Source organism: Aeromonas sp. S15(2024), from assembly GCF_041402265.1.
GTDB classification, from domain to species: domain Bacteria; phylum Pseudomonadota; class Gammaproteobacteria; order Enterobacterales; family Aeromonadaceae; genus Aeromonas; species Aeromonas dhakensis.
The window spans coordinates 57,672-170,903 of record NZ_JBGLQY010000001.1 but is presented as its reverse complement, the minus strand read 5'-3'; the positions used below and the strand labels follow the sequence as shown (position 1 = coordinate 170,903).

Sequence of the window (113,232 nt, the reverse complement as noted above, 5' to 3'; positions counted from 1 at the left end):
TGGCATAGCCGGCACAGTTGTACTGGCCCATGCCGGTCTTGGCATCCTTGGTGAAGGTCAGGAACTCGAAGAAGTTCGCGGTATCTTCGGTGTCGGAGTGCCAGCCGATCAGCTGCATGTCCGCGGCGCACTTGTCAAACTCCGGCCAGTACTGGGCCACCGGCATGGTCTTCAGATCAACCTTGATGTTGATCTTGGCCAGCATGGCGGAGACGGCCTGGGCAATCTTGACGTCGTTGACGTAGCGGGCAGCCGGGGAGATGAAGCTCATCTTGAAGCCCTTCTCGTAGCCGGCTTCCTTCATCAGCTCCTTGGCCTTGGCCAGGTCATACTGGGGCTTGAGCGCCTCGTTGTGACCGGCATAGCCTTTCGGGCTCAGCTGGCCGGCGGGGGTGCCAAAGCCCTTGTTGATCTTCTCGACGATACCCACCTGGTTGATGGCGTAGTTGATCGCCTGACGCACGCGCTTGTCTTTCAGCGCCGGGTTGGTGTTCTGGTTCAGCTCGATGATGATGGCGCGGGTACCGGACAGGGTCACCAGCTGGGTGTCCTTGCCGTTCTTCACGCGCTCCAGATCGTTCGGCGCAACCGGGTAGATCATGTCCACGTCGCCACCCAGCAGGGCCGCCACGCGGGTGGCGTCTTCCTTGATGGGCACCACGGTCAGGTTGTCAACGTTGCCTTTGGAGGCCTTGTCCCAGTAGTTGGCGTTGCGCACGTACTCCAGCTTCACGCCCTGCTCGCGGAACTTGACGCTGAACGGGCCGGTACCGGAGACGTGGGTGGAGGCGTAGGAGTCGCCGTTCTTGACGATCTCGCCCTTGTCCTTGCCCGCCTCTGTCTTGCCGGTATAGAACTTGGAGTCCATCGGGAAGATGTAGGTCACGGTCTGCAGCACCAGCGGGAACGGCTTGGCGGTGACGAGATCCACTGTGTACTCATCGACCTTCTTCACTTCGGCGATGGGGTCGAAGATGGCCTTGAAGTCGACGGAGGACTTCAGACGGTTGACGGTCCATACCACGTCGTCGGCGGTGAAGTCGTTGCCGGAGTGGAACTTGACACCCTTGCGCAGGAAGAAGCGGACGGTCTTGTCGTCGATACGCTCATACTTCTCGGCCAGGCGCGGCTCGAACTGCAGGTCCTGGGTGTAACGCATCAGCGGATCGAACACCAGGTGGGACATCTCCAGGGTCTGACCGGAGAGCTGCTCCTGCGGGTCCAGCGAGGTGGCGTCAGAGGCGACACCGACCTTGATGTCGACAGCGGAGACGTTAAAGGCGAAACCAGCGGCAAACAGCGCCAGTGCAATCTTGGACAATCCTTTTTTCATTGTTTTCTCCATGCTTTTGGCTTTTTTATTGACATAGATACCGGCGAGCCGGTGCTTTCCTAGCTTGCGATTTCCAGCCCCTCGCGGGACATTCCCTTGAACTCCGGCATGAGGGAGATCAGCTTGCGGCTGTACTCATGCTCGGCATTGGTAAACAGTTTCTCGGTCTCGGCCACCTCCACCAGGTGACCGTGCTGCATCACGCCGATGCGATCGCACATCTGGCGGATGACCGGCAGATCGTGGCTGATGAACAGCATGGTGAGGCCAAGCTCCTGCTGCAGATCCTTGAGCAGGTTCAGGATCTGGGCCTGCACCGACACATCCAGCGCCGAGGTGGGCTCGTCGCAGATGAGGAAACGGGGCCGGGTCGCCAGGGCCCGGGCGATGGAGATGCGCTGACGCTGGCCACCGGAAAACTCGTGGGGGTACTTGACCCCGGCTCCGCGGCCGAGGCCAACGTGATCCAGCAGATCCCCCACTATGCCGGCGATCTGGCTCTCGCTGCTCGCCAGCTTGTGGAAGCGGATCGGCTCGGCAATGATGTCGCGCACCTTCATGCGCGGGTTCATCGACGAATAAGGGTTCTGAAACACCATCTGCATCTGGCGACGCAATGGGCGACGCTCATGCTCACCCTTGAGGGCGGTCAAGTCGATCCCCTCGAAGAAGATCTTGCCGGTATCCGGCGGATAGAGGCCGGTGATGGCGCGGGCGATGGTCGACTTGCCGGAGCCAGACTCCCCCACCAGGCCGAAGGTCTCACCCTCGAAGATCTCGAAGCTGATGTTGTTGCAGGCCCGTACATACTGGCGACGGCTCGGGAAGAAGGAGTCCTTGGTGACGAACTTCAGATCCACGTTTTCCACCCGCAGCAGCGCCCCTTCATAGGCGCGTTCGTCCTGGCTCTGGCCCAGCCAGTGGGTCTTGAGATCGATGCTGGTATCCGCCGCACCGGCATCCTCGATATAGGAGACCAGCGGGAAACGCACCAGCTTCACATCCGAGCGGGGCACCGCCGAGATGAGGCTGCGGGTGTAAGGATGGTTGGGGCGACCCAGCACCTGTTCCGTGGTGCCGAACTCCACCAGATCGCCGCGATACATGACCGCCACCTTGTCGGTAACGTTGGAGACCACGCCCATGTCGTGGGTCACCAGCATGCAGCCCACCTGCCGCTCCTTGCAGAGGGTGCGGATGAGCTGGAGGATCTGATCCTGGATGGAGACGTCCAGCGCCGTGGTCGGCTCGTCGGCGATGATGAGCTCGGGATCGCCGGAGAGGGCGATGGCGATCACCACCCGCTGGCGCATGCCGCCGGAGAACTGGTGCGGATACTGCTTGATGCGCAGCTCCGGGCTCGGGATCCCGACCGCCTTCATCAGCTCGAGTGCCTTGGCAAAGGCAGCCTCACGGGACAGGTCAGTGTTGGCCAGGATGGTTTCAACCAGCTGATGTTCGACGGTGAACAGCGGGTTGAGGGAGGTCATGGGGTCCTGAAAGATGAAACCGATGCGCGAGCCGCGAATGGCCCGCATCTCGTTCTGGCTCTTGCCGGAGATGAGCTCGCCATTGAGGTAGATATCACCACGGGCGATGCGACCCGGCGGGCTCAGGAGATCGATGACGGCGTTGCCGATGGTAGACTTGCCGGCGCCGGATTCACCCACGACACCGACTATCTCCCCTTTTTCGATGGAGAAAGAGAGATCCTTCACTGCGGCCAGTACCCCGTAGCGGGAGGGATACTCGATCCGCAAGTTTTTCACTTCGAGCAAGGACATGGTTACCTCTGCGGGGGACATCCGTCCCAAATAATTCGTCCGTAAATCGGCCGCAGATGCCGGTCGTGCCTTGGCGTGATCGTGAGTGTTTGATATGACGACTAAACGCTCAATCCATGAGACAACGAAACCAGCGATCCGGGCGGGTTTTTTGCATTTTTTTGGAATAACCCGCGAGTAACTTAGACGGTTTGACGGCGAGTGTAAATGATCGGGTTATACAATTTCGCAATACTTTGCTCAGTTAGCAGCCAGCTCAGCAGTCATAAATGATGACTACAATCACATATCCAGACTTAATGACCACACAAATGGCGTTTTAGTGCTTTTACTTTCAACAAGGGTGTAACAGGCGGGAATATTCACTATTGACACAATAGTCTCAAGCCTCGAATGAGTAGTGAATATTTATGTGAAATGATTTTTTAACGGCAGCATATGCCGATGAATGAAAACTAAACAGAGATAAATAGGGGGATGCCAGCGCGGCATTCCCCCTCGTAATCCCCGTCACCCCAGCCAGTATGCCAGCAATTGCATACAAAACAGGGCGAACAGGGCGGCGATGAGATCGTCGAGCATGATGCCGAAGCCACCGTGGATGCGGCGGTCAAACCAGGAGATAGGCCAGGGCTTGAGCACGTCGAACAGGCGAAACAGCACGAAGCCGGCCAGTATCCACTCCCAACCGGCCGGCGCCGCTATCATGGTGACGCCAAAGCCGATTACCTCGTCCCAGACGATGGCGCCGTGATCCGGCATGCCGATGGCATCGGTGGCGCTCTGGCAGATGCGGATGCCGATCAGGAACCCGACCACCAGCAGGGCAATAAACCAGGCTGTCGGCAAGCCGCTCACCAGCAGGTAGAGCGGGATGGCGGCCAGCGTCCCCATGGTGCCGGGCGCCTTGGGCGAGAGGCCGGAGCCAAACCCCACCGCCAGGAAGTGAAGCGGGTTCCTGAGGTTCAACCGCTTCAGCTCGGGCTTTATCATGAACCAGCTCATGCGAAGTGATCCCACCCTTTCAACGTCAGCTCGACCGGCTGCTCACCGTGCAGATAGTCGATGCCGGGCTCACCGGCCAGGATCCGGCCGATGCGGGTGAACTTGACGCCACAGTTGGCCAGCGCCGTGTCCAGCGCGCCGCGATGCTCCTCCGGCACGGTGAAACAGAGCTCATAGTCATCGCCGCCGGCCAGCGCCAGCTGCCAGGCATCCTGTTCGCTCACCGCATCCTGCAGCACCGGCGAGAGCGGCAGCAGATCGAGATCGATCTGGGCCCGCACACCGGAGGCCTTGAGGATATGGCCAAGATCCGAGGCCAACCCGTCGGAGAGATCCAGCGCGCTGCCGGCCAGCCCACGCAGGGCCTGGCCGGCCAGAATGCGGGGATGGGGGTGGTCGAGGCGCGGCAACACGGCCGCCAGCTGGTTCTCATTGAGGGTGCGCTTTGCCAGCAGGTGGGAGAGCGCCAGCGCGGCATCCCCCAGAGTGCCGGTCACATAGACACCGTCGCCGGCCTTGGCGCCGCTGCGCAGCAGGGCACGGCCGGCAGGCACCGAGCCCTTGACCGATACCGTGATGGAGAGCGGGCCGCGGGTCATGTCCCCGCCCACCAGTGCCACGTTGTAGTATTCGGCAAGCTCGAGGAAGCCTTCCGCAAAACCGGCCACCCAGGCTTCGTTGACGGTGGGCAGGGTCAGCGCCAGCGACACCCAGCGCGGCTCGGCGCCCATGGCGGCCAGATCGGAGAGATTGACCGCCAGCGCCTTGTAGCCGAGGTCTACCGGATCCATGTCGGGAAAGAAGTGTACGCCGCTCACCAGGGTATCCGTGCTCACCGCCAGCTGGGTGTCGGGGGGCAGGGTCAGCAGGGCGCAGTCGTCTCCAGGGCCCATCACCACGTCCTTGCGGGCGTGGGGGACCTTGAAGTACTTATCAATCAGCTCAAATTCACCCATACAGTAAAAAGCCAGCGATTAAGCTGGCTCCTCTATTAGATGCTGTTGCGGCTCTTGCTGCGAGACCGTGTTCAAGGCTGGTCGCTGCCGGGCTCTTCATGTATTGCCATACACGTCGGCCTGGCGCTGCGCTTCACCTTGCTGACGACGGCTCGCGACAGAGCATCGATCAGCATGGAATGCTGATGAACGCAGGGATCAGCGCTTGTCCAGCGACTTGATCACCTTGTCCAGTACACCGTTGACAAACTTGTGGCTGTCATCGGCAGCAAAGGCTTTGGCCAGCTCGATCGCTTCGTTGATCACCACGCGCGGCGGCACATCATCACGACGGGTCAGCTCATAGGTCGCCAGACGCAGGATAGCCTTGTCCACCATGTCCACTTCTTCCAGCGGACGGGATAGGAAAGGTGCGAACACCTTGTCCAGCTCGTTGCAGTGGAGGGCTACCCCGAACAGCAGATCGCGGAAGTAGTTCAGATCCACACCCTTGGTGTCCTGATCGATCTTGAACTGCTCTTCGATGTCGCCCACGTTGGCCTTGGTCATCTGCCACTGGTAGATGGCCTGGGTGGCGCAATGGCGGGCCTTGCGGCGCTCAGACGGTTTCAATGCATTTCTCCTCGTTACACGTCCAGTTCTTTCAGGACGTTGATCATTTCGAGCGCTGCCAGTGCAGCCTCTGCACCCTTGTTACCCGCCTTGGTACCTGCACGCTCGATGGCTTGTTCAATGTTTTCAGTGGTCAGTACGCCGAAGGCAACCGGAATTTCATATTCCATCATTACCTGGGCCATGCCCTTGCTGTTCTCGTTGGCGACCAGATCGAAGTGGTAGGTGCCGCCACGGATGACGGTGCCGACTGCCACGATGGCGTCATAGTTGCCGCTCTTGGCCAGTTTCTTGATGACCAGCGGCATTTCAACCGCGCCCGGCACTTTCACCAGGGTCAGGTTGCTGTCCTGTACCTGGCCTTGACGCTTCAGTACGTCCAGTGCACCACTCACCAGGCTGTCGTTGATGAAACTGTTGAAACGAGCAACGACAATCGCAACGCGCGCTTCAGGAGCGGCGATATTTCCTTCGATAACCTTCATTGGAAATCCTGTATCTGTGAAAGCAAAAGGGCCGGAGTCAAAAGTGCGCACATTCTAGCACAAAGGGGAATCGGACAAAAACATGCATCACAATTCTGGTAACGAGACTTCTATTGACCTTTTCCTTAACTGCTCTTACCTGTCCATAATACGTGGCCCCGGCACGGGGTAAAAAATAATAACATCAAGGAGTTCAGTATGTTGGATTTCAAACGCAGCGGCGTCGTACTCGCCTGCCTACTGCCGCTGGCTTTTCAGACCAATGCTGGTAGCCCGCGCATCATCGGCGGCAGCGCCGTGACGGCCCCCAGCTGGATGGTGGCCGTCGGCGAAGTCGTCAACGGCAATTGGAGCAATTTCTGCGGCGGCACCCTCATCGACAAGCAGTGGGTACTCACCGCAGCGCACTGCGTAGCAAATGCCCAGTCAGGTCCCATGGAAGTAGCCATCGGGGTAAGTGATCTCAGCCGCCCTCACACCCGCAGCAAGGTCGATCAGGTGCTGATGCACCCGGAGTATTATGTCAATCTGTTGAACAATCTGGGCTATCGCGAGACACCATATTCTTCCGATGTTGCTCTGCTGCACCTAGTGACTCCTGTTACGCAGGCTCCCATCGTCATTGCCGATATAACAACCAAGGATACTTGGCAATGGAATACCACTATGCTGCACGCTCTTGGCTATGGCGGCATAAATCCTGACGCGACCAAATCCAGTCCACAATTGCTGGCGGTAGATCTCGCCTATCGGGGTGAGCGGGATTACTGGTACGGTGACCCGACCACGACCCATATTTTCGCAGGCAAGCTGGCCGGCCAGGACACCTGCAAAGGCGACAGCGGTGGTCCGCTCACTTATGGTGGAAAACTGGTCGGCGTGACCAGCTACGGGGCCTTCCCCTGCGCGACCGGCAGCGCCGGTGGTTATACTTACGCTCCTGCCTTCAATGACTGGATCACCGGGCAGCAGCAAGGCGTCACCCTGACCACGGTCCGCGGCCTTATCCTACCTTCAGGCACCAGTGGTTGGGCCGACTACCTGCTGGCCAACCGCAGCAACCAGGCAGTCACGCTGAGCGGCATCTACAGCGACGCCCCCGCCATGAGCAACGGCTGCCCCGGCCGTCTGGAATCAGGTCAAACCTGCACCCTGCGTCTTCGCGCCGATGGCAACGACACGGTTGGAACCCTTCGAGTGCAGGGCGTTGAACTCACCGCCACCAATGAACAAGGTGCAAGCCAGCGTCTTGAGAGCGTCTTGATGAGCCTCACCAAAGAGCCCACCAAGACCCCAGATACCACTGTCACACCCACAACTCCGACAACGACTACCACCAACACTTCCAATGGTGGTGGCAATGGTGGTGGTGGCAATGGTGGTGGTGGCGCCACCGGTTTCGCAGCCCTGTTGCTGCTGCCGCTGGCATGGTTGCGCCGTCGCCGCTGAGGAAAAACAACAAGGGATGACCGAGGTCATCCCTTGTTTCATCTCCATTTCATCACATCAGGCTTACTCGCCGACGTACTCCACCACTTCCAGGCCGAAACCGCCGAGGGCATGGTACTTCTTCGGCGAGCTCAGCAGGCGCATCTTGCCAACCCCCAGCGCCTTGAGGATCTGGGAGCCGACGCCGACCCGCCGCGAGGTACCCTGCCACTTGGCCCCTTCCGGCGCCAGCCCCTTGTCGGCGGCCTCAAAGCCCTTGACCCTGGCCAGCAGCTCGGCGCCGTGGGCTTCCGCCCCCAGGATCACCAGCACTCCACCCTCGTCGGCGATGCGGGCCATGGATTTGGGCAGCGGCCAGCTGCGGGCGGCGTGGCGGTCGGTCTGCAGCAGATCGCTCAGCACGTCGTGCAGATGGACCCGCACCAGGGTCGGCTGCTCGGCACTCACCTCACCTTTCTTGAGGGCGAAGTGCACCTGGTTGTCGATGGTGTCGCGGAAGGTGATGAGGTCGAACTCACCATATTCGGTGGGCAACTTGCACTCGGCCACCTTCTCGACTGTGGTCTCGTGCTGGTTGCGGTATTCGATGAGATCCGCAATGGTGCCAAGCTTGATGCCGTGCTGCTCGGCGAAGATCTCGAGATCAGGGCGGCGCGCCATGGTGCCGTCTTCGTTCAGGATCTCGACGATGACGGAAGCGGCCTCGTAACCGGCCAGCCGGGCCAGGTCACAACCTGCCTCGGTGTGGCCGGCGCGAGTCAGCACGCCACCATCCTGCGCCATCAGCGGGAAGATGTGGCCGGGTTGCACCAGATCAGAAGCCTTGGCATCGGGTGCCACCGCCGCCTGCACGGTGACGGCGCGATCGGCGGCGGAGATGCCGGTGGTCACCCCTTCGGCCGCTTCGATGGTCACGGTGAAGGCGGTGGAGAACTGGGCGTTGTTGCGGTCGACCATCAGCGGCAGCGCCAGTTGCTTGCAGCGATCCCGGGTCAGGGTCAGACAGATGAGCCCCCGGCCGTAACGGGCCATGAAGTTGATATCTTCCGGGCGGACACAGGAGGCGGCCATGATGAGGTCCCCTTCGTTCTCCCTGTCTTCGTCATCCATCAGGATCACCATCTTGCCAGCCTTGATATCGGCAATGATTTCCTGGGTCGTGCTCAGCGCCATGGGCTACTCCATCAACATGCTTCGGGGATTGAGCCAGTCGGCTCGACGTGATACTGCCTATTGTGCTCTAGATGGGGCACGCGGGGCCCCATTTCAATCGGAGCGGGATCACAGAAAAGCGTTTTTCCCGCCGAGGATCCGTCACAGGAAACCGGAGCGGGCCAGCTTCTCCAGGGTCAGGGTGGAGGCACTGCTCTCCTGGCGCTGGCCCGTCATCAGCCGCTCCAGATAGCGGGCTATCTGATCCACCTCGAGATTGACGCTCCTGCCCGGCTTCCAGCCGGCTATGGTGGTCTCCTGGGCGGTGTGGGGCACGATTGTCAGCCGGAACAGATCCCCCTGCACCGCATTGACGGTGAGGCTGATGCCGTCCACCGCGATCGAGCCCTTCTCGGCGATGTAGCGGGAGAGCTCCGTCGGCGCCTTGATCCAGTACTCGATGGCACGGCCGCTGCTGGAGACGCTCTTGACCTCCCCCACCCCGTCCACGTGGCCGGAGACCAGGTGACCGCCGAGGCGGGAGGTGGGCATCAGCGCCTTCTCGAGGTTGACCCTATCGCCCACCTTGGCGGCAGAAAAACCGGTGCGGGAGAGGGTTTCCAGCGACACGTCGGCGGTATAACGCTTGTCGCCCAGGGCGATCACGGTAAGACAGACACCATTGGTGGCGATGGAGTCGCCCAGCTTGACGTCGCTGAAGTCCAGGGTGGGTGCGTGCACGGTGAGGGCCATGTCTTCGCCCTGACGACGCAGCTCGGCCAGGGTTCCCACCGCTTCGATAATTCCGGTAAACATGCAGATCACCTTGCTGATGACGGGGGCGACAATGCCCCCTTTAACATTGATAAATCAGGCTATTTTGGCGGTAATACGAATATCCTGGCCAACCATGCGCACATCCTTGATGTTGAGCTTGGGTGCCTGGAACAGCCGGGTGAGCCCGGGTAGATGGAACAGGCCGCGCCCCTCATCCCCCATCAGTTTGGGCGCCTGATAGAGCACCAGATCGTCCACCAGCCCCTTCTCCAGCAGGGCGCCGCACAGGCGTGGTCCAGCCTCCACCAGTACCGAGTTGAGGTTCTGTTTCGCCAGCAGCATGAACAGGCTGACCAGATCCAGCTTGCCATCCAGCAGCGGCACCTCCAGCTGCTGTACCCAGGCTGGCCAGTCGCCGTCCGCCTTGTGGCGGGCCAGCAGCACCGGGCTCTCGCTCTGGAACAGGAGCAGATCCGGGGTCAGTCGGTTTTGCGAGTCGACGATGACCCGCAGCGGCTGGCGCAGGGTCTCTTTGGGATAGACGGCCTTGACCGAGGGGGGCAGCTCGTCCCAGCGCACGGTGAGGGAGGCGTTGTCCGCCAGCACGGTTTCGGCGCTGGAGAGCACCGCATCGTGGCGGGCCCGCAGTCGCTGCACGTCGCGACGCGCCTCCGGGGAGGTGATCCACTGGCTCTCGCCGCTCGCCATGGCAGTGCGGCCATCCAGGCTGGCGCCTAGCTTGACCGTCACCTGCGGGAAGGCGGTACGCATCCGCTTGAAAAAGCCCGGGTTGAGCGCCTCGGCCTCGGCAGCCAGCAGACCGAAATCGGTCTTGATGCCCGCCTCGGAGAGCATGCGCAGGCCGCGCCCCCCTACCTGAGGGTTGGGGTCCACCATGGCGGCCACCACCCGGCTCACGCCGGCCTTGATCAGCGCCTCGGCGCAGGGCGGGGTGCGACCGTGATGGGAGCAGGGCTCCAGGGTCACGTAGGCGGTGGCGCCGCGGGCCTCATCGCCGGCCGCGTGCAGGGCATAAACCTCGGCATGGGGCTGACCGGCCCGTTGGTGCCAGCCCTCTCCCACCACCACGCCGCCTTTCACCAGCACGGCACCAACACAGGGGTTGGGGGCCGTGGTGTAGCGGCCGCGGCGGGCCAGTTCGAGGGCCCGGCTCATCCATTGGTAATCGTCTTGACTAAACATCTGGGCTCCTCTGACAGCACATCCAGGCTTACGCAATATCGTAGGTTCGATTAGCGCAGCGTAATCGAACGCGGCAACCTGGTTTGGAAGAAAGACTCACTTCTCCAGCTTGGCGATCTCTTCACCGAATTCACGTATGTCTTCAAAGCTGCGATAGACGGAGGCAAAGCGGATATAGGCCACCTTGTCGAGCCCCTTGAGCTCGTCCATCACCAGGTTGCCCACCAGCTCGGAGGCCACTTCGCGTTCGCCGGTGGCCCGCAGGCGGGATTTGATGTGGTTGACCGCCTTCTCGATGGCCTCCATGCTCACCGGCCGCTTCTCCAGTGCCCGCAGGATGCCGGCACGCAACTTGTCTTCGTTGAAAGGCTCGCGCGAGCCGTTGGACTTGATGACGCGGGGCATAACCAGCTCGGCCATCTCGAAGGTCGTGAAGCGCTCGTGGCAGAGCAGGCATTCGCGACGGCGGCGTACCTGATGGCCTTCGGCCACCAGACGGGAATCGATCACCTTGGTATCTACCGCACTACAGAAAGGGCAATGCATCGGACCTCCGGCGTTGACGGAAAAGGGCGCCGACCACCGGGGCCGGCTCTAGGCCGGCCAGTGTAGCACGGCCATCCGGAACCGGTAAAAACCCGTGAAAACAAGGGAAGTGACAGATGCCATCAGCAACCACGAAGTGCATCAATGGCGACATCAGGCAGCCAGAGCACAGTATTGGTGTCGCTCTCTATCAGCTCGACGATGGCTTCTCTCGGACCTTCTCTCCATGCATCCGTGGCATAGAATGCCGCCTGTGAACGGGTCAGATCGTCAAGATCATCGTAAGCCCGCATCAAAAAATAGACGTCCGGATCGTGCAAGGAAGGGCCATTATTCACCACATCCATTCCCCACTCGCGGTGCAGCGGCAAACTCAGCTCTGCAACCAACCTATGAAACTCTGCCCGGCTACCGGCCTTGAGCCGGTAGTTCCGGATCTCCAGCACTCTCTTCATTGAGCTATCTCCTGCCATCCATTTCTTGAACATCAGAGCTGTTTTAGGCGCCCACCCCAGTCATCCATTTGACTGGACTCAGTCATCATAAGGCAGGGTATCGGGGTCACAATCCTGATAGTCGGGCGATGGATCCACGGCAAAGCGGCGCGCCTCGATATGGCTGTGGCCCAGCATCAATGCCTTGCCCACCCGGTGCATGCCGTCCATCACCCGGCCGGCGCTGTCCAGCAGGATGGGATAGGCGAGATCGGCCGCCATCATCAACTGGCAATGCTCCACCACGCTGCGCACCGTGGGGCGGGTGGCGTCATGGCCGTACCAGTGCTGCTGGTCGAGCTCGGCAATCTCGTTCAGTGCCACCCCCTGCACCGGCAGATCGCGGCTCAGCCACACCAGCCGGCGCACGTCCCAGGCCAGCAGCCCCTGTTCACTGGCGCGAAAGTGGTACTGGGCGCGGATCGCCTGCCTGAGCGCTGCCGACGCCAAGTCCCGCTCTGCATTGGGCCCGGCCCTTGTACCTTGCAACTGCTCTTTGCTGTGCTGACTCATAGCCCCTCTCATGTTGCCAAACGCCACAAAAAACAATGCCACCCGAGGGTGGCATTGCCGTTCAACCTGAAAGCGGGTCGATTATGCGTAAACCGGGAAACGGCGGCAGATGTCCAGCACCTTCTCGCGGGTGTTGGCCAGCACTTCGTCGTTGTCGTGGTTGTCCAGCACGTCGCAGATCCAGTGAGTCAGCTGGATGGACTCGGCTTCCTTGAAGCCGCGGCGGGTGATGGCCGGGGTGCCGATCCGCACACCGGAGGTGACGAACGGGGAGCGCGGGTCGTTGGGCACGGAGTTCTTGTTGACGGTGATGTTGGCCTTGCCCAGCGCAGCGTCGGCATCCTTACCGGTCAGCTCGCGGCCGATCAGATCAACCAGCATCAGGTGGTTGTCGGTACCGCCGGAGACGATCTTGTAGCCGCGCTCGATGAAGGTGGCAGCCATCGCCTTGGCATTTTTGACGACCTGGGCCTGATAGGTCTTGAACTCGGGCTCCAACGCCTCTTTGAAGGCAACGGCCTTGCCGGCGATGACGTGCATCAGCGGACCACCCTGACCACCCGGGAAGACGGCGGAGTTGAGCTTCTTGTAGAGCTCCTCGTCGTCAGCGGCGGAGAGGATCAGACCACCGCGCGGACCGGCCAGGGTCTTGTGGGTGGTGGAGGTGACCACGTGAGCGTGGGGCACCGGGTTCGGGTAGACACCGGCGGCGATGAGGCCAGCCACGTGGGCCATGTCGACGAACAGGTAAGCACCGATCTTGTCGGCGATCTCGCGCATGCGAGCCCAGTCGACAACGCCAGAGTAAGCGGAGAAGCCGCCGATCATCATCTTCGGCTTGTGCTCAACGGCCAGACGCTCCATCTCGTCGTAGTCGATCTTGCCGGATTCGTCGATGCCGTAGGGAATGATGTTGTACAGCTTGCCGGAGAAGTTGACCGGGGAGCCGTGGGTCAGGTGACCGCCGTGAGCCAGGTTCATACCCAGCACGGTGTCGCCCGGTTGCAGCAGGGCCATGTAGACGGCGCTGTTGGCCTGGGAGCCGGAGTGCGGCTGCACGTTGGCGTAGGTGGCACCGAACAGCTCTTTGGCGCGCTCGATAGCCAGGGTTTCAACCACATCCACATACTCGCAACCACCGTAGTAGCGCTTGGAGGGGTAACCTTCGGCGTACTTGTTGGTCAGCTGGGAGCCCTGGGCTTCCATGACGCGGGGGCTGGTGTAGTTCTCGGACGCAATCAGCTCGATATGCTCTTCCTGACGACGGGTCTCGTCTGTGATGGCCTGCCACAGCTGGGGATCATAGCCGGCAATGGTCATGTCACGTTTCAACATCCGTTTCTCTCCTGAAAATCGTTTGCGCGATAGGTGAAGTGGGCAGGCGCATTGTAACGTGAGCTGGATCAAAGAGACAGTCCAACCACCCAAAAAATTGTTTAAAAAATGTAAAATGCGTCGCAAATTTCACACCGACCAGGCGGGCAGCGACCCGCCGGCGAGCCCACGCCAGCCCGGCCGGCGCACGCTTCATGCGCCGCCGATACACTCGGCCAAGTACCGGAGCATGGCTCATCAGCCGGCCAAAACCAGAGCCAGATCATGGATATAGCATTTACTAACAGATAACATCTTTAACAGGCACAGCAGTTGCCCGGCGCGCAGGCCGGCAACGGAAGGGCCCCTCACCGCATCCGGTCAACTGCTGCTCGCGTCACCCTCTTGTCTTGTCACACCGCAGACTCACGGGAGTAAGCCATGCTGGATAACTTGATGCTGTTTCTAATTATTTCGGTATTCGCGCTGTTCTACTGGATCTACTACACCGGCAGTCGCAAGAGCCCTTTCACCACCCAATGGGACCAGTTGCCCACCCGCGAGCAGTATCTGGCAGCGCACCCGGACGCTATCGACGGCGACATCCTCTTCTGCATTCACTGCGGCCATCATCAGCAACTGGATGTGGGCCTGGTGCACCAGGCCGACTTCCGCCGCCAGCACCTCTGCGCCCAGTGCAGGCAGCCGCTCTACCGCGAAGAACAATGACCTTCCTGCGCGGACGTGAACCACGCCTCCTTGCCGCTAATCCGGCAAATGCTTCGCCTGCCACGCCCGCAAACCGGCCAGCGCCTGCTCAAACGGCCCGGCCAGCGCCCCTCCATCCAGCAGCCCCTGCTCCACGGCGGCGCACTGCGCCGCGAAATCATCCAGCCCGAGCGCCAGGGCGCTGCCCCTGAGCCTGTGGGCCAGCGCGCGCTGCGCTTCCCCTTCGCTGTGCGCCAGCTCGACCACCAGGGGCGCCCCCTGCTCGGCAAACAGGGCGATGAGCTGGCGAATGCGCTGACTGCCGAGCAGGGCCAGATCCGCCTCCAGCACCCGGTTGGCGGTCCCACTACCAGCGAGCGGCTTGTCCGCCGCCAGGGGAGGCATCTCCTCCCCCGCAGACAGACGGTCGATGGCCGCGGCCAGCGCCGCCAGCCGCACCGGCTTGCCGACGAAATCGGCGAACCCGGCCGCCAGACAGGCGCGCACGTCCTCCGGGTACATCTGGGCCGAGATGGCGATGGCGGGCAGGCCGCAGCCATGCTCCTCCTCGCTGATGGCCACCAGATCCTCGCGCAGCGTCATGCCATCCATGTCCGGCAGGTTGATGTCGAGCAGGGCCAGCTCGAAGGGGCGCTCGGTCACCCGCGCCAGCGCGCTGCGCCCATCCTCGGCCAGGGTGACCCTGTGGCCGAGGCGCACCAGCATGCCCTCGGCCACCAGCCGGTTGATCTCGTTGTCCTCCACCAGCAGGATCTCCCGCGGCTGGCCGAGGCGCACCGGCTGGGCGCTGGCCGGCAGCTGAGCCGCCGAGCGTTGCAGCGGCAGGCTGAAGCTGAATTCACACCCCAGCCCCGGCTCGCTGGAGAGCATAAGCTCCCCCCCCATGGCGGCCACCAGCCGGCGGCTGATGGCGAGCCCCAGCCCCGTGCCCCCCTGATGGCCCATGTCCCGCTTGCGCTGGCGGAAGGCCTCGAACACCGCCTCCTGCTCCCCTGCCGGGATGCCGGGGCCGGTGTCTTTCACCACGAAGCGGATGCAGGGCTCGGCGCAGGGGCCCGCGCAGGCCAACGGCGCCACCACCAGGGTGATGCGCCCCTCGCCGGTAAACTTGACCGCATTGCCCAAGAGGTTTGCCAGCACCTGGCGCAGCTTGCCCAGATCCCCCTCCACCACGGGGGGAAGCGAGGGGGCATACTCCAGCGCCAGCGTCACCCCTTTCGCGTCAGCCCTTGGCCCGAACAGGGCGATCAGCTCCTCGGCCAGCGGGCGCAGGGAGAAGGGCTCGCGGCGCGCCTCCACATGGCCCGCCTCGATCTTGGAGTAGTCGAGAATGTCGTTGAGGATCTCCAGCAGAGATTCGCCGCTCTGCTCGATGGCGGCCAGGTAGCGCTGCTGGGTCTCGCTGAGGTGGGTGTCCTCCAGCAGGGTGAGGCCGCCGAGGATGCCGTTCATGGGGGTGCGAATTTCGTGGCTCATGGTGGCAAGGAACACCGATTTTGCCCGGTTGGCCTGCTCCGCCTCGGCGCGGGCCAGCCGCTGCTTCCCCACCTCCTCGTTGAGGCGCGCATTGGCGTGGCTGAGCTGCTCCGTGCGCTCCTCGACCCTCGACTCCAGCTCCCGCTGATAGCGGCCAAGCTCGATGGCGTTGTCGCGAAACACCTGCAGCGCCCGCCCCAGCTCCGCCAGCTCGTCGCGCCCGACCTCCCCAACCGGCGTCAGCGGCGCCAGCTCCCCCTTCGCCAGCCGGCTCATCCCGGCGACCGCTCGCTGCAGCGGCCAGACAATGCGACCATAGACCATGCGCCACATCAACAGGATGAGCAGCACCAGGGTGAGCAGGCCGATCACCATCAGGGCCCGCTCCAGCAGCTTGAGCCGCTGGCTCAATGCCTGCTGGCTCTCTCCCAGGGAGTCGCGGGCCTGACTGACCAGGGTACCGACCTGACGGTTGAGACTCCCCATCAGGGCGTCGTTGGCGGCGGCCAACACCCGCAGCGCCTCCCCCTTGCCGAGCCAGTCGCTGCGCAGTTGCACCAGCCGATCGCTCTGCTCCAGCTCGTCCAGCGCCCGCTCCACCGCTTGGCGGCGGGCCGGATCCGTCACCGCCCCGGCGCGCAGTCGCAGGATGGCCAGCTCCCCGCGCACCTCCTGCAGCAGGGTTTGCAGCCCCTCCTGCCGGTCGCTGCGCCAGATCTCCTCGATACGCTGCTGCTGCATCAGGGTGCGGTGGCGCAGCTCCGTCATCTGCTCCAGCCAGTCGAGATCCTGCTCCAGCAGCCGATCGATAGCCCGATCTGCAGACCGTCCCTGCAGTGAATAGAGGGAGCCGAGCCCCGCCACCATCACGGTTTCGGCGTTCTCCATCTGGCTGCGGGCCAGCTCCGCCACCTGACCGGCGGCCGTCACCAGGCGGGAGCGCAGGGCGCTACCGTCGGCCATCAGCGTCAGCCGCTCCCCCACCAGCCAGCCCTGCTGGCCCAGGTTGCCGATGATGGTCTGGCTGAGGCGATGCAACTCGTCGGGGGTCTGCTTGCCGCCGCCATGGCCCAGTTGCTCCAACACCTGTTGCATCTGCTGCCCCTGCAGGGTGAGCAGCCGCCCCTGATGCTCCCGCTCCCCCTCGCTGGTGGCGGAGGCCAGCAGGTGGGAAGAGCTCTGGATCTCGCCGCCGAGCCGCGCCAGGGTGCGGGCCAGCTCCTGATCCGCCAGGGTCTGCTTAACCCCCTGCTCCAGCTGGCGCAGATGAGTGAGCCCGAACCAGCCCAGCAGGGAGGCCCCCAGGGTCAGCAGCGCCATCAGGGAGAAGGCCAGCAGCAGCTTGCCACCCAGGCCGGAAAAGATTCTCACGCGAAGCCCCTTGGTTGTGGTCGACTTTGACCGGATAATATGGCCCCACACTTTAACAAAACCCCCGGCCATGCGAAGCGTCTGTCTCTCCCTGTTGCTCCTGCTGCTCCCGGCCTGCGCCCTCGCCTTCGAGGTGGATCACTGGCCGGACGGCGCCTTCGGCGGCAAGCCGGCTCGCCTGAACTGGCAAGGGCCAGCCCCCGTCACCCGCCCCCTGACCCTGTGCGCTTTCTACCCCCACCTGCGCGATGCCTACTGGCTGTCGGTCAATCAGGGCATGGTGGAGGAGGCCAAGCGGCTCGGCGTGAAGCTGCGTATCCACGAGGCGGGCGGTTACGGCGCCCTTGCCGAACAGCGCCGCCAGTTGCAGCAGTGCGTGAGCGAGGGGAGCGACGCCATCCTGCTCGGCGCGGTGAGCTACGACGGGCTCGGCGAGGCGATCGGCGCCAGCCCGCTGCCGGTGTTCGGCCTGGTCAACGATCTGCCCGCCGGACTGGTCAAGGCCAAGGTGGGGGTCTCCTGGTATCAGATGGGCTGGCGCATGGGCCACTGGCTGGCACAGCGCCACCCTGCAGGCAGCCCGCCAGTGACGGTGGCGCTCTTTCCCGGCCCGCAGGCGAGCGGTGGCAACAATTTCGTCGAGCCCGGCTTTGCCGCAGCCATCCAGGGCAGCGCCATCAGGCTGGTGACCACGGCGCGCGGTGACAACAGCCGCGAGATCCAGCGCACCCTGGTGCAGCAGACCCTGGCCCGCCACCCCGACCTCGACTATCTGGTGGGGGGCGCCATCGCCGCCGAAGTGGCGGTCAACGAGCTGGCGCAGCGCCAACTCACAAAACCCCAAGTATTGAGCACCTACTTCAGCCACGGGGTGCAACGCGGCCTGCGACGGGGCAAGGTCCTGGCCGCCAACAGCGATCAGATGCGCCAGCAGGGGCGCCTTGCAGTGGCCCAGGCGGTCTGTCTGCTGCAAAGACCCGAGGCCGGCGAGCAGCAGTGCCCGCGGGTGATGGGCCCCCCCATCCTGACTCTGGAGGCCCCCCTGGCCAATCCCGCCAACTCTCTGTCCGATGGCACCTTTCGCCCCGTCTACCGGGTCGGCTTCGACGCCAGCGGCAACTAACCAAGTACTCAAGGAGAAGAGATGAACACATTGCATGCGAGCTGCCTGTGCGGCGCCGTGGCCCTGACCCTGCCGGATCAGTTCGACTACATGGGCAACTGCCATTGCTCTGAGTGCCGCAAGTTTTCCGGGGCGGACTACGCCTCGGTCGGCGGGCTGGATGGTGACAAGGTAACCATCGCGAAGGGGAGCGAGGCCATCGGCCGCTACCAGAAATCGGACGAGACCAGCCTCGCCTTCTGCCGCCACTGCGGCTCCAGCCTGTTCAGCCAGAAGCGCAGCACGGGCAAGATAAATCTACGGCTGGGGATACTGGACGAGGCGCCGAGCCAGAAGCCCGCGTTTCACATCTTCGTCGGCTCCAAGGCGCCCTGGCACCAGATAGGGGATGACTGCCCGCAGTTTGACACCCGGCCATCGGCCTGAGTGCCTCGCAAAGCTGAGGATCAGGCGGCCAGCTCGCCGGCGAACAGATAACCTTCCCCGTGCACGGTGACGAACAGTTGCGGGTCGCGGGGATCCAGCTCCATCTTGCCCCGCAGGCGGCGGATCAGCACGTCTATGGTGCGATCGCTCGGGCCATCACCGCGGTGGCTGGTGAGGGCCAGGATCCGCTCCCGGCTCAGCACCCGCCCGGCATTGGCGATAAAGGCCACCAGCACCTCGTACTCTGCCTTGGTCAGGCGCACCGGCACCCCGTCACGGCTGAGCTGGCGACGGGGAATATCGAAGCGCCAGGGGCCGAAGCGCACCGCATCGTCGGCCACCGCCGGCTCACTCAGCTGGGCTGCGGCCAACGAGATTCGCCACAGCAGGTTCTTGACCCGCACCAGCAGTTCCCTGAGCTCGAACGGCTTGGTGACATAGTCGTCGGCCCCCATCTCGAGGCCCACTATCCTGTCCACCGCATCGCTGCGGCCAGTTACCAAGATGATCCCCACCGTGCTGCGGGCGCGCAGCTCGCGGGTCAGCAGCAGGCCATCCTCCCCCGGCAGGTTGATGTCCAGCATCACCAGGGCCACTTCCTGCTCGGCCAGCACGGCCCGCATCTCCTGGCCGTTCTCGACCGCGGTCACCCGATAGCCCTCCCGCTCGAAGTAGCCGGTCAGCTTCTCGCGGGTCACGACATCGTCTTCAACAACCAGAATGTGGTGGCTCATGGGCAGGGTCCGCAGGGTTCGACAGAGTTCAACATGGGGGGATTATTCTATTCATAATTTTTCATAAATACCCCTATTTCGTTAATTTTCGGCGGCAGCCCTGTTCACAACGCCTCCCTATCATGGCCTCCATCAAAAAAGCGATGTGAGAGAGCATGATGAAAAAACTGTGGCATTTCCTGCGCACCCCCAGCCGTCGCTGGTCGGTATTGGCGCTGGTGCTGGCCGGCGTCGGGGTCACCCTGGCCGGCAGCGTCGGCTTGCACTACGGCTTCGAGAAGACCAGTACCCTCGAGTTCTGCATCTCCTGCCATACCATGAAGGACACCGTCTACCCCGAGTACAAGGAGTCCATCCACTTCAAGAACGCCTCCGGCGTCCAGGCCATCTGTACCGACTGCCACCAGCCGAAGGACTTCGTCGGCAAGGTGGCCCGCAAGATGGAGGCGGCCAACGACCTCTATCAGCAGTACATAGGCCACAGCATCGACACCCAGGAGAAGTTTGAAGACAGGCGCCTGCACCTGGCCGAGAAGGTCTGGGCCCGCATGAGCAGCCAGAACTCCAAGACCTGCAAGTCCTGCCACAGCTACGACAACATGGATCACGCCAAGCAGTCCCCCGCCGCCGCCCTGGCGATGAAGGATGCCGCCGCCAAGAACATGAACTGCATCGAGTGCCACAAGGGCATAGCCCACGAGCTGCCGAACATGGCGGGCGGCTTCCGTGCCACCTACGCCACCCTGGCAGGCGATGCGCAAGAGGCACCGGCCGCCGAGACCCTCTACACCCTGGGCGAGAAGGATCTCTACGAAAACGAAGAGAGTACCGATCCGGTCGGCAAGCTGCTGCCCGCCTCCCGCATCGAGGTGGTGGCCCGCAGCGGCGATCGCCTCAAGGTGACCATCGAAGGCTGGCGCGAAACCGAAGGCAAGGGGCGCGTGCTGAGCGAGTACATGGGCAAGCGGGTCTTCGTGGCCACCATCCGTGATGAGCTCAGGGCGAACGAGAAGATCCTGAAACAGGAAACTGACAGCGCCACCCATATCAAGTGGGAACAGGTGCAGGTGCAGGCCTGGGTCGATGGCAAGGGCCTCGAATCCTCCCTCAAACCGATCTGGGATTATGCCGGCGAGATGTACAAGTCCACCTGCAACTCCTGCCACGCGGCGCCGGATCCGGCTCACTTCACCGCCAACGGCTGGATCTCGGGTCTCAAGGCCATGTCCGCCTACTACCGCCTGAGCAAGGAAGAGGAGCGCACCCTGCTCAAGTACCTGCAAAACCATGCCGCCGATACCGGTGGTCAGGGCAGCCACTAAGTCCGGATTTGAGAAAGGAATAACAAGATGATCAATATTTCCCGTCGTGGTTTTCTGGGTGGCTTGCTGGCCAGCGGTGCCAGCGCCCTGATCGGCCCCTCCCTGCTCGGTCGCGCCGTGATGGCCGCCGAGTCCGGCGAAAAACTGGTGCAGTCCGGCTCCCACTGGGGCGCCTTCCGCGCCCGTGTGGTCGATGGCCGCTGGGTCGAGACCCTGCCGTTCGAGCATGACAAGCATCCGACCGAGATGCTCAAGGCCCTGAGTGAAGTGGTCTACAACCCCTCCCGCATCCGCTACCCCATGGTACGGCTGGACTGGCTGCGCAAGGGCCACCAGTCCGACACCAGCGAGCGCGGCCAGAACCGCTTCGTGCGGGTGACCTGGTCCCAGGCGCTGGACTTCTTCTATCACGAGCTGGAACGAGTGCAGAAGACCTATGGCCCGAGCGCCCTCTACGCCGGTCACTCCGGCTGGCAGTCGGTCGGCAAGCTGCACTCCGCCGGCGCCATGCTGGGCCGCGCCATGAACCTGCACGGTACCTATCTGGCCAAGGCCGGTGACTACTCCACCGGCGCCGCCCAGGTGATCCTGCCCCACGTGGCGGGCGCCATGGAGGTGTACGAGCAGCAGACTTCCTGGCCGCTGGTGCTGGAGCACAGCAAGACCATCGTCATCTGGGGTTCCGACCCCATCAAGAACCTGCAGGTGGGCTGGCTGGTGCCGGATCACAGCGTCTACGAATACTGGGCACAGCTGAAAGAGAAAGTGGCCAAGGGCGAGATCAAGGTCATCAGCGTCGACCCGGTCAAGTCCAAGACCCAGAAGTACCTCAATTGCGATCAGGTTACCCTGAACCCGCAGACCGACGTGCCCCTGATGCTGGGTATCGCCCATACCCTCTACAGCGAAAAGCGTCACGACGAGGCGTTCCTGAAGAACTACACCACCGGCTTTGACAAGTTCCTGCCCTATCTGCTGGGCACCAAGGATGGCCAGGTGAAGGATGCCGAGTGGGCTTCCGCCATCTGTGGCGTGCCTGCCGAGACCATTCGCGAGCTGGCGCGCACCATGGCCAGCGGCCGCACTCAGCTCATCGGCGGCTGGTGCGTGCAGCGCATGCACCACGGCGAACAGTACGCCTGGATGCTGGTGGTGCTGGCCTCCATGCTGGGCCAGATCGGCCTGCCGGGCGGCGGCTACGGCTTTGGCTGGCACTACAACGGCGCCGGTACCATCACCAGCACAGGCCCCATCATGTCCGGCTTCAGCTCGGTCATTCCCGGGGTCAAGCCGCTGCACGACGGCGACTGGAAGGGCTACTCCAGGTTCATCCCGGTGGCCCGTTTCGTCGACTGCATCCTGAACCCGGGCAAGACCATTGCCTTCAACGGTCAGACCATCACCTACCCCCAGATGAAGATGGCGGTGTTCTGCGGCAACAACCCGTTCCACCACCAGCAGGATCGCAACAAGATGATCGCCGCCTGGCGCAAGCTGGAAACCGTGGTGAGCGTGGATCACCAGTGGACCGCCAGCTGCCGCTTCGCCGATATCGTGCTGCCGGCCACCACCACTTACGAACGGGATGACATCGAGCAGTGGGGTTCCCACTCCAACGCCGGCATCCTGGCCATGCACAAGGTGGTCGAGCCGCTGTTCGAGGCGCGCGACGACTACGACATCTTCGCCGATCTGTGCCGTCGCTTCGATCGCGAGGCCGAGTTCACCGGTGGCAAGAGCAAGCTGGAGTGGATCCAGAGCATCTATGACGACGCCCGCCTGCAGGGCCGCGGCATCGGTATCCGCCTGCCCCGCTTCAGCCAGTTCTGGCACGGTGAAGGCTTCGTCAGCTTTCCGGCGGGCCAGCCCTGGGTGCGGCACGAGTCGTTCCGCAAGGAGCCGGATCTGGAGCCGCTGGGCACCCCGTCCGGCCTCATCGAGATCTACTCCAAGACCATCGCCGACTACGGCTACGCGGATTGCCCGGGCCACCCGGTCTGGATCGAGCCTTACGAGCGCTCCCACGGCGGGCCGGGCAGCCAGCAGTTCCCGCTGCACCTGCAATCCTGTCACCCGGACAAACGCCTGCACAGCCAGCTCTGCTCCTCCGATGCCTACCGCGCCACCTACACGGTGCAGGGGCGCGAGCCTGTCTACATGAACCCGCAGGACGCCAGGGCGCGCGGGCTCAAGGACGGGGATCTGGTGCGGGTCTTCAACGGCCGCGGTCAGGTGCTGGCCGGTCTGGTGGTGAGCGATGACTACGCCCCCGGTGTGGTGCGCATCCAGGAGGGGGCCTGGTACGGCCCGCAGGAGGGCGGCAAGGTGGGGACCTTGTGTACCTATGGTGACCCCAACGTGCTGACCGCGGACATAGGCTCCTCCAGCCTGGCGCAGGCCACTACGGCCCACACCGCCCTGGTGGAGATCGAGAAGTTCCGCGGGCAGGCGCCGGCCGTCACCGCCTTCGGAGCGCCGGAATCCGCCAAGGGCATAGATCCCATGTTCCCGGCACTGTGACCCGAGGGGACGAAAGTCACCCCTTGAGTTTCCTTTATTTTTAAAGTCGTTAGAATCGGGAGCCTCTATGGCTCCCGATTGTCATCCACGGAGGATAAATGCAGGAATTCATGGCTACCAGCGAACGCCGGGCCGAGCTTTACTGGTGGTTCTCCACCCTGTTCGCTGCCGAGCTCAGTGATGCACAGATCGCTGAATACGACACCTATGACGTGCGCAGCTTCTTGAAGAGCCTCTCCACTCTCGACCCCATGCGCGAGGCAGTGACCGAACTGAACGAGGCCATCGCCCGCCTGCTGGTGCGCCCGGATCGCCAGCTGGAGCTCGCCGCCGACTTCGCCGGTCTGTTCCTGGTGGATCCCAAGCAGGGCGCCCTGCCCTACGAGTCGCTCTATCGCGGCGAGGGCAAGCTGCTGATGCAGGCCCCCATGAGCGAGATGCAGGCTCGCCTCGAACGCCTGGGCATCAACGTCAGCGACAAATACAAGGAGCCTGCCGATCACCTGGCCATCGAGCTGGATCTGATGGGCAACCTCATCATCCGCGCCGCCGAGGCGACCACCGCCGCCCAGCGTGAAAGCTGGCTCGGCGAGCAGGAGTCCCTGCTGCACGGCCACCTGCTCGGCTGGTTCGACAAGTTCGAGAGCGCCTGCCGCGCCGCCGACCAGTTCGGCTTCTACGGCGCCAGTGCCCGGCTGCTGGGGGTATTCCTCAAGATGGATGCCAACTACCTCAGCCTGGTCAAACCGGCGCAAGCCGCCGACTGAGCCCGGCATGAAGACAGCCCTGCTGCTCATCGCCTGCTGGCTGCTGGCCCTGATCCCGCTGGATCAGGGCATTACTCCCCTCGTCGCCCTGCTGTTCAACCCGGACAGAGAACTCTACGGCACCGCCCAGCTCACCGGCTTTGCCGGCATACTGCTGACGCTCTATCTTGCCAATCTGGGCGTCGAGGTGGTGCTGCGCCGCCGCTTCCAGATAGCGGGCATGCTGGCCCTGCTGGCCTCCTGGATCGATTTCATCAATAGCAGCGGCACCGAGAGCCACTGGTTGCTGCTCTACGCCATGGCGCTGCCGTTTCACGTGGTCGGCTGGCTGGTCCTGGTGCGCGGCATCCAGGCGTTTGGCCGCCAGAAAGGCTGAAAAAGCGCCAAAACTATTACAAATCATGACAGCCCGATCCCCCCGGTTGCCCTTGTGGCAAGGTCAGCGGGGTAATTGCGGGTAACATTCGCTTACATTCAGCTCCCGTTCAGTTTCACGACAACCGCTATAGTGCCGCTCCTTTTCCGACCGATACAGGAGCATCAGCATGCCTCCACAGGATGCGCGCATCACGGGCCTCGATCTGCTGCGAGGGCTCGTCATCTTCATGGCCGTCTTCGAGCACTACACCGGCTACCTCAACTACTGGTACATCGACTTCTTCAATCGGGAGCACGCCCTGTGGGACAGCTTCTACCTCTCCCACAAGGCGATGGCCGGTCAGCTGCTGCCCATGGATCATCTGACGGCCCAGGTGTCGGCCTGGCTCATCCCCTGGGTCAGCCAGATCTACCTGGCGCTGGCCGCCTTCAACCTCAGTCGCCGTGATCAGGCCAGCTTCAGACCGCAGCTGGGCGGCAAGCTGGTGCTGTTCGCCAGCATCATACTGGTGCTCTATGTGGAAGGACTGGTCATCGCCCCCAACTTCGGCGAGGCGATCTCTTTCTATCCGGTGATGCTGTGGATGTGCCTGCTGGCGCTCTTCTCGCTGGTCTACGCCTGGTTCGGCATCCGCGGCATGCTGCTGCTGACCCTGCTCAGCCTGCTGCTGGATCAGCTCGGCGTGCAGGATCTGCTCGGTCACCTCGATGGCTGGATGAAGCTGCATGTGCACCCCGACTACGAGCTGGATGCCCGCCTCGACCTCTTCATGGCCAGCGGCTGCTTCGGCTTCCTCTACGGCTGGTGCTGGCATCAGCGACCCCAATGGCGGGACCGCCTCAACACGCTGGTGCTGACGCTCTCGCTGGTGGCGCTGGCCTGCTATCTCATGTTCGGCGAGAGCAGCACGGTCGAGCTCAGCGACATCTACGCCAACGAGCACGAGCTGGCGATGGACATGATCGGACGTGCCGGCATCTGGGGCATGGAGTTTCTGGTGATCGGGGCCGTGCTCTGGCTGCATCAACGCAACATTCGCCTCTGCTGGCGCCCCCTCAACTGGATCGGCATGTACTCGCTGACCGTCTTCATCTTCCACAAGAGCATCTTCGTACACCTGTGGGGCCCGCTCCTGCTGTGGTGGACCGCCCGCCAGGGCACCATCCTGCCCAACAATTTCGGCCTCATCATGGCGCTCAGCGCCACCAGCGTGCTGCTCATCTACGCCTTCCAGCGTTCCGGCATCATCTGCCATCTGATGGGCATGCATCAGGATCGGGACTGGGTGCGGCTCTATGGCAACAAATAAGCACTGGCTGGTGCTGCTGCTCCTGGCGCTGCCGGTCTGCGCCAAGGAGCTGGCCATCGGCGGTCAGTGGCAGCTGGACAGCAAGCAGGCGGGCAGCGGCAGCAGCGACAGCACCCAGTTCTGGGTCGGTTACGAGCGGGAGACCCAGGTCGGCCTCATCTTCGCCGACGGCCAGAGCGCCGGGGTGGCGCTGCCGCTCTACGACAAGAGCTTTATCGCCCTCGGCGTCAGCCCGATGGAGGTGATCGACCGCACCCGCTTCAGCGCGCTCTGGCGCCTGGGCTGGCAACTGGATGACGATCACCAGCTGACCCTGGGCCAGCTCTATGACGTCAGCGGGCGCTATGGCCAGCTCTGGTACATGGAGCACAGCCTGCCGCTGCCCGCCGGGCTCTCCCTCAATCTCTGGCTGACCCGCGGCAGTCAGGCCCACATGGCCGCCTATGGGGCGAACGAAGGCTTGCGGGACTGGGGGCTCACGCTGGAGCGCGGCTGGTGCTGGCAGAAATGGCGCCTTGGCACCGAGTTCGGCGCCAAGCAGTGGCTCATCAAGGAGCATGACTGGCAACCGGTGATCAACCTCACCCTGAGCTACCACTTCGGAAAATAACCAAATTGGGGGCAAATGAGCCCCCACCTCTTCCCTCTAGTAGGCTTCATGCCATACTGACAACACCTCAAATGACAAAACAGTCAATTCCGGAGTCCCGTGATGGGGAAAGAGCTTTTCGACGCCATGCCCGATCCGCCGCAGGCGGGGCAGTTGAGCGTGAACGAGCTGCAGCAGCTGTTCGAACTGGCCCCGTTTGGCATAGGCATCTTCGATCGCCACTTTCGCTGCCGCAGCGTCAACCAGACCCTGGCCGACCTCAACGGCCTCTCCCGGGAGGAGCACTATGGCCACACCCTGCGGGAAATCGTCCCGGCCCTGGCCCCCGTACTGGAGCCCCTGTTCCAGCAGATCATCAGCAGCGGCGTCCCCCGGGTCGAGCTGAACCTGAGCGGCCATACCGCGGCCCATCAGGGCCAGCAACGCCACTGGCAGGCGATCTACAGCCCCATGCTCGACGAACATGGCGTGCCCGACGGCATTCTCACCATAGTGCGCGACGTGACCGAACAGGTCGAGTCGCAGCGGCGGCTGCAACTGGCCATGAATGCCGGCCGGATCGGAGTGTGGGAGTGGCACGTCAAGGAGGACAGACTGCAGTTTGACGGCCGGGTCGAACAGTTGCTCGGCACCGCCGCCAGCGAGTTTCAGGGGGGAATGGAGCAGTTCATCAAGCGCTTCGACCCTCTCTCTGGCGAGCAGCTCAGGGCGGCGCTCAAGGGCACGGCCCCCATTCATCTCACCCTAGGTTACCTGGGGCCCGATCAGCAGCGAGGCTGGGTCGACATCCATGCCGATCACGTGGCAGCCAGCGAACATCTGGGGCGACGCATCACCGGGGTGATCCACGACGCCACCGATCGCTGCACCCAGGAAGACAAGCTGCGCCAGGCCAACGTGGTGTTCGAAACCGCTGCCGAAGGCATCATCATCATGGATGGCCAGCGCCAGATCATCTCGGTCAACCCGGCCTTCTGCAGCATGACCCAGTACGAGGAGGACGAGGTCGTCGGCAAGTCACCGGAAGCCATCATGCACCCGCGCCGCCACACCGACATCGACTACCCCTGGCACACCCTGCTGCCCGGCAGCCACGCCTGGCATGGCGAGATGATGTGCCTGCGCAAGGATGGTGGCTACTTCACCTCCTGGCAGCATGTCAGCGCCGTCCACGACAGCCGCCACAACACCACCAACTATGTCATCGCCTTCTCCGACATCAGCGCCATTCGCAAGGCCGAGGCACAGCTCAATCACCTCGCCTATCACGATCCCCTGACCGAGCTCGGCAACCGCAACCTGCTGCAGGAGCGGCTTGAGCTGGAGATCAAGACCGCCCACCTCAACCGGCAGCAGCTCGCCTTGCTGTTTATCGATCTGGACGGCTTCAAGCTGATCAACGACACCTTGGGCCATCGGGCCGGGGACGAGCTGCTCAAGCTGCTGGCCGAGCGCATTCGCCGACTGCTGCACCACAACGACGTGGCGGCCCGGCTGGGGGGCGACGAGTTTCTGGTGCTGATCCCCTACTTCGAGCAGCCGGAGGAGCTGGCCAGGCTCGCCGAGCAGCTGCTGGCCCGCCTGCGCGAACCGGTCGAGCTGGATCACGAGCGGGTGGCCGTCTCCGCCAGCATCGGCATCGCCCTCTATCCGGAACACGCCACCACCCCGGACACCCTGGTCAGTGCCGCCGACAGTGCCATGTACGAGGCGAAGAACCAGGGCCGCAACGGTTACCTCTTCTATACCCCGGACATGACGGAGCAGACACGGGAGCGACTGAGCATGGAGCAGGGGCTGTTCCAGGCCATCGAGCAGCAGCAGCTCTGCATCCTCTATCAACCCATGACGGATCTGGCCAGCAACCAGCTGAGCGGGCTGGAAGCCCTGCTGCGCTGGCAGCACCCCAGCGAGGGCATGATAGGGCCGACCCGCTTCATTCCGGTGGCCGAGGAGTGCGGCCTTATTGAGCAGATTGGGGAGTGGGTGATGCGTACCGCCTGCCAGCAGGGGCAAGCCTGGCTGGCCGCAGGGCTGGCGGTGCCCAGACTGTCGGTCAATGTGTCGGTACGGGAGATGCGCTCGGCAGGTTACGTGGAGCGGGTCGCCGCCATCCTGGCCGAGACCGGTTTTCCGCCGCAGCGGCTGGAGATAGAGGTCACCGAGAGCATCATCCAGCGGGTCGACCAGAGTCTGCAGCTGTTCAAGCGGCTGAAGGAGCTGGGGGTGCAGATCGCCATCGACGATTTTGGCACCGGCTTCTCATCCCTGAGCCTGCTGAAAAGCCTGCCCATCGATCGGATCAAGATAGACAAGACCTTCGTGCAGGCGCTGCCCGATGACAAGCACAGCCGGGAGCTGTGCCGCACCATCGTCAACCTGGCCGACAGCCTGGGCATGATGGTGACCGCCGAAGGGATAGAGACCCAGGCCCAGCGCCAGTTTCTGCAATCCCTCCACTGTCAGGAGGGGCAGGGCTATCTGTTCAGCCATCCGCTGGCCGAGCCCCATCTGGCGGCGCAGCTGGCAGCGGGCAGGAATCACTGGTGCTGACCCCCGCGCCAGGGGGGTGACAGCCGCTGCCGGCTCAATCGTTGAAGGTCAGCCTGGCATCCCACCCTTCGTCCTGCTGCCGGCGTGACTCTTCCAGCAAGGAGTCCTGCGGATAGGAGGACTTTTTCTCCCCGAGGGTGACGGACACCGGCGGCTTGCGCGCCAGCCATGCCTCGCTCAGCTGGCCGCTGATGTGATCCCGCAGTGAGGGTGAATCGGGCTGTGTCGGTGTCAGTTCAAGACCATTGGCATGGGGAGCGGCCAATGCGGCCTCATCGGTGGCCTTCGGGGCCTCGAACTGCCAGAGGGAGGAGCAAAGAAGCAGGGTCAACACGGGGGCTGTCTCCATCGGTAAAAGCGACGTTTTACCCAATCGGCGATGAATTGTCATCGACGCGACTGTAAGCGGATGTTGCCATCTATCCAAAAGTCTAATTGCCCTCCCCTGCCAAAGGTATAAGTTGTTATCCAATCATTACAAAAATGTATTCAAAGGAGTGACACATGAGCGAGAGCAAGGTCTACCCGGTCAAAGCCCACATCAGCCAGGGCGCCCTGCTGGACAAGGCGGGGTATGAGGCCATGTACCAGTCCTCGGTGCAGAACCCGGATGCCTTCTGGGGCGAGCAGGGCAAGATCCTCGACTGGATGAAGCCCTATACCCGGGTCAAGAACACCTCCTACGATCCGGGCCACGTCTCCATCAAGTGGTATGAAGATGGCCTGCTCAACGTCTCTGCCAACTGCCTGGATCGCCATCTGAGCGAGCGCGGCGACAAGGTCGCCATCATCTGGGAAGGGGACAACCCGGCCGAGGATCGCAAGCTCACCTATCGCGAGCTGCACACCGAGGTGTGCAAGTTTGCCAACGTCTTGAAGGCACAAGGGGTGCATCGCGGCGACGTGGTCTGCCTCTACATGCCCATGGTGCCGGAAGCGGCCATCGCCATGCTGGCCTGTACCCGCATCGGTGCCGTGCACAGCATCGTCTTCGGCGGTTTCTCGCCAGAAGCCCTGGCCGGTCGCATCATCGACTCCGGCTCCACCATCGTCGTCACCGCCGATGAGGGGCTGCGTGGTGGCCGCCCGGTGCCGCTCAAGAAGAACGTGGATGAAGCGCTCACCAACCCGGAGACCAAGGTCAGCAAGGTGATCGTGCTCAAACGTACCGGCGGCAACATCGCCTGGCACAACCACCGCGATCTGTGGTGGCATGAGGCAACGGCTGCCGTCAGCAGCGACTGCCCGCCGGAGGCGATGGGTGCCGAAGACCCGCTGTTCATCCTCTACACCTCCGGCTCCACCGGCAAGCCCAAGGGGGTGCTGCACACCACCGGCGGCTATCTGGTCTATGCCACCCTCACCTTCAAGTACATCTTCGACTACCACGAGGAGGACATCTACTGGTGTACCGCAGACGTGGGCTGGGTCACCGGCCACTCCTACCTGGTCTACGGGCCACTCGCCAACGGCGCCACCACCATCATGTTCGAAGGGGTGCCCAACTACCCGGCGACCAACCGCATGAGCCAGGTGGTGGACAAGCACCAGGTCACCATCCTCTACACCGCCCCCACCGCCATCCGCGCGCTGATGGCCAAGGGCAACGAGGCCGTTGAGGGTACCTCCCGTTCGAGCCTGCGCATCATGGGCTCGGTGGGCGAGCCCATCAACCCGGAAGCCTGGGAGTGGTACTACCGCACCATAGGCGACGAGCGTTGCCCCATCGTCGACACCTGGTGGCAGACCGAGACCGGCGGCATCCTCATCAGCCCGCTGCCCGGCGTCACCGATCTCAAGCCAGGCTCGGCCACCCGCCCCTTCTTCGGCGTGCAGCCGGCGCTGGTGGACAACATGGGCGAGCCGCTGGAGGGGGCCACCGAGGGCAACCTGGTGATCACCGACTCCTGGCCGGGCCAGATGCGCACCGTATTCGGCGATCACGAGCGCTTCGAGCAGACCTACTTCTCCACCTTCCCCGGCCGCTACTTCACCGGCGACGGTGTCCGTCGCGACGAGGATGGCTACTACTGGATCACCGGCCGGGTGGATGATGTACTGAACGTCTCCGGCCACCGCATGGGCACCGCCGAGATCGAATCCGCGCTGGTGGCTCATCCCAAGATCGCCGAAGCGGCTGTGGTGGGAGTACCGCACGAAATCAAGGGCCAGGGCATCTATGCCTATGTCACCCTGATCGCCGGCGAAGAGCCGAGCCGGGAGCTGCACAAGGAGGTGAAGGAGTGGGTCCGCAAGGAGATCGGCGCCATCGCCACCCCGGACGTGATCCACTGGGCCGAGGGGCTGCCCAAGACCCGTTCCGGCAAGATCATGCGGCGCATTCTGCGCAAGATCGCCACCGGCGAGACCGACAGCCTGGGGGATATCTCCACCCTGGCGGATCCGGGCGTAGTGGACAAACTCATTCGCGAGAAGTCCGAAGCCGCCTGATCCCGTCTGCCTTTTGCCTCCAAAGCCGGCCCTGTGCCGGCTTTGTCATTCCTGCTAGTGAGTGTTTTGACAGTCGACCGAATAGAGCAAAAAACAGACAGATGTAGAGATTAGACCAGTAAAATGCTGCTAATTTTCACGAAATCAATATAATTGCGAAATCTGTGTGCCAGTGCACACCGATTTGAGCAGAAAATGGCTAGATTTCTGGTAGTCCACAAGATAGCTGACAGATAGCAGCATTATCATCGAGGATGTACTCAATATGTCGCAAAAACACCGAATTCTCCTGCTCAACGGGCCGAACCTGAACCTGCTGGGCAAACGGGAACCGGGCATCTACGGCAGCAAGACGCTCGATGAGATCGTCGCCGATCTGACGCTAAGTGCCGGCGAACTCGGGGTCACACTGGAACACCTGCAATCCAACGCCGAACACGAGCTGGTCGGCCGCATCCACCAGGCCATGGGTCAGGTGGACTTCATCATCATCAATCCGGCCGCCTTCACCCACACCAGTGTCGCCATCCGCGATGCGCTGCTGGGTGTGGCCATCCCCTTTATCGAGGTTCACCTGTCCAACGTCCACGCCAGGGAACCCTTCCGTCATCACTCCTATCTGTCTGATGTCGCCAAGGGGGTCATTTGTGGGCTGGGGGCCGATGGCTACCAATTCGCTTTAACCGCGGCCGTGCACCAGTTGCGCGCGGCTTGATAATCACTGATCAGATAAAGAAGAAAGAGAATGCTAATGGATATCCGCAAAATCAAGAAGCTGATTGAACTGGTTGAAGAGTCCGGCATCGCCGAACTGGAGATCTCCGAAGGTGAAGAGTCCGTTCGCATCAGCCGCAACTTCTCCGGTCAGGTGACCGCTGCTCCGCAGATGATCATGCCGCAGGTTGCTGCTCCGGTAGCCGCTTCTGTCGCCGCCGCCCCGGCCGCCGCAGCACCGGCTGCCGACGCCACCCCGGCCGGTCACCTGATGCGCTCCCCCATGGTCGGTTCCTTCTACCGCTCTTCCAGCCCGGAAGCCAAGCCGTTCGTGGAAGTGGGCCAGCACGTCAATGTCGGCGATACCCTGTGCATCGTCGAAGCCATGAAAATGATGAACCAAATCGAATCCGACAAGGCCGGCGTGATCAAAGCGATCCTGGTTGAAAATGGTCAGGCCGTCGAATTCGACGAGCCGCTGTTCATCATCGAATAAGGGAAATCGCCACCCATGTTGGACAAAGTAGTCATCGCCAACCGCGGTGAAATTGCCCTGCGGATCCTGCGCGCCTGCAAAGAGCTCGGGATCAAGACAGTGGCCGTTCACTCCACCGCCGACCGGGAGCTCAAGCATGTGCTGCTGGCCGACGAAACCATCTGTATCGGCAAACCGGCCAGTACCGACTCCTACCTCAACGTGCCGGCGATCATCGCCGCCGCCGAGGTGACCGGTGCCGTTGCCATTCACCCCGGCTACGGCTTCCTCTCCGAGAACGCCGACTTTGCCGAAGTGGTCGAGAAATCCGGCTTCGTCTTCATCGGCCCGCGCGCCGAGACCATTCGCCTGATGGGTGACAAGGTCTCCGCCATCGAGGCGATGAAGAAGGCGGGCGTACCCTGCGTACCGGGCTCCGACGGTCCGGTTGACAGCGATGCCAAGCACAACGCCGCCATTGCCAAGCGCATCGGCTACCCGGTGATCATCAAGGCCGCCGGTGGCGGTGGTGGTCGCGGCATGCGCGTGGTGCGCAGCGAAGCCGAGCTGGCTGCCGCCATCGCGCTGACCAAGTCCGAAGCAGGCCAGTTCTTCAAGAACGACATGGTCTACATGGAGAAGTACCTGGAGAACCCGCGCCACATCGAGATCCAGGTGCTGGCAGACGGCCAGGGCAACGCCCTCTATCTGGGCGAGCGCGACTGCTCCATGCAGCGTCGCCACCAGAAGGTGGTCGAAGAGGCACCGGCGCCGGGCATCACCGCCGAGATGCGCAAGTTCATCGGTGAACGCTGCGTGCGCGCCTGTATCGAGATCGGCTACCGCGGTGCGGGTACTTTCGAGTTCCTGTACGAAAACGGCGAGTTCTATTTCATCGAGATGAACACCCGGATCCAGGTAGAGCACCCGGTTACCGAGATGGTCACCGGCGTCGACCTCATCAAGGAGCAGCTGCGCATCGCCGCCGGCCAGCCCCTGTCGATCACCCAGCAGGACATCCGCATCCGTGGCCACGCCATCGAGTGCCGGATCAACGCCGAAGACCCGGCCACCTTCATGCCGTCTCCGGGCCTGATCCAGCGCTTCCACGCGCCGGGTGGTCTGGGCGTGCGTTGGGACTCCCACATCTACGCCGGCTACAAGGTGCCGCCCTACTACGACTCCATGATCGGCAAGCTGATCTGTTACGGTGAAAACCGCGACGTCGCCATTGCCCGCATGCGTCAGGCGCTGGACGAGCTGGTGGTGGAAGGGATCAAGACCAACGTCTCCCTGCAAAAAGAGATCATGAAGGACGAAAACTTCCAGCACGGTGGTACCAATATCCACTACCTGCACAAGAAGCTGGGTCTGTAAGACTCGCGTCCGCGGATCTTCTGCTGAAAAAGGGCCATGGCGACATGGCCCTTTTTTGTTATCCTTGCGCCCCTCGAAATTGTCGGAGGCCAAGGTGAACCGTTTTGCGCTCGCTCGTCGGGAAGCAGCACTCTGCCTGCTGCTGACCCTGCTCTACTTCCTTGCCTGGTATGGCACGGCCTATTTCATCCCCGAAGAGATCGAATTCTGGGATATGCCGCTCTGGTTCCTGCTCAGCTGCATGGTGATGCCGCTGCTGTTCATCGTGCTGTGCGGCCTGATGGTGGATCGCCTGTTCGTGGACATTCCCCTCGACTCCCAGCCCCTCGATGACAAGGAGCCTCCCCATGAATCTTGAGCTGCTGCTGCCGCTGTGCATCTATCTGGTGCTGGTGCTGGGGGTCGGTTTCTGGGCCAGCCGCCACCGGGTGGGCGGTGACTTCGTGCAGGAGTACTTCATCGGCAACCGCAGCATGGGCGGCCTGGTGCTGGCCATGACCCTGGTGGCCACTTACACCTCGGCCTCCTCCTTTATCGGCGGGCCGGGGGCCGCCTACAAGATTGGTCTGGGCTGGGTGCTGCTGGCGATGATCCAGCTGCCCACCGTCTGGCTCACCCTGGGGGTGCTTGGCAAGAAGTTCGCCATCATAGCCCGCCGGGTCAATGCGGTGACCATCAACGACATGCTGTGGGCCCGCTACCAGAGCAGGGCCGTGGTGGTGCTGGGCTCGGTCACCATCATCCTCGCCTTCATCGCCACCATGGTGGTGCAGTTCATCGGCGGCGCCCGCCTGCTGGAGACCGCCACCGGCCTCTCTTACCAGCAGGGACTCTTGCTGTTTGCCGGCTGCGTGCTGCTCTACACGGTGATCGGCGGCTTTCGCGCCGTGGTGATGACGGATGCGCTGCAGGGGATCATCATGCTGATCGGCACCGGCGCCCTGCTGGCGGGGATCCTGATCGCGGGGGATGGTTTGCCCAACCTCATCCACCAGCTCAAGGCGATCGATCCCAAGCTGGTGAGCCCGCAGGGGGCCGGCGACATGCTGACCCAGCCCTTCATGCTGAGCTTCTGGGTACTGGTCTGCGTCGGGGTGGTGGGGCTGCCCCACTCGGCCCTGCGCTGTTTTGGCTATCGCGACAGCAAGGCGCTGCATCGCGGCATCCTGATCGGCACCGTCGTCAGCGCCTTCCTGATGTTCGGCATGCACCTGGCCGGCGCGCTGGGCCGCGCCATCCTGCCCGGCATGGACAGCCCGGACAAGATCATGCCCTCCCTGATGATGGAAGTGCTGCCCCCCTGGCTGGCCGGGGTCTTCCTGGCGGCCCCCATGGCGGCCATCATGTCCACCATCGACTCCCAGCTGATCCAGGCCTCCGCCACGCTGGTGAAGGATCTCTACCTCAACTACCTGAACCCGGAGAAGGCCGGCCAGGAGAAGCTGGAGGTACGGGTGCCGCGCCTCTCCCTGCTCTGCACCCTGATCCTGGGTACCCTGGTGCTGCTGGCGGCGCTGCAGCCTCCCGAGATGATCATCTGGCTCAACCTGCTCGCCTTTGGCGGCCTGCAGGCGGTGTTCCTCTGGCCGCTGGTGCTCGGCCTCTACTGGTCACGGGCCAACGGCCCGGGCGCCCTGGCCAGCATGGTGTGCGGCATCCTCTGCTACGCCGTCCTGAGCCAGTGGGAGATCAAGCTGGCCGGCCTGCACGCCATAGTGCCGAGCCTGGCGCTGGGGCTGATCGCCTTCGTGCTGGTCAGCCTGCTCACCCCGGCTCCGAGCCAGAGCGTGCGGCGGCTCTTCGAACCTTGTTCAGCAATGGATTAATAAAGGGTTCCGAAACTATCCCAAAATGGGTGCTTTAAGGGTAAACTGTGCGCCATGTCACAAAACAGTGCGCCCTTATGCCCGTCCAGAACGCCAGACAGATCCTGACCCAAGCCCTGCAGCGACTCGGTTACGCCCTGTTGCTGCCGGTCTCCATCCTGCCGCTGGCGGCCCTGCTCTATCGGCTCGGCCAGCCGGATGTGCTGGATCTGGCGGTGCTCTCCCTCACCGGTCGCGCCCTGTTCAGCCAGATGCCGCTCATCTATGCGGTGGCCATCGCTTTCGGGCTGAGCCGCCAGGGCGAGGGGAGCCAGGCGCTGGCCGGGGCGGTCAACTTCCTGCTGCTGAGCTCGGCGCTCGGCACCCTGGCCCCCGGCCTGCACAGCGACATGATCTGCGGCCTGCTGGCGGGATTGACCACTGCCATCGTCTACCCCTGGCTCAAGCGCCACCCCATGCCCCACTGGCTGCGGCTGGTCAATGGCGATTTCACCAGCCTGCTCGCCTCGGCACTGGCCTGCCTGCTGCTGGCCTTCCCCCTCGCGCTGCTCTGGCCACTGCTGGAGCAGGGCATCACCCTGCTCGCCTCCGAGCTGCTCACCACCCCGCTCGGCGCCTTCTGCTATGGCGTGCTGAACCGGCTGCTGATCCCGCTCGGCCTGCACCAGGTGCTGGGCAGCCTCATCGGGCTGGGGGAGAGCAACCTGCAGGCGCTGGCCAGCGCCCAGCCGCTGCACGAAGGCTATGTGGCCGGGCTCTACCCCATCATCATGTTCGGCCTGCCTGGCGCCTGTTTCGCCATCTGGCTGCACCGCCAGCGCATGCAGCGACTGCCGCAAGGGGGGCTGCTGCTCACCCTGGCGCTCACCTCGGCGCTGGTGGGGATCACCGAGCCCATCGAGTTCCTGTTCGCCTTCACCGCCCCCTGGCTGTTTCTGGCCCACGCCCTGCTGACCGGCCTGTCGCTCGCCACCTGCAGTGCGCTCGGCATCAAGGTGGGCAGTTACTTCTCCGCCGGCCTGCTGGATCTGGTGCTGAGCTACCACGCCGGCGAGCACAGCTTCTGGCTCATTCCGGTCGGCATCCTGTTCTTCGTCGCCTACACCTTGCTGTTCTACCAGCTGCTGGAGCGCACGCCCCTCAGCCTGCCGAGCAAGCCCATCGCCCCGGAACACCCGCGCCTGGCGAGCGTCGCCCCCTCCGATCCCCAGATGCTGGCGATCCAGTACCTCAAGGTGCTGGGGGGCATGGACAACCTGCAGGCGATGAGCGTCTGCCTGACCCGCCTCAGCCTGCGGGTACGCGACATCTCGCTGGTGGATCAATCCCGCCTGCTGGGGCTGGGCTGCCTCTCCTGGATCCAGCTCAACGACCATCAGCTGGTGCTGGTGCTGGGCCCCAACGCCAGCCTCATTGAAGGGCAGATCCGCATGCTGGCGGAGCGCCAGTCGGTGCCACTCGGCCTCAAGCCCAATCAGGAGTCGGCCGGCCAGAGCGGCTGGTAGCCTCAGGCAAACGGCAACCGCTCGGCCACAAAGTCCATCAGGCTGCGCAGGGCGGGCGCCAGGTGCTCCCGGCTCGGGTAGATGAGATAGAAGGGATTGGGCGGCACGGCGAGCTCGGGCAATACCCTCTGCAAGCGGCCACTCGCCAGATCCCCTTCGCAGACGTGATGGGGCAGCAGGGCAATTCCCCCCTCGTTGATGGCCAGCTCCCGCAGCGCCAGCAGGCTGTTGCTGATGCAGGCCCCCTGCGGCCGCCAGCCCCCCTCCTGCAGCGGCCACACCGGCAACGACGTGTGCACCAGGCAGGCGTATCGACCCAGCTCGCTCAGCTGTTGCGGCATGCCGTGGGCCGCCAGATAGGCGGGGGCCGCCACCAAGTACCGCGGCACCTGACCGATGCGCCGGCAGATGAGGCTGGAGTCTTTCAGCGGCGCCGCCCGTAGCGCCAGATCGTAACCCTCCCCCACCAGATCGAGCTGCTCATCACAGAGGGTCAGCTCCAGCACCACCTCGGGATAGAGGGCCCGAAACTCGGCCAGGATCCGGCCGAGCAGCAGGGTGCCAGTGGCCTCCGGCGCGGTGATCCGCACCCGGCCGGCCGGGGCCGCGCGCAGCCGCGCCATCGCCAGATTGGCGCTGCGGGCCAGCGCCAGCAGCGCCCGGCACTGCTCCACATAGACCTCTCCCTGCGGGGTCAGGCTCAGCCGGCGGGTGGTGCGCTGCAACAGGCGCACCCCGAGCTGGGATTCGAGCCGCGAGATCTTCTGGCTGACCGAGGATTTGGGCATGCCAAGCAGCTCGGCCGCGCCGGTAAAACTGCCCTGCTCCACCACGGTGGCAAACAGCCCCATCAGCTCCAGTTCGACATTGTTCATATATTCAAACAGTCTTTACCAATTACCCATCTTAATCTGAATAATCAACCAGACTAGAGTGGCTGGCAATCCCCATCCAACCGATTTGAAAGGAACTGCCATGAAAGCCATCGCCCTGACCCACTATCTGCCGAGCGATCATCCCGACTGCTTCATCGAGGCCAATCTGGCCGACCCGACACCGGGCCCGCGCGACTTGCTGGTGCGGGTCAAGGCCACCTCCATCAACCCGGTCGACACCAAGGTGCGCGCCCCCAAGGCCAAGGTCGAGAGCAGCCCGCGGGTACTGGGCTGGGACGCCGTGGGCGAGGTGATCGCCGTCGGCCGCGAGGTGACCCTGTTCAAGGCGGGCGACCGGGTCTGGTATGCCGGCGACATCAGCCGCCCCGGCAGCAACAGCGCCCTGCAACTGGTGGATGAGCGCATCGCCGCCCTCGCCCCAGCCAGCCTGAGCTACCTGGAAGCGGCCGCCCTGCCGCTCACCGCCATCACCGCCTGGGAGACCCTGTTTGAGCGCATGAGCCTCAGCCGCGAGAGCCGCGGACGACTGCTCATCATCGGCGGCGCCGGCGGGGTCGGCTCCATCGCTATCCAGCTGGCCCGCCAGCTCACCGGCATGGAGGTGATCGCCACTGCCTCGCGCCCCGAAACCCGGGCCTGGTGCCTGCAGATGGGGGCCCATCAGGTGGTGAGCCATCACCAGTTGCAGGAGGAGCTCACCGCCCTCGGCATCAACCAGGTGGACGCCATCTTCTGCACCAATGCCACCGAGCAGCACTGGGATGCCATGGCCAGCCTCATCAGCCCGTTCGGCCATATCTGCACCATCGCCGAATCGAGCGAGCCCTGGGATCTCTCCCTGCTCAAGAGCAAGAGCGTCACCTTCAGCCAGGAGTTCATGTTTACCCGCTCCCTGTTCCAGACCCCGGACATGATTGAGCAGCACAACCTGTTGGGGCTGGTTGCCGCCCTGGTGGATCAGGGCGTGATCAAGAGCACCCTCAGCAAGGTGGTACCCGAGCTGACCCCGACGACCCTGGCTCAGGCCCATGCCGAGGTGGAAGCCGGCCGCATGGTGGGCAAGCTGGTGATCGACATGAGCCGGTTCGGCAACTAATCCCTTATGGGTAAAAACTGCACCATCATGGGGTGAACTCACCAGTGACAAGCCCCATCACTGCACAGCTCACATCAGGCAACAGACAGTCACCACGCAGCTTCACCATAAAAAAGCCAAAAAAAGGGGCCATCCCGCCGGGATGGCCCTAAATACCTGAACGTTGGGGTAACAATCACACACATATCCTTATGCAGGACCTCTGAACCTTTGCAGCTAGTGTGCCAATCCCGCCCCCCTCCCCGCTTGCTTGCTACATTTTGCCCTGCCACCGTGGCCTGCCGCCCCTGCCGCCTCGCAGGCAAAAAAAAAGCCACCCGAAGGTGGCTGAAAAAGATGACGGAACTTTCCTAGAGCAAAGCATTCAGCGGGAACAGGTTGCTTCCCGTCACCCAATGAGGAATACATGAACCGTGCCAACTCGGCAAAGTCCGCCTCCTCCACCACACTGCATGGGCAAACCACGACAGCACACGCCCATGATGATAGAATCCCGCGGTTTCACATTTATGAAGAGTCGACGCCATGCCCTGGATACAAATTCGAATCAACGCCACCGCCAAGACGGCGGACAAGGTGAGCAACATGCTGCTGGGGCGTGGTGCCCAGGCGGTGACCTTTATGGATGCCAAGGATGTGCCCGTCTATGAACCCATGCCGGGCGAGACCCCGCTGTGGGGCGAGACCGAAGTGATGGGGCTGTTTGACGCCGAAACCGATCCGGCCCCCACCATCGCCTTCTTCCAGCAGATCTTCGGCGAAGACGTGGGCTACAAGGTGGAGCAGCTGGAAGACAAGGACTGGGTGCGCGAGTGGATGGATCACTTCCACCCCATGCAGTTCGGCGAACGCCTGTGGATCTGCCCGAGCTGGCGCGACGTGCCGAACCCGGATGCGGTCAACGTCATGCTGGACCCGGGTCTGGCCTTCGGTACCGGTACCCACCCCACCACGGCGCTCTGCCTGCAGTGGCTGGACGGGCTGGATCTGGCTGGCAAGACAGTGGTCGACTTTGGTTGCGGCTCCGGCATCCTCGGCATCGCAGCGCTGAAACTCGGGGCCGCCCGGGTCATCGGCATCGACATCGATCCGCAGGCCATCCAGGCCAGCCGTGACAACGCCGAGCGCAATGGCGTCGCCGATCAGATCGAGCTCTACCTGCCGGCGGATCAGCCGCAAGATGTCGAAGCGGACGTGGTGGTCGCCAACATCCTGGCCGGCCCGCTGCGCGAGCTGGCGCCGCTTATCGCCGGCCACGGCAAGGCGGGCAGCCTGATGGCCCTGTCCGGCGTGCTGGAAAGCCAGGCGCCGGAGCTGGAGACCATCTACGGCCAGTGGTTCGAGATGGACCCGACCGCCGTCAAGGAAGAGTGGTGCCGCCTCTCCGGCCGTAAACTCGGCTGATAAGCAACAAGCCACGGCGGCTGCCAACCCATCGGCCGCAAACTCGGCTGATAAGCAACAAGCCACGGCGGCTGCCAACCCATCGGCCGCAAACTCGGCTAAGCGGCACTTGCCAAACTATCAACGGGGCTCCCACACGGGAGCCTCGTCTGTTTTCGGCCCGCCGGCGGCAGCCGCTTCTTCGCTGATTCCACCACCCAGCGCCATCCATGCTCATTTGACCACACAGCTCACCCCGTTTCCGGTAGGATAGGCCGCCAGTCCCCCTGCGACACGGAGTGCTTATGCGGATTGCCATACTGGATGACTATCAGGATCAGGTGCGTCATCTGCCCTGCTTTACCCGCCTGGCGGGCCACGACGTCACCATTCTCACCCGAAGCGAACCTGACCCCGAGCGCCTTGCCGCCAAGCTGGCAGGGGTGGAGGCGCTGGTGCTCATCCGTGAGCGCACCCGCATCGACGAAGCCTTGCTGCGCAGGCTCCCCTCCCTTCGGCTCATCAGCCAGACCGGCAAGATCAGCCAGCATATCGACCCCCTCTTGTGTCAGCGCCACGGGGTGGCCGTCGCCGAAGGCATCGGCAGCCCGGTGGCGCCCGCCGAGCTCTGCTGGGCCCTCATCATGGCGGCCTCCCGCCACCTCCCGGCCTATTGTCATGCCCTCGCCCAGGGGCAGTGGCAGCAATCCGGCACACTGGGGCTGGGGCGTACCTTGCAGGGGCTGACGCTCGGCATCTGGGGCTACGGCAAGATTGGCAGGCTGGTGGCCAGTTACGGCCGGGCCTTTGGCATGTCGGTGCTGATCTGGGGCAGCGAGGGCTCCCGCCGACAGGCCGAGCAGGATGGCCATGCCAGCGCCTGTGACAAGGAGAGCTTCTTTCGCGAGGCCGACATCCTCTCTTTGCATCTGCGCCTGAACGAGGCCACCCGAGGCTGCGTGACCCGCGCCGATCTTGCGCGGATGAAAGCGGACTCCCTGCTGGTCAACGTCAGTCGGGCGGAGCTTGTCGAGCCCGGCGCCCTTTATGCCGAACTCGCCGCCAACCCGACCCGGCGCGCAGCCCTCGACGTGTTCGACGCAGAGCCCGCCACGGCGCAGAGCGAGCCTTTGCTGCGCCTGCCCAATGTGCTGGCGACGCCTCATCTTGGCTATGTGGAGCGCAACAGCTACCAACGCTACTTTCAGGCCGCCTTTGACAACCTGATTGCCTTTGCCGAGGGCAGGCCGACCAATCTGGTGCTGCCCGTAGCGGGCCGCTGATCACGGTTATCCGGCGACCGGGCCGCTAGCATGTGTAACCCAGGCGCCACAAAGACAAGCCACAGGAGCTCCCATGACCGAGTACGACAAGATGATCACCAGCCAGCCTTACAACTGCATGGCACCGGAACTGGATCTGTTGCGCCGGGAGACGGCCCGCCTGTACCGCCGCTTCAATCGCAGCGACGAGGAGGATGAACAGCTGGCGCTGCTGCAGCAGATTGTCGGCGAGCTGGCCCAGGGTGCCTTTATCTGCCCGCCCCTCTACTGCACCTATGGCCGCCACATTCATCTTGGCGAGCGCAGCTACATCAACATGGGGGCCACCCTGCTGGACAACGCCCCCATTCGCATCGGCGCCGAGGTGATGATAGGGCCGAACGTGCAGATCTACACCGCCGCCCATGCGCTGGACGCCGATGAACGGATCCAGGGGGTGGAGACCGCGCTGCCGGTCACCATCGAGGACAGGGTCTGGATCGGTGGCGGCGCCATTCTGCTGCCCGGCGTCACCATAGGGCGGGAGGCCATCGTGGGCGCCGGAGCCGTGGTCACCAAAGACGTGCCGGCCGGCGCCCGGGTGGTGGGCAACCCGGCCCGCGTGCTGCCCGCCAAAGGCAAGACGCCGGTAAGCTAGCGGCGCGCGCCGGGCGCTACGGAATTAAGGGGATCGGCGCCTGAAAAGCGCGGATAAAAATGAAGCCCAATGTCATCAAGACCATGATGGTCTGTAAAAAGGTGACCTTTCCGGTCCTAGGAAGTTGAGAGTACCGGTACCTAAAAAATGCCCATAAAAATGAAGGCCAACGCCATCAAGACCATGATGGCCTGTAAAAAGGTGACCTTTCCGGTCCTAGGAGGTTGAGGGTACCGGTACCTAAAAAACGCCCAAAAAAATGAAGCCCAATGTCATCAAGACCATGATGGTCTGTAAAAAGGTGACCTTTCCGGTCCTAGGAGGTTGAGGGTAGAGGTACCTAAAAAGCGCCCAAAAAAATGAAGCCCAATGTCATCAAGACGTTGGGCTGTAAAAAGGTGCTACGGAATTGCGACTCTCATCGCAGAAAATTAGAAGGGGTCACCTTCTAAACTGGCATAGGGATATTAACGAGGCGCAAACGTTTTACATAGCGTAATAAACCAGGATTGAGAACGGCATCTCACTATTTAAAAAATTCCCTGCCAGCCACGGCCTCCCTCTTGGCAATTTTTCATTTATCAGTACAGCCTGTCGTCAGAAACAAAAAAGCCCTTACAAGTCAGGGCTTTATAGACAGTTCATCAGACTAGAAGCGACGCACGAACTCGCTCACCGGCAGCTCGCGCAGCTTGCGGGCCTCCAGCATGGGGGTGCCGAGGTAGAGGAAGCCCACCAGCTGATCGTCTGTGCCAAGGCCAAGGCCGGCCTGGATCTGCTCGTCAAAGATAAACCAGCCGGAGCGCCAGATGCCGTTGAAGCCCTGGGCCTGGGCCGCCATCTGCATCGCCATCAGGGCGCAGCCGGCGGAGAGCTCCTGCTCCAGCCGCGGCACCTTGGGGTGCTCCTGATGGCGGGTCGCCACCGCGATCACCAGGGGCGCGCGCAGCGGAGCTTCCCGGCACTTCTTGATGCTCTCTTCATCCTCACCGCGGCTACGGGCGGCTTCCGCCAAAAGGGTGCCCAACCGCTCGCGGCCCTCCCCTTCGAACAGGATGAACTGCCAGGGGGTCAGGGTGCCGTGATCCGGCGCCCGCAGCCCGGCCTTGAGGATATTGTCGAGTACCTCTCCGGCGGGAGCCGGCTCGGCCAGACGGCCACAGGAGTGGCGGTTGAGTAACAGGTGGAGGGCATCCATGAGCAGTTCCTTGTCAGGGGCTATGATGGCGCTACCTTAGCACAGCACCAGATGAAGAAAACCCCTGAGCCTCAGGGGTTTGTCGCAATACATGGCGGCCCGTCGACTAGATGACCGCCGCCAGCTCGGCCCCCTGGCGGATGGCGCGCTTGGCATCCAGCTCGGCGGCCACATCGGCGCCGCCGATGATATGTACCGGCTTGCCCGCCGCCTGCAGACCGGCCTGCAGCTCCTTGAGCGGCTCCTGGCCGGCGCAGATGATCACCTGATCCACCGGCAGGCACTGCTGCTGGTCGCCCACCCGGATGTGAAGCCCCTCGTCGTCGATGCGCAGATACTGCACGCCGGAGAGCATCTCCACCTTGCGGTTCTTCAAGACGGTGCGGTGGATCCAGCCAGTGGTCTTGCCCAGGCCATCGCCCACCTTGCTCTCCTTGCGCTGGAGCAGCCAGATCTGGCGCTCGGGGGCGTCGATCACCGGGGTCGTCAGACCGCCGCGCTCGCCGAGCTGCTTGTCGATGCCCCACTCCTTGAGCCAGTGATCCCGGCTCTGGCCCCCATCCGCCCGTTTTTCCACCAGATATTCGGCCACGTCGAAGCCGATGCCGCCGGCGCCGATCACCGCCACCTTCTCGCCCACCGGCTTGTGATCCCGCAGCACGTCCAGGTAACTCAGCACCTTGGGATGCTCGATACCCGGAATGTTGGGGGTGCGCGGGCGGATACCGGTGGCGAGGATCACCTCGTCAAAGCCGCCGCCAAGCAAGCTCTCGGCACTCTGGCGCTGGCCCAGATAGAGCTCGACGCCGCACTTTTCCAGCCGCTTGGCAAAGTAGCGCAGGGTTTCGTGAAACTCCTCCTTGCCCGGGATCTGCTTGGCAAAGTTGAACTGACCGCCGATTTCGCTGGCCTGATCGAACAGGCTCACCTGATGGCCACGCTCGGCGGCGTAGCAGGCAAACGCCAGCCCGGCGGGGCCGGCCCCCACTACCGCCAGCTTCTTGGGCTGGGGCACCCGGCCGAAGTTGAGTTCGGTCTCGAAGCAGGCGCGCGGATTGACCAGGCAGGAGGCCCGCTTCTGCTTGAAGATGTGGTCGAGGCAGGCTTGGTTGCAGGCGATGCAGGTGTTGATCTCGTCCGCCCGGTTCTCGGCGGCCTTGATGACAAATTCAGGGTCGGCCAGGAAGGGGCGCGCCATGGAGACCATATCCGCCTCGCCGCCCGCCAGAATGCGCTCGGCTACCTCCGGGGTGTTGATGCGGTTGGTGGTGATAAGCGGCACCTTGAGGTGTTTTTTCAGCTCCGCCGTCACCCAGCTGAAGGCGCCGCGCGGCACGCTGGTGGCGATGGTGGGAATGCGCGCCTCGTGCCAGCCGATGCCGGTGTTGATGAGAGTGACCCCCACCTGCTCCAGCGCCTTGCCGAGCGCAATCACCTCTTCCAGGGTCGAGCCCTGCTCCACCAGATCCAGCATGGAGAGGCGGAAGATGATGATGAAATCCGGCCCGACCCGCTCGCGGATGGCGCGGACAATCTCCACCGGGAAGCGCATGCGGTTTTCGCTGCTGCCACCCCAGCCGTCGGTGCGCTTGTTGGTGCGCTCGCAGATGAACTGGTTGATGAGGTAGCCTTCCGAGCCCATCACCTCGACCCCGTCGTAGCCCGCGCTCCTGGCCAGTTGCGCGGTGGAGGCGAAGTCGCGGATGGTGCCGCGGATCTGCCGTTCGCTCATGGCGCGCGGCTTGAACGGAGAGATGGGGGCCTTGAGGGCACTCGGCGCCAGGCTGAACGGATGATAGGCGTAGCGGCCGGCATGGAGGATCTGCAGCGCTATCTTGCCCCCTTCCTGATGCACCGCACTGGTCACCTTCTTGTGCTTGGCCACCTGCCAGGGAAAGCTCAGCTGGGAGCCGTTGGGCACCAGCCGACCGCGCAGGTTGGGGGCGATGCCGCCGGTCACGATGAGGCCGACCCCGCCCCGGGCCCGCTCGCCATAGAAGGCGGCTAGCTTGTCAAAGCCCCCCTTCTCCTCTTCGAGGCCGGTGTGCATGGATCCCATCAACACGCGGTTGCGCAGCTGGGTAAAGCCCAGATCGAGGGGGGTCAGCAGGGTCGGGTAACGGCTCATCATGAACTCCTTTTCGGGGCCGGGCTGGATGGCACCACGCCCATCCCCCACCGTCCGGACTCAGGCCTGGAACAAGGCGGCAGCATGGGTGGGCGGCTCACAGGGCCTCCAGTTAATTTTTTGTTATCAAACCGAGGCTAGAGTAAAGAATCAAAAATGCTTTTTCAAACAAATGTTTGGACAATTTTTCGGCGAACAGACGTGTTCCGAACTCACCGGCTCCGATCCTCTCCAAGCGGAAATGGCATTTCACCGGCCAACTGGTTAATAATGGCGCTTCCCTCCCCATTAACAGGGCGATAACGCGACTATGTCTATTTTCAAAGGTCTGGGTTGGCTGTTTCGCAGCCTGTGGCGCCTGCTCAATTTCACCCGGCTGATGCTGGTCAATCTGCTGTTTCTCGTCGTGGTCTTGATCATCGTCTTCAGCGTCAGCCAGAAAGAGGCCCCCAGCGCCCCCATCGAAGGGGCTCTCACCCTCAATCTCGCCGGCGTGCTGGTGGAACAGCGCTCGCAGACCGATCCCACGGTGCAGCTGCTGCGCCAGGTGGACAACAGCGACGAGCTGCCCAGCGAGATTGTCCTCTCCGATCTGCTGTGGGCCATCAAGAACGCCAAGGATGACGATCGCATCAAGGCGCTGGTGATCAAGCCCCAGGGACTGCAGGGCACCAGCTTCTCCAAACTGCAGGAGGTGGCGAACGCCATCGATGCATTCAAGGAGAGCGGCAAGCCGGTCATCGCCATGGCCGACTTCTACACCCAGGGCCAGTACCTGCTGGCCGCCCACGCCGATCACGTGCTGCTCAACCAGAGCGGCGCCGTGGTGATCGAGGGGCTCGGCGTCTACCAGACCTACTACAAGTCGGCGCTGGAGAAGCTCAACATCACCCCGCACGTGTTCAAGGTCGGTACCTACAAGTCTTTCGTCGAACCCTATACCCGCGACGAGATGTCCCCCGAGAGCAAGGAGGCAAACCAGCGCTGGCTGGATCAGCTGTGGCAATCCTATGTGACCGACGTGGCCGAGCAGCGTGAAATCGAACCGGACGCCGTGGCACCGGGCAAGGATCGCTTCCTCGAGCTGCTGCGCAAGGCCGGCGGCAACGCCGCCAACTACGCCCTCGACAACGGCCTGGTGGACCAGTTGGCGACCCGCGACGAGATGACCCAGGCGGTGATCAAGGAAGTGGGCGAGAGCGATGACCACGGCTGGAAGGGGGTTGGCCTCAAGGAGTACCTGGCCGCCATTCCGAGCCAGTATCCCCAGAGCGGCAAGGATGAAGTAGGTCTCATCGTCGCCAGCGGCGCCATCATGGATGGTGTCCAGCCTGCCGGCACCATAGGCGGTGACAGCCTCTCCGATCTGCTGGCCGATGCACGCCGCGATGACAAGGTGAAGGCCGTGGTGCTGCGGGTCGACAGCCCAGGCGGCAGCGCCTTCGCCGCCGAGCAGATCCGCGCCGAGCTGCTGGCCCTCAAGCAGGCCGGCAAGCCGGTGGTGATCTCCATGGGCAGCTACGCCGCCTCCGGCGGCTACTGGATTTCCGCCGATGCGGACAAGATCTTCGCCTCCCCCACCACCCTCACCGGCTCCATCGGGGTGTTCGGCATGTTCGCCACCATCGACAAGGCGCTCTCCCAGTTCGGGGTGCACACCGACGGTGTCGGCACCACCGACTATGTCGGCGTCGGCCTGACCCGCGCTCTGCCGGAACACGTCGGTCAGGCGATCCAGCTGAGCGTGGAAGATACCTATCAGCGCTTCGTCGGTCTGGTGAGCAAGGGCCGCGGCCTGAGCCCGGAAGAGACAGAGAAAGCGGCCGAGGGCCGGGTCTGGACCGGTCAGGATGCCAAGGCGTTGGGCCTGGTGGACGAGTTTGGCGATCAGGAGGCGGCCATCAAGGCGGCAGCCGAGCTGGCCAACCTCAAGGAGTGGCAGGTCGCCCCCATCGAGCAGGAAGAGTCGGCCAAGGACAAGTTCCTGCGCCAGCTGTTCGACAGCAGCGCCCAGGTGCTGGCTTCGCACCTGCAGAGCTGGCTGCCGGCAGGCCTTGGCAAGGCGCTGGTGGAGGTGAACCGCAGCCTGGACCCGCTGACCCGCTTCAACGATCCGCAGGGCACCTACGCCCTCTGCCCGGTCTGCACACCCTGATCGGCAACCAACGCAAAAAAACCGCCAATCGGCGGTTTTTTTTATGGCGTGGTGAAAGAACTCAGCCCAGCAGGCCGGCACCGTGCCAGTGCTGCAGTTCGGCCAGCACCCGGGTCTCCCGCGCCGTCCACTGGGGGCAGGAGCCCGCCAGCTGGGTCTTGTTGGTCTGCAGCGCCTCGGCCAGCTCGAACCAGCCAGGGGTGAAACCGAGCCTGATCTCGTAGGGCTGGGGCCGCGGCTCGCTCCAGTTCTCCCCCACCTGACAGAGGTAGTAGAAGGAGCGGATGCAGTAGGCGTCGTAGTCGGCCTCGCGGGCCGGACGGTACTCCCGCGTCTGCCCGAGCAGGGCGCCGACCGCCACCAGCTCGGCGCCACACTCTTCGCGCAGCTCGCGGGCCAGGGCCGTATTGTGGCACTCCCCGTGCTCGATGCCGCCACCGGGAAACATGAGATCGCCGTTGACGCTGGAGTGCACCAGCAGCAGCTGGTCGCCACGCAGCACGACGGCCCGGACGGTGACCCGCTCCAGCTGGCGGCCATCCGTGTTGACCCGGCCGTGGGTGAGCCGGATATCGAAGGGGTGAGGCCAGTCGCTGGCCAGAGGTTCAATGTGGTTCATCAGGATTCAGGGACGATAGGTTCCGCTTTTCAGCTGTTCGACCAGGATGGCGGCCTGGCTGTCCAGCCCCTCCTGCTGTTGTTTGCTCAGGGAGTGGTAGAGGCTGAAACGGCTGGCCGACACCTCGGCGGCGTTCTGGAACGACTCGCTCACCTTGCCCCACAGATAGGCCTGCCCGTACTCCTTCTGGCCCATGTAGAGGGTGCTGAGGGAGGTAAGGATGCGGCCGTTCACCTGATCCCCTTCCCGGTAGAGAGAGAGGGCGTGCTGCATCAGCGCGATGGCCTTTTGCGGCTCACGCTTGGCATAGATGCCCCCGAGCGCCAGCTGCAGTTCAGGCTCTTCAAGCGCGGGCTGCCCCTCCAGCGCCAGAAACTGCTGGCGGGCCAGCTCGTTGGTGTTGTTGGTCCAGTGCCAGAGCAGCAGATAGGGATCCTTGGCATTGCGGGTGGCGGCATCGAGCTGGGCCAGCTGGTCGCCAGCCGCCAGCATCCCCTCCACCCGCGGGCTCTTCTGCTCGCGGGCATTCTTGTACTCGATGTTGGTGGAGCGTTCGGCACATTTGAGGTAGCGCTCCAGGTTGCGCATCAGCTCATACTTGCGCCGATCCGTCCCCTCCTCCTTGAGATAGAAGCGGCTGCGAATGATGTCGGTACGCTCGTAGCGGCACCAGCCATCGTCTACCAGATCCTGACAGAGCTCGGGATGGTTGCTGCAAATATTGTGGATCCGGTCGTCATTGCAGCCCGCAACGGCAAGGCCGACGGAAAGCATGATGAAGGTCTGTCGCAGGGGCAAATTGGCCATGGCTCACATCTTGTTGAAAACGCAGGTTGATAACAACGGGAGCCTCGAGCGGCCACCTACGGCTAGCAAACCGGTTACATATCCATTACAATGCGCGCGCCGTATAAGGCCGCGACTGCAGAATAATATAACGAAATATACACCCCTACACTGATCTGCATTCGACGAATTTCTATTTGCCCCAACAACGTGAAATAAAGGATCTGGTTAATGACCCACGAGCACTATCTGCAGGCGTGGCAGGAGAGCCAGGAGCTCGCCGAAGCCATGCAACCCCTGATCGGTCGCCTCTACCGTCAGCAAGGGATCGAGATCACCATCTTCGGACGCCCGCTGCAAAACGCCTCCACCATCGATATCCTCAAGGCCCACCGGGTCGTTCGCCGCCACCAGGGAGCCCCCCTCCCGATCCAACAGAGCTTTCCCCTGCTGCAAGCCATCCTGGCCCTGAACCCGACCGCTGCCGAGATCGATCTGGGCAAACTGGCCGTGGGTTACTGGCAGGATCACCAGGATGAAGCCGGCATCGACGACTACCTGCGTGCCAAGCTGGCACCGGCCCTGGGTCGCGGCGTACCGGCTCCGACCGACGTGGTACTGTACGGCTTCGGCCGCATCGGCCGTCTGCTGGCCCGGTTGCTGATCGAGCGCACCGGCGCCGCCAACTCCCTGCGCCTGCGTGCCATCGTGGTGCGCGGTGGCCGCGACGGGGATCTGGAGAAGCGTGCCAGCCTGCTGCGCCGTGACTCGGTGCACGGCCCCTTCAACGGCTCCATCGAAGTGGATAGTGAACGCAGCGCCATCATCGCCAATGGCACCTTCATCCAGGTTATCTATGCGAACAGCCCGGCCGACATCGACTACACCGCCTACGGCATTCACGATGCGCTGATCGTCGACAACACCGGCGCCTGGCGTGACGAAGCGGGTCTGTCCGAGCACCTCAAGGCGCGCGGCGCCGCCCGGGTGCTGCTGACCGCTCCCGGCAAGGGGGAGATGAAGAACGTGGTGTTCGGGGTCAACCACCAGGTGATCACGTCTGACGATCGCATCATCTCCGCCGCCTCCTGCACCACCAACGCCATCACCCCTGTGCTCAAGGTGATGCAGGACAAGTACGGCATCCGTCACGGTCACGTGGAGACGGTCCACTCCTACACCAACGATCAGAACCTCATCGACAACTATCACAAGGGCGAGCGGCGCGGTCGCAGCGCGGCCCTCAACATGGTGATGACCAGTACCGGCGCCGCCAAGGCGGTGGCCAAGGCGCTGCCCGAGCTCAAGGGCAAGCTGACCGGCAACGCCATCCGGGTGCCCACCCCCAACGTGTCGCTGGCCATCATCAACCTGTCGCTGGAGCAGACCACCGATCGGGAGAGCCTCAACGTCTATCTGCAGCAGATGGCGCTGAGCTCCGCCCTGCATCGCCAGATAGACTTCAGCGCCAGCACCGAGCTGGTCTCCTCCGACATGGTGGGCTCCCGCTTTGCGGGCATCGTCGACTCCCAGGCCACCATCGCCGAGGGGGATCACTGCGTGCTCTACGTATGGTATGACAACGAGTTCGGGTACAGTTGTCAGGTAGTGCGGGTGATGGAGCAGATGGCTGGCGCAGTTCGCCAGGATCTGCCGGTCTGATCCCGATTCGTCATGGCTCAATGTGCAAGGAGAAGGCCGGATGTCGTTTCAACAAGGTGAGTTTTTGCAAGCAATCAGGCAGATGCCCGCAGAGGTGTACGAACGCCTCAAGACGGCGGTCGAGCTCGGCAAGTGGCCCGATGGCAAACCGCTCACCGACGAACAGAAGGCCACGTCGTTGCAGGCGGTAATGGCCTGGCAGGCGATGCACCTTGAGAACCCTGAGCACATGAACATCGGCCGTGACGGCGAGATCGTGATGAAGAGCAAGAGCGAGCTCAAGCGTCAGTATCGCGACGAGGAAGAGATAGTGCGGGTCGACCTCAGCCACTGAGGTAGGCCGCACGTCACCTATCGCGGTAACGGAACGAAAGAGGGGAGCCATTATGGCTCCCCTCTTTTTTATCTCTGCAGAGTGATACCCCTCATCCCCGGCCCTTCTCCCGCCAGGGGAGAAGGGAGCAGGCTCGCAGCTGCGAACCGTAAGCGGGCCACCTGCCGGCGATCTTCATGGCAAGCTTCGCGGCCAACAGCACCTCGAGCTATCCCCTCTCCCGCTGGGAGAGGGTGAGGGGGAACCAGTCAGGGGGTCAGCTCACCACGCAGGGACTGCTGCATCAGCTCGCGGATGCGCGGCGCCGGCAGATCCTGGCTCAGCAGGAAATGCAGCTTGGTCAGCGCCGCCTCGGCGGTCATGTCGAAGCCCGAGATGACCCCGGCCCGCGACAGGGCGTTGCCGGTGGCATAGCCCCCCATGTTGACCTTGCCGTGCAGACACTGGCTCAGGTTGACGATGATGACGCCACGGGCCGATGCCTCGGAGAGCAGCGCCAGCATGGCCGGATTCTGCGGCGCATTGCCCACCCCGAACGAGAGCAGGATCAGCGCCCGCACCGGCTGCTGCAGGATGTTCGCAATCACCTCGGCCGAGATGCCGGGATAGAGGGTCACCACGCCGATGGGCTGGGGGGTGATGTCGTGCAGCACCAGCGGCCGCTCGGAGGGCACGCCCAGCTCGCCTGCCTCCAGCGAGATGGCGATGCCGGCGTTGAGCAGCGGCGGGTAGTTCGGCGAATCGAAGGCGTGGAAGCCGTCGGCGTGCACCTTCTTGCTGCGGTTGCCGCGATAGAGCTGGTTGTTGAAGAACAGCGTCACCTCGTGGATCGGGTAGTTGGCCGCGATGTAGAGGGCATTGAGCAGGTTCTGCTGACCGTCGGAGCGCAGCTCGGCCAGCGGGATCTGGGAGCCGGTGATGATCACCGGCTTGTGCAGATCTTCGAGCATGAAGGAGAGCGCCGAGGCGGTGAACGACATGGTGTCGGTGCCGTGCAGGATGACGAAACCGTCGTATTTCTCGTAGTTGTCACGAATGTCCTCGGCGATGCGCTGCCAGTCCGCCGGCGTCATGTCGGAAGAGTCGATGAGGGGCGCATATTCGTGAATATGGTAATCCGGCATCTCGGGACGATGGAACTCGGGCATCCGCGCCAGACAGTCTTCCATGAAGCCCGCCATCGGCACATAGCCGTGGTCGGAACGCTGCATCCCTATGGTGCCGCCTGTGTAGGCGATATAGATGGACTTCTTCACACCCTCTCCTCTTTGATGGGCACAACAGCCGCGAATCGTGGCTCAAACGGGACGAAACGGTGGCATAGACTGCCTGCCGCATTCGCCATGGGCCGAAAGCCCGCACATGATAGCGCGCCAGGCCGCCGGCTCACATCCCACCAGTGCCGTCCGCGGGCCAAAAACCGCCGAATTATAGGGACTGGTGCCCCAAATGACAGCCAGGAAATAGCCCTCACCCCGGCTTGCACCGCGACCAACCCGATAGTGTTAAATTTCACAACAAACACAATGAGCGACCATTTATCTGACAAATGTGGATATAAGTGGTGTTTTTTGCTACTATCCGCTCGATTTTTCATAAATCTCATCTGGATGCCTGATCAATTCAGGCCCGCACCGGTCCCATTCTTACGTGGGGCGGGGGCATGGCGCCCCTTCTTTGTTGGCACCTGAGCCACACTGTTTTTATCCCGGCTGAATCTGTGAGTCTGCATCAACGAAAGACACAGCCAATCAACATGGGAGTACTGAATGCTACAACTTGATTCCTACGCCACCCTGGTCGCAGCCACCCTGGTGTTGCTGCTCGGTCGTCTGCTGGTGACCCGAGTCGGGCTGCTGCGCACCTTCAACATCCCCAAACCGGTTGCCGGCGGCCTGGTGGTCGCCCTGGTGCTGCTGCTGCTGCGCTCCACCCTGCAGATGGAGCTGCAGTTCGATACCAGCCTGCAAACCCCGCTGATGCTGGCGTTCTTCGCCTCCATCGGTCTCTCCGCCGATCTCGCCAGCCTCAAGCGCGGCGGCAAGGCGGTGCTCACCTTCCTGCTGGTGGTCACCGGCCTGCTGCTGGTGCAAAACAGCCTGGGGGTGGGTCTGGCCACCCTGCTCGGCCTGGATCCCCACATGGGGCTGCTGGCCGGCTCCATCACTCTCTCCGGCGGCCACGGCACCGGGGCGGCCTGGGGTGCCACCTTCACCGAGAAGTACGGGGTGCAATCCGCCGCCGAGCTCGCCATCGCCTGTGCCACCTTCGGCCTGGTGCTGGGGGGCCTGATCGGTGGTCCGGTGGCCCGCTATCTGGTGAAGAAGGTGCAGGTGCCCGGCGAGGAGCACAACCGGGACGATGCGCCACAAGGCTTCGAGATGCCGGACATGGAGCGCCCGCTCACCACCTTCAGTCTGATCGAGACCCTGGCGCTGATCGCCATCAGCCTGAAGGGGGGCGAGATGCTCTCCGCCTACCTCAAGGGCGGCGCCTTCGAGCTGCCGGTGTTCGTCTGCGTGCTGTTCGTCGGCGTGCTGCTGCGCAACGTGCTGACTCTGCTCAACTGGCACGAAGTGAGCGACCGCGAAGTCTCCCTGCTCGGCAACGTCAGTCTGTCGCTGTTCCTGGCGATGGCGCTGATGAGCCTGCGACTGTGGGATCTGGCCAACCTGGCGCTGCCCATCTTCATCCTGCTGGCGGCCCAGACCGTGGCCATGGCGCTCTACGCCATCTTCGTCACCTTCCGGGTGATGGGCCGCAACTATGATGCGGCCGTGCTGGCAGCGGGCCACTGCGGCTTTGGTCTGGGGGCCACCCCCACCGCCATCGCCAACATGCAGGCCATCACCCAGCGCTTCGGTCCCTCCCACCTGGCGTTTCTGGTAGTGCCCATGGTGGGCGCCTTCTTCATCGACATCATCAACGCCATGGTGATCAAGCTGTTCCTGGCACTGCCCTTCCTGTAATTCATTTCCCGTCAGACGTATATGAACAGAGCCCACCCCCTGGTGGGCTCTGCCATTTCTGCTCGCCAGCTTCTCTGCACCACTTCCTTCATGGATAGCCGTGGCGAGACCCATAAACAAAAAGCCCCGCACTCGGCAGAGTGCGGGGCTTGGTCATGGCGGCCGTGTTCGCCGCGTTCAAGCACTTACAGGATAAAGGTCGAGACCTGCTTGTTCAGGTCGGTGGCCCGCCCCTTGAGACTCTCGGCCTGATCCAGATCGCGCATGGCGGCGGCGGTGATCTCGTCACTCACATCCTTGATGGCGGTGGTGTTCTGGGTGATCTCGCCGGTCACCTGGGTCTGCTCCTCGGCGGCCGTGGCGATCTGGCCCGCCATGTCGGAGATGAGGCTGACTGCCTGGGTGATCTCTTCGAGCGCAGCGGCGGCGGCATCGGCGTCTTTCACGCTGTTGTCCGCCAGCCCCTGGCTGGTCTGCATCAGGCTAACCGCACGGGCCGTGGTCTGCTGCAGGGTCTCGATGGTGGACTGGATCTCCTGGGTGGAGTCCTGGGTACGGCGCGACAGCACCCGCACCTCGTCCGCCACTACCGCGAAACCGCGACCCTGTTCACCGGCACGGGCCGCTTCGATGGCGGCGTTCAACGCCAGCAGGTTGGTCTGCTCGGCGATGCCCTGAATGGTGGAGAGGATGCCGGAGATAGCCTGGGCGTGGCGGCTCAGCTCGCCGATCACCTCGGTCGCCTGCCCCACTTCCTCGGCCAGACCGTTGATGGACTGACGGGTCTGGTTCACCAGCATCTTGCCCTGCTCACTGCTCTGGGCGGACTGCTGGGCCGCGGCGGCAGTGTTCTCGGCGTTGCCGGCGATCTCCATGGTGGCGCTCGCCATCTCGGTGACGGCGGTGGCGACCATGGTCACCTCCTGCTGCTGGCGCTGCAGCTCGTCCACGGCGGCCTGGTTGGTCACCAGACTGCGCTCGGCATCGGCGTTCAGCTCGTTGGCCAGCTGGCGGATGTTGCCGATCAGCTGGTGCTGGCTGCCGACGAAGCGGTTGAAGCTGTTGGCCAGCTGACCCACCTCGTCGTTGGTGTCGATCTTGATGCGCTGGGTCAGATCGCCGTTACCGTCGGCGATGCGGGCCAGGGCCTGGGAGACCTTGCCGAGCGGGCCGAGCAGCAGGCTGACCAGCCAGGAGATGGCGAGGATGCTGCCCACCAGCACCAGCAGGGCCAGGCCGAGCTGGGTCATCAGCAGGGAAGAGAGCGGCGCCTCCAGGGTCTCCTTGTCCAGCACCAGCACCAGCTCCCAGTCGGTGTCTGGGATATCCACCGCCCACAGCAGCTTGTCGCGCCCTTCGCCGTCGAAGTAGGCCGGCACCAGACTGTTGCTGGTCTTGCTCTGTTCGATCAGGGCATTGGTCAGATCGTTGTCGATCTCGGTGGCCGGTTTCATCGCCTTGGCCGCGTCCTTGTAGGCGATGACGGTGCCGTCCTTGTGCATCATGATGGCGAAACCGTCGGCCGGCAGCTTCATCTTGGTGACGTCTTCCACCAGGGAGGCGATGGAGAGGTCGCCACCGACCACGCCACCCTGCGCCGGCTGGGCCAGGGTCACCACCATGATGTTGTAGGCCACGTCAAGGTAAGGCTTGGTGACGATCATGCCGCCCTTGCCCATCGCCTCCTGATACCAGCCGCGGGAGCGGGGATCGTAACCGTCACGATTGATGGAGGGATCGGAGTCATTCATCTTGCCGCTGCTCTCGCCAAAGTAGGTGAGCTGGAAGCGGCCGGAGACTTGCGCCTGTTGCAGGGCGTTGAGGGGTTCGGCACCGGCCTTGTTGCCGAGCGCCTGAATGACGTCGCGACGGGCCGCGAGCCAGTCACTGACGCTGGCGGCCTGCTGGTTGCCGAGGCGCTGCACCTGTTCCTGACTGCCTTGCAGCAACAGGGACTTCTGGCTGGTATAGCTCTGCCAGGAGAGCAGCAGGATCACCAGCGAGAGGGCGATGACCACTGACAACAGTATCTTCTGCTTGAGTGATAGATTTTTCATCATGCGTTCTTCTTATGGAGGTCAGGAACAGGATTTCCCAAAAAGTGCACAGCACTGCGTAGTTATTAACGACCCGTCGGCACAAAACTGAACCGGAAAATGGGGCGGTGGGCGATATTTTCCACCGAGTTGGGGAAAACTGCACCAGAAATTGACTACCGGGCACGCACAAGGACAGCCGACCCTGTTTATTCCTTCCACAATTGGCTAGAATATCCCGTTTTTAAATCACATCGACCCCGAGAGTTTTCACGATGTTTGAAGTCAATCCTGTATTAAACAAGCTTAAGGAGCTGTCTGAGAGGACCGAGCTGCTTAGGGGGTACCTTTGACTATGACGCCAAGAAAGAGCGTCTAGAAGAGGTCAACGCCGAGCTGGAACAGCCGGATGTATGGAATGAACCCGAGCGCGCACAGGCGCTGGGCAAGGAGCGCGTCGCGCTGGAAAACGTGGTCGGCACCATCGACACCCTGACCCAGGGTGCTGACGACGTGGCCATGCTGGTCGAGCTGGCCGTGGAAGGCGAAGACGAAGATACCTTCAACGAAGCCGTGGCCGAAGCCGACGTGCTGGAGTCCAAGCTGGTGGACCTCGAGTTCCGCCGCATGTTCTCCGGTCAGCACGATCCCTCCGACTGCTACATCGACATCCAGTCCGGCTCCGGCGGTACCGAAGCCCAGGACTGGGCCAACATGGTGCTGCGCATGTACCTGCGCTGGGGCGATGCCCACGGCTACAAGCCCGAGCTCATCGAATGCTCCGAAGGCGACGTGGCCGGCATCAAGTCCGCCACCATCAAGTTCACCGGTGAGTACGCCTTCGGCTGGCTGCGCACCGAGACCGGCGTGCATCGTCTGGTGCGCAAATCACCGTTCGATTCCGGTGGTCGTCGCCACACCTCGTTCTGCTCCGTGTTCGTCTACCCCGAGATCGACGATGACATCGACATCGAGATCAACCCGGCCGACCTGCGCATCGACGTCTACCGTGCCTCCGGCGCCGGTGGTCAGCACGTCAACCGGACCGAATCCGCGGTACGTATTACCCACATTCCTACTGGGGTCGTGGTACAGTGCCAGAACGATCGTTCCCAGCACAAAAACAAAGATCAGTGTATGAAGCAGCTGAAAGCCAAGCTCTACGAGCTGGAAATTCAGAAGCAGAATGCCGAGAAGCAAGCCCTCGAAGAGACCAAGTCCGACATCGGCTGGGGCAGCCAGATCCGTTCCTATGTGCTGGATGATGCGCGCATCAAGGATCTACGTACCGGCGTCGAAACCCGCAACACCCAGGCGGTACTCGACGGCGATCTGGACAAGTTTATCGAAGCTAGCCTGAAGTCAGGCCTGTAAAAAAACAGAACAGCAGGAATCACCATGTCTGAACAAACCACCACTCCGGAAGTCGACCAAACTCTCGAACTGAACAACGAGATGCAGGAGCGTCGTTCCAAGCTGGCCGCCTTGCGCGCCCAGGGCAACCCCTTCCCCAACGACTTCCGTCGTGACCACCTCTCCGGCGATCTGCACGCCGAGTTTGGCGACAAGAGCGCCGACGAGCTGGCCGCACTGGGTAAACGGGTGAAGATTGCCGGTCGCATCATGACCCGCCGGATCATGGGCAAGGCGTCTTTCGCCACCCTGCAGGACATGGCAGGCAAGATCCAGGTCTACGTCACCCGTGACGACCTGCCGGAAGGCTTCTACAACGAGCAGTTCAAGAAGTGGGATCTGGGCGACATCGTGGGTGTCGAAGGTACCCTGTTCCGCACCAACACAGGCGAACTCTCCGTTCACGTCTCCGACATTCGCCTGCTGACCAAGGCCCTGCGCCCGCTGCCCGAGAAGCACAAGGGTCTGACCGACCAGGAAGCCCGCTGCCGTCAGCGTTACCTGGATCTGATCGCCAACGAAGAGTCCCGCAAGACCTTCGTGACCCGTACCAAGGTCGTGGCCGGTATCCGCAAGTTCCTGAACGACAAGCGCTTCATGGAAGTGGAAACCCCCATGATGCAGGTCATCCCGGGTGGCGCCTCTGCCCGTCCGTTCATCACCCACCACAATGCGCTGGACATCGACATGTACCTGCGTATCGCTCCTGAACTCTATCTGAAGCGTCTGGTGGTCGGTGGCTTCGAGCGTGTCTACGAGATCAACCGCAACTTCCGTAACGAAGGTATCTCCGTTCGCCATAACCCCGAGTTCACCATGCTCGAGTTCTATATGGCCTACGCCGACTACATCGATCTGATGGATCTCACCGAAGAGATGCTGCGCACCCTGGCGCAAGACATTCTGGGCGACACCAAGATCCGTTACGCCAAAGAGGGCGAAGAGGGCCTGACCATCGATTTCGGTCAGCCGTTCCAGCGCCTCTCCATGGTTGACTCCATCCTGAAGTACAACCCGGATGTGACCCGTGACGATCTGGCGACCCTGGAGAAGGCCACCGCCGTCGCCAAGCACCTGCACATCGAGCTGATGAAGAGCTGGGAGCTGGGCCACGTGATCACCGCGATCTTCGAAGAGACCGTGGAGCACATGCTGCTGCAACCGACCTTCATCACCGAGTACCCGGCCGCCGTCTCTCCGCTGGCCCGTCGCAACGACCAGAACCCGGACGTCACCGACCGCTTCGAATTCTTCATCGGTGGCCGCGAGCTGGCCAACGGCTTCTCCGAGCTGAACGATGCGGAAGATCAGGCCGAGCGCTTCCAGGCTCAGGTTGACCAGAAAGCCGCCGGCGATGACGAAGCCATGTTCTACGACGCCGACTTCGTCACCGCGCTGGAACACGGTCTGCCGCCGACTGCCGGTCAGGGTATCGGTATCGACCGTCTGGTGATGCTGTTCACCAACAGCCACACCATCCGCGACGTCATCCTGTTCCCGGCTCTGCGTCCACAAAAGTAAGCGCCGCAGAAACAGGGCCGCAACAGCACTGCTGCCGTCCATGACAATCAAAACGCCCCGCCACTGCGGGGCGTTTTTTATGGTAGGCACAAACCGGTGTGGCGAACGCTCAAGCCGCCGTCAGTCTCGCGCTTATGAGGCTGGTGGCAGCAGCCACTCCCCCTGCCACAAGGTGACGGCCTGACCGGCCATCAGCACCCTATCTCCCTGCAATTCAAGCCGCAGCTCCCCACCCCGGGCCGAGATCTGGCGGGCCCGCAGCTGCTGTTTGCCTAGCCGTTCGGCCCAGAAGGGCACCAGAGCGCAGTGGTTGGAGCCGGTCACCGGATCCTCGTCTACCCCGACCCAGGGGGCGAAGTAGCGGGAGACGAAGTCATGGTCCGGATCGCGCGAGGGCGCCGTCACCATCAGGCCGCGACCGGGCAGCGCGCGCAGGGCCTGAAAATCTGGGCTGAGCGCGCGGACCTCCTCCTCGCAGGCCAGCTCCAGCAAGAACTTGGCGCCGGCCGCCAGGGTTTGCAGCGGCCGGCAACCGACCGCAGCCATATAGGCGGGATCCAGAACGAGCGGCACCGGGGCAATGCGCGGGAAATCGAGCCAGATCCACTCCCCTTCGCGCCGGGCCAGCAGCTCGCCGCTGCGGGTCTCGAAGCCAATGACCTCATCCTCAGCCACCGCCCCCGTCTGCCACAACACATGGGCCGCCGCCAGGGTGCCGTGACCGCAGAGATCCACTTCCAGCTCGGGGGTAAACCAGCGCAACTGGTAGCGGGCCCGGCCCAAAGGCACCAGAAAGGCGGTCTCCGACTGGTTGAACTCGGCCGCCATGGCCAGCAGGGTGGCATCCGGCTGGCTTGGCCCCAGCGCCACCACCGCCGGGTTGCCGCCAAAGGGGTGCCGGCTGAAGGCATTGACATGAAACAAGCTGATGATCGACATTCACGCTTCCTGTGTGGGTAATACGGGCTCATTCATCGCCCTTTATACCATGAGAACCCTGTCGACCTGCGTCGCCTTGCGGCCCTCTCCATCGCCTTTTTTAATGCAGTAATAGAATAAAAAAGACATTTTTATTCTTTGTTGTTATCCATCACACCCCTTAACCTGACCAAAAATCAGACCATGGAAGACGTGTGTGATGCAATTGAAGGACTCCCTGACCAACCTGACTCCCCTCTCTGACGAGCAGCAACGACTGCTGAGCCAGGCGCTATCGACCCTCAACACCCAGCAACTTGCTTGGGTGAGCGGTTATCTCTACGGTCTCTCCCAGGCGGGCAGCCAGCCGGCCGTGACCGGCGCAGCCGCCACTGCCCCTAGCGGCAATCTGACCATTCTCTACGGCTCCCAGACCGGCAACGCCAAGGGCGTGGCCAGCGCCATCAAGGCGCAGGCCGAGGCCCGTGGCCTGCCGGTGACCCTCACCTCCATGGCGGACTACAAACCCAAGCAGCTCAAGAAAGAGACCCACCTGCTGGTGGTAGTGAGCACTTACGGGGAGGGTGAACCGCCGGAGAGCGCGGTCGATCTGTACGAGCAGCTCAAGAAGGGCAAGATTGGCAAGCTGGAAGGGCTCAAGTTCGCCGTGCTGGGGCTGGGTGACAGTTCCTATGAATTTTTCTGCCAGACCGGCAAGGACTTTGACAGCCTGCTGACCAAGGCCGGCGCCGATCGGGTGCATGAACTCGCCAGCCTGGACGTGGATTATCAGGATGCCGCCAAGGCATGGGGCGAACAGGCGCTCAACGCCATCGCCGCCACCCTCTCTGCCGGCCCTGCCGGCAGCAGCGTAGCCAGCGCGGTACAGCAGGCTGTCGGCCACAGCCAGTACAGCAAGGAGAACCCCTTCCCGGCCAGGCTCTCGGTCAACCAGAAGATCACCGGTCGCGACTCGACCAAGGATATCCGCCATATCGAGATCAGCCTCGAAGAGTCCGGCATCCGCTACCAGCCGGGGGATGCGCTGGGCATCTGGTTTGACAACGATGCCGACCTGGTCGGTGAGGTCTTGGCGCTGGCTCATCTCTCCGGCGACGAGGCCACCGCCCGCGGCAGCCTGCGCGAGGTGCTCAGCCGCGAGCTGGAGCTGACTCGCTTGCACGGCGGCTTTATCACCGGCTTGGCAGAGATCTCGGATAACGCGGCGCTCAAGGATCTGGCCAGTGACAAGGCCCAGGTCAACGCGCTGGTGGCCAGCGCCCAGGTAGTGGATGTGCTCAAGCGCTTCCCGACCGCGCTCACAGCCGAACAGCTGATGGGCCTGCTGCGCCCGCTCACTCCCCGCCTCTACTCCATCGCCTCCAGCCAGAGCGAGGTGGAGGAAGAGGTGCACCTGACCGTCGGCGTGGTGCGCTACCCGCAGGAAGACGGCACAGTGCGCAGCGGCGCCGCCTCCTCCTATCTGGCGGACCGTCTGCCGGAAGATGCCGAGGTGCGGGTATTCGTGGAGCACAACGACAACTTCCGCCTGCCTGCTAACCCCGATACCCCCGTCATCATGGTGGGCCCGGGCACCGGCATCGCCCCCTTCCGGGCCTTCTTGCAGGAGCGGGAAGCGCAAGGGGCCGACGGCAAGAACTGGCTCTTCTTCGGCAACCCCCACTTTACCCAGGATTTCCTCTATCAGGTGGAGTGGCAGCGTTATGTGAAGTCGGGCCTGCTGTCGAAGATCTCCCTGGCCTTCAGCCGGGATCAGGCCAACAAGATTTATGTGCAGAACCGCCTGCGCGAGGCGGGGCTCGAGCTCTACCAGTGGCTGGAAGCAGGCGCTCACTTCTATGTGTGCGGCGACGCCAACCACATGGCCAAAGATGTGCAGGAAGCCCTGCTGGATGTGATTGCCGCACATGGCCAGAAGAGCCGTGAGGAAGCAGAAGAGTATCTGAGCGAATTGCGTCGTGCCAAACGTTATCAAAGGGATGTCTATTGATGAGCAAACAAGTTATTCCAGGACCGGTGGAAGGACCGCTGGCCGACAACGAACGTCTGAAACGCGAGAGCAACTTTCTGCGCGGCACCATAGAGCAGGATCTCAAGGACCCGCTCACTGGCGGCTTCAACGGCGACAACTTCCAGCTGATCCGCTTTCACGGCATGTATCAGCAGGATGACCGCGACATTCGCCCCGAGCGCGCCGCCCAGAAGCTGGAGCCCCTGCACAACGTCATGCTGCGCGCCCGCCTGCCCGGCGGCATCATCACCCCGGCCCAGTGGCTGGTGATTGACAAGTTTGCCGAGGAACACAGCCTGTACGGCAGCATCCGCCTGACCACCCGCCAGACCTTCCAGTTCCACGGGGTACTGAAGCGCGACATCAAGCTGATGCACCAGACCCTCAACAGCACCGGCATCGATTCCATCGCCACCGCTGGCGACGTGAACCGCAACGTGCTCTGCACCAGCAACCCGGTGGAGTCCGAGCTGCACCAGGAGGCCTACGAGTGGGCCAAGAAGATCTCCGAGCACCTGCTGCCCAAGACCCGCGCCTACGTGGAGATCTGGCTGGACGGCGAGAAGCTGGGGGATGACGAGGAGCCGATCCTGGGCTCCAACTACCTGCCGCGCAAATTCAAGACGACCGTGGTGATCCCGCCCCACAACGACGTGGACATCCACGCCAACGATCTCAACTTCGTGGCCATCGCCGAAGGTGGCAAGCTGGTGGGTTTCAACGTGCTGGTGGGCGGCGGTCTCGCCATGACTCACGGTGACACTACCACCTATCCGCGCAAGGCGAGCGACTTCGGCTTCGTGCCGCTCTCCCACGTGCTGGAGGTGGCGGCCGCCGTGGTCAGCACCCAGCGCGACTGGGGCAACCGGGTCAACCGCAAGAACGCCAAGACCAAGTACACGCTTGAACGGGTGGGGGTCGAGGCCTTCAAGGCCGAGGTAGAGAGTCGTGCCGGTATCCAGTTTGGGCCGGTTCGCCCCTACGAATTTACCAGCCGCGGCGATCGCTTCGGTTGGGTAGAGGGGATCGACGGCAAGCATCACCTGACCCTGTTTATCGAGAACGGCCGCCTGCTGGACTTCCCGGGCAAGCCCCTCAAGACCGGCATGCTGGAGATCGCCAAGGTGCATCAGGGGGATTTTCGCCTGACCGCCAACCAGAACCTCATCATCGCCGGCGTACCGGCCGGCGAGAAGGCCTGCATCGAAGCCATGGTCCGCCAGTACGGCCTGCTGGATGACGACGTGAGCGAGCAGCGCAAGCAGTCCATGGCCTGTGTGGCCCTGCCCACCTGCCCGCTGGCGATGGCCGAGGCCGAACGCATGCTGCCGGCGTTTGTCACCGACATCGAGGGGCTGCTCACCAAACATGGGCTGGCGGATGACGCCATCATCTTCCGGGTCACCGGTTGCCCCAACGGCTGCGGCCGCGCCATGCTGGCGGAAGTGGGTCTGGTGGGCAAGGCGCCGGGTCGCTACAACCTGCACCTGGGTGGCAACCTCGAGGGGACCCGCATCCCGCGCCTCTATCAGGAGAACATCACCGAGCCGCAGATCCTGGCCGAACTGGACGCCCTGATCGGCCGCTGGGCCAAGGATCGCAACCCGGACGAATGCTTCGGCGATTTTGTCATTCGCGCCGGCATCATAGCCCCGGTCATCGACTCCGCGAGGGACTTCTATGCAGCCTGAACAGACTGATACAGCCCGGCTGGCGCGCACCGCCGACGGTCGGCTCGACCTCGACGCCCTGCTGGCCTTGGGCCGGGAGGAGCAGGTCGAGGCGCTGGCCCCCCTCAACCGGGCGCTGGATGCCATGAGCGCCCCCGAGCGGGTGCGCTGGGCCCTGACCAACCTGCCGGGAGAGCATGTGCTGTCGTCGAGCTTCGGCATCCAGGCGGCGCTGATGCTGCACCTGGTGAGCCGCGAGCGGGCCGACGTGCCGGTGGTGCTGACCGATACCGGTTATCTCTTCCCCGAGACCTACCGCTTTATCGACGAGCTGACCGAGCGTCTCGCCCTCAACCTCAAGATCTACCGGGCCGCGCTCACCCCGGCCTGGCAGGAGGCCCGCTTCGGCCTCCTGTGGGAGCAGGGAGTGGAGGGGATCACCCGCTACAACCAGCTCAACAAGGTGGAGCCCATGGACCGCGCCCTGAGCGAGCTCGGCGCCCGCACCTGGTTTTCCGGCCTGCGCCGAGAGCAGTCAGGCAGCCGGGGCAAGCTGCCGGTGCTCGGCATCCAGCGCGGCCACTTCAAGTTCCTGCCGGTGATCGACTGGAGCAACAAGGACGTCTTCTACTACTTCAAGGAGTTCGACCTGCCCTACCACCCCCTGTGGGAGCAGGGTTACCTGTCGGTGGGCGACGTGCACACCACCACCAAGTGGGAGCCCGGCATGAGCGAGGAGCAGACCCGCTTCTTCGGCCTCAAGCGCGAGTGCGGCCTGCACGAGGAGAGTGGCGAGAGCGACGGCTCCGGCATCTGAGCCAGACGTTCCCCCCGCATGGCTCCCATAAAAAACGCCCGGCAACTGCCGGGCGTTTTTATTTGCGCAAAGAGCGAGCTACCGCCCCTCATTACCTGGCGGCGGCGCGCGCCTGATTCAGCCAGTCGTTTACCAGCGCCTCGTGGCCCTTGAGCCAGGCATCGGCGTGACGCTCCACATCCGCCGGCTTGTTCTGGCCCTTGTTCATCAGGCCGTTCTGCACGTTGATGTCATTGAGTGGCAGCTTGACGATGGAGAAGAGCTTGGCGGCCGCCGGGTTGGCCTCGGCGAACCGCTTGTTGGCGACGATGTGCATGGTGTTGACCGGGAAGCCGTAGTTCTTGCCGTTCGGCAGCCGGGTCTTGGCCGCATCAGGGCCATCGGCAGGCACCTGCAGCCACACCACATCCCGGCCGGGCACCAGCTCGCTGCTGAGCCAGTAGGGGGTCCAGGTGTAGTAGAGCACCGGCTTGCCGCTCTTGAAGCGAGCCTGGGTATCGGCGATGAGCGCCGCATAGTTGCCCTGCTTATGGGTGACGGTGGGGGTCAGCCCGAACTCGGCCAGATGGCGGTTGATCGCCTCTTCGCAGCCCCATCCCGGGTTGCAACCGATGAGATCAGCCTTGCCGTCGCCATCCCCGTCAAACAGCGCAGCCAGCTTGGGATCCTTGAGCTGCCCCAGGTTGGTGATGCCATAGCGGGTCGCGGTCTGCTTGTCGATGAGATAACCCTGGGCGGCCCCGGCCACATAGGTGCCCTCACGGAAGAACACCTTGTCACCCCCCGCCTGCTCATATTTGTTGTTCTGCAGCGGTATCCAGTTGAAGGCCAGAAAAGTGCCATCCCCCTGTGCTACCGAGGCGTAAGCCACGTTGTAGTCCACCTCCTGAGCCGGCAGGACGTCATAGCCGAGGCGCGCCATCAGCTTGCTGACCAGCAGGGTCTGAAAGCTCTCCTCCGGCAAGGAGCTCTGCAGGGGCTGAACGCGACCCCCCTCCCCCGGCAGCTCGGTGCTGGCCATGGCGAACGGGCCGAACAGCTGGGCGCTCAGCAGCAGGGAGCCCAGGGTCAGCCTTTTGGTGATGAGTCTCATGCATTTACTCCTTTGTAATCGATTGGCTTGTCGCGACCGAGCAGGCGCAGCAGCAGGGCGGCGGGGCCGCGCTGATACCAGCGACCGGTACGGCTGCGATCCGGCTGTCCCATCGCCTGGGTCAGGCGGTCAAGCACGATGGCCAGCAGCACTATGCCGAGGCCGCCGATGGAGGCGAGCCCCATGTCGAGCCGGCCGATGCCACGCAGCACCATCTGGCCGAGCCCCCCCACCGCGATCATGGAGGCGATCACCACCATGGAGAGCGCCAGCATCAGGGTCTGGTTGACCCCGGCCATGATGGTGGGCATGGCGAGCGGCAGCTGTACCTTGAACAGCAGCTGGGAGGGGCTGGCACCGAACGAGTGGGCCGCCTCCACCAGATCGGCGGGCACCTGGCGAATGCCCAGCATGGTGAGCCGGATCATGGGCGGCAGCGCAAAGATGACGGTCACCACCACCCCGGGCACGTTGCCGATGCCAAACAGCATCACGATGGGGATGAGATAAACAAACGCCGGAGTGGTCTGCATGGCATCCAGCAACGGCCGGGTCCAGCGTGACAGTCGCTCGCTCCGCGCCAGCAGGATACCGGCCGGCAACCCGAGCAAGACGCAGAAAAAGAGCGAGGTCAGCACCAGCGACAGGGTCACCATGGCATCGGACCAGGCGCCGATCAGACCCACCATCACCAGCGAGGCCAGGGTCCCCAGCGCCATGCGGACGTTCACTAGTTGCCAGGCGATCAGGGTCAGCAAGCCGATCATCAGGGTGGAGGGCACCGTCTGCAGCAGATGGGTCATGCCGTTCAGGGTCAGCTCCACCGGCGCGCGGATCAGCTGGAACAGCGGTCGCAGGTTCTCCACCAGCCAGCCGATGCCACCCTCGACCCAGCTGTCCAGTGGCACCAGCGCCTGCTGGAAGGGATCCAGCCAGTCGACTGAGGCTGTGGTGTCCACCGTCTCGATCTTGTTCTGCCAGTCAGTGGCGGCGGTGGCGGTATCGCTCCAGGGATCGGCCACCTCGGTGGCACTGGAAGCCGTGGCGCCCCAGGGGTCGGTCGCCACCTCATCGGCACGCAGGGAGGGGCTCGCCAGCAGCACCAGGGCCAGCAGCCCGCTCAGTAAAAAATGGGGATTCATCCGCTTCATGCCGGGGTACTCCTGTCCAGGGTGTTCAGCAGGTTGGCCTTGGAGATGAGGCCCAGATAAGTGCCATCCTCCTCGACCACGGGCACCTGACAGGGGGCGGAGGCCACCTGGCTGATCAGTTCGTTGAGGGCGGTGTCCGCCAGGATGGGCTGGATGTCCGCCAGCAGCGCCTGCTCCAGGCTGCCTTTGGCCCTGACCGCCTGACCGAGCGACTCCACCGAGACGACCCCGATGAAGCGGCGCCGGCGATCCACCACGTAACCGAACTCCCGCTCCTGCTCCTTGAGCTGGCGCAGGGCGTTGCCCGGCCCGTCGGTGGTGTGCTTCTTGATAAGCGGCATCTGCTTGCGGCTGGCCACGTCGCGGGCGCTGAACACATGGGCCAGATCCACCCCGCGAAAGAAGGCGCGCACATAGTCGTTGGCGGGCTGGTTGAGGATCTCGTCCGGGGTGCCGACCTGCACCAGCTGGCCGTCCTGCATGATGGCGATGCGATCGCCGATGCGCATCGCCTCATCCAGATCGTGAGAGATGAAGACGATGGTGCGCTGCTGGCTGGCCTGCAGCTTGAGCAGCTCATCCTGCATCTCGGTTCGGATCAGTGGATCCAGCGCCGAAAAAGCCTCGTCCATCAGCAGGATATCGGGGTCATTGGCAAGGGCACGGGCCAGCCCGACCCGCTGCTTCATGCCGCCGGAGAGCGCATCGGGGAAGGCATCGATCCACGGCCCCAACCCCACCTGCTGCAGTGCCTGGCGGGCGCTCTGCTGACGTTCCGCCAGCGGCACCCCGGCCAGCTCCAGCCCGAAGGCGGTATTTTCCAGCACGCTCAGGTGCGGCATCAGGGCGAAGGACTGGAATACCATGCTGATCTTCTTGCGCCGCACCTGACGCAGCTCGCTGTCGGAGATGGCGGCAATGTCCTCGCCATCGATCAGCACCTGGCCGCGGCTCGGCTCGATCAGCCGGTTGAAGAGACGCACCAGGGTGGATTTGCCCGAGCCGGAGAGGCCCATCACCACGAAGATCTCCCCTTCGTCGATGGCCAGATTGACATCCTGGACCCCCAGGGTCTGCCCGGTTTTTTGCAGTATGCTGGCGCGGTCATGGCCTTTGGCCAGCAATTTGAACGCTTTTTCCGGCTGATCGCCGAAGATTTTGTAGAGTGATTTGACCTCGAGTTTGACTGTCATATTGTCCTTTTTTCTTGGCCGACGGGCTGCCTGGCAAACCGTCGAACGTGAGCCAATTACTTTTAACCCTAAGCAATTAACAACAAAAACAAAAGAACCATAAGAGTCTCAACAAAAGGATTAATTTTTAATTTATTGATTTTTAAAGACTATTTTAAGGCATAAAAATGCACTCAGGTGTAATGAAACCCTGTCATTCCAACCGAACAGATAAATATAATCCCATCAAAATCAACGATTGACAGGTATGTGACGCGAGAAAAGCAGAGCAATAATGGGAGGGAAAAGGAGGGAACATGTCTCTCATTAGCGGGTCAACACATTTAGTTACAACACTAACCATAATGTTGTCATTCGCTGCCTCACTTCCACTGTGAAATAGAGGCCTGAGGTGTGCCGTGTCCACACTATGGCACATCGCTATATCTGGGCATTCAATCCCTGTCCCGGACAGCAAAAAGGCCCCTTGTGCAACACAAGGGGCCTTTCATCAACCGGGGCAATCCGCCAGCCGTCAGCGCCGCTGCCAGGTCTCGAAGCGGTAGGGGTAAGCATTACGTTCATCCGCAGGATGAGATTCTTCTTCCAGCAGTTCCCAGTCGGTATGATCCAACACAGGAAAATGGGCATCCCCATCAACTTCAAGTTCAATCTGAGTCAGATAGAGGCGTTCTGCCCTAGGTAGCAGCTGTTCGAAAAGATGCCCGCCGCCAATAACCATAAGTTCTTCCACTGAGTCTTCACGACCTAATAACTCTAATGCAGAACTAACAGAATCAATCACTTCTACACCATCAACCCGGTAATCCGGGTTGCGGCTGATCACCAGATTGCGGCGCCCGGGCAGCGGCCGCCCGATGGATTCAAAGGTCTTGCGACCCATCAACACCGGTTTACCGAGAGTGATCCGCTTGAAGTGGGCCAGATCCGCCGGCATATGCCATGGCATCTGGTTGTCCTTGCCGATCACGCGATCGTGGGCCACGGCGGCAATCATGGAAATCTTCACGGTATCAGCCTCTCACTTCACCATTCATATAATGGGGCGGTTACGATACACGACCAGGGACGGGATCGCTAGACCGAAACTCAAAGCCCCCACGATAAACAGCGCCTTGAGGCCGTTCTCCACCGCGCTCTGGATAAGCTCCATGGTCACCCCGGAGATATTGAGCTCCACCACCGCGATCATCGCCTTGAAGGCGTAGCTGCCCGGGATCATGGGGATGATGGAGGCGACGCTGAACACAGGGCGCGGCGCCAGCAGCCGGCGCGACCAGTAGACGCAGACAAAACCGACCGTGGTCGCCGCCGCCAGGGTGGCCCACTCGATGGGCATGCCATGGTGAATGAGCAGGGTGCGCAGGCTGTGAGCCAGGGCGCCGCCCATGGCGCAGTACTTCAACATCCGTGGTGGCACGTTGAACAACATGGCAAACCCCACCGCCGGAATGGCCGACCAGAAGGCGTCCTTGGCCAGCAGCCAGAGCAGATCCATCATGGCACCCTCCCCCAGCTTCCGGTCACCGACATGGCGAGAATAATCCCGATATGGTTCCGCGCGCTGATGGGTAGCCGGTTTGCCCCGAGCAACAGAGTCGATACAACGTCAAAGCTCTTCATACCTTCCACCCCCAGATACCGGTCACCGACATGGCGAGAATAATCCCTATCGCCGCGCTGATGGTGAGCAGGGTCGCCGTGCCCCAGCGGGCCAGCCCCATGTTGAAGTAACCCTTCACCATGTCGGAAACCGCATTGATGAGCGGAAAGCCCGGCACCAGCAGCAGTACGCTGGCCGCCATGGCGAGATAGGGCTGGGCCCCCCAGTTGAAGAAGGTCGCGCTGGAGGCTAGCAGGGTGGCGATAAAGCCGGTGGTGGCAAAATTGATGAGGGGGCTGTGGTGATGACGCGCCATCAGCTGGCGTGCCCGCATGGCGACCGAAGCCGAGAAGCAGGTCACCAGGAAGATGGGCCAGTCACCGCCAAACAGCAGACTGAAGGCACCGCAGGAGAGCCCCACCATGGGCACCACCAGCCAGGGGTGATAGTGAAACGGTACTATGGCCTCCAGGCGCTGACGCACTTCCCGCGCGCCGATCAGATCCTTCTCCGCCATGATGCAGATACGCTGGATCTCGCACACCACCTGCATGTTGATGCCGTGCTCGCGCACCCGTCGGGTGGTGGTGACGCAACTGCCCTGATAGAGGCTGGTGAGCACGATGGCGCTGGAGGAGATGGCCATCTCGACGCTCTCCAGCCCGAGCGCCATGCCGAGCCGGACCGTGGTCTGCTCTATGATGCGACTCTCGGCGCCGAACTGGGCCAGCATCTGGCCCACCTTGACGATGATCCGGGTGATCTCCGTCTGCTGTTCCCGCGACAGCACCCGCCTTGGTGTGATACTTCTCATAATCCCTTCGAGTCGTAGCAAATTAAAAAAGTGTCGCCATGTTAGCCTAACTATCGGCGCCGTTCATCTACACATATCACGCCAATAAACAAACTCAAATAAAATAAAAAGCGACACAAAAATACATCAAATAGATTACAAATCACGCCAAACTGTTCAACGCCAGTCAGATAGCTTCACCCGGAAACCACCAACAATAATGGGAATATATTAAAGTAACTCACCCGAAATAATATTATTTTTTCTTGCGATAATAATCGCTGAAATAGAGGATATTGTTCTCTTTATATTCCGGTAGCGGCTCGACATAATCAGGATTATTGAGCTGAACCATTTCACAGCGCATGGAATAAAAGGAGTCGTGCATCATGGCGGCAATCCGGATGCAGCTGTCCATATTGTTCTTGGCCAGCTGGCGCTGACAGTCGATGCGAAATTGCAGGCCGCGCAGGCGCATTTGCTGCTGCGGACTGACCCTGTCTATCAGCCCTTCTATCTCTTGCTGAAGCAACTCGTCGAGCCGCTCGGGCTCCGCCACCGCCAGCCGTTTCAAGGTATCAAAATCAGGCAACTCCATATGCCCTCCCGCGGCCAGCCGCTGCATGGTGATACTCAAACAACAACAATCGGTTCATATTTTCACCAATCGCTTCAGGTGTTATATAAGCCGAACCCCGCTGCGGTTCAATCCATGAGACCGGCTTTCCCCTCCAGCTGCGCCAAAAGATGACGACGCAGCGAAAACCCGACCCGGTTATTCGTTATGGATCAAGCGATTATTCCTGAATATCGATGGCGGGTTCGTTTATACATTTTTGGCACGGCAATATGCCGATGTTATGTCTTATTGAAAGGAAGCGGCCAATATAGTTTGCCATTTGACGCTCGCCTTCGCGCCGCGATCTGGCTGGTTTAACATATCTTGCTGATTATGTTATTTTATTTGCCACTTTATCGCGGCAACCAAGAGCAGACCATGAGCAAGGCAAGAATCGGTATCGTCACCGTCAGCGATCGCGCCAGTGCGGGCATCTACGAAGACCTGTCCGGCAAGGCCATCATCGACACCCTGAACGCCTATCTGACCTCGGAATGGGAACCCCTTTATGAGGTGATCCCCGACGAGCAGGAGCAGATCGAGGCAACTCTGATCCGGCTGGCGGACCAGGAGCGGTGCAGCCTCATCGTCACCACAGGTGGCACAGGGCCGGCCAAGCGGGATGTTACCCCGGAGGCGACCGAGGCGGTGTGCGATCGCATGATGCCAGGCTTTGGCGAGCTGATGCGGGCCGAATCCCTCAAGTTCGTGCCGACCGCCATCCTGTCGCGCCAGACCGCCGGCCTGCGCGGCAGCTCGCTCATCGTCAACCTGCCGGGCAAGCCCAAGTCCATCCGCGAATGTCTGGATGCGGTCTTCCCCGCCATCCCCTACTGCATCGATCTGATGGAAGGCCCCTATCTCGAGTGCGACGAGGCCGTCATCAAGCCGTTTCGCCCGAAGAAATAAAAGCTGGGCGGGGATTTGCCCCGCCCTTTGCTTATTTGCGGCCGTACACCTTGACCCCGGCCCGACTCCCTTCCGAATTGCCGTATACCTCGATCCGCTTGATGCAGAGCCGGCTGCCGAGGGATTTCCACTCCGACTCCTGATCCTCTCTCAGCTCCTTGCCGAAATAGAGGGTCTTGCTGCGATCATTGCCATAAAACACCTTGACCCGCTCCAGGGTTAATTCCCGCCCAGCCTTGACCATGATGGATTTGGTCGGCCGGCAGGCGAGCATGGGGATGATGGCGGGATGATCGCCGACCCCGAGCAGAATGGTCTTGCCCAGCCGAAATTCATCATCGGCCATGGCCGGGGCGGCCAACGCCCACAACAAGGTGGATAACAGAACGCCCTGAATGACGCGCAGACGCTTGGTGGAAAAAGAAAAAGCAGATAACACAGACATGATGCCTCCCGAAAAAAACGGGGGGCATATTAATTCATCAAGGCTAAACCCAACCTGTACCGGTGCCCTGCCAGGCAGGGCACCGACACTCAGGACCAGCGCTTGAAGATGAGGGAGGTGTTGATGCCGCCGAAGGCGAAGTTGTTGGACATCAGGTACTCCACCGCCAGCGTGCGACCGCTGCCCACCACGTGATCGAGCGGAGCGCAGGCCGGATCCGGCTCGGTCAGGTTGATGGTGGGGGCAAACCACCCCTCCTGCATCATCTCCAGCGCCAGCCAGGCCTCGATGGCGCCGCAGGCCCCCAGGGTATGGCCGAAGTAGCTCTTGAGGGACGAGATGGGGGTGCGGTCGCCGAAGATGGCGGCGGTGGCGTGACTCTCGGCGATGTCGCCGCGCTCGGTGGCGGTGCCGTGGGCGCTGATATAGCCGATATCCTCAGGCTGGAGCCCGGCCTGGGCCAGCGCCATCTCCATGCAGAGCTGCATGGTCTCCTGCTGGGGCTGGGTCACGTGGGCGGCATCGCAGTTGGTGGCAAAGCCCACCAGCTCGGCGAGGATGGTGGCACCGCGCGCCTGCGCATGCTCCAGCTCCTCCAGCACCAGGGTGCCGGCCCCCTCGCCTATCACCAGTCCGTCCCGCTGTCGGTCGAACGGACGCGGCGCCAGCTCCGGGTTGTCGTTCATCTGGCTGGTGGCAAACAGGGTATCGAATACCACGGCCTCCGACGGGCAGAGCTCCTCCGCCCCGCCAGCCACCATCAGGGTCTGGTAGCCGTGCTTGATCGCCTCAAAGGCGTAGCCGATGCCCTGGCTGCCGGAGGTACAGGCGCTGGAGGTGGGAATGACCCGCCCGCGCAGGCCGAAGAACAGCCCGGTGTTGACCGCCGCCGTGTGCGGCATCATCTGCACATAGGTGGTGGCCGTGATGCTGGCGGTGCTCTTGTCGTTGAGCATGACCCCGAAGGCGCGAATGGGGTCCGTGCTGCCGGTGGAGGAGCCGTAGGCGATGCCGGTGCGCCCGTCGGTGAGCACCGGGTTGTCCAGCAATCCCGCCTGCGCCAGCGCCAGCTCGGTGGCGACGGTGGCAAGCGCCGAGACCCGCCCCATGGCGCGGGTCTTCTTGCGCGGATAGTGGGCCGGCAGCGTGAAGTCCGGAATGGGGGCCGCCAGCCGGGTGTTGAGACCGTCGTAGATGGCCCACTCCGGCATGTTCACCACCGCATTGCTCCCCGCCTGCAGGCGGGCTCGCACACTCGGCCAATCCTGCCCGAAGGCCGTCACCCCGGCCATGCCGGTGACTACGACTCGCTTCATACCATGCCTCCGTTGATGGAGATGACCTGGCGCGTGACATAGCCGGCGATGTCGGACATCAGATAGGAGACCAGACCGGCCACCTCGTCAGCCTGCCCCATCCGCTTGAGCGGAATGATCTTCATCGCCTCCGCCTTCACCTCCTCGTCCACCATGCCGGTGTCGATGAGGCCGGGGGCCACGCAGTTGACGGTGATCTTGCGCTTGGCAAGCTCGAGGGCCAGCGCCTTGGTGGCCCCCATGATGCCCGCCTTGGCGGCGCTGTAGTTGACCTGGCCCCGGTTGCCCATCAGCCCGGACACCGAGGAGATGGTCACGATGCGCCCGCCCCGGCGCAGGCCGATCATCGGCATGATGCAGGGCTTGAGCAGGTTGTAGAAGCCGTCCAGGTTGGTGTGCAGCACCCCGTCCCACTCCTCGTCGGTGAGGGCGGGAAAGGCGCCGTCACGGATGATGCCGGCGTTGCAGACCACGCCGTAATAGGCGCCGTGCTCGGCCATGTCGGCCTCCAGCCGCGCGCGGCACCCCTCGCGATCGGCGATGTCGAACTGGAGCAGACGCCCCTGCCCGCCGGCCGCCTGCAGGCTGGCCAGGGTGGCTTCGGCACCGGCCCGATCGCTGTGGTAGTGCACCACGATGGAAAAACCGTCGGCCGCCAGCTTGAGGGCGATGGCGCGGCCTATCCCCTTGCTGGCGCCCGTGACCAATACGCTAGAGATCATGAAGCTTCCTCAGGCTAACAAATCGGACAATTCGCCGGGGCTCGGCTGATAGGTGGAGAGCCGCGCCTGGGCGCACTCCTCCCCCTCCAGCAGGATCCGGCAATCAAAACTGGCCATGCCGCCGTCTTGCAACAGGCAGCACGCCTCTATGGTGAGCAGGCTGCCGGCCATGAAGGCGGGGCGCAGGCAGCGATACTTGCGACTGCCGAGCAGCATGCCGATGCGCACCGGCTCACCGCGCAGGCGCCCCTGCATGCCGGCCCAGGCGGCGATGGTCTGGGCCATCAGCTCGATGCCGACCCAGCCGGGCAGATTGCCCTCCCCATCCAGCAGCAGGGCATGGCGGGCACCGATGCGGGTCTCGCAGCGCGCCTGCTGGGCATCCGCCGCGCAGAGCCGGTCCAGCAGCAGCATGGGGGCCTGGTGGGGCAGCAGGGTCTCGATGGCGGGCAGTGAACCTGACTCATTCATGGTGAACGCTCCCAAACAGCAGGCTGACATTGTTGCCACCGAAGGCAAAGGAGTTGGAGAGCACCCGGGGCGCCGCCAGTGGCACCTCGCCGCTCACCAGCCGGATGGGGGCCAGCGCCGGATCCGCCGTGGCCACCCGCTGGGGCGGCAGCGGCAGAGCGCGCTCCAGCAGCAGGCAGGCGAGCGCGGCCTCGATGGCTCCCGCCGCCCCCAGGGTGTGACCGGTGAGCGGCTTGGTGGAGCTGCAGGGCACCTCGGCACCAAACAGCCGGTGCACCGCCTGGCTCTCCATGGCGTCGTTGAGGCGGGTGGCGGTGCCGTGCAGGTTGACGTAGCCCACCTGCGCCGGCGTCAGGCCCGCCTGGGCCAGTGCCATGCGCATGGCCGCCTCGGCGCCGACACCCTCTGGATGGGGCGCCGAGATGTGCCAGGCATCGGAGGACTCCCCCGCCCCCAGCAGGGCCAGCGGCGCAGGCGTGCGGCTCAACAGAAACAGCGCCGCCCCCTCGCCGATGTTGATCCCCTGGCGCGCCTCATCAAAGGGCTGGCAGCGCGCACAGCTGAGGGACTCCAGGCTGTCGAAGCCGTTGAGGGTGAGCCCGCACAGGCTGTCGGCACCGCCCACCAGCACGGCGTCTGCCAGTCCGGCCGCCAGCAGCCGCTGGCCGCTGATGAAGGCGCGCGCGCTGGAGGAGCAGGCGGTGGAGATCGTCCAGGCCGGCCCGCTCAGGCCGAGGTGGCGGGCCAGAAATTCCGACGGTGAGCCCAGCTCCTGCTGACGATAGTCAAACTCGGAGGGCACGGCCTCCCCGCGCCGGGCGGCGGCCACCGCCAGCTCGGCCTCGCCGATCCCGGCGGTACTGGTGCCAAGCACCAAGCCGACACGGTCGCAGCCAAAGGTGGCTAGCGCCTCATCGAGGGCGGGCCGGATCTGGGCCAGCGCCGCCAGCAGCAATTGGTTGTTGCGCGAGGCGTAGGGGGCCAGCGCCGCCGGGATGGCCGGCAACTCCCCTTCCACCCGCCCGACCGGAGTCAGCCGGCCATCCAGCAGCGGCGTCCGGTGGCGATCCAGCGGGCTGATGCCCTCTCTCTGCCAGGCCAGCAGCGCCTCGGCGCTGGCATCACGCCCCGTCCCCAGCGCCGAGACGAGGCCATAGGCGGCGATATAACAGCTCATTGGCTCAGGGTCTCCAGTTGCAGGCGGTAGTTGAACACGTGTTGCAGCAGGCCGACCGGCTCGCGCACGCCGTCGGCGTCGCGATAGCGGATCTCGGTGACCAGAGTGCCATCGGGGGCGCGCAGCCGGCGCAGCAGCCCCTCGTCACGCAGCGTCCAGCCCGGCGGCAGTTGCGGTTGCCAGCTGGCCAGCGGCCAGTAGCAGAGCATCACGTCCGCCAGCACCTGGCTCACCGGTGGCATGCCGCTGGTGAGCAGCGGGCTGAGCTGGCGGGTCTCGATGCCCTGCTGGTCATAGCGCACCAGGAACAGCCGTACCCCGCTCGGGGTCAGCCCCACCAGGGTCAGCTGGTGGCCGTCGGCCTCCAGCACCGTCATCAGCTGGTGGTTGCTCTCCCCCACGCTGGCGGTCAGCAGTTGCTGGCGATAGAAGGGGGCGGCCAGCACGGGGGCCGGCAGCGTCATGACGGTCCCCTTGTCGAGATAGGCGGTGGGGGTCGGCTGGCTGCTGCAACCGGTCAGCAGCAGGACGACGAACACGAACAAGGCTTTCATGATGAGGTTGGCTCCCGGCCATGTGGCCCCGGCAACTGCGGTCGCACCCGGTCCAGTACCAGGGGCGAGAGCAGGAAGGCGGTAAAGATACCGCCGCTCAGCACCAGACCAAAGCCCGCGATGGCGGGGGTGTGACTCAGCGCCAGCAGACCGAAGGCCAGCTGGGTGGTGAGGTTGGCCAGCAGGATGGCGAGCAGGGTGGAACTCTGGCGCGCCACCCCGCTCCCGCTGTGGGCGAAGAAGAGGCCGTAGTCGATGCCGATGCCGAAGATGAGGCTGAGCGCCAGCACCCCGAACAGGGTGAGCGGCTGGCCGCAGGCGGCGAGCAGCGCCAGCCCCATGGCCAGCGCAATCAGGTTGACCAGCAGCACCCGGGCAGCTCGCGCCGCCCCCATCCGCCGCCATAGCAGCAGGGCCACCAGCGCGATGGCCACCGACAGCAGCTCCGCCAGCTTGATGCGGTAGTGGGCGAACAGCTGGCTCCACTGGCTGCGCTGATCCTGCCAGTAGACCCCAGGCTCGGCCGCCGCCAGCGCCGTCAGGGCACTCTCGTCTTCCACCCCCACCAGCGGCACCCAGATGGCAACGCGGCCATCCGCCAGGGCGTGCCACAACAGGCGACTCCCCTCGCTGACCGGGCTGGCCAGCCAGGCGGCCGGGGTCAGCCAGTGGGGCTCGCGCACGGGCGGCTGCAGCGGCAGGCCGGCCGCCTTGAGCCGGCTCACCACCTCGGGCAACAGGGCCCGGATGGCGGCGGCATCCTCATGCTGGCGTGCCAGCGAGGGCAGCCAGCGGGCAAGCGAGACGAACTCCTGCAGCGCACCGCGCTGTTGCAGCTCGGCCAGCCGGCCATCAAGCCGCTCCAGCCGTTGCAGTGCATGCTCGCCGTCCGCTCCCGTCACCAGCAAGCCCTGCATGCCCCCCTGCTGGCCGGTGAGGGCCTGGATCCGCTGCTCCTGCCCCTGCAGCGCCACCGGCAGAGGCTGCAGCCGGCGGATGTCGTCATCCACCTGCAACCGGCTGATGCCGAGGGCAGCCAGCAGCAGGCAGCAGAGCGGCAGACCGATGCGCAGCAGCGGGCGTTGCTGCCAGGCCAGCAGCCAGCCCTGCAACCAGCGCTGGCCCCGCAGCGGCCTTGTCGGCAGCGGGCCGGCCCAGCGCGGAAACAGGCAAAGCACCGTGATGAAGGCACTGAACAGCCCAGCCAGCGCGCACACCGCCAGCTGCTGCAAGCCGGGGAAGGGGGCGAACCAGAGCAGGCCATAGCCGATCAGGGTGGTCAGCACCGCGAGCGACAGGCTCGGCAGCAACTTGAGCCGGGTCTGATGCGGTGTCTCGTCGTCGCCGTGCAGCCGCCGCTCACACAGAAAGTGGATGGCGTAGTCGATGGCGATGCCGATGAGGCTGCTGCTGATCACCAGGGTGAAGACGTGGATCTCGCCAAACAGGATGAGCACTGCGCCGAGCCCCCACATCAGCCCTACGCCGATGGGCAGCAGGGAGAGCAGCAGTGCCCGGGTGGAGCGAAACACACCCCAGATGAGCAGGATGACCCCGACCATGGAGCCCAGCCCTATGGTGGAGATGTCCTGCTGGGCCAGCTGGCTGGCGTGCTGGCTGTAGAAGAGGGTGCCGCGGCGCAGCAGCTCGGCGCCGGGATAGGCCTCGGCGAGGCGCTGCTCGGCCCCGGCCAGTTCGCTCAGCAGCGCCTGGTTGCGCTGGATGTCGAAGGCGGAGAGATCCAGCTCGGCGCGCACCATGTACCAGTCGCGCCCCGCCTTGTCCCGGCTCACCAGCCAGCCCTCCTTGAGCTGCATGGGGCCGCGGGCCTCGGCCAGCACCCCGGCCCGGGTCAGCAACAGAGGGTCGCTCTGCCACTCGGCGCGGGAGACACCGCCGAAAGGGGAGTAGATCTGGCCGAGCACCCACTGGCTCCACCCCTCGGCCCCCCCGGCAAGCCGGGCCCGGCTTGCCGGATCCAGCCGCTGCCAGGCCAGCTCGTGCAGATAGCGCTGCCAGGCGGGGGCCAGCTCGGGCTGATACCCCTTGATGCGGGACAAGGCAGGCAGCTCGCCGAGCTGCTGCGCCCAGAAGGTGGCGGCCGCGCGCCCGTCCTGGCCGGCGGGCAGGCTCAGCAGCCAGACCAGCTGGCGGTCGAGCTGCTGCAGCAGCCCCTGCTGCAGGGCCGGGTCCAGATCGCTGCGGGACTCGTGGGGCAGCAGATCCATCAGGCTGGTGTTGATGCGGCTGTGGGGCAGCTGCCAGGCAAGCACAGCCGCCAGCAGCAGGCAGAGCCCGATCCAGAGGGTCCCGAGCCGGCGCCAGGTGGTTTCAGCGTGCAGCAAGGTGGGCTCTCCTCGTCCCGGCGGGAGCGATTCGCTGGCGCAGCGGGATACTAGTGGACAGCAAAGCGGGCCTGCTCCTCAGGGGTCAATGGCAGGGGGCGCTCGCGCCAGTCGCTGAAGCGGATGCGGGTGCTGTCACCCTGCTTGTCGGCGATAAGCAGCTGATCCAGCTGCCCCTGCCCGCTCAGGGTGAGGCTGGCAAACACCTTGTCGAGCGGCGCCAGGGTCGGCACCAGCACCAGCTGCCAGCCATCCTCCGTGCTGTGAAAGTCGATGCTGAAGTAGCGACCCAGGGTCGCCTCATCCGAGCCGAACAGCGCCAGCAGCATCTGGCTGAACTCCAGCAGCTGGGGGTTGTCGATGACGGTGGCGGGCTGGCCCGCCATCTGCTGCACCATGCGCGTCGGCGTCAGGACAAGGGTCAGCGGGAAGGGCTTCTGCTGCTGCCACCAGAGCCCCAGATCGCGCACCAGCAGCAGCTCGCCGGAAGCCTTGAGCGGCTGGCTCAGCCCCGCCACCTGCTTCTCCTGCTCGAAGCGGGCCTCCTTGGCCTGACTCAGGGCGAGCAGCTGCTGCACCTCGGCCCGGCTCAGAGGCGCCGCCTGCAGCGGCCATGTCAGCAACAGGATCAGACCGGCCAGCAGCGGCCTTGTCAGCCGGTTCATTGGCTCACCCCCAGCTTGTCCAGCAGCACCTGGGGCGAGGCCAGACACATCTCGCCGCTCGCCTTGCTCACCGCCACCTGGATGCTGTAACCCTTGCTGGTGCGGGTGCCGCTCACGGCGTCGCTCAGCAGGTAGTCGATCTTCAAGCGGTTCTGGTACTCGGTCAGGGTGGCACGCACCCGCACCCGCTGGCCGAAACGCAGCGGTGCCAGGTACTTCATCCGGGTGTCGATGATGGGCCAGAGGTAGCCGGAGGCCTCCATCTGCGGATAGTTGTAATCGATGAGATCGAGCAGGGCACAGCGGGCCAACTCGATGTAGCGAAAGTAGTGGCCATGCCAGGCGACCGCCATCATGTCCACGTCGTGGAACGGGATGGTCACTTCGATCTCAGCGCTGATCTGCCAGGGTTCATTCTGCATGGGTTGTCTCATAGGGAATGCCCCTGCCAGAGCGACACAACCACCCAGTCCACGCCGTGGAACGGGATAGTCACTTCTATCTCGGTGCTGATCTGCCAGGGTTCAGGCGTAGTCTGGATACGGCTCATAGTGAAGAGTCCTGATAGAGGGGATAGTTGCGCTGGCGAATACGGGCGATCAGCGCCCTCAGCTCGGGCTCGAGCCCCCGGTCTTCCAGCAGCGGGGCAAACTCGGCCCGCACCTCCGTGACCATGGCGGCCAGCGCCGAGCCGAGCGGGCGGGTGAAGGGGGTGGGCCGGGCGAGGCGCAGCTCCACTCCCTGCACCGCCGCCAGCAGGCAGGCGGCCGCCACCTGCTCGGTCAGGGTCAGCACCCGCAGCGCATCCCGCGCCGCTATGGTGCCCATGCTCACCTTGTCCTGGTTGTGACACTCGGTAGAGCGGGAGAAGACGCTGGCGGGCATGGTCTGCTTGAGCGCCTCCGCAGTCCAGGCCGAGACGCCGATCTGCACCGCCTTGAAGCCGTGGTTGATCATCTGCCGCCCATCCGGCGCGCCGGAGAGGTTGCTCGGCAGGCCGCCGTTGAACTTGGTGTCCACCAGCTGGGCCAGTTGGCGATCCAGCAGGTCGGCCAGGTTGGCGACGGCCGCCTTCATGCTGTCCATGGCCATGGCGATGTGACCGCCGTAGAAGTGGCCGCCGTGCATCACGTGCTCCTCTTCGCCGTCGATCAGCGGGTTGTCGTTGGCGCTGTTGAGCTCGTTTTCGATGAGCTGGCGCCACCAGGGCAGGCTGTCGGCCACCACCCCGATGACGTGGGGCGCGCAGCGCAACGAGTATCTGTCCTGCAGCCGATCGCTGTGGCGCGGCAGCTCGCCGGCCACCAGATCCTCTCTCAACCAGGCCGCGACCCCTTGCATGCCGGGGTGGGGCTTGGCGGCAAACAGCCGCTCGTCGAAGTGGAAGGCGTTGCCCCCCATGGCGACGCTCACCAGGGCGGTGATCCGGGTCGCCAGCCGCATCAGGTAGTCGGTGCGGGCATAGGCGAGGCAGGCCAGCGCCGTCATCACCGAGGTACCGTTCATCAGCGCCAGCCCCTCTTTCGGCCGCAGGGTCAGGGGGGTCACCCCCAACTCCCGATAGACCTCGGCGGCGGGGCGCAGCACACCATCATGATGAAGCTCGCGCTCCCCCACCAGCACGGCGGCGACGTAGGAGAGCGGGGTGAGATCGCCGCTGGCGCCCACCGATCCCTCTTCCGGAATGCGCGGCACCAGATCCTGCTCCAGCAGCCAGCAGAGGCGCTCGAGCAGGGCCGGGCTGACCCCGGAGACCCCCTGTGCCAGCGAGCAGAGCCGGGTGGCGAGCACGGCGCGCGCGGCATCGAGCTCGAGATCCGCCCCCAGCCCGCAGCCGTGAAAGCGGGTCAGGTGCAGCGGCAGCTCGGGCACCAGCTCGGTTGGCACCGGCCGGGTAACCGAATCGCCGTAGCCTGTGGTCACCCCGTAGATGACCCCCTCTTCGGCCAGCAGCCGGTCGAGAAAGTCGGCGCCCCGCTGGATGCGGGCCATGAAGGCGGGATCCGGGTTCAATGCGGGGGTGGCACGGCGTTCGGCCAGGGCCACCACGTCTTCGATGGTCAGCGGCTTCGCGCCGAAGACAACCCTGCTCATCTCACTCTTGTTCATCGGTCAGCTGCCAGAAATCAAAAAAGTTGAACCAGTCCAGCGGGGCGCGCAGGCAGTGGTGCTGCAGGCGATCGGCATAGGCCTGTACCCGGGACGCGAGAATCTGTTGGCGCCCCTGCCGCGGCAGGGGCTGGCCGTCGGCAAAGGGCTCGAAATGCACCCGAAAGCGCCCCTGCTCCTTGAGGCCGAACATCAGGTAGACGGAGCAACCCAACACGCTGCTGAGCACGAAGGGGCCAAGGGGAAAGGGCGCCGGCGCGCCGAGGAAATCGGCCCAGATCACCCGCTTCTCCCGGGTCACCGAGGTGCGATCGCCGACGATCACCACCCACTCTCCCTGCTCCAGCTTCTCCTTGAGCAGGATGGCGGTATCGGCCCCCAGCTCCTGCACCTGGATGAGATTGAGGTGCGAATCCGGGTTGATCTGCTTGAGCAGGGCGTTGAAGCGGGCCGCGTGGCGGGTGAACACCAGCGCATTGATGCGCAACCCCTGCTTGCGACTGCCAAGGGCCCGGCACAGCTCGAGATCGCCAAGGTGGGAGCCCAGCAGCAACACTCCCTTGCCGCTGTTGATGGCGGCCTGGTAGTGCTCAGCCCCCACCAGTTCAACCTGCTGCTCGGTGATATCTCCGCGCCAGCCCGCCAGCTTGTCGAGGGCCGCCTCGCCAAAACGCAGGAAGTGGCGAAAGCTCGATCTCGGCTCGGCGGGCAGCGCAACGCCTTGCGCGCTGGCGAAGGCCTCGAGCCGGGCCAGATAGGCTTGGGATGCCTCCCGCTGAGCGCGGCCAGTCAGCCAGAAGTAGCCGATGACCGGATAGAGCAGCAGGGAAAACCCGCGCCGCCCCAGCAGGCGGTAGCTGGCCAGCATGATCTGCATCCCGAGCAATGAACCCCGCTCCGGGGTGCGCGACCAGTGGGTACGCCGCTCGCGCCACAGCCGGGTCAACCGGGCGCCCAAGCGGGCGGGCCAGCGGCAGAGGCGCAGCAGCAGATCCCACAGCAGGCGGCACACCAGCCGGGTGTGCATCCAGGAGATGTCGAGGTTGTCGCGAAAAAGCCGGAAGTGGGAGCGACCGTCGACGGGATAGATGACCCGGGTCGGCACGAAGCGCATCGGCACCCCGGCCCAATGGAGGCGCACCATCACCTCGGTGTCAAAATCCATCCGCCGGCCGAGGGCCACCCGCTCCAGCAGGGCGCAGGTGGACGCCAGCGGATAGACCCGAAAGCCGCACATGCTGTCCTTGATGGCGAACGACAGCGTCTCGATCCAGACCCAGACATGGGTGATGTATCGGCCGTAGAGGCGCCCCTTGGGCACGGAGTCGTCGTAGAGCGGGCGGCCGGAGACGAGCGCCGCCGGGTGCTGGCGCGCCTCCGCCAGCAGGGCCGGCAGATCCGCCAGATCGTGCTGGCCGTCGGCATCCACCTGCAGGGCGTGGCTGAACCCCAGCTCATGGGCGCGGCGCAGCCCCGTCATCACGGCGCCCCCCTTGCCCTGGTTGTGGGGATGGCGCAGCAGGCTGACCCAGGGGTGCTGGGCGGCCAGCGCATCGAGCGCGGCGGCGGCGACGGGCTCGCTGCCATCGTCGACCAGCAGGCAGGGCAGCTTGAATTCGGCCAGCCGCGCCAGTACGGCGGCCAACGGACCGGCATGGTTGTAACAGGGAATAAGAAGGCAAGGGTTCATGGGGTCAGCCGCACCCGACCGCTGCTCGCCGGCTCATCGTCGAGCAGATAGCTGAAGAGAAGCAGCCCCTTGTCCGCCTGCCACTGCAGGCTCAGGCTGCACTCGGCCCCGGGGCGCAGCGGGCGCTGGAACTTGAGCTGATCCACCCCGTGAAACGGCTGCGTGAGATTGAGCCGGCTGGCGGCGTAGTGCATCACCCAGTGGATCTGGGTCACCCCGGGCAGCAGAGGCGCACCGGGAAAGTGCCCTGCAAACCAGGGCAGTGCGGGATCGAGTCGCAGCCGCAGGCGCACGCCATCGGCCAGCACCTCGCAACCCAGCTCGGTTGGCAGCGTGTCAGCGGACAGGCTCATCGAACAGCTCCTTGAGTTGTGACCAGGGGCGCTTGCCCTGGGCGTTGACGGGCATCAGCACGACCCGGCGCACGCTGCGCGGCAGGGCGACCGGCTCGAGCCAGGGGCGCAGCTGCTGGCGCAGGGCCAGCAGGAAGCGCCCCTGACCGAGCTCGTCCCAGCGGGCGGCCCCCAATTCGCTTAGCACCAGCACGGCGCCGAGGATCTGGCGCTGGCCCTGCTGCAGCGGCAGCACGGCGGCCGACTCCACCTCCGCCAGGGCCTGCAGGCGCGCCTCCACCTCGTCGAGGGAGATGCGCTTCTCCTCCAGCTTGACGATCCTGTCCTGGCGCCCCAGCAGTTCGAAACCCTCCCCGTGCAGGGCGATGCGATCGGCGCAGGCCAGCCAGTCGTCCTCTGCCAGGAAGGGGGAGCGCAGCAGCAGCCCCTGCTCCGGGCCGACCCGCACCTCGACCCCGGGCAGCGCCGTCCAGGGGGTCTGCTCCTGGTGGCGCTGGCGCCAGCCGATGCCGCCGGTCTCGCTGCTGCCGAAGATCTCTACCGGCAGCTGACCGAGCAGCGCCCGGGCTTGCCGGGCATCTTCCAGCTGCAGGGGACCGCCGGAGGAGACGATCAACCGGCAGCCGGTGGCGGGCATGGCCGGATCGAGCCGGCTCAGAAACGCAGGGGAGGCGATCAGGCACCAGGGGGCGCCTTGCGCCGCCAGCTGCTCCGGGTAGTCGATGGTGCGGCGATCGAACGGGCGGCCGAGGACCAGCGGCAGCAGGATGCGAAACAGCAGGCCGTAGATGTGCTGGTGGCTGACGCTGGCCAGCACCCGGGCATCGGCCAGCCGCTCGCCCCACAGCGCCATCTGTACCCGCAGCTCGGCCTCCAGCTGGGGCCAGGCCTTGGGGATCGCCTTGGGCTCACCGGTGGAGCCGGAGCTGAACAGGGTGATATCCAGGCGCACAGGCGCAAGATCTCCGTGTGCGGCATCCAGCCCCTCGTGGGCATCGGCCAGCGGCAGCCTGAGCTGAGGCACGGTGAGTGCCGCACCCGGCAGCTCGGAGTCGGTGAGCAGGCCGTCAAACTGGCTCTGCAGTTCCTGCAGGCCGGCCAGCCGCTGATGACCCGGCAGAATAGCCTGATAGCCGCCGAGGGCGCAGGCAAGCAACGCTTGCGTGAACAGCAGGCTGTCGTCGAAGCAGAGCGCCCAGCGCGCGCCTGGCCGGCCGGCGCCGTCATGACGGGCCATGGCCCTGGCCAGTTGCAGGCTGGCGCGGCGCAGCTCGGCCAGGGTCACCTCCCCCTGCGGGCCGAAGGCCACCGGCTGGGCACCATCGCGCTGCCAGAGGGTTTGCAGCAGGCTCATGGGGTCAGCCTCTTGAGCAGGCGGCGACGCACCAGATACTCAGCCCCCATCAGGCCGCCCATCAGGAGGTAGCTGACGAGGCCGTTGTAGAGGCTCCAGAGCGCCAGATCCCCGTGCCAGATGGTGAAGGCCGCCAGGGCGCCGTTGATGACGAAGAAGCCGCACCAGACCTGGGTCACCCGCCGGGTGTAGCCGATGGCCGCCGCCGGCAAAGCGGGATCCTGCAAGCGGGCCAGCCGCTCCACCAGGCTCATGGGGCGGGTCAGGCTCCAGCCAAACAGGCACAGCAGGCAGAGGCTCACCGCCAGCGGGTAGTAGAGCAGCCAGTGCCGGGCACTGAACAAAGCGGAGAGCAGGGTCAGCCCCAGCCCGATGCAGGCCAGCAGGCGCCCCAGCCAGAGCCACTCCGGCAAGGGGCCGAGCCGGACCCGCCCCTTGATCAGGCCGGGCAAGAGTCGCAGCGAGAAGATGAGCAGCAAGCCGAGCAGCAGCGGGGTCTGACCGGCATGGGTCAGCCCCCAGTAGACCGCCAGCGGGTAGAGCAGCAGGGCACCACCGGCCAGCCAGGAGAGCCAGCGCATCATGGCAGGGCAAACACCGGCATCAGGCGTCGGCCAGCAGACGCTCGACCGCATCCACCACGTCGTTGACGCTGCGCACCGATTTGAACTCCTCCGGCTTGATCTTCTTGCCGGTCAGCTTCTGCAGGTGCACCACCAGATCGATGGCGTCTATGCTGTCGAGCTCGAGATCCTGATAGAGGCGGGCCTCGGGGGTGACGGCCTCTTCGTCGACTTCGAACAGCTCCACGAGGGCGGCCTTGATCTGGGCAAAGATATCGTCGCGGGTCATGGCTCAGGCCTCCCCTTTCGACTGGGCCTGCACCAGGGCCACCAGGGCCGCAACGGAGGCAAAGTGGCGACGGGTGTTCTCATCCTCGGCGGAGAGGACGATGCCGTAGCGACCCTTGATGGCAAGGCCCAGCTCCAGCGCATCGATGGAGTCCAGCCCCAGGCCGTCCCCAAACAGCGGTGCCTGGCTGTCGATGTCGTCAGGGGTGAGCCCCTCGAGGTTGAGGCTGTCGATGATGAGTTGTTTTATCTCTAGATGCAGGTCTTGCATAACTGTTCCATATGCTGTCATTGGGGCCCGGGTTGCAGGGCCCGGGTGAGAAACCGGGTCAACTGGCGAGCGGCCAGCGCACTGCTCTGGCCGGTGGCGACCACCTCGTCCGCCGCCACTTGCTGCAGGAATTCTATGGTGAAAGTCGGCTTATTTTCCGGGATCTTGAACCATTTGTCCTGCTTGGTGAGAAATCGGGTGCTGCAGTGGATCCGCACCAGTTGCAGCGGCACCTGGCTGCGCACCGCCAACTGGGCCGCGCCGCGCTGCAGCTTGATGGGTTCGCCCGGGGTGGTGCGGGTCCCTTCCGGGAAGATCAGCAGCAGGCCGCCGGCCCGGATCCGCGCCATGCACAGGGCCAGCAGATCCTCCCCCGTTACGTTGGGCAGGTAGTCGGCCGCCCGCACCACGCCGCCGATGAAGGGGTTGCGCCAGAGTGACTGCTTGACGATGCAGTCGCACACCGGCATCTCGGCCGCCAGCATGACGTAGTCGAGCAGACTGGGGTGATTGGCCACCACCAGGGCGCCACGCAAATCGGCGGGCATGCCACTGACGCGATAGTCGAGCACCCCCCAGCCGCGCAGCATGGCGAGAAACAGCCGGAAACTGTGGCGGATGGTGAGCTGGGCCAGGGTGCGCCGCCGCTCACCGCGCAGGCAGAGCGCCAGCAAGGGGAACCAGAAGAGGGTGAGCAGCAGGCCGCCCACCCCGAACAGGGTGAAGCCAAGGGCCGTGCCGATCAACCGCCAGGCCCGATTCAGCAACGCTGCCATCTCCACGCCTGACGGTCATCGCAGAGGATCAGGGTCGGCTCGCCTAGCAGCAGGGCGCGCCACAAGGCGAGGCTCTGGGGCAGCGGGCGGGCAGCGTCAACTGCGGGGCTAACTCCCTCGCAGCACCACTGCTCACCGCCCTCCAGCACCAGTCCCAGCGCATGGGGCGGCGCCTCTTCCGCCAGCCAGGGGCGATGAAATTCGGGTACCGGCCCCTCGAAGGCCACCAGCAGCACCTTGCGGGCACCGGCCTTCAGGGCGCCGACCGCTTCGGTCAGGCCTGCCATCAGGCTGTTCTCCCCCGCGGCCAGCGAGCTCATGGGAATGGCGGCCTTGCCCTGGATGGAGCAGAGCCCGGCGGCGGTGTTGTGGACCGACATGGAGAAATCGGTGGGGGAGAGCGCCTGCCCGTCCGCCAGCGCCTGCAGCAGCGCCATGGAACGGGCCAGCTCGCCGTGGCGGCTGACGAAGATGGCACTGTCTACCTGGTGGCGGGCCAGCAGACTCAACCCCACCTGCACCGCCAGCCGGGCGCCCTGGCTCAGGCGGCGCGCCATCATCATGGGCAGCAAGGGAGTGACGGGAAACGGCGGGTCGACGGGCCAGCGTCCCTGCTGCGCCCACGCCTGCCAGGCGTCCTCATCGGCCAGACCGGGTGACAGGGCCTGACTATCCAGCAGCGAGAAAGAGAGCATGTTGCAGGCGACCTGTCCTTAAAACCGTGGTGGGAGCGAAGAGCATAAAAGGCACTCACCCGACGGGCAGTGCCTGCGCCATGGTATTGAATGGCGTCATCAGGTGAATACCGGGCGGATAATACCATTATTCATCAAAAATAATAGCCAGCCCGGATTATCCACCGCCTTGGTGATTGAAAATAAACAATTTGTGTTGTCTCATTGCCACGCTCAATTGATAAATATCCTTCTCAAGGAAAATATTATGAAACTCATTAATAAAATATCCCTGCTGCTGGCCTGTGCCCTGCTGGCCGCCTGCTCCACCAGCCAGCCCATCCGCAATATGGCGGCCAATCCGGTGCCATCCAACCTCACCGAGGAGCAGGTTGCCAACGCCATTATTACGGCGGGTATCAGCAAGAGCTGGGTAATGCGCCAGGAGCAGCCGGGACTGATTCGGGGCCAGGTCAATGTGCGTCAGCATCAGGCGGTGATCAATATTCCCTACAGCGCTCGCGATTATTCCATCAATTATGTGAGCAGCGTCAATCTGGACGACAAGGGCAAGGGCAGCATCCACCGCAGTTATAACCGCTGGGTACTGGGTCTGAACCAGGCCATTCAGCTGGAACTCGCCCGCGCGCAGAGCCGCTGATCCGGCAGGAGCCCCCCGTGAATCACTATCAGACAGACCCCTACAACGCGCTGGAAGCCATCAGTGAGGCCCAGAAAATCGCCTTCGGGCCCATGCTGTTTCAGGCCAGCTGGTGCCTGCGCGAAACCGGGGTGCTGGCCTATCTCGAGACCCGTGGCCAGCGGGGGGCACCACTGGCCGACATCGCCCAGGCGTGCGAGCTGAGTGAATACGGCACCGGCGTGCTGCTGGACATGGGGCTCGGCGGCGGGCTCTGCTACCTGGCCGAGGAGCATTATGTGCTGGGGCGGGTCGGCAAGTACCTGCTGAACGACACCATGAGCCGGGTCAATCTCGACTTCACCCAGCACGTCTGCTATCAGCCCCTCGCCCATCTGCTCGACGCCATCCGCAACGGCACGCCGGCCGGCCTGCAGGAGTTCGGCCCCTGGCAGACCCTCTATCCGCATCTGAGCGAGCTGCCCGAGCCTGCCCGCCGCAGCTGGTTCGCCTTCGATCACTTCTACTCCGACTGGGCCTTCCAGCAGGCCCAGGACAAGGTGTTCGGCTACGAGCCGCGCCATCTCTACGACCTGGGTGGCAACACCGGCAAGTGGGCCATCGCCTGCGCCAAACGGGATCCGGCGCTGCGAGTCACCATCCTGGATTTGCCCGAGCAGCTGGCACTGGCTCGCCGCAACATCGAGGAGGCGGGGCTGACGGAGCGGGTACAGGGTCACCCGGTAGATCTGCTGCAAGCGGGCACCCTGCCCGGCGAGGCGGACATCTGGTGGATGAGCCAGTTCCTCGACTGCTTCAGTCACGAGCAGATCGTCGCCATCCTGAACCGGATCCGGCTGGCCATGAAGCCGGACGCCCGGGTCTGCATCCTGGAGCTGTTCTGGGACCGCCAATCCTTCGAAGCCGCCAGTTTCAGTCTCAACGCCACCTCCCTCTACTTCACCTGTCTGGCCAACGGCAACAGCCGCTTCTACCACTCCAAGGAGCTGTACCAGTGCCTGCGCGAGGCCCACTTCCACGTGGAAGCCGAGCACGAGATCCCGGGCCCGGGCCACACCCTGCTGGTTGCCCGCCCGTTGCACACGAGGCCATAATGCCGCCATCGGCATAACGATGATGAAACGAGAAGGAGCACGGCATGAGGCGTGACTGCATGGCCCAGATGGCCCTCGGCCTGGTTCTGGGCAGCCTGCTCGGCGGCTGCGCCGACATCAAGGAGGCGGGCAGAACCGTGGGGCACACCACCCGTAACGTGACCCGCGAGATTGGCCACACCACCCGGGACGTGACCCGCGAGATAGGTCACGGCACCCGGGACACCGTCAAGAAGGTCGGTGATGAGCTGAGCAAATAGAAACAGGGGCCGACAGGCCCCTGTTTTCATCAGCGTCATGGGTGAACTCAGTTGCTCCACATGGCCATCAGCTGGGACTCCATGGCCTCTTCCTGCTCATCCGGCAGCTCGGCGAAGAAATCGAGCCCGGTCTGCTGCTCCACCTCATCCACCGTCACTATGTAATCCGCCAGCCGGCTGGCCGATACATTCTCCTGCGGCAGGATGAAGGCGATCGCCTCCTGGTTGGCCACATCCATCACCACCCGGTAGTAGGCGTGGGGCACGGTCACACCGTTGCCGATGGAGGCATCCGAGTTGGTAAAGATGGGGCCGGTGATCACATAGACATCCTGATAGGCGATGGCCCACTGCCGGGTCTTCTCCTCCAGGATGCGCCAGGCCCCCTGGTTGAGCGCCGGCAGCTGCGGGGTCATGTTGGTCAGCAGGAAGCTCTGCTTCATGGTGGTGGCGGTGGAGCGCATGTCCGCCGCGGGCGCCTGGTGGCCACGGTCATAACCGGAGCCCTTGTAGTCGGCCAAAGTGGCGCGGAACTGCACCGGCACCTCCTTGTCCTCGGCAAAGGCATCCTTGCGCGGCACCTGACCCTGGGCGCTGGCGGCCGTCATCCGATAAGAGACCCAGTCAGAGACCTTGGTGTCGTAGTTGTAACCGGCGGCATAGCCGTCCCGGCACAGCAGTTGACTGGATTGGCTGGGCACCCCGAGCTTGACGTGATCCTTGCATTGGAAGCCCGCCGCCAGGCTCGGGAAGGTGGTGAGAGTGAATCCGATAGCCAGAACTAATTTATTGATATTATTCATTATTATGCCACTCCTTGTGTTAGGCGGAGTGATTTGACACCAGGTCGGATGAGTAAGGCAATCGAACAAATTGTGAGCGTGTCGGAAATGTGAAGAGGGCTGCAAATCGATAAAATCGCCGTCGCCAGCTGGGGGATTGTCATCCCTTTGTCATTGTGTAGTGCAGTAACTTCGAGAGCCTTATCAGATAGATAGGAACAAAAAAGCGGAGCCGGCGGCTCCGCTGCAATCATCACGCCCGCTCAGCTCTTGACCTGAGGCCTGGGGGTATCTGGCTGGGAGGGCGGCAGGATCGGCAACACGATCTGCGGCTGCTCGCCGGTCAGGCTCTTGAGGTAGGCGGTCATGTCGTCCGCCTCCTGCTCGCTCAGGGTCTGGCCGAGCTGGATGTCCGCCATGACCTGCACCGCCTCCTTCAGATCCCACACGGAGCCGTCGTGGAAGTAGGGGTAGGTCAGCTCGATGTTGCGCAGGGTCGGCACCTTGAACCAGCCGATGAACTGCTTCTCGCCGGTCACTCCACCGCGTCCCTGGGCCGGGTTGTCGGTCTTGAACGGCTTGACCAGCCCCATCTTCTGGTAGGAGTTACCGCCGATGGCCACCCCGTTGTGGCAGGCGGTGCAGCCCTTCTCCTTGAACAGCTGATAGCCCTTCAGCTGCTGCGCAGTCAGCGCCTTGGCATCCCCCTTCAGCCAGCGATCAAACGGCGCGTTGGGAGTGACCAGGGTCTCCTCGAAGGCGGCGATGGCATCGGTCACCTCGTCGATGCCGAAGTCCGCCTTGCCGTACACGGCGCTGAAGCGGGCCCGGTACTCGGGCAGGGTGTGCAGGGTCTCCACCGCCAGCTTGTGGCTGAAGGCCATCTCCAGCGGGTTCTCGATGGGGCCTGCCGCCTGCGCCTGCAGATCCTTGGCGCGCCCATCCCAGAACTGCACGAAGTTGAGGCTGGAGTTGAGCACGGTGGGCGAGTTGATCGGCCCCTCCTTCCACTTGTGGCCGAGGGAACTGACCTGGTTGTCCACTCCGCCGGTCGCCAGGTTGTGGCAGGAGTTGCAGGAGATGGCGTTGGATTTCGAGAGCCGCGGCTCGAAAAACAGCATCTTGCCCAACTCGACTTTTTCCGGCGCGCTCACCTTGGCTGCTTCCACTGCCTGGATCGGCTCGTTCGCCCACCCCATCCCTGGCAGGCCCAGCGCCAGCAACAGATAATATTTATTCATTTTTTATCTCTCCCTTGTGGCTGTGCATAACAGCAGCCTCAGCCTGCCCGGGAAAGCCTATGCATAATTTGCTCAAGATCAAATGAGACCAACAAAAACCACATTAAAAACAATGAATTAATATATTGCGGACGGACTGATGGCGGGGACTTGCGCGGCAAAAAAGAGCTGAATTCTGATGAATAAATTATGAGCAAATTCATCCACAATGACAGCCAATTAATTAGATTGCTGTCATTGAATAAAGCGATTATTCAATATGCAGGCGTGACCGCCCCGTTATTTAGATTCATCTTGAATGCATCATAAATATCGCCGGCGTTCACCCAGCCAATAATAAAAATAGCGTCTGACCTTCTGTATCCCGCAATTCAGATGATGCCTTCCGTTATTTCCTCGTCAATGCAGGAAACGGATCGCCGTGCTTTTCAATCAAGATAAGGATGCATGATGAAAGAGTCCCTGTTGGCCGCCACCCTGTTGCTCTGCCCCGCCGCCTTTGCCGCTACAGTGCACTGGGAATACAGCGGCGAGGCCGGCCCGGCAAAATGGGCCAGCCTGACCCCGGAATATGGCCAGTGCGCGGGCAGCAACCAGTCGCCGGTCAATCTCTCGGGTCTGGTCAAGGCCGAGCTGGCCCCGCTGCAGTTTCACTACCTGGCGGGGGGCCGCAGCGTCACCAACAACGGCCACACGGTGCAGGTCGACTATGCCCCGGGCAGCACGCTGGAGCTCGACGGCATGCACTTCACCCTCAAGCAGTTCCACTTCCACGCTCCCAGCGAAAACCTCATCGAGGGCAAATCCTACCCCCTGGAGGGGCACCTGGTGCACGTCAATGATCAGGGGGAGCTGGCGGTGGTCGCGGTGATGTTCGAGCCGGGCAGCGCGAATTCGGCCCTCGGCCGGGCCTGGACGTCGTTGCCGGCCAAGGCAGGTGAGCAGCACCAGCTCAAGGAGGCGGTCTCGGCAGAGCAGTTGCTGCCCGCCAAACGGGACTACTACCGCTTCAGCGGCTCGCTGACCACCCCGCCCTGCTCGGAAGGGGTGCGCTGGCTGGTGATGAAACAGCCGGTGCAGATAAGTCAGGCCCAGATCGATGCCTTCAAGGCGGTGATGCACCACCCCAACAACAGACCCGTGCAGCCGCTGCACGGTCGGCTGGTACTGCAATAACGCCCCCGGCAACTCACAGAGCCAAAATGAAAAAAGAGGGCCAAGAGGCCCTCTTTTTCGTTTGCAGCAACTGATTACAGACTGGCGGCGATGCGCGCCCCCAGCGCGGCGTTGTTCAGCACCAGCTGGATGTTGGCGGCCAGCGAGTTGCCGCCGGTCAGCTCGCACACCCGGGCCAGCAGAAAGGGGGTGGACGCCTTGCCCTTGACCCCTTGCTCATCCGCCTCTCGCAGTGCCTGGGCGATGGCTGCGTCGATGTCGGCCTTGGGCATGGCAAACTGGGCCGGGATGGGGTTCGCCACCACGGCGCCGCCGGCCAGCCCCAGCTCCCACTTCAGGCGCAGCGCCTCGGCGATGGCCGCCGGGCTCTCGAGGCGGTAATCCACCTTGAAGCCGCTCTCACGGGTGTAGAAGGCGGGCAGCTCCTCGGTCTGGTAGCCGATCACCGGCACCCCCTGAGTCTCCAGGTACTCCAGGGTCAGGCCGATGTCGAGGATCGACTTGGCGCCGGCGCAGACCACGGCCACCGGGGTCTGGGCAAATTCCTGCAGGTCGGCGGAGATGTCAAAGGTCTCCTGGGCGCCGCGATGCACGCCGCCGATACCGCCGGTGGCAAACACCCGGATCCCGGCCATGGCGGCAATGATCATGGTGGAGGCAACCGTGGTCGCCCCCAGCCCCTTGTTGGCCAGCACGAAGGGGATGTCGCGGCGGCTGCACTTGGTGGCGGCGTGGCCGGCCCGACCCAGCGCCTCCAGCGCCCCCTCATCCAGACCCACCTTGAGGCGGCCATCGATGATGGCGATGGTGGCCGGCACGGCGCCGTTGTCCCGCACCACCTGCTCCACCTGGCGCGCCGTCTCCACGTTCTGTGGATAGGGCATGCCGTGGGAGATGATGGTGGACTCCAAGGCCACCACAGGCTTGCCGGCGGCCAGGGCTTCGGCGACGACCGGTTGGATATCGAGGTAAGCGTTCAACATGGGTACTCCTCCAGCATGCGTTCAACGGCGGCCTTGGATAGGCCGGAAAAGACGGTATCGGGACAATTGACGGTAAGGGCGGCGCAGCCGAGGGCGAAACGGGTGGTCTCGACGATGTCCTGCTCCTGCAACCAGGCGTGGGCCAGCCCTGCCATGAAGGCATCGCCGCCGCCGGTCACGTTGACGACCGGGCTGCCGAGCACGGACAGATGGCCCTGGCACTCCCCGTCGCTATAAAAGATCCCCTGATCGCCGAGGCTCAGGAACAGCCGCTGCACCCCGGCGCGGTGGAACCAGGCCGCCGCCATGGGCCAGGTGTCGGGCCCGGCGATGCGCAAGCCGCACAGCTGCTCCGCCTCGCTGCGATTCGGTTTGAGGGTGTGGATGCGGTGCAGCCAGGGGCGGATCTTCTCCACCTTGGCCACCGAGACGGTGTCCACGAAGATGGTGTGCTCCCCCTGACGCTCGAACAACCAGTCGAGGGTGTGGGTGGCGAGGTTGGTGTCGAGCAGCCAGAGCCGGGCAGCCCCGAGAAAGCCGCTCAGGGGGGCGAGCCGGGCCGGTGTGAGCTGGTCGATGATCCCCATGTCGTTGACGGCGCAGCTCATTTCGCCGCTGCCATCGTGCAGGCTGAGGTAACAGGAAGTGGCCTGGCCGTCCAGCACCAGCACCTGGCGCACGTCGACGCCGGCGCGCTGGCTCACCTCCAGCAGGTGGTGGCCGTACTGATCGTTGCCCACCGCGGTCAGCAGCCGGGTGTCGGTGCCAAGGCGCGCCAGGTTTTCGGCAATGTTGCGCCCCACCCCGCCGGCGGAGGTGCGCACCCGGCCCGGGTTGGAGTCGCCAATGCGCAGGTTGTCGTGGCTGCAGCCGCAGATATCCATGTTGGCACCGCCGATCACCACGGCGTAGGGCCCTTCCCGCAGCACATAGCCGCGCCCCTGCACATAGCCCTGACGCATCAGGCTGGAGATGTGGCTCGCCAGCGCCGAGCGGCTGATCCCGAGCCTGTCCGCCAGCTCCTGCTGGGCAATCATGGGATCCTGGCGCAGCAGGGCGAGGATCTCTTGCTCACGTTCCGTCATAGACAAACATCCAGTTACAAACGTTTGTCCATTATTGTCGAGAAACGTTTTCCTGCTATCGCCGCGTATGAAAATTGTCGGTTTGCGCACAAAAATTCGGCGAATGGCAGCAAGCGACGCTCGGCCATCATGCGTCACTTTTCCTGCGCCTGACGGCGAGTGCGGCTTATAATGCGGCCGCCACAGAGGAGAGCGAGATGAGAGAGTCAGATCACGAATGCCTGCCACCACAGGGGGATGAGTCCGCGCCGCACGGCGATGCAGGTTATTGCTGCATCGGGCTGGTCAACCCCAAGTCACCGGAGAACGTGGGGGCCGTGATGCGGGCCGCCGGCTGCTACGGGGCGGACGAGGTCTACTACACGGGGACCCGCTTCGAACTGGCGCGCCGTTTCGTCACCGACACCAAGCAGATGGTGGAGCAGATCCCCCTGCTCGGGGTCGACGATCTGATGGCCATGGTGCCGGCCGGCTGCACACCGGTGCTGGTGGATCTGATCGAGGGGGCGACCTCGCTGCCGGACTACGTCCACCCCGAGCGCGCCTTCTACATCTTCGGCCCCGAAGACGGCACCCTGGAGCCGGCCCGCTTCAAGGCGGTGAAAGAGGTGATCTACGTACCGACCCGGGGATGCATGAATCTGGCGGCCTCGGTCAACGTGATCCTCTACGACCGGCTGGCCAAGCAGTTGAGGCGCTGATGATAAAGACGAGCAACAGGAGGTGATCTGCGTGGCCATACCCAAGGGCTGCATCAATCTAGCCGCCTCGGTCAATGTGATCCTCTACGATCGACTAGCCAAGCAGCTGCGCGGTAACTCGGCAAGCTGACAGAAAAGTTCCTGAACAGGTAACCAGCCCTCCCCGACGCAGGGCGTTTTAGTTGCCAGGCTTTAGCCGCCGCTCCTGCTCTTCGATAAAACCGCGGTAGTAGTCGTGCAACCGATAGCGTCGGTAGATTTCGACCAGGGTGCCGTGCCGGACCAGGTTGACCATACCCTGATCCCAGAGCTGCTGCAGGGTGCGCCCCTTCTCGGTGTCGGCAAAGATGGGGTAGGTCGGGATCCAGCGCAGGAAGGTGCGATGCATGTTGGCAGGAATGGAGTCCTCCGAGTAGAGCACCCCGGCAGTCAGATAGTAACGGTAGCGCTCCTTGGCCAGCAGTTGCAGCGCCATGTCGTGGCTGTCTATCTCGTGCCAGCGCATGGAAACCGGGATGTACTTGTCAAAGGCCCAGCCTCGCAGCCACACCACCCCCTGCCCCTTGAGGCTCGACTCGCCCAGCCACTGGGGCTGCCACTTCTTGAGCATCAGCACCGTCAGGTCATCGGCCGAGGCGGGATAACGGGGTTGCAGCACGCCGCTCACCTCATCCCGGTAGACTCCCATCGCCATGTCGCCCCCCTGCTGGGCGATCACCGCCAGCGCCCGCTTGTAGGGCACGATGCGGGGGATGACCTCGTAGCCATTGGGCTGGTAGATGGCGCGCACTATGTCCAGATAGATGCCACGCCCATCCGGCTGGCAAAAACCCGGCCAGTCATCGCAATAGACATTGAGGGGATCGGCCCGACCGGGCCAGCAGAGCAGCAGCAATACCCATGAAAGCAGCAAACGAACCATGTCTTGACTATTTCTCCGGAGGCGAACGCTGTCACCCATCGAGCCGGCCTATCTGGCAAGGGTGCACAGGCCATATCCCATGATATGAAGATCCGTCGGCAAAGCACCACTTTTTACCGGTTTTGCGAGCGAGTCGAGGGTTATTACCGACCGAATGGGTATTATTGACAATGAGATTCATTAGTAACCCAACCATAGGGGAGCCTTCATATGCCATCCATCAAAACCCTGCTCTGCCCGGTCGATTTTTCCCAGATGTCGCAAGCCGTGCTCGACTATGCCGTATTCATGGCCCAGAGCCATCAGGCCGAACTCAAACTGGTTCACGTGGTGGACCAGCTGCACGGCTTCGACAGTTACAAGATCCTGCACATGACCGCCATCGAGATCACCCACGAGATGGAGCGTCAGGCCAAGAGCCAGATGAAGGAGCTGATCGCCAGCCTGCCCATTCCGGCCACCTTCGAGGTACGCTTCGGCCGCGCCGCCGACGAGATCGTCGTGCAGGCCAAAGAAGAGAAGGCCGATCTGGTGGTGATGGGCAGCCACGGCCGCTCCGGCATCAGCCACCTGCTGGTGGGCAGCGTCGCCGAATCCGTGGTCCGTCACGCCCCCTGCCCCGTGCTGGTGGTGCGCAAGTAATCCATCACCCGAAACAAAAAGGCCAGCATATGCTGGCCTTCTTTTTTGGCTTTAAGGCAAGCCTCAGCCGTGGGCGTAGATGACGCTGCCCCCCTTGATGATGTCGATGATGGCCCTGGACTGCTCCTTGGGCAGCGCCGGGCAACCCCAGCTGCGTCCCAGCTTGTCATATTTGAGCAGATGACGGGGGCTTGCATAGTCGGCGCCGTGCACGACGATGGCCCGTTTGCGGGCATTGCTGTTCTGGCCCGGGCTCAGGCCGTCGAGGCGCAGCGAATAGCCGTGCTTGCCCTGATAGGTTTCGGCGGTGCGATAGACCCCGAGCGAACTCTTCATGGAGTTGAACTGGTTGGAAAACTGGCGAGCGTCCCGCTCACCCGAATTGCGGCCATGGCTGACCCAGGTGTGATAGAGCAGCTTGTGGCGTTTCACGTCGATGACGAACAAGCGGCGCTGGGTTGAGGGTTTGCTGTAGTCGATGATGGTGAGAATGGGTTTGCGCTTGTGGCGCACGCTCTGATAACTGTTGAGGGCCTTGCGAAACACCTGTTTGTCGAGCTTGCCGGCCAGCCCCAACTGGCGATAGAGATCCTGATCCCAGCTGGCGTGGCTGCTGCTGCTAAAACAGAGCGCCCCCAGCAACAGTGGCACGCTCAGCCACAGCGCTCCCCAGCGCTTTATCCAATCTGTCTGCTTCATCCTTGAATCTGCTCCCGTTTTTGTTGCTAGCAAAGTGTGCAAAATATCGCCACACCCTGCTGGATAGTTATATGCAAGCCCCTGATAGCCCGCAAGAAAAAAGCAAAAAAATGCCGACCAGGGTCGGCATCTTCACACAGGGTAAAACGGGGGCTCAGGCGCGGCTCAGATAATCCGCCAATCCCACCCATTTGTAGCTGGTGAGCTCGGTCAGCCCCATGGGGCCACGAGCGTGCAGCATCTGGGTCGATACCGCCACCTCGGCGCCGAGACCAAACTGGCCGCCATCGGTGAAACGGGTGGAGGCGTTGACGTAGACAGCCGCCGAACCGGCGCCGTTGACGAAACGCTCGGCATTGGCCAGATCGTTGGTGAGGATGGCATCGGAGTGACCGGCATTGTGCTCGCGCATATGGGCCAGCGCCTCGTTCACATCCGCCACCAGCTTGATCCCCAGGGTCAGCGAGAGCCACTCGGTATCGAAGTCTTCCGGGCCGGCGGCACGCAGGCTGTCGGCGCCCGCCAGCATCGGCATGGCCTCCGGCGTGGCCACCAGGGCCACCTTGCGCTCGTTCATTAAGCCAACCAGTTGCGGCAACAGGGTCGGCGCCACCTTCTCGTGCACCAGCAGGGTGTCGAGGGCGTTGCAGGCGGAGGGGCGCTGCACCTTGGCGTTGTCGATGAGGGGCAAGGCCCGGGCCAGATCGGCGCTCTCGTCCACGAAGATGTGGCTGATGCCGAATCCGCCGATGATGACCGGAATGGAACTGTTCTCCTTGCACATCTTGTGCAGACCCGCGCCACCGCGGGGGATGATCATGTCCACGTAGCGGTCGAGGCGCAGCAGCTCGCCCACCAGGGCCCGGTCCGGGTTGTCGATATATTGCACCGCCGCCTCGGGCAGGCCGGAGGCCGCCAGCGCGCGCTGGATCACCCGCACCAGCTCCAGGTTGGAGTGGAAGGTCTCGCGGCCGCCGCGCAGTATGCTGGCGTTGCCGGTCTTGAGGCAGAGGCTGGCGATGTCGATGGTAACGTTGGGGCGCGCCTCGTAGATGACGCCGATGACCCCGATGGGCACCCGGCGGCGGGAGAGACGCAGGCCGTTCTCCAGCACCCGGCTGTCGATTTCGGCCCCGACCGGATCATCCAGGGTGATCACCTTGCGCACGTCCGCCACAATACCGGCTAGTCGGGCCGGGTTGAGCAGCAGCCGATCCAGCATGGCCTCGGAGAGGCCAGCCTCGCGCCCGGCGGCGATGTCTTTCTCGTTGGCGGCCAGGATCTGGTGGCTGCGCGCCTCCAGCTCGTCGGCGATGGCGGCCAGCGCCCGGTTCTTCTGCGCCGTGCTGACGGTGGCCAGCTGATAGGCGGCTTCACGGGCTGCCTGCCCCATTTTCTCCAGACTCATCTCTCTTCCCTTTGGTTCTTGCGGGGCCGCCTGATTGGCGGCGCCTCTCTTATCCTGGTGTGCCGCTGCCCATGCTCTGCAGCGGCTGACGCCTCACAGCAGCACCATGTCGTCGCGGTGGATCGCAACGGCGCCGTAGCCGTAGCCCAGCACCTGTTCGATGTTGTCCGAATGGACGCCGCGCAGTTTATCCAGCTCCAGATGATTGTAACGGCAGATGCCGCGCGCCAGCTCGGCCCCCTTGGGATCGAGAATTCGCACCACGTCGCCGCGCACGAAATCCCCCTTCACCGCCACTATGCCCTTGGGCAGCAGGCTGGAGCCCTTCTCCTGCATGGCGGCGACAGCCCCCTGGTCCACCTGCACCTCGCCGTGAGGGGGCGGCCCTGCCAGGATCCAGCTCTTGCGTCCTTCCAGCGGAGAGGCCAGCGCCGGGAACAGGGTGCCGATGCGCTCGCCCCTGGCAAGACGCCCCACCACCTCCGGCATCTGGCCGGTGGCGATCACCACGTTGACCCCCGCGCGGCGCGCCACGTCGGCCGCCTGCAGCTTGGTGGCCATGCCACCGGTGCCGAGCCCGCTGACGCTGTCACCCGCCAGCTTGCGCAGGGTGTCGTCGATGGTCTGTACCTCTTCGATGAGCTGGGCATCCGGATTGGTGCGCGGATCGGCGGTAAAGAGCCCCTTCTGGTCGGTGAGCAGGATCAGCAGGTCCGCATCGGCTAGGATGGCGGCGCGAGCGGAGAGGTTGTCGTTGTCCCCCACCTTGATCTCGGCGGTGGCCACAGCGTCGTTCTCGTTGATGACCGGGATGATGCGGTGATCGAGCAGGGTGCGCAGGGTGTCGCGGGCATTGAGGTAGCGCTCCCTGTCCTCCAGGTCGGCACGGGTCAGCAGCATCTGGCCGATGTGCAGCCCATAGAGGTTGAACAGATCCTGCCAGACCCGGATCAGCTGGGTCTGGCCCACCGCCGCCAGCATCTGTTTGTTGGGCAGGGTTGGCGCCAACGGAGGGTGGCCCAGATGCTCACGGCCGGCGGCGATGGCCCCCGAGGTGACCATCACGACCCTGTGGCCGTGACGGTGCAAGGCTGCACACTGTCTGACCAGCTCGACCATGTGGGCACGATTGAGCTGGGAAGATCCCCCGGTGAGCACGCTGGTGCCCAGTTTGACGACTATGGTTCTGTTTTCCATGGGAGCAAAAAGGCTGAAATGTAAGGAATCCCTTTATACCCACGGCCCTGTTGCCCTGCAAGGCAATTAACGCCACGCGGCAGGCGGGAAATCGGGATGGCCGGCAGCGCGGCAAAGAAATGCCCCGCCAGCCGATGGGTGGCTGGCGGGGCGGCGGGTCATCAGGCGGCGGTGACGGTCAGCTCGTTGGTGACCTGCTCGGCGGGAGCGAGCTGGCAACCAAGCTGGTGCAGCTTGTCGCTGATGAGCTTGTAGAAGTGGTTGAGGGTGCGTTCGACTTCCACCTGATGCTTCTTGGGCAACGGCTTGTCGAGCCACTCCCCGTCTGCATTGTAGAAGCCGACCTGATAGTGGTAGCTGAAGCTGTGATCGTCTTGCTCCAGCACCAGCCACCAGCCCCAGAACTCCCGTTTGTCCGGTGCCGGCTTGGCACTGACACAGACGGAAAGGCAGTCGAAACGGTAACGCCCCTCTTCACACAGGTCCTCACGTAAATAGGGGCCAATCGCGGCAAACTGCCTCAGCAGTCGCTTGTAGGTCACTCTTTCTGACATGTTAACCTCCCTGTTGAACAAGCCACGTCACCCTGGGATGACGATAAATTTTAGCGCTATATCATGTACATAAGTGCTTCTTGAGCCAGTCGACCATCTCTTTCAACGCCTCGTCGTACACCTCCAGCAAGGGTTGTTTGTCGAACACCACCGCCTTGCCGTTGCGGCTGGCGGAGGCCAATGCCCGTACATCCTGCTCGGGACAAATGAAATCTCGCTTGTGTCCAATACTCAATATCGGCACAGATGTGCGAGTCCCCAGCAATCCTTGCGTCTTGAGTGAAAATACCTGGCACTTGGTGCGCAGCGACTCCCACTCGGCCGCATCGGCGCCGAGGCGGTTGGCCAGCCCGTCCCGCATCATGCGCGGGCAGCGGGCGAACATCTCATGATTGGTAAACACCTGGTTGACGCCGGCACCGATGCAGACCACGGTCCGCAGCTTGAACGGTTCGATGAAGGCGAGGCGCGCTGCCACATTGCCCGCCAGACGGAATCCCACCATGGCGATGCGCTGGTGATCGACCCAGGCCACCTCGGACAGATGGTTCAAGACCGCCTGATGGAGCCGGCTGGTGTCCTGCACCAGCGGCCAGTGCTCGGCATAACCGATGCCCGGCATGTCCAGCGACAGCATGCCGATGCCGTTGGGCTCCAGACACTTGAGATAGAGGTTGAGGAAGTCGACCTGCAGCGAGTCGATGCCGCCGCTGACGATGACCAGGGGTACCGGCTTGTCGGTGGTCGGCAAATGCAGGTAGCCTTGAATGTGCTTGCCGCGAAATGGTACCTGGATTTCCTTGAGCGGCACCTTGAACAGGCGTCCCGCCTCGCGGTAGGCCATGTTGCCGAGCAACTGGGCCTGATCCGCCAGCTCGTCATTCTTCAGATGGGGATAACTGGCAATGGAGTAGTAACGTACCGCCTTGAGCAGGCTTTTCAGGGCTGCGCCCCGCTCGCCCTGCGCCACCAGCTCGCGACCCCGGTTGAAGTAGCGGCCGGCCAGCTGGCTCCACTCATAGACCCAGTTGCCGGGCACATAGCCCTTGATGGTGTCGAGGAAACGCTCGTGGGTACGCTCGCCCTCGCCCATGGCGATGCGGGCCAGAGTCTGCTCCACCTCGACCGGATCCGCCCCCTGCCAGGCCCAGGTCGGCCGGCGCAGCAGACGATACCAGCGCGTTGACATGGAACCGTCGATGAAGCTCTCGTCCACATTGTGATCCTGCTCCTCCACCGGGCTGGAGTTGGAGACTTCGGAGGTCTCCAGCACCTTCTTGACCCGGGTAAAGAGCTGCTCGGTCAGGTTGAGGTCGTCGTTCAAGTCCAAAGCTGTTACTCATTTCTGTCATGCAATGGCTCCATCTTAACCACTTTTGCCGCCGGGCAGCCAGTTGCACCACAAAAAAACAGGGCCCATACAGGGGCCCTTTGCAGCAGCTTTGCGGCTTACTCTTCGTCGCAGATGGGGGTGGCGAACTCCAGCGCCATGTCCCACGGCTGTTCGATCCAGGTGTCCTGCGGGATGGCCACTTCGAAATCATCCAGCAGCGGCTCGCCCATGGGCTTGGCGAAGATGGCGATGAATTTGGCCTTGGGGTAGAGCTCGCGGATCACCTTGGCAGTGGTGCCCGTGTCCACCAGATCTTCCACCACCAGCCAGCCTTCGCCGTCACCCGCGGTGCTGGCGGCCTTCACCACCACCAGATCGCGCTGGTTGTTGTGGTCGTAGCTGGAGATGCAGAGGGTTTCGACGTTGCGGATGCCAAGTTCACGGGCCATCAGCGCCGCCGGAACCAGGCCACCACGGCTGACCGCGATGATCCCTTTCCACTGGCTGACAGGCAGTTGACGACGGGCCAGACGGCGCGCTTCACGTTGCAGGTTGTCCCACGACACGTAGAATTTTTTTGGCATGCTATCGTTCTCAAATGGTTATACAAAACAATTACTTAAAATCACATGCCGACTCCGTAGTGAATCGGCAGCAGATAATGTCGGCCGCCTGTCTACCAAATTCAGCTTGCACCGCGGCCGCCTCGGGAGAAGACCCTCGGCAGCGAAAACAGATGCAATGGAAGCAGGATGGGCAGAGCTGGCGGTCATGTCACAGAGGGGGCAGGACCGCAGACAGGCTGTTGGGCGGGCATGATACCATCGTTTGCGGATAAATTGACTGGCAAACGTATGCGAAATACAGGAAAAAAATCGAAGCAAGTCCGGCTGACTCCCTCTTTGCCCTCTCCCCGGCGGGGTTTGCCGAGCAACAGATAAAAAAATAGCAGGGGGAGGATGGAGTCCTCACTCGCCTGCTGTTTTCGATCTGCCTGTCAGCCCGGCCGGCACCTGCCTTAACGGCGGTTGGCGTAGGGGTTCGGGTAGCTGAAGCCCTGGGTATAAAGAGACTGGGCGAACCAATAGGTTGAATTGCTGCCTGACATAATAAACTCCTGATTGCTTAACAAGTTACGTACCTTTATGCGGGTTCAGATCCTTGAACGGACACTCGGTTCCATGGAGGCGCACTTGCTTTGCTTCGGTTCCCTGGAGGCATTCATCGTCATCCTGACGGGTGGCGAACCACGGTCGTTAATTTACCAGTCGGCGCCATAAACTCAATATTTTTGTGATGTGAATCACAAAAAATCTTTTGTGCTGGCTCATTTTGCCCCCATCGGAGCAGTTCGCTGCCAATCCCCCACTTGCCAGCACAAGCTGCCCGCAATTTGCGCTGATCGCTCACATTTTTGTGTGATTGACTGTATTATCGTTATCCTCTTCCTCGCCCCGCTGCCGGGGCTCTGTCATTTTCCGTGCTGGTAAGGAGTCCCGACGTGGCACAGCTTAGCTCTCTCTCTCCCAAACTGATTTGGCACTTCTTCGAACAGATCTGCTCCATCCCCCACCCCTCCAAGCACGAAGCCCAGCTGAGCGCCTGGATCATGCAGTGGGCCGAAGGGGAAGGGCTGGCGGTCAAGCAAGATGCCGTAGGCAACATCATCATCAAGAAACCGGCCACGCCGGGGATGGAAAACCGCAAGGCGGTGGTGCTGCAGGCCCACATCGACATGGTGCCCCAGGCCAACGCCGACACCCAGCACGACTTCACCAAGGATCCCATCGATGCCTACATCGACGGTGAATGGGTCACCGCCCGCGGCACTACCCTGGGTGCCGACAACGGCATGGGCATGGCTGGCTGCCTGGCCGTGCTGGCCGACAAGAGCATCAAGCACGGTCCGCTGGAAGTGCTGCTGACCACCGACGAAGAGACCGGCATGACCGGCGCCTTCGGTCTGGAAGCGGGCTGGCTGGAAGGCGAGATCCTGCTCAACACCGACTCCGAAGAGGATGGCGAGGTCTACATGGGCTGCGCCGGCGGGGTGGATGCCAATATTCGCTTCCCGCTGGAGCAGGTTGCCGCCACTGAAGGTGAAGGTTTCGAGCTGCAGGTAAAAGGGCTGCGTGGCGGTCACTCCGGGGTCGACATCCATCGCGGCCGCGGCAACGCCAACAAGCTGCTGGTGCGTCTGCTCAAGGCCGCCGAGCCGCTGGGCCTGCGTCTGGCCGAGATCCACGGTGGCACCCTGCGCAACGCCATCCCGCGCGAGGCCCGTGCCAAGCTGCTGGTGCCCGCCGCCAGCGTCAACGAATTCAAGGCCCTGGTTGACCGTTATACCGGCATCTACCAGAGCGAGCTGGCTGCCACAGAAGCCAACCTGACCGTGCTGCTCACCGCCCAGGAGAAACCGGCCCAGTTGATGAGCGAGTCCCTGCAGGCCCGCCTGCTGGACTCCCTGATGGCCTGCCCGAACGGGGTGATCCGCATGAGCGATGCCATCCCGGGCGTGACCGAGACCTCCACCAACCTGGGTGTCATCAAGACTCAGGATGGCGAAGTGTACGTACAGTGCCTGATCCGCTCTCTGATCGACTCCGGTCGCGAGAGCGTCGAGCAGATGACCCGCTCCCTGTTCAATCTGGCTGGCGCCAGCTGCGAGTTTACCGGCGCCTACCCGGGCTGGGCACCGAACGTGGACTCCCCGGTAATGGCCTTGGTACGGAGCAGCTACCAGACCCTGTTCGGCGAGATGCCGAACGTCATGGTGATCCACGCCGGCCTCGAGTGCGGTCTGTTCAAGAGCGCCTACCCGGAGTGGGACATGGTCTCCTTCGGCCCGACCATCCGCGGCGCCCATGCGCCAGGCGAGAAGGTGCACATCCCGGCGGTCGAGCGCTTCTGGCAGCTGCTGGTCCACGTGCTGGAACAGATCCCGGCCAAATAAGCCCGCAGACCAGGGCCAACCGGCCACACCACATACCCCGCCAGGTGCGGGGTATTTTTTTGCCTGCCCCCGCCAACCCCTGGCATGTTTCCCCTCGAAACCGCCAGACAGCTCTGCTGCTCTGACATACCCCACCTCCCACTCACCCAGGCCTGTCAGCCTGGCTATCAGCACCGCAACCTAAGTGCCCGCTGAAACCGTCTCCATAAGCAGCGCTGGATTTGAAAACCCTTTCCATGATTTATGTAAATTTACAACACAAAAAGTTGATCCAGCTCACAGAAGGCCATAGGATCAAAGCGTGACCCAGGTCACAGATAACAAGTCAACGACAGAGCGATGAGGTGAATATATGTTTGAGAATCTGGCAGTACTGTTCCACCTGAAGGGTGTAACCAGCAAGAAAGGCGTGGCAGAGAAAGATACCTATGCACCGTCAACCCGCAACTACTACTTCCGCTATGGCGCCTGATACCACCAGCGGCCAATTTCGTGAAAGAGTTACCGGGTATTTAAGTAGTAAAATTACAAACAACAGCAATCCACACAGCAGCCATCCCCTCTCGGGGGCGCTGTCCTGCCCTGGCCAGATGTTCCACGGCCAAACCTGAACTCCAACCATGAAGATGGGGCCCGCAGGCCCCATTTTTTATTCGTTGTTTCCCGTGCCATCTTGCTGCGATGCGGGCACCGGCATCATACCGCCTTTCCCAGGGGGATCGCCTCGGCCAACGGCAACGGCGTGTGGCAGGCCACCTGGTGACCGGCCCCGTCGCACGACTGCAGACTCGGCGACTGGGTGCGGCACAGCTCGCCGGCATAGGGGCAGCGCTGGTGAAAGTGGCAGCCGCTCGGCGGCGAGATGGGGGATGGCACATCACCGGTCAGCAGGATGCGCTGGCTGCGCCGACGCGGGTCCGGCACCGGAATGGCCGAGATGAGTGCCTGGGTATAGGGGTGACGCGGCGCCAGATAGAGCGACTGGGCCTCAGCCAGTTCGACGATCCTGCCCAGATACATCACCGCAATCCGATCCGAGATGTGCTTGACCACCGACAGGTCGTGGGCGATGAAGATGATGGCGAGATTCATCTCCCGCTGCAGGGTGAGCAGCAGGTTGACGATCTGGGACTGCACCGATACATCCAGCGCCGACACCGCCTCGTCACAGACCAGCAGCTTGGGCTTGAGGGCGATGGCCCGGGCGATGCCGATGCGCTGGCGCTGGCCGCCCGAAAACTCATGGGGATAGCGATCCACCGCGCTGCTTGGCAGCCCCACCTTCTCCAGCAGCTCCTGCACCCAGACCCGCCGCTGTTCGGCGTTGCCCTTGCCGTGGATGACGAAGGGCTCCTCCAGGATCTGCCCCACCGTGTGGCGGCTGTTGAGGGATTCTGCAGGATCCTGAAACACGATCTGCATCTCCTGGCGCAGGGAGCGCATCTCCTTGGGCGAGAGGTGGGTGATGTCACGCCCCTCGAAGGTGATGGTGCCGGCGGTCGGTTCGAACAGCTTGAGCAGGGTGCGTCCCAGGGTCGACTTGCCACAGCCGGACTCGCCCACCAGCCCCAGCGTCTCCCCCTGCTTGAGATCGAAGCTGATGCCGTCCACCGCGTAGACGTGGTACTTCTTGCGCAACAAGCCGCCGCCCAGCTGGAAGTGCTGCTTCACGTCGCGCACCGATAAAAGCGTCTTCATACGGCTAGCTCCCTCCAGTGGTGGCAGGCCACCCCGTGCCGCTCGGCGAGCTGCTCGGTGGCCGGAATGGCCCTCACGCAGATCTCGGTGGCATGGGGACAACGGTTGGAGAAACGGCACCCGGCGGGCATCTCGTGCAGGGCCGGCACCTGCCCCTTGATGGTCTTGAGCAGGCTCTTGGGCTCATCTTCGAGCCGCGGGATCGAGCTCATCAGACCATGAGTATAGGGATGGCGCGGGTGGTCAAACAGCTCGAACACGTCGGCCTGCTCCACCGCCCGGCCCGCATACATTACCACCACCTCGTCGCACAGTTCCGCCACGACCCCGAGATCGTGGGTGATGAAGATGATGGCCATGCCGGTCTGGGCCTGCAGCTCCTTCATCAGTTCCAGGATCTGGGCCTGGATGGTGACATCCAGCGCCGTGGTCGGCTCGTCGCAGATAAGCAGCGCCGGCTCGCAGGCGAGCGCCATGGCGATCATCACCCGCTGACGCATGCCGCCGGAGAGGTTGTGGGGATAGACGGCGAAGCGCTGGGCGGGCTCGGGGATCCCCACCTTCTGCAGCATGGCGATGGCCGCCTCCCTGCGCTGGGCCTTGTTGTAATCGGGACGGTGGAGGCGGAACACCTCCATCAGCTGATCGCCGACCGTCTGCACCGGGTTGAGCGCCGTCATCGGCTCCTGAAAGATCATCGAGATGCGGTTGCCGCGCACCTTGTACATCTGATCCGGTGACAGCGCGAGCAGATCCTCCCCCTGAAAACGGATGGAGCCCGCCACCACCTGACCATGGGGCTTGGGCAACAGCCCCATGATGGCGAGCGAGGTGACGCTCTTGCCGCAGCCGGACTCGCCGACCACCCCCAGGGTCTGGCCGGGGGCAACCTGGAAGCTGACCCCGTCGAGCACCTTGATCTTGCCGTCGTCGACGGCAAATTCCACCTCGAGATCGCGCACCTCAAGAATCGGGGCCTTGCTCTGGCCATCATCCACGCCGAGCTGCCTCCCATGATCCCTGGCGCCCGGGTGGGGAGCCTGTGTGTTGGGCATGACTGCTGCTCCCTTCTGCGCCATATCAGTGACGTGCATAGGTCTTGTCGAGCAGGTTGATGGGCGCTAGCGCCTCCCCTGCCTCCTTGGCTTTCAGGGTCTCTTCCTTCACCTTGGGATCGAGCCAGAGCAGGCCGCCACTGCTGTGGGGGTAGCCGTCCATGGGCCAGTAGAGCAGATCAGGCGTGTTCTTGGTGGCGGGCACCTCGGGCAGCATAACGTAACGCCAGCTGCTGGCCCGCACGTAGTTGAGCTGTACCCCGGGCACGAAGATGGCGAGATCATAGATGCGCTGCTGGATCTGGCGAGAGAGCTCGGCCCGCTTGGCCATGTCGAACTCGACGTTGTAGGCGTCGATCAGCGCATCGAGCTCCTTGTCAGCCACGTTGAACAGATTGTTGGTCTGCGGCTTGTTGGCGTTGGCGGAGTGGAACGACTCCCAATACTGCGGATAGAGACCGCCGCCGGCCCAGCCCATCCAGGCCGCCTCGTGTTTCTTCTCCAGCATTGCCTTGAAGCCGGTGGCGCCGTCCACCAGGTTGAGCTCCAGATCCAGCCCCGCCTTCTTGGCCTCTTCCTTGAGCACGGTCAACCGCTTGGAGTGCTCCTGGCTGGTGTAGGTGAGCGCCAGGGTCAGTCGCTCCCCCTTGTCGTTTTGCAGGATGCCGTCCGGCCCCGGCTTGCTGTAGCCCGCCTTGGCAAAGTAGTCGCGCGCCTTGCTGATGTCATAGGCCCGCTCCGGCAGCTGCATGTCGGTGAACTCGCCAAAACCCGAGCCGAAGGTGGTAGCTCTGTCGTAGTCGCCACGCAGCACCGTCTTGATCATCTTGTCGATGTTGAGGGCATGCTGAATGCCGAGCCGCACGTTGATGTCCGCCAGCTTGGGAGTGGCGATATTGAGATGCAACCCTTGCCCGCCCTGCTTGGTGTCGGTCATGGCCATCACCTTCTGCACGTATCCCTGCTTGTACTCGGGGGTGACCGCTTTCTCATGCCACCAGTTGGGCAGGATCATCTCGAAGGTATCCAGCTCCCCTTTCAGGAAGTGACGGAAGGCGATGTTGTGATCGCGGATCACCTGCACCTTGATGGTGTCGAGGTTGAACCTGTGCTGGTTGTAGCGATAGTTCTGGGCCCACCACCCCTTCTGCTTGCTGAAGGTGATGGACTTGCCCTTCTTCACGTCGGTCATCACGTAAGGGCCTGTGGTGGGCACCACGGCCCAGTTGTACTGCTTCACCCAGTTGGGGGTCAGCTTGTAGTAGTGCTTGGGCTGAGGCCACAGCTCGGTGGTGTTGAGCAGATCCAGCTTGGCCTTGCGAGTACCCGCCTTGACCAGGATGGTGTGGTCGTCAATCTTCTCCACCGCCACCACCTCGGTGGTGTAGTAGTTGTTGAACCAGGGCCCTTTGATGTCCTTGGAGCGCATCATCTCGTAGCCAAAGGTGTAGTCATCGGCGACTACCGGCTTGCCGTCGGACCACTTGGCCTGCGGATCCAGCTTGAAGTAGACGGTCTGGTTGTCCGGCGCGATGGCCCAGTGGGTCGCGAGCGACGGAATGGGGTTGCCGGTATTGGGATGGAAGCTGATGAGCCTCAGCTGGTTGTCCATGATGAAGGAGCGGAACGCGCCGTTGGAATCCGGCCCCACGGTGCGAAACGTCAGCGGAAAGCTGTCTACAAACATGGTGATGCTGCCGCCGGGCAGCGCCTTGGGCGAGGCGAACACGGGGTCGGTGTCGTTGGTTTCCCACTTGAGATCCGCAGGCAGGCTGGCCGCCCACACCCAGGTCCCGTTCACCAACAAGAATAGAGCACCTATCCATTTGATTTTATTGTTCATGTTTGACTTCCTGGTCATACCCCTGCACTGGGGGTTTATCAATTTAAGGGTGAGCAACCCGGCGCCTTGAGTGCGCCACAGGTCACTGATAACGGGTAAATTTGCGCGGGTCGAACGCCTCGCGGATCGCCTCGCCGATGAAGGAGACCATGATCAGCACCAGACTCACCGCCGCCACCACCGAGCTCACGATCCAGATGGCATCCAGGTTGTTGATGCCCTGGGAGAGCAGCTCCCCCCAGCTCGGGGTGGGCGGGGCCAGACCAAAGCCCAGATAGTCCAGCGCCGTCAGGGTGGAGATGTTGCCCACCACGGCAAACGGCGCCAGGGTGACGATCATCATCAGGGTGTTGGGCAGAATGTGGTTGAAGATGATCCGCCCGGTACCGGCCCCCTGGGCCCGCGCCGCCATCACGTAGTCCCGCGCCCGCTCCTTGTAGGTGAGGGTGCGCATGTACCAGGTGATGCCCATCCAGCCGAACAGCACGTTGATGGCCACGAACAGACCGAAATTGGGCTTGGCCAGCGACACCAGGATCATGATGACGTAGAGAAACGGCACCTGGGACCAGATCTCGATGAAACGCTGCAGCACCAGGTCAAAGCGTCCGCCGAGAAAGCCCATCATGCAGCCGATGGTGACGCCGATGGCGTAGCTGGCCACCAGCGCGATGAAGGCAAAGCCGATGGCGATGCGAAAGCCGTAGACCAGCCGCGCCAGCACGTCGCGGCCGCTGGTGTCGGTGCCGAGCAGGTGGCGCTCGGCCAGGCTCGGCGCGTAGGGTGGGTAGGCGTCCTGCTTGAAGTCCTGCTCATAGGGATTCCAGGGCACAGGTGGCAGCAACACCCAGTCCCCCTTGCCCTCTGCGGAAAATTTGTCTTGGAGCTGGCGGTAGTTGGTCTCGTACTCGTAATCGAGCCCGAACTGCTGACCCGGGATCACGTCGCCATAGGTGGGAAAATAGAGCTCTCCCTGATAGCTCACCATCAGTGCCCGGCTGTTGACCAAGAGCTCCGCCAGCAGGGAGAGCAGCACCAGAGTGGTGAAGATGATAAAGGAGTAGTAGCCGCGTTTTATCGATTTGAAACGCTTGAGTTTTTTCAAGGTAACCGGATTGAGCTGCATGGTTATTCTCCAAACCGCACGCGGGGATCGACAAGGGCGACACAGATGTCGGAGACAATGTTGCCCACCAGCATCAGCATGGAGGTGATGGCCAAAATGCCCATGACGGTGGGGTAATCCCGCTCCACGATGGCCTCGTAGCCAAGCAGGCCGATGCCGTCGATGTTGAAGATGGTCTCGATGAGAAAGGAGCCGCCGAAGAAGACGGTGAGCACAGATCCCAGGTGGCTCGCGATGGGGATCAGGCTGTTGCGCATGGCGTGATCGGTCACCGCCTTGCGAAACGGCAGTCCCTTGGCCACGGCGGTGCGCACGTAATCCGCCGACAGATTCTCCATCAGGCTGTTTTTCATGGTCATGGTGAGGATGGCGAAATCCCCGATGGCGTAGGCAATGAGCGGCAGCAGCGCATGGGCGAAGAGGGTGCGGATCTGATCCCAGCTGTTCTCCATCCCGTCAAACTCGTCCCCCGGGAAGCCCCCCATGGGCAGCCACTCCAGATGAAACGCGAAGACGGTGATGAGGAAGATGCCCACCACGTAGGCGGGCAACGCATAGGCCATGTAGATGAGCATGGAGCTGACTGAATCGAAGCGGGTGTTGTGTCTGAGCGCCTTGGCCACCCCGAGCGGGATGGAGACGGCGTAGCTCAGCAGAAAGGTGGCCAGCCCGAAGAAGGCGGTCACCGGCAACCTGTCCTTGATAAGATCCCACACCGGCTCGTAATAGCGGGTCGACTCGCCGAGATCCAGCACCGCCAGCTTCTGCAGCCACTCCCAATAGGCCACCAGCATGGGCTTGTCGAGGCCGTAGAACGCCTTGAGCTCCTCGATCTGCTCGTCGGAGAGCGCCTGCGCCCCCTTGCTGCCGCTGGAGCGACCGGACTCATTCTGGGAAACCTGGGCCTGCAGCAACATGCGTTCGACCGGACCGCCCGGCACGAAACGGGTGATGGTGAAGACGAGCAGGGTGATACCGAGAAACGTCGGGATGATCAAAAGCATCCGACGTAGGAAATACGACAGCATGGTGGAACCTCGTCCTTGTTGTTCTTTTATGGCCAGTCACATCCGGTGACGGGCCCGTCCTTCCTGGCATTACTCACTGAATAGCCGATGATTGACAGACTATCCGCTCGGTCACTGTAAAAGCTCTGCAACAAAAATCAAGTAGAACTAGGGGTGCATTCTGGTCCCGGCTTGTGCAGTGGAATTTATCGTGAGTTTTTTCTGAAATTCGCAACTTCAAGATAAAAAACTACAAGATGAACAACTTAAATAACGTTTAGTAATTCAACAAAACAGATAAAAACCAGCAAATAAATTAAATAAACCATTAAAAACAGCTACTTAAAGCAAACCCCACAAAAGAACACCTTCTCTATATGGCTGCACATAAATAGGTGGCCGGCGCCCAGCCTGAACCTCAGCCGAACACACTACCAAAACAGACAATAATGCTAAAAATACCTAACTCAACAATATAAAACCCAGAAAGACACCACCCTTATCGATAAGTTCAAAATTAATCGATAAACTGGAATCAATTTGCCTTAACAAAACCTTTACATAGGAAAACGTTACCAAATCAGAATAAATCTCTGCCAAATGCGAACAAATAAAACATAGTCATCTTATTACCCGCCACGCCCCCATCCGTACCGCCTCAATTGACGTCAACCGCCAAACCTTGATAAGCCTTACGCATCGCCCCAACGAGGGCGGTATGGAAGCAAACAAAAAAACAACCAGGAAGGATATAAGCGATGCTTAGGAAAAGCAGACTCTCTGCTGCCGTTGCGTTTGCCTTGGCGAGCGCGGCAGTAGTGGCCACCCCTGTCTT

105 protein-coding genes and 1 pseudogene (2 of these 106 running past the window's edge) are annotated in these 113,232 nt (G+C 63.1%); 41 read left to right on the top strand and 65 right to left on the bottom strand.

Annotated features, from left to right (window positions below; all coding sequences use genetic code 11):
• From ACB033_RS00800 to ribE, 6 genes are all read right to left on the bottom strand, one after another.
• Positions 1–1,333 carry the 5' portion of an ABC transporter substrate-binding protein gene (locus tag ACB033_RS00800; RefSeq protein WP_005298104.1) on the bottom strand. 224 nt of this gene lie to the left of the window's left edge, so the window shows 1,333 of its 1,557 coding nt (coding positions 1–1,333); it begins with the start codon at positions 1,331–1,333; its stop codon lies off the left edge, out of view.
• A gap of 59 nt (positions 1,334–1,392) precedes the next feature.
• A complete protein-coding gene (locus ACB033_RS00795; RefSeq protein WP_005298102.1) occupies positions 1,393–3,117 on the bottom strand; it encodes an ABC transporter ATP-binding protein in 1,725 nt (574 codons plus the stop codon).
• A gap of 510 nt (positions 3,118–3,627) precedes the next feature.
• Positions 3,628–4,122, bottom strand: coding sequence for a phosphatidylglycerophosphatase A (locus ACB033_RS00790; protein WP_017788415.1), 495 nt, complete (start codon positions 4,120–4,122; stop codon positions 3,628–3,630).
• The gene (gene thiL, locus ACB033_RS00785) at positions 4,119–5,078 is read right to left on the bottom strand and encodes a thiamine-phosphate kinase (RefSeq protein ID WP_017788414.1); all 960 of its coding nucleotides are present in this window, start codon (positions 5,076–5,078) and stop codon (positions 4,119–4,121) included. Before thiL ends, ACB033_RS00790 begins: the two co-directional genes overlap by 4 nt.
• Before the next feature lie 198 nt (positions 5,079–5,276).
• Entirely contained in the window at positions 5,277–5,690 is a 414-nt protein-coding gene (nusB, locus tag ACB033_RS00780) for a transcription antitermination factor NusB (protein WP_005298096.1), read from the bottom strand.
• A gap of 14 nt (positions 5,691–5,704) precedes the next feature.
• Positions 5,705–6,175, bottom strand: a complete 471-nt coding sequence (gene ribE / locus ACB033_RS00775) for a 6,7-dimethyl-8-ribityllumazine synthase (protein ID WP_005298094.1) — start codon at positions 6,173–6,175, stop codon at positions 5,705–5,707.
• 198 nt (positions 6,176–6,373) lie between these two features.
• Between ribE and ACB033_RS00770 the strand changes: the two genes are divergently transcribed.
• The gene (locus ACB033_RS00770) at positions 6,374–7,624 is read left to right on the top strand and encodes a trypsin-like serine protease (protein ID WP_371140282.1); all 1,251 of its coding nucleotides are present in this window, start codon (positions 6,374–6,376) and stop codon (positions 7,622–7,624) included.
• Positions 7,625–7,687: 63 nt separating this feature from the next.
• Here ACB033_RS00770 and ribBA read toward each other — a convergent pair whose 3' ends face one another.
• From ribBA to glyA, 7 genes are all read right to left on the bottom strand, one after another.
• Positions 7,688–8,797 (bottom strand): bifunctional 3,4-dihydroxy-2-butanone-4-phosphate synthase/GTP cyclohydrolase II, encoded by a 1,110-nt coding sequence (gene ribBA / locus ACB033_RS00765; RefSeq protein ID WP_005298092.1) that lies wholly within the window; start codon positions 8,795–8,797, stop codon positions 7,688–7,690.
• A gap of 141 nt (positions 8,798–8,938) precedes the next feature.
• Positions 8,939–9,592, bottom strand: a complete 654-nt coding sequence (locus tag ACB033_RS00760) for a riboflavin synthase (RefSeq protein WP_017783741.1) — start codon at positions 9,590–9,592, stop codon at positions 8,939–8,941.
• 54 nt (positions 9,593–9,646) lie between these two features.
• Positions 9,647–10,756, bottom strand: a complete 1,110-nt coding sequence (ribD, locus tag ACB033_RS00755) for a bifunctional diaminohydroxyphosphoribosylaminopyrimidine deaminase/5-amino-6-(5-phosphoribosylamino)uracil reductase RibD (RefSeq protein ID WP_371140281.1) — start codon at positions 10,754–10,756, stop codon at positions 9,647–9,649.
• A gap of 96 nt (positions 10,757–10,852) precedes the next feature.
• Complete coding sequence (nrdR, locus tag ACB033_RS00750) at positions 10,853–11,302, bottom strand: transcriptional regulator NrdR (protein ID WP_005298086.1); 450 nt, start codon at positions 11,300–11,302, stop codon at positions 10,853–10,855.
• A 122-nt stretch (positions 11,303–11,424) separates the two neighbouring features.
• Entirely contained in the window at positions 11,425–11,757 is a 333-nt protein-coding gene (locus ACB033_RS00745; RefSeq protein WP_201988299.1) for an NIPSNAP family protein, read from the bottom strand.
• Between the two features lie 78 nt (positions 11,758–11,835).
• Positions 11,836–12,309 (bottom strand): hypothetical protein, encoded by a 474-nt coding sequence (locus ACB033_RS00740; protein ID WP_213343710.1) that lies wholly within the window; start codon positions 12,307–12,309, stop codon positions 11,836–11,838.
• 81 nt (positions 12,310–12,390) lie between these two features.
• The gene (gene glyA, locus ACB033_RS00735) at positions 12,391–13,644 is read right to left on the bottom strand and encodes a serine hydroxymethyltransferase (RefSeq protein ID WP_005298078.1); all 1,254 of its coding nucleotides are present in this window, start codon (positions 13,642–13,644) and stop codon (positions 12,391–12,393) included.
• 420 nt (positions 13,645–14,064) lie between these two features.
• On the opposite strand from glyA, the gene ACB033_RS00730 reads away from it, so the two are divergent.
• Complete coding sequence (locus ACB033_RS00730) at positions 14,065–14,352, top strand: hypothetical protein (protein ID WP_017765166.1); 288 nt, start codon at positions 14,065–14,067, stop codon at positions 14,350–14,352.
• Positions 14,353–14,388: 36 nt separating this feature from the next.
• Here the strand turns inward: ACB033_RS00730 and torS are convergent, their stop codons facing one another.
• Complete coding sequence (torS, locus tag ACB033_RS00725) at positions 14,389–17,199, bottom strand: TMAO reductase system sensor histidine kinase/response regulator TorS (RefSeq protein WP_371140280.1); 2,811 nt, start codon at positions 17,197–17,199, stop codon at positions 14,389–14,391.
• 70 nt (positions 17,200–17,269) lie between these two features.
• On the opposite strand from torS, the gene torT reads away from it, so the two are divergent.
• A complete protein-coding gene (gene torT, locus ACB033_RS00720; protein ID WP_368204532.1) occupies positions 17,270–18,322 on the top strand; it encodes a TMAO reductase system periplasmic protein TorT in 1,053 nt (350 codons plus the stop codon).
• Between the two features lie 21 nt (positions 18,323–18,343).
• Positions 18,344–18,748 carry a GFA family protein gene (locus tag ACB033_RS00715; protein ID WP_017765169.1) on the top strand — a complete coding sequence of 135 codons (405 nt, stop codon included), beginning with the start codon at positions 18,344–18,346 and terminating at the stop codon, positions 18,746–18,748.
• A 20-nt stretch (positions 18,749–18,768) separates the two neighbouring features.
• Here ACB033_RS00715 and torR read toward each other — a convergent pair whose 3' ends face one another.
• On the bottom strand, positions 18,769–19,482 hold the full coding sequence (torR, locus tag ACB033_RS00710; protein ID WP_139723835.1) for a two-component system response regulator TorR: 714 nt from the start codon (positions 19,480–19,482) through the stop codon (positions 18,769–18,771).
• Between the two features lie 155 nt (positions 19,483–19,637).
• Here torR and torC point away from each other — a divergent pair, with 155 nt between their 5' ends.
• The 7 genes from torC to ACB033_RS00675 all read left to right on the top strand — a co-directional run bounded on the left by torC (position 19,638) and on the right by ACB033_RS00675 (position 28,942).
• Entirely contained in the window at positions 19,638–20,804 is a 1,167-nt protein-coding gene (gene torC / locus ACB033_RS00705) for a pentaheme c-type cytochrome TorC (RefSeq protein WP_139723837.1), read from the top strand.
• 27 nt (positions 20,805–20,831) lie between these two features.
• Positions 20,832–23,324, top strand: a complete 2,493-nt coding sequence (torA, locus tag ACB033_RS00700) for a trimethylamine-N-oxide reductase TorA (protein WP_139723840.1) — start codon at positions 20,832–20,834, stop codon at positions 23,322–23,324.
• 98 nt (positions 23,325–23,422) lie between these two features.
• Complete coding sequence (gene torD, locus ACB033_RS00695) at positions 23,423–24,091, top strand: molecular chaperone TorD (RefSeq protein ID WP_139723842.1); 669 nt, start codon at positions 23,423–23,425, stop codon at positions 24,089–24,091.
• Between the two features lie 7 nt (positions 24,092–24,098).
• Complete coding sequence (locus ACB033_RS00690; protein WP_010633085.1) at positions 24,099–24,467, top strand: hypothetical protein; 369 nt, start codon at positions 24,099–24,101, stop codon at positions 24,465–24,467.
• A 169-nt stretch (positions 24,468–24,636) separates the two neighbouring features.
• Positions 24,637–25,779 carry a hypothetical protein gene (locus ACB033_RS00685; protein WP_010633084.1) on the top strand — a complete coding sequence of 381 codons (1,143 nt, stop codon included), beginning with the start codon at positions 24,637–24,639 and terminating at the stop codon, positions 25,777–25,779.
• Positions 25,766–26,389 carry a hypothetical protein gene (locus ACB033_RS00680; protein WP_139723845.1) on the top strand — a complete coding sequence of 208 codons (624 nt, stop codon included), beginning with the start codon at positions 25,766–25,768 and terminating at the stop codon, positions 26,387–26,389. The genes ACB033_RS00685 and ACB033_RS00680 overlap by 14 nt, the downstream gene beginning before the upstream one ends.
• 102 nt (positions 26,390–26,491) lie before the next feature.
• Complete coding sequence (locus tag ACB033_RS00675) at positions 26,492–28,942, top strand: EAL domain-containing protein (protein WP_139723847.1); 2,451 nt, start codon at positions 26,492–26,494, stop codon at positions 28,940–28,942.
• Between the two features lie 34 nt (positions 28,943–28,976).
• On the opposite strand, the gene ACB033_RS00670 is transcribed toward ACB033_RS00675, so the two are convergent.
• Complete coding sequence (locus tag ACB033_RS00670; RefSeq protein WP_017779921.1) at positions 28,977–29,276, bottom strand: hypothetical protein; 300 nt, start codon at positions 29,274–29,276, stop codon at positions 28,977–28,979.
• Positions 29,277–29,446: 170 nt separating this feature from the next.
• Between ACB033_RS00670 and acs the strand changes: the two genes are divergently transcribed.
• The 7 genes from acs to ACB033_RS00635 all read left to right on the top strand — a co-directional run bounded on the left by acs (position 29,447) and on the right by ACB033_RS00635 (position 37,290).
• Positions 29,447–31,393, top strand: coding sequence for an acetate--CoA ligase (gene acs / locus ACB033_RS00665; protein ID WP_139723849.1), 1,947 nt, complete (start codon positions 29,447–29,449; stop codon positions 31,391–31,393).
• A 265-nt stretch (positions 31,394–31,658) separates the two neighbouring features.
• On the top strand, positions 31,659–32,108 hold the full coding sequence (gene aroQ / locus ACB033_RS00660; protein ID WP_005298040.1) for a type II 3-dehydroquinate dehydratase: 450 nt from the start codon (positions 31,659–31,661) through the stop codon (positions 32,106–32,108).
• 36 nt (positions 32,109–32,144) lie between these two features.
• Positions 32,145–32,603 carry an acetyl-CoA carboxylase biotin carboxyl carrier protein gene (gene accB / locus ACB033_RS00655; protein ID WP_139723851.1) on the top strand — a complete coding sequence of 153 codons (459 nt, stop codon included), beginning with the start codon at positions 32,145–32,147 and terminating at the stop codon, positions 32,601–32,603.
• A gap of 15 nt (positions 32,604–32,618) precedes the next feature.
• A complete protein-coding gene (gene accC, locus ACB033_RS00650; RefSeq protein WP_005298029.1) occupies positions 32,619–33,959 on the top strand; it encodes an acetyl-CoA carboxylase biotin carboxylase subunit in 1,341 nt (446 codons plus the stop codon).
• A 79-nt stretch (positions 33,960–34,038) separates the two neighbouring features.
• Positions 34,039–34,317 carry a YhdT family protein gene (locus ACB033_RS00645; protein ID WP_193557953.1) on the top strand — a complete coding sequence of 93 codons (279 nt, stop codon included), beginning with the start codon at positions 34,039–34,041 and terminating at the stop codon, positions 34,315–34,317.
• Positions 34,307–35,785, top strand: a complete 1,479-nt coding sequence (gene panF / locus ACB033_RS00640) for a sodium/pantothenate symporter (protein ID WP_139723855.1) — start codon at positions 34,307–34,309, stop codon at positions 35,783–35,785. Before ACB033_RS00645 ends, panF begins: the two co-directional genes overlap by 11 nt.
• 77 nt (positions 35,786–35,862) lie before the next feature.
• Complete coding sequence (locus ACB033_RS00635) at positions 35,863–37,290, top strand: PTS transporter subunit EIIC (protein ID WP_005298024.1); 1,428 nt, start codon at positions 35,863–35,865, stop codon at positions 37,288–37,290.
• 2 nt (positions 37,291–37,292) lie between these two features.
• Here ACB033_RS00635 and ACB033_RS00630 read toward each other — a convergent pair whose 3' ends face one another.
• Positions 37,293–38,165 (bottom strand): LysR family transcriptional regulator, encoded by an 873-nt coding sequence (locus tag ACB033_RS00630; RefSeq protein ID WP_162519780.1) that lies wholly within the window; start codon positions 38,163–38,165, stop codon positions 37,293–37,295.
• 100 nt (positions 38,166–38,265) lie between these two features.
• Here ACB033_RS00630 and ACB033_RS00625 point away from each other — a divergent pair, with 100 nt between their 5' ends.
• The 4 genes from ACB033_RS00625 to ACB033_RS00610 all read left to right on the top strand — a co-directional run bounded on the left by ACB033_RS00625 (position 38,266) and on the right by ACB033_RS00610 (position 42,585).
• Positions 38,266–39,282: a zinc-binding alcohol dehydrogenase family protein gene (locus ACB033_RS00625; protein WP_139723857.1), complete on the top strand. Its 1,017-nt coding sequence runs from the start codon at positions 38,266–38,268 to the stop codon at positions 39,280–39,282.
• Between the two features lie 525 nt (positions 39,283–39,807).
• Entirely contained in the window at positions 39,808–40,686 is an 879-nt protein-coding gene (gene prmA / locus ACB033_RS00620; protein WP_010675412.1) for a 50S ribosomal protein L11 methyltransferase, read from the top strand.
• Positions 40,687–40,970: 284 nt separating this feature from the next.
• Positions 40,971–41,948: a D-2-hydroxyacid dehydrogenase family protein gene (locus tag ACB033_RS00615; RefSeq protein ID WP_371140279.1), complete on the top strand. Its 978-nt coding sequence runs from the start codon at positions 40,971–40,973 to the stop codon at positions 41,946–41,948.
• A gap of 73 nt (positions 41,949–42,021) precedes the next feature.
• Entirely contained in the window at positions 42,022–42,585 is a 564-nt protein-coding gene (locus ACB033_RS00610) for a sugar O-acetyltransferase (RefSeq protein WP_139723861.1), read from the top strand.
• A gap of 649 nt (positions 42,586–43,234) precedes the next feature.
• Here ACB033_RS00610 and ACB033_RS00605 read toward each other — a convergent pair.
• Positions 43,235–43,783: an NAD(P)H nitroreductase gene (locus ACB033_RS00605; protein ID WP_010633073.1), complete on the bottom strand. Its 549-nt coding sequence runs from the start codon at positions 43,781–43,783 to the stop codon at positions 43,235–43,237.
• A gap of 106 nt (positions 43,784–43,889) precedes the next feature.
• On the bottom strand, positions 43,890–45,911 hold the full coding sequence (locus ACB033_RS00600; RefSeq protein ID WP_139723862.1) for an NADPH-dependent 2,4-dienoyl-CoA reductase: 2,022 nt from the start codon (positions 45,909–45,911) through the stop codon (positions 43,890–43,892).
• A gap of 310 nt (positions 45,912–46,221) precedes the next feature.
• Between ACB033_RS00600 and sppA the strand changes: the two genes are divergently transcribed.
• Positions 46,222–48,066 carry a signal peptide peptidase SppA gene (gene sppA, locus ACB033_RS00595; protein WP_139723864.1) on the top strand — a complete coding sequence of 615 codons (1,845 nt, stop codon included), beginning with the start codon at positions 46,222–46,224 and terminating at the stop codon, positions 48,064–48,066.
• Positions 48,067–48,127: 61 nt separating this feature from the next.
• Here sppA and ACB033_RS00590 read toward each other — a convergent pair whose 3' ends face one another.
• Both ACB033_RS00590 and ACB033_RS00585 read right to left on the bottom strand, forming a co-directional pair.
• On the bottom strand, positions 48,128–48,685 hold the full coding sequence (locus tag ACB033_RS00590; RefSeq protein WP_139723866.1) for an NUDIX domain-containing protein: 558 nt from the start codon (positions 48,683–48,685) through the stop codon (positions 48,128–48,130).
• A 6-nt stretch (positions 48,686–48,691) separates the two neighbouring features.
• Positions 48,692–49,492 (bottom strand): DUF2989 domain-containing protein, encoded by an 801-nt coding sequence (locus ACB033_RS00585; RefSeq protein WP_017766725.1) that lies wholly within the window; start codon positions 49,490–49,492, stop codon positions 48,692–48,694.
• Positions 49,493–49,702: 210 nt separating this feature from the next.
• Here ACB033_RS00585 and ACB033_RS00580 point away from each other — a divergent pair, with 210 nt between their 5' ends.
• A complete protein-coding gene (locus tag ACB033_RS00580) occupies positions 49,703–51,133 on the top strand; it encodes a glyceraldehyde-3-phosphate dehydrogenase (RefSeq protein WP_139723868.1) in 1,431 nt (476 codons plus the stop codon).
• 40 nt (positions 51,134–51,173) lie between these two features.
• Positions 51,174–51,467 carry a YeaC family protein gene (locus ACB033_RS00575; RefSeq protein ID WP_010633068.1) on the top strand — a complete coding sequence of 98 codons (294 nt, stop codon included), beginning with the start codon at positions 51,174–51,176 and terminating at the stop codon, positions 51,465–51,467.
• Between the two features lie 248 nt (positions 51,468–51,715).
• Here the strand turns inward: ACB033_RS00575 and ansA are convergent, their stop codons facing one another.
• On the bottom strand, positions 51,716–52,723 hold the full coding sequence (ansA, locus tag ACB033_RS00570; RefSeq protein WP_005297986.1) for an asparaginase: 1,008 nt from the start codon (positions 52,721–52,723) through the stop codon (positions 51,716–51,718).
• A gap of 513 nt (positions 52,724–53,236) precedes the next feature.
• Between ansA and gltS the strand changes: the two genes are divergently transcribed.
• Positions 53,237–54,436, top strand: coding sequence for a sodium/glutamate symporter (gene gltS, locus ACB033_RS00565; RefSeq protein WP_005297985.1), 1,200 nt, complete (start codon positions 53,237–53,239; stop codon positions 54,434–54,436).
• Between the two features lie 185 nt (positions 54,437–54,621).
• Here gltS and ACB033_RS00560 read toward each other — a convergent pair whose 3' ends face one another.
• On the bottom strand, positions 54,622–56,493 hold the full coding sequence (locus tag ACB033_RS00560; protein WP_017780299.1) for a methyl-accepting chemotaxis protein: 1,872 nt from the start codon (positions 56,491–56,493) through the stop codon (positions 54,622–54,624).
• A 254-nt stretch (positions 56,494–56,747) separates the two neighbouring features.
• Between ACB033_RS00560 and prfB the strand changes: the two genes are divergently transcribed.
• Positions 56,748–57,846 (top strand): peptide chain release factor 2 gene (gene prfB, locus ACB033_RS00555; protein WP_099358782.1). Its coding sequence is split into 2 segments (ribosomal slippage): positions 56,748–56,822 and positions 56,824–57,846, totalling 1,098 coding nucleotides; the frame shifts between segments, so codons are not numbered across the junction.
• A gap of 24 nt (positions 57,847–57,870) precedes the next feature.
• A complete protein-coding gene (gene lysS, locus ACB033_RS00550) occupies positions 57,871–59,406 on the top strand; it encodes a lysine--tRNA ligase (RefSeq protein WP_139398153.1) in 1,536 nt (511 codons plus the stop codon).
• 132 nt (positions 59,407–59,538) lie between these two features.
• On the opposite strand, the gene ACB033_RS00545 is transcribed toward lysS, so the two are convergent.
• Positions 59,539–60,345 (bottom strand): PhzF family phenazine biosynthesis protein, encoded by an 807-nt coding sequence (locus ACB033_RS00545; RefSeq protein ID WP_139723870.1) that lies wholly within the window; start codon positions 60,343–60,345, stop codon positions 59,539–59,541.
• Between the two features lie 199 nt (positions 60,346–60,544).
• On the opposite strand from ACB033_RS00545, the gene ACB033_RS00540 reads away from it, so the two are divergent.
• The 3 genes from ACB033_RS00540 to ACB033_RS00530 are packed head-to-tail and all read left to right on the top strand — an operon-like array spanning position 60,545 to position 64,843.
• Entirely contained in the window at positions 60,545–62,335 is a 1,791-nt protein-coding gene (locus ACB033_RS00540) for an assimilatory sulfite reductase (NADPH) flavoprotein subunit (protein WP_162519781.1), read from the top strand.
• The gene (gene cysI, locus ACB033_RS00535; RefSeq protein ID WP_139723875.1) at positions 62,335–64,047 is read left to right on the top strand and encodes an assimilatory sulfite reductase (NADPH) hemoprotein subunit; all 1,713 of its coding nucleotides are present in this window, start codon (positions 62,335–62,337) and stop codon (positions 64,045–64,047) included. The genes ACB033_RS00540 and cysI overlap by 1 nt, the downstream gene beginning before the upstream one ends.
• The gene (locus ACB033_RS00530) at positions 64,037–64,843 is read left to right on the top strand and encodes a phosphoadenylyl-sulfate reductase (protein ID WP_139723877.1); all 807 of its coding nucleotides are present in this window, start codon (positions 64,037–64,039) and stop codon (positions 64,841–64,843) included. Before cysI ends, ACB033_RS00530 begins: the two co-directional genes overlap by 11 nt.
• Before the next feature lie 91 nt (positions 64,844–64,934).
• Here ACB033_RS00530 and proX read toward each other — a convergent pair whose 3' ends face one another.
• The 7 genes from proX to ACB033_RS00495 form a co-directional block, all read right to left on the bottom strand.
• Positions 64,935–65,936 carry a glycine betaine/L-proline ABC transporter substrate-binding protein ProX gene (gene proX, locus ACB033_RS00525; RefSeq protein ID WP_139723879.1) on the bottom strand — a complete coding sequence of 334 codons (1,002 nt, stop codon included), beginning with the start codon at positions 65,934–65,936 and terminating at the stop codon, positions 64,935–64,937.
• Complete coding sequence (gene proW / locus ACB033_RS00520) at positions 65,933–67,087, bottom strand: glycine betaine/L-proline ABC transporter permease ProW (RefSeq protein WP_139723881.1); 1,155 nt, start codon at positions 67,085–67,087, stop codon at positions 65,933–65,935. Before proW ends, proX begins: the two co-directional genes overlap by 4 nt.
• Positions 67,084–68,280 carry a glycine betaine/L-proline ABC transporter ATP-binding protein ProV gene (gene proV / locus ACB033_RS00515; protein ID WP_139723883.1) on the bottom strand — a complete coding sequence of 399 codons (1,197 nt, stop codon included), beginning with the start codon at positions 68,278–68,280 and terminating at the stop codon, positions 67,084–67,086. Before proV ends, proW begins: the two co-directional genes overlap by 4 nt.
• 514 nt (positions 68,281–68,794) lie before the next feature.
• Complete coding sequence (gene folA, locus ACB033_RS00510) at positions 68,795–69,289, bottom strand: type 3 dihydrofolate reductase (protein WP_017784135.1); 495 nt, start codon at positions 69,287–69,289, stop codon at positions 68,795–68,797.
• Between the two features lie 24 nt (positions 69,290–69,313).
• Entirely contained in the window at positions 69,314–69,781 is a 468-nt protein-coding gene (locus ACB033_RS00505) for a threonine/serine exporter family protein (RefSeq protein ID WP_005297957.1), read from the bottom strand.
• 118 nt (positions 69,782–69,899) lie between these two features.
• Positions 69,900–70,697 carry a threonine/serine exporter family protein gene (locus tag ACB033_RS00500; RefSeq protein WP_005297956.1) on the bottom strand — a complete coding sequence of 266 codons (798 nt, stop codon included), beginning with the start codon at positions 70,695–70,697 and terminating at the stop codon, positions 69,900–69,902.
• 235 nt (positions 70,698–70,932) lie between these two features.
• Positions 70,933–71,274 carry a DUF3135 domain-containing protein gene (locus ACB033_RS00495; RefSeq protein WP_005297955.1) on the bottom strand — a complete coding sequence of 114 codons (342 nt, stop codon included), beginning with the start codon at positions 71,272–71,274 and terminating at the stop codon, positions 70,933–70,935.
• A gap of 399 nt (positions 71,275–71,673) precedes the next feature.
• On the opposite strand from ACB033_RS00495, the gene mog reads away from it, so the two are divergent.
• A complete protein-coding gene (mog, locus tag ACB033_RS00490; protein WP_017766389.1) occupies positions 71,674–72,204 on the top strand; it encodes a molybdopterin adenylyltransferase in 531 nt (176 codons plus the stop codon).
• A gap of 31 nt (positions 72,205–72,235) precedes the next feature.
• On the opposite strand, the gene ACB033_RS00485 is transcribed toward mog, so the two are convergent.
• The 18 genes from ACB033_RS00485 to ACB033_RS00400 form a co-directional block, all read right to left on the bottom strand.
• Positions 72,236–72,574 (bottom strand): DUF2541 family protein, encoded by a 339-nt coding sequence (locus ACB033_RS00485; protein WP_017781065.1) that lies wholly within the window; start codon positions 72,572–72,574, stop codon positions 72,236–72,238.
• A gap of 164 nt (positions 72,575–72,738) precedes the next feature.
• Positions 72,739–73,965, bottom strand: a complete 1,227-nt coding sequence (locus ACB033_RS00480; RefSeq protein ID WP_139723888.1) for a beta-ketoacyl-ACP synthase — start codon at positions 73,963–73,965, stop codon at positions 72,739–72,741.
• Positions 73,962–74,687: a 3-ketoacyl-ACP reductase FabG2 gene (locus ACB033_RS00475; RefSeq protein ID WP_010633053.1), complete on the bottom strand. Its 726-nt coding sequence runs from the start codon at positions 74,685–74,687 to the stop codon at positions 73,962–73,964. Before ACB033_RS00475 ends, ACB033_RS00480 begins: the two co-directional genes overlap by 4 nt.
• Before the next feature lie 9 nt (positions 74,688–74,696).
• Positions 74,697–75,158 carry a hotdog family protein gene (locus tag ACB033_RS00470; RefSeq protein ID WP_005297949.1) on the bottom strand — a complete coding sequence of 154 codons (462 nt, stop codon included), beginning with the start codon at positions 75,156–75,158 and terminating at the stop codon, positions 74,697–74,699.
• Positions 75,151–76,335 (bottom strand): beta-ketoacyl-[acyl-carrier-protein] synthase family protein, encoded by a 1,185-nt coding sequence (locus tag ACB033_RS00465; RefSeq protein ID WP_139723890.1) that lies wholly within the window; start codon positions 76,333–76,335, stop codon positions 75,151–75,153. The genes ACB033_RS00470 and ACB033_RS00465 overlap by 8 nt, the downstream gene beginning before the upstream one ends.
• A complete protein-coding gene (locus ACB033_RS00460) occupies positions 76,332–76,889 on the bottom strand; it encodes a DUF3261 domain-containing protein (RefSeq protein WP_094696049.1) in 558 nt (185 codons plus the stop codon). Before ACB033_RS00460 ends, ACB033_RS00465 begins: the two co-directional genes overlap by 4 nt.
• A complete protein-coding gene (locus ACB033_RS00455) occupies positions 76,886–79,234 on the bottom strand; it encodes an MMPL family transporter (RefSeq protein WP_139723892.1) in 2,349 nt (782 codons plus the stop codon). The genes ACB033_RS00460 and ACB033_RS00455 overlap by 4 nt, the downstream gene beginning before the upstream one ends.
• Positions 79,235–79,284: 50 nt before the next feature.
• Positions 79,285–79,899, bottom strand: coding sequence for an outer membrane lipoprotein carrier protein LolA (locus ACB033_RS00450; RefSeq protein WP_139723894.1), 615 nt, complete (start codon positions 79,897–79,899; stop codon positions 79,285–79,287).
• Positions 79,896–80,321 (bottom strand): thioesterase family protein, encoded by a 426-nt coding sequence (locus ACB033_RS00445; protein ID WP_042007467.1) that lies wholly within the window; start codon positions 80,319–80,321, stop codon positions 79,896–79,898. Before ACB033_RS00445 ends, ACB033_RS00450 begins: the two co-directional genes overlap by 4 nt.
• A 124-nt stretch (positions 80,322–80,445) precedes the next feature.
• Positions 80,446–82,008: a histidine ammonia-lyase gene (gene hutH, locus ACB033_RS00440; protein WP_139723896.1), complete on the bottom strand. Its 1,563-nt coding sequence runs from the start codon at positions 82,006–82,008 to the stop codon at positions 80,446–80,448.
• Positions 81,995–83,698, bottom strand: coding sequence for a glycosyltransferase (locus ACB033_RS00435; protein ID WP_371140278.1), 1,704 nt, complete (start codon positions 83,696–83,698; stop codon positions 81,995–81,997). The genes hutH and ACB033_RS00435 overlap by 14 nt, the downstream gene beginning before the upstream one ends.
• On the bottom strand, positions 83,695–84,051 hold the full coding sequence (locus ACB033_RS00430; protein ID WP_021463849.1) for a hydroxymyristoyl-ACP dehydratase: 357 nt from the start codon (positions 84,049–84,051) through the stop codon (positions 83,695–83,697). Before ACB033_RS00430 ends, ACB033_RS00435 begins: the two co-directional genes overlap by 4 nt.
• The gene (locus tag ACB033_RS00425) at positions 84,035–85,405 is read right to left on the bottom strand and encodes an AMP-binding protein (protein WP_371140277.1); all 1,371 of its coding nucleotides are present in this window, start codon (positions 85,403–85,405) and stop codon (positions 84,035–84,037) included. The genes ACB033_RS00430 and ACB033_RS00425 overlap by 17 nt, the downstream gene beginning before the upstream one ends.
• Positions 85,402–85,989, bottom strand: a complete 588-nt coding sequence (locus ACB033_RS00420; RefSeq protein WP_193557952.1) for a hypothetical protein — start codon at positions 85,987–85,989, stop codon at positions 85,402–85,404. The genes ACB033_RS00425 and ACB033_RS00420 overlap by 4 nt, the downstream gene beginning before the upstream one ends.
• 19 nt (positions 85,990–86,008) lie before the next feature.
• Positions 86,009–86,257 (bottom strand): acyl carrier protein, encoded by a 249-nt coding sequence (locus ACB033_RS00415; protein ID WP_005297934.1) that lies wholly within the window; start codon positions 86,255–86,257, stop codon positions 86,009–86,011.
• 3 nt (positions 86,258–86,260) lie between these two features.
• Positions 86,261–86,527 carry a phosphopantetheine-binding protein gene (locus ACB033_RS00410; protein ID WP_005297932.1) on the bottom strand — a complete coding sequence of 89 codons (267 nt, stop codon included), beginning with the start codon at positions 86,525–86,527 and terminating at the stop codon, positions 86,261–86,263.
• Positions 86,528–86,544: 17 nt separating this feature from the next.
• Positions 86,545–87,303, bottom strand: coding sequence for a lysophospholipid acyltransferase family protein (locus ACB033_RS00405; protein ID WP_371140276.1), 759 nt, complete (start codon positions 87,301–87,303; stop codon positions 86,545–86,547).
• A complete protein-coding gene (locus ACB033_RS00400; protein WP_139723904.1) occupies positions 87,288–87,998 on the bottom strand; it encodes a beta-ketoacyl synthase chain length factor in 711 nt (236 codons plus the stop codon). The genes ACB033_RS00405 and ACB033_RS00400 overlap by 16 nt, the downstream gene beginning before the upstream one ends.
• Positions 87,999–88,245: 247 nt before the next feature.
• Between ACB033_RS00400 and ACB033_RS00395 the strand changes: the two genes are divergently transcribed.
• The 3 genes from ACB033_RS00395 to ACB033_RS00385 are packed head-to-tail and all read left to right on the top strand — an operon-like array spanning position 88,246 to position 89,992.
• A complete protein-coding gene (locus ACB033_RS00395; RefSeq protein WP_019839469.1) occupies positions 88,246–88,638 on the top strand; it encodes a hypothetical protein in 393 nt (130 codons plus the stop codon).
• Between the two features lie 17 nt (positions 88,639–88,655).
• Positions 88,656–89,732 carry a methyltransferase gene (locus ACB033_RS00390; RefSeq protein ID WP_017781472.1) on the top strand — a complete coding sequence of 359 codons (1,077 nt, stop codon included), beginning with the start codon at positions 88,656–88,658 and terminating at the stop codon, positions 89,730–89,732.
• 44 nt (positions 89,733–89,776) lie between these two features.
• Positions 89,777–89,992, top strand: coding sequence for a hypothetical protein (locus ACB033_RS00385; protein WP_139723906.1), 216 nt, complete (start codon positions 89,777–89,779; stop codon positions 89,990–89,992).
• A 47-nt stretch (positions 89,993–90,039) separates the two neighbouring features.
• On the opposite strand, the gene ACB033_RS00380 is transcribed toward ACB033_RS00385, so the two are convergent.
• Positions 90,040–90,795 carry a DNA/RNA non-specific endonuclease gene (locus ACB033_RS00380; protein ID WP_005297919.1) on the bottom strand — a complete coding sequence of 252 codons (756 nt, stop codon included), beginning with the start codon at positions 90,793–90,795 and terminating at the stop codon, positions 90,040–90,042.
• Positions 90,796–91,037: 242 nt separating this feature from the next.
• Entirely contained in the window at positions 91,038–92,015 is a 978-nt protein-coding gene (locus ACB033_RS00375) for a cytochrome-c peroxidase (protein ID WP_042007452.1), read from the bottom strand.
• A 450-nt stretch (positions 92,016–92,465) separates the two neighbouring features.
• Between ACB033_RS00375 and ACB033_RS00370 the strand changes: the two genes are divergently transcribed.
• Positions 92,466–93,191: a carbonic anhydrase gene (locus ACB033_RS00370; protein ID WP_139723908.1), complete on the top strand. Its 726-nt coding sequence runs from the start codon at positions 92,466–92,468 to the stop codon at positions 93,189–93,191.
• A gap of 74 nt (positions 93,192–93,265) precedes the next feature.
• On the opposite strand, the gene ACB033_RS00365 is transcribed toward ACB033_RS00370, so the two are convergent.
• Positions 93,266–94,174 carry a pseudouridine-5'-phosphate glycosidase gene (locus ACB033_RS00365; RefSeq protein ID WP_005297912.1) on the bottom strand — a complete coding sequence of 303 codons (909 nt, stop codon included), beginning with the start codon at positions 94,172–94,174 and terminating at the stop codon, positions 93,266–93,268.
• Positions 94,168–95,259, bottom strand: coding sequence for a PfkB family carbohydrate kinase (locus ACB033_RS00360; protein ID WP_024941444.1), 1,092 nt, complete (start codon positions 95,257–95,259; stop codon positions 94,168–94,170). Before ACB033_RS00360 ends, ACB033_RS00365 begins: the two co-directional genes overlap by 7 nt.
• A gap of 197 nt (positions 95,260–95,456) precedes the next feature.
• On the opposite strand from ACB033_RS00360, the gene ACB033_RS00355 reads away from it, so the two are divergent.
• Positions 95,457–95,960 carry an RNA methyltransferase gene (locus ACB033_RS00355; protein ID WP_139723914.1) on the top strand — a complete coding sequence of 168 codons (504 nt, stop codon included), beginning with the start codon at positions 95,457–95,459 and terminating at the stop codon, positions 95,958–95,960.
• Between the two features lie 22 nt (positions 95,961–95,982).
• Positions 95,983–96,090, top strand: coding sequence for an RNA methyltransferase (locus ACB033_RS00350; protein ID WP_017781467.1), 108 nt, complete (start codon positions 95,983–95,985; stop codon positions 96,088–96,090).
• A 48-nt stretch (positions 96,091–96,138) separates the two neighbouring features.
• Here the strand turns inward: ACB033_RS00350 and ACB033_RS00345 are convergent, their stop codons facing one another.
• Positions 96,139–96,882, bottom strand: a complete 744-nt coding sequence (locus tag ACB033_RS00345) for a hypothetical protein (RefSeq protein WP_139723916.1) — start codon at positions 96,880–96,882, stop codon at positions 96,139–96,141.
• Between the two features lie 210 nt (positions 96,883–97,092).
• On the opposite strand from ACB033_RS00345, the gene ACB033_RS00340 reads away from it, so the two are divergent.
• Positions 97,093–97,524: a universal stress protein gene (locus tag ACB033_RS00340; protein ID WP_005297901.1), complete on the top strand. Its 432-nt coding sequence runs from the start codon at positions 97,093–97,095 to the stop codon at positions 97,522–97,524.
• 63 nt (positions 97,525–97,587) lie between these two features.
• Here ACB033_RS00340 and ACB033_RS00335 read toward each other — a convergent pair whose 3' ends face one another.
• The 6 genes and pseudogenes from ACB033_RS00335 to gpt all read right to left on the bottom strand — a co-directional run bounded on the left by ACB033_RS00335 (position 97,588) and on the right by gpt (position 103,299).
• Complete coding sequence (locus ACB033_RS00335) at positions 97,588–98,223, bottom strand: murein L,D-transpeptidase catalytic domain family protein (RefSeq protein WP_005297899.1); 636 nt, start codon at positions 98,221–98,223, stop codon at positions 97,588–97,590.
• 154 nt (positions 98,224–98,377) lie between these two features.
• Positions 98,378–99,643 (bottom strand): annotated as a pseudogene (locus ACB033_RS00330) (glutamate-5-semialdehyde dehydrogenase); the annotation flags it as partial.
• Between the two features lie 81 nt (positions 99,644–99,724).
• Complete coding sequence (proB, locus tag ACB033_RS00325) at positions 99,725–100,828, bottom strand: glutamate 5-kinase (protein WP_005297894.1); 1,104 nt, start codon at positions 100,826–100,828, stop codon at positions 99,725–99,727.
• Between the two features lie 161 nt (positions 100,829–100,989).
• Positions 100,990–101,382 carry a sigma factor-binding protein Crl gene (gene crl, locus ACB033_RS00320; RefSeq protein WP_005297893.1) on the bottom strand — a complete coding sequence of 131 codons (393 nt, stop codon included), beginning with the start codon at positions 101,380–101,382 and terminating at the stop codon, positions 100,990–100,992.
• Between the two features lie 61 nt (positions 101,383–101,443).
• Positions 101,444–102,712, bottom strand: a complete 1,269-nt coding sequence (gene frsA, locus ACB033_RS00315) for an esterase FrsA (protein ID WP_017781041.1) — start codon at positions 102,710–102,712, stop codon at positions 101,444–101,446.
• 119 nt (positions 102,713–102,831) lie between these two features.
• Positions 102,832–103,299: a xanthine phosphoribosyltransferase gene (gpt, locus tag ACB033_RS00310; RefSeq protein ID WP_005297888.1), complete on the bottom strand. Its 468-nt coding sequence runs from the start codon at positions 103,297–103,299 to the stop codon at positions 102,832–102,834.
• A 917-nt stretch (positions 103,300–104,216) separates the two neighbouring features.
• Here gpt and ACB033_RS00305 point away from each other — a divergent pair.
• Positions 104,217–105,668, top strand: coding sequence for an aminoacyl-histidine dipeptidase (locus ACB033_RS00305; RefSeq protein ID WP_024941440.1), 1,452 nt, complete (start codon positions 104,217–104,219; stop codon positions 105,666–105,668).
• A 696-nt stretch (positions 105,669–106,364) separates the two neighbouring features.
• Here ACB033_RS00305 and ACB033_RS00300 read toward each other — a convergent pair.
• From ACB033_RS00300 to ACB033_RS00280, 5 genes are all read right to left on the bottom strand, one after another.
• Positions 106,365–107,366 (bottom strand): ABC transporter ATP-binding protein, encoded by a 1,002-nt coding sequence (locus ACB033_RS00300; RefSeq protein WP_005297879.1) that lies wholly within the window; start codon positions 107,364–107,366, stop codon positions 106,365–106,367.
• The gene (locus ACB033_RS00295) at positions 107,363–108,421 is read right to left on the bottom strand and encodes an ABC transporter ATP-binding protein (RefSeq protein WP_042007445.1); all 1,059 of its coding nucleotides are present in this window, start codon (positions 108,419–108,421) and stop codon (positions 107,363–107,365) included. Before ACB033_RS00295 ends, ACB033_RS00300 begins: the two co-directional genes overlap by 4 nt.
• 25 nt (positions 108,422–108,446) lie before the next feature.
• Positions 108,447–110,264: an extracellular solute-binding protein gene (locus ACB033_RS00290; RefSeq protein ID WP_042007444.1), complete on the bottom strand. Its 1,818-nt coding sequence runs from the start codon at positions 110,262–110,264 to the stop codon at positions 108,447–108,449.
• Positions 110,265–110,346: 82 nt separating this feature from the next.
• Positions 110,347–111,390 (bottom strand): ABC transporter permease, encoded by a 1,044-nt coding sequence (locus ACB033_RS00285; protein ID WP_139723920.1) that lies wholly within the window; start codon positions 111,388–111,390, stop codon positions 110,347–110,349.
• A gap of 2 nt (positions 111,391–111,392) precedes the next feature.
• Positions 111,393–112,418 carry an ABC transporter permease subunit gene (locus ACB033_RS00280; protein ID WP_010633023.1) on the bottom strand — a complete coding sequence of 342 codons (1,026 nt, stop codon included), beginning with the start codon at positions 112,416–112,418 and terminating at the stop codon, positions 111,393–111,395.
• Positions 112,419–113,155: 737 nt separating this feature from the next.
• Here ACB033_RS00280 and ACB033_RS00275 point away from each other — a divergent pair.
• Positions 113,156–113,232, top strand: partial view of a TonB-dependent receptor gene (locus ACB033_RS00275; RefSeq protein ID WP_042007442.1) — the 5' portion only. 2,479 nt of this gene lie beyond the right edge of the window; the window shows 77 of its 2,556 coding nt (coding positions 1–77); its start codon is at positions 113,156–113,158; its stop codon lies off the right edge, out of view.

Excerpts from the sequence above, each read along its gene's own strand:
- ACB033_RS00795 (WP_005298102.1), bottom strand. The coding sequence starts at position 3,117 with ATGTCCTTGCTCGAAGTGAAAAACTTGCGGATCGAGTATCCCTCCCGC.
- ACB033_RS00790 (WP_017788415.1), bottom strand. The coding sequence starts at position 4,122 with ATGAGCTGGTTCATGATAAAGCCCGAGCTGAAGCGGTTGAACCTCAGG.
- thiL (WP_017788414.1), bottom strand. The coding sequence starts at position 5,078 with ATGGGTGAATTTGAGCTGATTGATAAGTACTTCAAGGTCCCCCACGCC.
- ribE (WP_005298094.1), bottom strand. The coding sequence starts at position 6,175 with ATGAAGGTTATCGAAGGAAATATCGCCGCTCCTGAAGCGCGCGTTGCG.
- ACB033_RS00770 (WP_371140282.1), top strand. The coding sequence starts at position 6,374 with ATGTTGGATTTCAAACGCAGCGGCGTCGTACTCGCCTGCCTACTGCCG.
- ribBA (WP_005298092.1), bottom strand. The coding sequence starts at position 8,797 with ATGGCGCTGAGCACGACCCAGGAAATCATTGCCGATATCAAGGCTGGC.
- ACB033_RS00760 (WP_017783741.1), bottom strand. The coding sequence starts at position 9,592 with ATGTTTACCGGAATTATCGAAGCGGTGGGAACCCTGGCCGAGCTGCGT.
- ribD (WP_371140281.1), bottom strand. The coding sequence starts at position 10,756 with ATGTTTAGTCAAGACGATTACCAATGGATGAGCCGGGCCCTCGAACTG.
- nrdR (WP_005298086.1), bottom strand. The coding sequence starts at position 11,302 with ATGCATTGCCCTTTCTGTAGTGCGGTAGATACCAAGGTGATCGATTCC.
- ACB033_RS00745 (WP_201988299.1), bottom strand. The coding sequence starts at position 11,757 with ATGAAGAGAGTGCTGGAGATCCGGAACTACCGGCTCAAGGCCGGTAGC.
- ACB033_RS00740 (WP_213343710.1), bottom strand. The coding sequence starts at position 12,309 with ATGAGTCAGCACAGCAAAGAGCAGTTGCAAGGTACAAGGGCCGGGCCC.
- glyA (WP_005298078.1), bottom strand. The coding sequence starts at position 13,644 with ATGTTGAAACGTGACATGACCATTGCCGGCTATGATCCCCAGCTGTGG.
- ACB033_RS00730 (WP_017765166.1), top strand. The coding sequence starts at position 14,065 with ATGCTGGATAACTTGATGCTGTTTCTAATTATTTCGGTATTCGCGCTG.
- torT (WP_368204532.1), top strand. The coding sequence starts at position 17,270 with ATGCGAAGCGTCTGTCTCTCCCTGTTGCTCCTGCTGCTCCCGGCCTGC.
- ACB033_RS00715 (WP_017765169.1), top strand. The coding sequence starts at position 18,344 with ATGAACACATTGCATGCGAGCTGCCTGTGCGGCGCCGTGGCCCTGACC.
- torR (WP_139723835.1), bottom strand. The coding sequence starts at position 19,482 with ATGAGCCACCACATTCTGGTTGTTGAAGACGATGTCGTGACCCGCGAG.
- torC (WP_139723837.1), top strand. The coding sequence starts at position 19,638 with ATGATGAAAAAACTGTGGCATTTCCTGCGCACCCCCAGCCGTCGCTGG.
- torA (WP_139723840.1), top strand. The coding sequence starts at position 20,832 with ATGATCAATATTTCCCGTCGTGGTTTTCTGGGTGGCTTGCTGGCCAGC.
- torD (WP_139723842.1), top strand. The coding sequence starts at position 23,423 with ATGCAGGAATTCATGGCTACCAGCGAACGCCGGGCCGAGCTTTACTGG.
- ACB033_RS00690 (WP_010633085.1), top strand. The coding sequence starts at position 24,099 with ATGAAGACAGCCCTGCTGCTCATCGCCTGCTGGCTGCTGGCCCTGATC.
- ACB033_RS00685 (WP_010633084.1), top strand. The coding sequence starts at position 24,637 with ATGCCTCCACAGGATGCGCGCATCACGGGCCTCGATCTGCTGCGAGGG.
- ACB033_RS00680 (WP_139723845.1), top strand. The coding sequence starts at position 25,766 with ATGGCAACAAATAAGCACTGGCTGGTGCTGCTGCTCCTGGCGCTGCCG.
- ACB033_RS00675 (WP_139723847.1), top strand. The coding sequence starts at position 26,492 with ATGGGGAAAGAGCTTTTCGACGCCATGCCCGATCCGCCGCAGGCGGGG.
- acs (WP_139723849.1), top strand. The coding sequence starts at position 29,447 with ATGAGCGAGAGCAAGGTCTACCCGGTCAAAGCCCACATCAGCCAGGGC.
- aroQ (WP_005298040.1), top strand. The coding sequence starts at position 31,659 with ATGTCGCAAAAACACCGAATTCTCCTGCTCAACGGGCCGAACCTGAAC.
- accB (WP_139723851.1), top strand. The coding sequence starts at position 32,145 with ATGGATATCCGCAAAATCAAGAAGCTGATTGAACTGGTTGAAGAGTCC.
- accC (WP_005298029.1), top strand. The coding sequence starts at position 32,619 with ATGTTGGACAAAGTAGTCATCGCCAACCGCGGTGAAATTGCCCTGCGG.
- panF (WP_139723855.1), top strand. The coding sequence starts at position 34,307 with ATGAATCTTGAGCTGCTGCTGCCGCTGTGCATCTATCTGGTGCTGGTG.
- ACB033_RS00635 (WP_005298024.1), top strand. The coding sequence starts at position 35,863 with ATGCCCGTCCAGAACGCCAGACAGATCCTGACCCAAGCCCTGCAGCGA.
- ACB033_RS00630 (WP_162519780.1), bottom strand. The coding sequence starts at position 38,165 with ATGAACAATGTCGAACTGGAGCTGATGGGGCTGTTTGCCACCGTGGTG.
- ACB033_RS00625 (WP_139723857.1), top strand. The coding sequence starts at position 38,266 with ATGAAAGCCATCGCCCTGACCCACTATCTGCCGAGCGATCATCCCGAC.
- prmA (WP_010675412.1), top strand. The coding sequence starts at position 39,808 with ATGCCCTGGATACAAATTCGAATCAACGCCACCGCCAAGACGGCGGAC.
- ACB033_RS00615 (WP_371140279.1), top strand. The coding sequence starts at position 40,971 with ATGCGGATTGCCATACTGGATGACTATCAGGATCAGGTGCGTCATCTG.
- ACB033_RS00610 (WP_139723861.1), top strand. The coding sequence starts at position 42,022 with ATGACCGAGTACGACAAGATGATCACCAGCCAGCCTTACAACTGCATG.
- ACB033_RS00605 (WP_010633073.1), bottom strand. The coding sequence starts at position 43,783 with ATGGATGCCCTCCACCTGTTACTCAACCGCCACTCCTGTGGCCGTCTG.
- ACB033_RS00600 (WP_139723862.1), bottom strand. The coding sequence starts at position 45,911 with ATGAGCCGTTACCCGACCCTGCTGACCCCCCTCGATCTGGGCTTTACC.
- sppA (WP_139723864.1), top strand. The coding sequence starts at position 46,222 with ATGTCTATTTTCAAAGGTCTGGGTTGGCTGTTTCGCAGCCTGTGGCGC.
- ACB033_RS00590 (WP_139723866.1), bottom strand. The coding sequence starts at position 48,685 with ATGAACCACATTGAACCTCTGGCCAGCGACTGGCCTCACCCCTTCGAT.
- ACB033_RS00585 (WP_017766725.1), bottom strand. The coding sequence starts at position 49,492 with ATGGCCAATTTGCCCCTGCGACAGACCTTCATCATGCTTTCCGTCGGC.
- ACB033_RS00580 (WP_139723868.1), top strand. The coding sequence starts at position 49,703 with ATGACCCACGAGCACTATCTGCAGGCGTGGCAGGAGAGCCAGGAGCTC.
- ACB033_RS00575 (WP_010633068.1), top strand. The coding sequence starts at position 51,174 with ATGTCGTTTCAACAAGGTGAGTTTTTGCAAGCAATCAGGCAGATGCCC.
- gltS (WP_005297985.1), top strand. The coding sequence starts at position 53,237 with ATGCTACAACTTGATTCCTACGCCACCCTGGTCGCAGCCACCCTGGTG.
- ACB033_RS00560 (WP_017780299.1), bottom strand. The coding sequence starts at position 56,493 with ATGAAAAATCTATCACTCAAGCAGAAGATACTGTTGTCAGTGGTCATC.
- lysS (WP_139398153.1), top strand. The coding sequence starts at position 57,871 with ATGTCTGAACAAACCACCACTCCGGAAGTCGACCAAACTCTCGAACTG.
- ACB033_RS00545 (WP_139723870.1), bottom strand. The coding sequence starts at position 60,345 with ATGTCGATCATCAGCTTGTTTCATGTCAATGCCTTCAGCCGGCACCCC.
- ACB033_RS00540 (WP_162519781.1), top strand. The coding sequence starts at position 60,545 with ATGCAATTGAAGGACTCCCTGACCAACCTGACTCCCCTCTCTGACGAG.
- cysI (WP_139723875.1), top strand. The coding sequence starts at position 62,335 with ATGAGCAAACAAGTTATTCCAGGACCGGTGGAAGGACCGCTGGCCGAC.
- ACB033_RS00530 (WP_139723877.1), top strand. The coding sequence starts at position 64,037 with ATGCAGCCTGAACAGACTGATACAGCCCGGCTGGCGCGCACCGCCGAC.
- proX (WP_139723879.1), bottom strand. The coding sequence starts at position 65,936 with ATGAGACTCATCACCAAAAGGCTGACCCTGGGCTCCCTGCTGCTGAGC.
- proW (WP_139723881.1), bottom strand. The coding sequence starts at position 67,087 with ATGAAGCGGATGAATCCCCATTTTTTACTGAGCGGGCTGCTGGCCCTG.
- proV (WP_139723883.1), bottom strand. The coding sequence starts at position 68,280 with ATGACAGTCAAACTCGAGGTCAAATCACTCTACAAAATCTTCGGCGAT.
- ACB033_RS00505 (WP_005297957.1), bottom strand. The coding sequence starts at position 69,781 with ATGATGGATCTGCTCTGGCTGCTGGCCAAGGACGCCTTCTGGTCGGCC.
- ACB033_RS00500 (WP_005297956.1), bottom strand. The coding sequence starts at position 70,697 with ATGAGAAGTATCACACCAAGGCGGGTGCTGTCGCGGGAACAGCAGACG.
- ACB033_RS00495 (WP_005297955.1), bottom strand. The coding sequence starts at position 71,274 with ATGGAGTTGCCTGATTTTGATACCTTGAAACGGCTGGCGGTGGCGGAG.
- mog (WP_017766389.1), top strand. The coding sequence starts at position 71,674 with ATGAGCAAGGCAAGAATCGGTATCGTCACCGTCAGCGATCGCGCCAGT.
- ACB033_RS00480 (WP_139723888.1), bottom strand. The coding sequence starts at position 73,965 with ATGAAGCGAGTCGTAGTCACCGGCATGGCCGGGGTGACGGCCTTCGGG.
- ACB033_RS00475 (WP_010633053.1), bottom strand. The coding sequence starts at position 74,687 with ATGATCTCTAGCGTATTGGTCACGGGCGCCAGCAAGGGGATAGGCCGC.
- ACB033_RS00470 (WP_005297949.1), bottom strand. The coding sequence starts at position 75,158 with ATGAATGAGTCAGGTTCACTGCCCGCCATCGAGACCCTGCTGCCCCAC.
- ACB033_RS00465 (WP_139723890.1), bottom strand. The coding sequence starts at position 76,335 with ATGAGCTGTTATATCGCCGCCTATGGCCTCGTCTCGGCGCTGGGGACG.
- ACB033_RS00460 (WP_094696049.1), bottom strand. The coding sequence starts at position 76,889 with ATGAAAGCCTTGTTCGTGTTCGTCGTCCTGCTGCTGACCGGTTGCAGC.
- ACB033_RS00450 (WP_139723894.1), bottom strand. The coding sequence starts at position 79,899 with ATGAACCGGCTGACAAGGCCGCTGCTGGCCGGTCTGATCCTGTTGCTG.
- ACB033_RS00445 (WP_042007467.1), bottom strand. The coding sequence starts at position 80,321 with ATGCAGAATGAACCCTGGCAGATCAGCGCTGAGATCGAAGTGACCATC.
- hutH (WP_139723896.1), bottom strand. The coding sequence starts at position 82,008 with ATGAACAAGAGTGAGATGAGCAGGGTTGTCTTCGGCGCGAAGCCGCTG.
- ACB033_RS00435 (WP_371140278.1), bottom strand. The coding sequence starts at position 83,698 with ATGAACCCTTGCCTTCTTATTCCCTGTTACAACCATGCCGGTCCGTTG.
- ACB033_RS00430 (WP_021463849.1), bottom strand. The coding sequence starts at position 84,051 with ATGAGCCTGTCCGCTGACACGCTGCCAACCGAGCTGGGTTGCGAGGTG.
- ACB033_RS00425 (WP_371140277.1), bottom strand. The coding sequence starts at position 85,405 with ATGAGCCTGCTGCAAACCCTCTGGCAGCGCGATGGTGCCCAGCCGGTG.
- ACB033_RS00420 (WP_193557952.1), bottom strand. The coding sequence starts at position 85,989 with ATGATGCGCTGGCTCTCCTGGCTGGCCGGTGGTGCCCTGCTGCTCTAC.
- ACB033_RS00415 (WP_005297934.1), bottom strand. The coding sequence starts at position 86,257 with ATGACCCGCGACGATATCTTTGCCCAGATCAAGGCCGCCCTCGTGGAG.
- ACB033_RS00410 (WP_005297932.1), bottom strand. The coding sequence starts at position 86,527 with ATGCAAGACCTGCATCTAGAGATAAAACAACTCATCATCGACAGCCTC.
- ACB033_RS00405 (WP_371140276.1), bottom strand. The coding sequence starts at position 87,303 with ATGGCAGCGTTGCTGAATCGGGCCTGGCGGTTGATCGGCACGGCCCTT.
- ACB033_RS00400 (WP_139723904.1), bottom strand. The coding sequence starts at position 87,998 with ATGCTCTCTTTCTCGCTGCTGGATAGTCAGGCCCTGTCACCCGGTCTG.
- ACB033_RS00395 (WP_019839469.1), top strand. The coding sequence starts at position 88,246 with ATGAAACTCATTAATAAAATATCCCTGCTGCTGGCCTGTGCCCTGCTG.
- ACB033_RS00385 (WP_139723906.1), top strand. The coding sequence starts at position 89,777 with ATGAGGCGTGACTGCATGGCCCAGATGGCCCTCGGCCTGGTTCTGGGC.
- ACB033_RS00380 (WP_005297919.1), bottom strand. The coding sequence starts at position 90,795 with ATGAATAATATCAATAAATTAGTTCTGGCTATCGGATTCACTCTCACC.
- ACB033_RS00375 (WP_042007452.1), bottom strand. The coding sequence starts at position 92,015 with ATGAATAAATATTATCTGTTGCTGGCGCTGGGCCTGCCAGGGATGGGG.
- ACB033_RS00370 (WP_139723908.1), top strand. The coding sequence starts at position 92,466 with ATGAAAGAGTCCCTGTTGGCCGCCACCCTGTTGCTCTGCCCCGCCGCC.
- ACB033_RS00365 (WP_005297912.1), bottom strand. The coding sequence starts at position 94,174 with ATGTTGAACGCTTACCTCGATATCCAACCGGTCGTCGCCGAAGCCCTG.
- ACB033_RS00360 (WP_024941444.1), bottom strand. The coding sequence starts at position 95,259 with ATGACGGAACGTGAGCAAGAGATCCTCGCCCTGCTGCGCCAGGATCCC.
- ACB033_RS00355 (WP_139723914.1), top strand. The coding sequence starts at position 95,457 with ATGAGAGAGTCAGATCACGAATGCCTGCCACCACAGGGGGATGAGTCC.
- ACB033_RS00345 (WP_139723916.1), bottom strand. The coding sequence starts at position 96,882 with ATGGTTCGTTTGCTGCTTTCATGGGTATTGCTGCTGCTCTGCTGGCCC.
- ACB033_RS00340 (WP_005297901.1), top strand. The coding sequence starts at position 97,093 with ATGCCATCCATCAAAACCCTGCTCTGCCCGGTCGATTTTTCCCAGATG.
- ACB033_RS00335 (WP_005297899.1), bottom strand. The coding sequence starts at position 98,223 with ATGAAGCAGACAGATTGGATAAAGCGCTGGGGAGCGCTGTGGCTGAGC.
- proB (WP_005297894.1), bottom strand. The coding sequence starts at position 100,828 with ATGGAAAACAGAACCATAGTCGTCAAACTGGGCACCAGCGTGCTCACC.
- crl (WP_005297893.1), bottom strand. The coding sequence starts at position 101,382 with ATGTCAGAAAGAGTGACCTACAAGCGACTGCTGAGGCAGTTTGCCGCG.
- gpt (WP_005297888.1), bottom strand. The coding sequence starts at position 103,299 with ATGCCAAAAAAATTCTACGTGTCGTGGGACAACCTGCAACGTGAAGCG.
- ACB033_RS00300 (WP_005297879.1), bottom strand. The coding sequence starts at position 107,366 with ATGAAGACGCTTTTATCGGTGCGCGACGTGAAGCAGCACTTCCAGCTG.
- ACB033_RS00295 (WP_042007445.1), bottom strand. The coding sequence starts at position 108,421 with ATGCCCAACACACAGGCTCCCCACCCGGGCGCCAGGGATCATGGGAGG.
- ACB033_RS00290 (WP_042007444.1), bottom strand. The coding sequence starts at position 110,264 with ATGAACAATAAAATCAAATGGATAGGTGCTCTATTCTTGTTGGTGAAC.
- ACB033_RS00285 (WP_139723920.1), bottom strand. The coding sequence starts at position 111,390 with ATGCAGCTCAATCCGGTTACCTTGAAAAAACTCAAGCGTTTCAAATCG.
- ACB033_RS00280 (WP_010633023.1), bottom strand. The coding sequence starts at position 112,418 with ATGCTGTCGTATTTCCTACGTCGGATGCTTTTGATCATCCCGACGTTT.